Consider the following 115,343-nt stretch of genomic DNA (forward strand, 5'->3'; position numbering starts at 1 on the left):
GGGGCGGGGGCGGGGGTGGGGGCGGGGGCAGGTGGAGGAGGCTCGGCCGGAGAGGCAGGCACGCCAGCGGAAAGAACAGGCGACGCCTCGGGCTGGTTCGGCGCGGCAGCAGCAGGGTCGTCAGGCGCACCTCGGTGGAGGTCGACGATGACGAGCGCGGTGAGCGCCGTGGTCGCGAAGAGCACTCCGCCGACGGCGCCGACGAGCACGCTGCGCTTGCCCTTGGAGGCGCGCACGATGGGGTTCGCCGCGCCGGTGATGGCGGCCCATGCCTCGGAGGTAGGGTTGGCGCTGGCCTTCAGCGCGACGGCGAAGGCGTCGGCCAGGTCGGCGGCGGACCCGAAGCGAGCCTCGCGGTTCTTGGCGACGGCGCGGGCGAACCAGGCGTCGAACGTCGGCGACACGCCGGCCACGCGGGACGGCTGCGGCGCGTCTCCGCCGCAGACCTGCATGAACAGGTCGCCGAGGGTGTTGCCGTGGAAGGGGAGCGAACCGGTGAGGCACTCGAACCCGAGCACCCCGAGCTGCCAGAGATCGGAGCGGTGATCGACCGGGCGGCCGAGGACCTGCTCCGGGCTCATGTACGCCGGGGTTCCCAGCACCAGCCCCGCCTGGGTCTGGACGAAGGCGTCGCTCGGGGCGCCGACGATCTTGGCGATGCCGAAGTCGAGGAGCTTGGCGATCTCCTGCTCGCGGGTGCGCGCGAAGAAGATGTTGGCGGGCTTGATGTCGCGGTGGACGGTGCCGCTCTGGTGGGCCTCACCGAGGCCGTGGGCCAGGTCGCGGAGGAGCGCGGCGATCTCGGCGGGTGGCAGGCGGCGGCAGCGCGCGAGCCGGTGGGCCAGGTTCTCGCCGTCGAGCAGCTCCATGGCGAGGTAGGCGACCTGGCCTTCGACGCCCTGGTCGAGGATGCGCACCACGTGAGGGCTCTGCAGGCGGGCAGCGGCCTGGGCCTCCTGGAGGAAGCGGCTCTGAGCTTCCTCGCGGTTGGCCTGGGCGGCGAGGTCGACGAGCTTGACGGCGACGGGGGTGGCCAGGGTGAGGTGCTGCGCGCGCCACACCTCGCCCATCGCGCCGGCGCCGAGGGGCGAGAGGAGCCGGAAGCGGCCGCCCACCACGGAGCCCGTGCCCCAGAGGTGCATCCGCTCGCGGCGGGTGATCTGGTGATCGTCGTTCACCGGGAAGCCATTAGACCATGGCCTGGCGCGGGCGGGCTACGCTTCCGCTGGTTCGTGCGCAGGCTCGACCAGCTCGACCAGCACACCACCGGTCGCCTTGGGGTGCACGAAGGCGACCTTGTGACCCCTGGCACCCACGCGCGGCGTCTCGTCGATGAGCGGCAGGCCCAGCGCTTTGAGCGTGAGGAGGGCTTGCTCGATGCCCTCGACCTCGACCGCGATGTGGTGGAGACCCGGCCCCCGTTTCTCCAGGAACTTCTGGAGGCCCTCGTTGCCGCGCGGGGAGATGAGTTCGATGCTCGTCTCGCCGATGGGGAGCAGCGCGGCCTCCGTGCGCTGGGAAGCGACGACCTCGCGATCGGTGACCTCGACGCCGAGGAGCTTCCGGTAGCGCGCGAGCGCTTCGTCGACGTCCGTCACGGCCACGGCCACATGGTCGATCTTCTTGATCTTCAGCATCGCTCGGCCCTCACGGGGTGGATGTGGCGGGCACGCGGCGGCGTACCAGCAGCGTTCGCGAGATCTCTACCACCTTCTCCTTGACCTTGCCCTCCGTCTTCCCGAGCTCGGGCGTGAACAGATCGGCTCCCTGCTCGATCAGCGCGCGCGGGTGGGTGTTCTTCACGCCGACCACGCGCAACGTCACGCTCCCGAGGAGAGGCCCCACCTCCTCGCGGGCGAGGACCTTGGTGGCCGCGAACAAGGTGTCGCCGGCGAGCACGCCGCTCGAATGGACGCCGTCATCGAGGCCGAGGTCCCACACGCCGTTGCCCGCGGTGTCGCGGCTGGAGAGGGCCAGCACCCAGGAGAGCACGAGCCCTCCGTGCACGACGCGGGTGCGCGCGAAGGAGCTCTGCTGGCAGTAGCGCTCGTCGAAGTGCAAGGGGTGCGAGTTGCGGGTCAGGGTGGAGAGCGTCATGTGCTCGGCTTCGCTGACGGTGCGCCCCGTATCGTGGGCGTAGACGTCGTCCACCGCGAGGTCTTCCCAGAAGGTGGCGAAGCCGCCTCGCCGCGTGGGAGGCCGCGTGGGAGAGGGAGCCGCGAGCGCGATCTCCGGAGGTCTCCGGCCGGGGTCGTCGTCGCGCTGGGTGACGTCGTGCGGGGGATCCGGGGGGCGCTCTTCGACGCGGCCGGTGCGCACCAGCGCCTTGCGCTCGAAGGAGCACACCAGCACGTCGTCCTGGTTGACCACGTGGGTGCGGACGTGGACCACGCCCTTGTCGCCCTGGGACACCGGCTTCTTGCCGATGACCCGCGAGCTGGCGCGCAGGGTGTCGCCCGGATAGCAGGCGTTGGGGAAGCGGACGTCGATGTACGCGAGGTGGGCGATGGCTTGCTCGCTGACGTCGTGCACGCTGAAGGAGAGGCCGAGGTTGAGGAGCAAGAGGGGGTGGACGGGGCGATCCCGGAGACCGACGGCCCGGGCCGCCTCGCGGCTGGCGTACACGGGGAGCGCGTCCTGGAACGAGGCGGAGAAGAGGGCGAGGGTCCCCTCGTCGACGGTGACGTCCCAGGGGTGCGCGTAGATGGCGTCGACGTCGAAGTCGTCGAGCCGGCGGCCGTAGCGGTAGGAGCGGAGCATCGTCGGGCCCGGATGGTAGCGCAGCGACTCGGGCGAGAGCGACTTACCCGAGGTGGAGGGCTGTGCTAGGTGCGGGGACATCGATGGGGGCGCGCGCGCGACAGGCGGAGCAGGAGGAGCGCGAGGAATCAGCGCGGCAAGAGCGCCTGCGCGAGGCGCTCGACGCGGTGCGGGCGCGCTGCGCCGTGGAGGAGCGGCGGGCCTCGGATCCCGTGGAGTTCGTCCACCGCGTCGAGGACCCCGAAGACCGCGAGCTGGTGGCGCTGATCGCCTCGTCGATGGCGTTCGGGAACGTGAAGGCGCTGCGGGCGAAGATCGCCGACGCGCTGGAGCGGCTCGGCCCGGATCTCTCCCGCGTGGCGGACGATCCGGAGGCAGTCCGCGCGCGGCTGGAGGGGTGGAAGCACCGGGTCTACACGGCGGGGGACCTGGCCTGCCTGCTCGTCGGGGCGCGCCGCGTGCAGCGCGAGGCGGGCTCCCTGGGGGCGGCGCTCGCGGCGGAGATGCAGCGGACCGGCACCCTGCGCGAGGCGCTCACCGCGTGGACCCACGCCATCCGCAACGCAGGGGGGCTCGACCAGCGCCTCACCCGCGGCGCGGCGCACATCCTCGCGGATCCCGGCAAGGGCAGCGCCGCCAAGCGGCTGCTCCTCATGCTGCGCTGGATGGTGCGACCCGCGGACGGGGTGGACCTGGGCCTGTGGCCGATCCCGCCCCGAGCGCTGGTCATCCCGGTGGACGTCCACATCCAGAAGCTCGGCTACAACATCGGGCTCACCGATCGGCAGACCACGAGCTGGAAGACCGCCGAGGAGATCACCGCCGCGCTGCGCCGCTTCGATCCCGAGGACCCGGTGAAGTACGACTTCGCGCTCTGCCACCTGGGCATGCTCCAGCGCTGTCCCTCGCGCCGCGATCCAGTGCGCTGCGAGGGGTGCGGGGTCATGCCAGTGTGTCGGCACTGGGATCGACGCGCCCCTCGGGGGGATCGCTCGGCACGCGGCGGCGGCTGAGGGGGCCGTCGGCCGGCGGGAACGACGGAGACGGCGGGTACGTCGGGGATGCCGGGGATGCCGAGGATGCCGAGGATGCCGGGGATGCCGAGGATGCCGGGGATGCCGGGGATGCCGGGGATGCCGGGGATGCCGGGGACGCCGGGGACGCCGGGGACGCCGGAGGCGGCGAAGGCGGCGGGGTCGTCAGCGGCGGCGGGGGAGGTGCCGGACGCTTCTTGGGGAGGCGCAGGCACAGTTCGGTGAACTCTCCCTCCTGGCTGTCCACGGTCATCGTCCCGCCGTGCCCCTGCACCACGATGTCGTAGCTGATGGAGAGGCCGAGCCCCGTGCCGATCCCGGTGGGCTTGGTGGTGAAGAAGGGGTTGAACACCTTGTCACGGATGGCAGGGGGGATGCCGGAGCCGTTGTCGCGGACCCGGATCTCCACCTGGTCCCCGCGATCGCGCGTCGTCACCTGGAGCGAGGGGACGTAGTCGGCGCCCGAGGCGCGCCGCTTCGCCTCCATGGCGTAGATGGCGTTGCTGACCAGGTTGAGCACCACCCGCCCCACCTCCTCGGGCACGAGGCGCACCGCGCGGAGGCTCCCGTCCAGATCCCAGCGCACCGGGATGGGCGGGGATGAAGGATGCGCTTGCAGCGCGGAGGCGGCGTACTCACGCACGAGCTTGCCGAGGTCCACCTCGCGCACCTCCCCGACGCGCGCGCGCGAGTGCTCCAGCATGGCGCGCACGATGCGGTCCGCGCGGCGCCCGTGCTCGTGGATCTTGGCGACGTTCTGCTGCAGGTCGCTCGCGATCTCGGACAGCCCCGCGGCGTCCTCGCGGGAGAGGCGGCAACCGAGCGTCGCCACCTGATCGGACAGCTCGGAGGTGAGCTCGACGGACAGCTCGGCGAAGTTCACCACGAAGTTGAGGGGGTTCTTGATCTCGTGGGCGATGCCCGAGGTCAGCATGCCGAGGGAGGCGAGCTTCTCCTGCAGGACGAGCTGCCGCTGGGCCTCGCGCAGCTCCACCACGGCCTCGCTCAGCGCCCGGGTGCGCTCCTTGACGCGGTTGTCGAGCGTCTCGTAAAGGCGCGCGTTCTCCAGGGAGATGGCCGCCTGCGCCGAGAGCATCTCCAGGACCTTGCAGCGCGCCGGCGTGAACGCGGAGGGGGTGAGATCGTTCTCCAGGTAGAGGAGCGCCACCCGCCGCTGCTGGCGCAGGATGGGCATGCACAGCACGGAGCGCAGCCGGCGCGCCGCGACCGCGGGATCTGCCTGGAAGGGCCCGGAGGCCGAGGCGTCGGCGAGGACCACCGTCTCCGAGGTCCGGTCCACGTAGCGGACGATGCCGAGGGCCACACCCTCGCGCGCGTCGAGCGTCCCCCCGTGCACCACCTGCGCCCCCTCGGAGGTGGTGTCGGCCTCGACGACCACCGCGCTGTCGCCGTCGACCTGGAGGATGCCCCGCCGGGCCCCGGCCGCCTCGACGAGGGTCCGCATCAGGCGCCGGAGCAGGTCGTCGAGCACGATCTCCCCGGAGATGGCCTGCGAGGCCTTGAGCAGGCTCATGAAGTCGAGCGCCTCCTCGCGCGTGCTCCCGGTGGTGGTGGAGATGGAGATGCTGCTGCTCACCGCGAACGCGGTGTCGCCGGCCGGGGCGTGGCGCTCGACGAGGCGGGGGTAGCGCGCCTCCAGGTCGCGGACCTTCGCCTCGGCGCCCCAGCGCTGGTAGGCGTGGTGCGCGCGGCGGGCAACCACCTCGGCGAGCTGCGGGTTGTCGGCGTTCGCGTAGAAGCGGGCGGCGAGCTCACCGGCGAGCCCCTCGATCTGCGGGGCGAGGTGCTCCCGGGCGAGGTCGAGGGCGCGATCGTAGTGCTCCCTGGCAGCGCCTGCGTCGCCCGTCACCCGCGCAAGCTCCGCCTCGATCAGCGCCACCGGGGCCGCGTAGTTCGCGGGCGCATGGCGGGCCCAGCCGCGCAGCCGCCGAAGCGACGCGGTGACCCGCAAGAGGGCGCCGGGTGTCCCGCGGGCCGCGAGGTGCCTCACGCGGGTCATGCGGGTCACGCGCGTCACGCGCGTCATGGGGGACAGGCGCTCCCCGCTCGCCTCGCCGAGGGCGCCCAGCTCGGCGAGCGCCCGGTAGACGTGGAGGAGCGCCACGTTGGCGGTGGCCAGCATGTGCGCCTCCCCCTCGATCGCCAGCGCCGCGTGCTCGAGCGCCCTGCCATGGTCGCCGAAGAAGGTGCACAGCATGAGCTTCACGACGTGGAAGCTCGCCACGCTGTAGTGGTCTCCCCGCGCGCGCGCAGCGACGAGGAGCGCCTCCTCGCCCTCGGTGGAGAGGCTGCCCCGGCCGGCGCGGGGGGCCTCCACCTTGCCGAGCAGGACCTGGATGGGGTGATGCACCGCCTGGAGGCGCCTCATCGCGTGCGGATCGCCGACCCGGCGCATGGGCCCCGAGAAGGCGGTCACCAGCCTGTCCAGCTCCGCGAGCGGGACCCCGGCGTGGAGGCCGTGGCTCACGTGCAGCACGGCGCAGTAGTGCGCGTACTCGAGATCTCCGGAGGCGAGCCCGCCCCGGTACCCCTCCAGCACCGGCTCCAGGGTCGCGCGCATCGGGCGACACCAGGGGCTGACGAAGCAGTGGCTCATGAACATGCTCCGGGCGCGCAGGAAACGGAGCTCCGGCTTCTGGGTCAGGGACAGCGCGAGATCGGAGAAGCGGACCGCCGTGGCGACGTCTCCGAGCAGCCCGCTGCAGATCACCGCCACCGCGAGGTACACTGTCACCGACTCGGGCGCGGCGCCGTGCGCGAGCGTGAGCCGTAGCTGTTCGAGGGCGAGCGATGGCGCCAGCATCACCGCGGTGTTGTAGAGGGGCCCCGAGATCAGCGAGAGGAGGCGCATCGCGGCCCTCCGCTCGGGATCGCGCATGCGGGGCAGCTCGGCGAACGCCTCCACGCTCCGACCCGCGAGGAGCACCTTGAGCTGCAGGAGCGCTGCCCCGGCCGTGAGCTTGTTCCCGTGCGGCGGGAGGCGCACCCCGAGGTCGGCGAGCGCCGCCATGCCCACCCGCAGGCTGTCCCGATCGCGACCCTGGTGCACGTAGGCCTGGATCCGCACCTCGTCGGCGCGGATGCGATCGAGCAGCGCCTCTCCCCGCATCCGCACCTCGGCGGCGAGGCGCTCCATGCCGTCGGGGTCACCGGTGAGGTACGCGGCGGATGCCGCCGCGAGGGTCAGCTCGAGCCAGAGGGCGTAGCGGCGCGCCCAGGGAGCGGGGCCGAGCAGATCGAGGCCCATGTCGAGGAAGCGCCGCGCCGGCTCGTGGGCGCCCGCAGCCGTGGCCCGGAGGGCTGCCTCCAGGTCGAGCACGGCCAGCGCGTCCCGCTCCTCCTGGGTGTGAACCTGCGCCGTGATCAGCGCGCGGCCGAGATCCAGGTGGCTCACCACCTCGAACAGGCGCTCGCCGCGCTCCTCGCGCCCCGCACCGTCCAGCGCCTCGCGGAGCAGGAGGCCGATGCGGAGGTGCGCCTCGGCCCGCGCTCCCGGCGCGGTGAGGGAATGCGCGGCCTGCTGCACCCTGTCGTGGGCGAAGCGGTAGCGGACCTCGCAGTCGTCGGCGTCGATCACGCAGGCGTAGTCCGCGTCGAGCGGGACGACGATCCCCGCTTCGAGCGCTGGCCAGAGGTCACGGGACACCTCGGTGCGGGTGCGCCTGGAGACGACGCTCAGCGTGGAGAGCGCGAAGGTCCCCCCCACGCAGGCGGCGAGGCGGAGCACCTCCTGGCACGCTTCGGGCAGCTTGCCGATCTGTGCGGCCATCAGCGTGACCACGTTGTCGGTGATGCTGACGCGGCGGATCTCGTCGAGGTCATAGCGCCACCCAGCGCCTTCCCGGTCGAACCGCAGTAACCCGTCGGCGTGCAAGGCTTCCAGGAAGCGGCCCAGGAAGAAGGGGTTGCCCGCCGTCTTCTCGGCGCACAGGCGCGCGAGAGGCGCGGAGACGGAGGGAGGGCAGCGCAGGGCCTCGGCGACGAACGCCTCCACGTGCTCTGGCGCGAGCGGACCGACCGCCAGGGTGGACACCGGGGCCCCGGACTCGGCGAGGGAGCGCGCCAGGGACACGAGCGGGTGCGCGTCATCGACCTCGCCATCGCGGTAAGCGCCCAGGATCAGGGTGTGGTGAAGCTCGCTGCAGGTGACGAGGTGCTCGAGCAGCTTCAGCGAGGCGCTGTCGGCCCACTGCAGGTCGTCGAGGACGAGCACCAGGGGGTGGCGCTCCGAGGCCAGCGCGCCGAGGAACGCCCCGAGGGCTTGGTGGAACCGGCGCTGGGCATCGCGGGGGGAAAGCTCCGGGATCTCGACCGGATCGCCGAGCAGCGCCCTCGCCTCGGGCAGCACCTCCAGGACGATCGACGCGGCATCGCCGACGGCTGCGCGGACGGCCTCGCGGCGCGCGGCGAGGTCCGCGTCGCCCTCGCTGAGGACCTGACGCAGGAGCTGCTTCAGCGCCTGGGTCAGGGCCACGTGGGGCGTGTCGCGCCGGAGCTGGTCGAACTTCCCGACCGCGTGGAAGCCGCGCCGCGCCGCCACCGGGCGCAGCAGCTCGCTGGCCAGCGCCGTCTTCCCTGCCCCGGCTGGCCCGGGCATGAGCCAAAGCTCCACCGCGCCCCCTCCCGCAGTGCGCTCCAGCGCGCCGAGCAGCGTGTCGAGCTCCTGCGCGCGGCCGTGGAGCCGCTCGGGGATCAGCAGGTGGTCCGCGACGTCACCACGGCCCAGCTCGAAGGGCCAGGAGCCGCCGCCTTCCACGAGTTCCAGGCAGCGGAGCAGGTCGACCCGCACGCCCGCCGCGCTCTGGTAGCGCTCCTCGACCGCCTTCGCGAGGAGCTTGCGCAGCACCCCCGACAGCGGCGCGGGGACCGTGGGGTTCACGGCCTCGGGCGCCTCGGGGACGCGGGCGATGTGGCAGTGAACGAGCTCCAGCGCGTCGTCCACCACGAACGGGGGACGCCCGACCGCGAGGTGGTACAGCGTCGCGCCGAGCGCATAGAGATCGGCGCGGCAGTCGATGCCGCGGTTCATGCGCCCGGTCTGCTCCGGCGCGATGTAGGCGAGGGTCCCTTCCAGCACCTGCGACAGCGCCGCCTCGGGCTCCTCGCGGCGGAGCGAGGTGGCGATGCCGAAGTCGATGAGCTTCACGGCGCCCGTCGCGGCGTTGTAGACGACGTTCCCTGGGCTGATGTCCTTGTGGATGATGCGGCGCGCGTGGACGCGCTCTAGGACCTCGGCGATCCGGGCCCCCACCCGGCACACCTCGGCGGGAGACATCGCGCGCCCCTGGAGGATCCGACCGAGCGACTCCCCGCCGAAGTCCTCGAACACGATCAGCGCCGTGCTGCGGTAGCGCTCGAGCGAGAAGGCCTCCACGACACCATCGCCCGCGAGCGCGCGGACCAGCTCGAACTCGCGGGTGAACCGGGCGAGGCGGGCAGGGCTCGGGTACTCCTCGTTGAGGATCTTGACCACGAGCCTCCGGCCATCGACGCCGCGCCTGGCGCGGAAAACCACAGACTGGCTGCTCTCGTGCAGCTTTTCGACGGCCGTGTACCCGGGGAGCGCAAGCATGATGGATGCGCATCAGCACGAGTCGCGCCCAGTGCATCTCCGCACCCGTCTGGCCTCTTCTCGCGGTTCCTGCTGCCCGCCCGTGAGCCTCCCTCACCGGCGCCGAGAAGCCGTGAAAGCGCCGCCTTACCGCGGAGAAACGCACCCGAGGGCCACCGTGCCCCTCGGCACAGCGCGGCACAACCCTCTGCGCGCTGGCCGGCCACTGGCCGGCCACAGGCCGGCCGCGGCCTACGACTTCCGCAGCTTCCCGCGGTCGATCTTCCCGAGGTGGGTCCGCGGCATGTCGTCCACGAAGATCACCTCGCGGGGTGCCTTGAAGGGCTCCAGCCGGTCTCTCACGAGCTGCTTCAGCGCCTCGTCGAGCCCCTCCCGCGGCCCCGAAGCCAGCACGTAAGCGTGCGGCTTGGTCAGGCCCCGCGCGTCGGGCACGCCGACCACCGCGCACTCCTTCACGGCAGGGTGCTGGAGCAGGCAGTTCTCCACCTCGGCGGGCGCCAGCCACTTGCCGGCCACCTTGAGCATGTCGTCGCCGCGGCCGCAGTACGTGAAGTAGCCCTCCGCGTCGCGGCTCAGCATGTCGCCCGACACGTACCACTCCCCCCGGAAGGCCCGCCCGGTCTTCTCCAGGTCCTGCCAGTACCCGAACGCCCGCGAGGCGCCCTTCACCCACAGCCACCCCACCTCGCCCGGAGGCAGCTCCCGCCCCCCGTCGTCGCACACCTTCACCTCGAACCCGGCGACGGCGCGCCCCAGCGTCCCCGGCTTCACGTCGCCGGGGCGGTTCGTCAGGAAGATGTGCCACATCTCCGCCGTGCCCAGCCCGTCGCACAGCTCCACGCCGAAGGCGCGCTTCCAGCGCTCGTAGAGCTCCACGGGCAGCGCCTCGCCGGCGGAGGTCGAGACCCTGAGGCTCGACAGGTCCTGCTGCGCCGCGCTCTCGTGCGAGACCATGGTGTTCACCATGGTCGGCACGTTGACCAGCACCGTGGGGCGGAAGCGGCGGATCTGGGCGAACAGCGCGTCCGCGGTGCACCGCTCCGGGAACAGGACGGAGGTGCCTCCCACCGAGAACGGGAAGAGCAGGTTGGCGCCCGTCGCGTAGCCGAAATAGAGCTTGGGGACCGAGAGGGTGATGTCGCTCGCCGTGTACCCCATCACCCCCTTGGCATAGAGCTCGGTGGTGTTCACGAACGCCCCGTGCGACTGCGCCACGGCCTTGGGCCGCCCCGTGGTCCCGCCGGAGAAGAGCCAGATCGCCGCGTCGTCACGGTGGCTGGGGAACACCCGCAGCTCCTCCGGTGCCCCCTCGGCGAGCGCCTCGAAGGATGCCTCGGACGATGGCTCGAACGATGGCTCGCGAGCCGCCTTGCCGCCCACCACCAGGATCCTCCGCAGGTGTTGTGCGCCCCGCGCCGCCTCGGCAAACGCCTCCAGGTGGTCGGCATGCACCACCGCGACCTTGGCCCGGGTGTACTCGTAGAAGTACGCGATCTCCTCCGGCTTGAGCTGGGAGTTCACCATCACCACCGCCGCCCCCGAGGCGAGGGTGCCGAACAGCGCCCCCACGAACTCGGGGATGTCCGGCAGGGCCACCATCACCCGCTGCTCCGGCTCCACCCCCAGCGCGCCCAGCGCGTGCGCGAAGCGCGCGGCGAGGCGGGCCACGTCGGCATACGTGAGGCGCTGATCGCCGCACAGGATGGCCGTCTTGTCGCCCAGCCCTTCCCGCAACCGGGCGAGGAGGAACCAGTCGGCCATGTTCACCTTTTCGGGGATGACGAACGACACGGCAGTCCTCCTGGCAGCATGCGGGGGGAGAGACCTAGGCTCCCTCCCGGCTCCCCTCTACCACGGCCGCCTTCTCCCCGACCAGCGGCGCCAGCGCGGCCAGCGCCGCCTGCCGCCTGGCCATGGCCAGGTTCAGCGCGAGCCACGCCGCGCACAGGGGCAGCATGCCGAGAGACAGCATCGTCGCGCCGATGATCGGGGCCAGCGCGTCACTCGCCCACACGCTCGCAGCGTCCCCGCCGCGGTACACCACCGTGTCGATGAAGCTCTTCGAGGTGTACTTCTCCTCGCGCGGCACCACCGTGAACAGCACCTCGCGCGCGGGTCGCTCGAACCCGTAGTGGACCGCGCGGCGGGCCACCTGGAACGCGACGAACACCGGGATCACCGGCGCCACCGCGAGCCCCAGGAACCCGACCGCGCTCACCACCGGCACCGCCGCGAGCGCCCATGCCAGCCCCGCGCGGCGCATGACGTGTCCGGTCACGAACCCCTGCACCACGAGCGAGAGCAGGTTCGTGTAGAGGTCCATGCTCGCGAACAGCGCCGTGCGCTCGGCACGATCGGCGATCTGCGCGCTGATCACGTGCATCTGCTGCCAGTACAGGACCGTGGCGGTCAGGGTGGTGAGCAGGGTCAACGCCGAGATCCCGAGCAGGTACGGCGAGCGGAACACCGGCCGGAGCCCGCTGAGGAACCCGCGACCGACCCGCTCATCGCCCTCCCGCGCCGGCGCGCCCCTCCCCTCCGCCGTACGCGCTCCCCTCTCTTCCTGCGCTCCCCTCTCTTCCTGCGCTCCTCTCTCCTTCTGCGCTCCCCTCTCCTTCTGCGCTCCCCTCTCCTTCTGCGCTCCCTTCTCCTCTCCTGGCCTCTCCGCAGCGGGCGCCGAGCGCGCCAGCCATCCCGCGCACTGCGAGGCCACCTCCAGCACCGCGGCCGCGAGGAGCAGCAGGTTCAGCACCCCGATCTTGCCCACGAGCAGCGACGCGAGGAGCGGCCCCACCAGGGCCCCCGCGCTGCCTCCCGCGGCGACGAACCCGAACAGGCGCTTGCCCTGCTCGCTCCGCCAGAGATCGGCCATGAAGCCCCAGAACACCGAGACCACGAACAGGTTGAAAACGCTCGTCCACACGTAGAACGCCTGCGCCGTCCCCGCGTGGGCCGGATCGCGGCGGAACAGCGCGAAGAACACGAGCACGTTCAGTGTGAAGAAGCGGTAGACGATGGGGATGAACCGGCGCCGCGGGAAGCGCGCCACCACCGCCGCATAGAGCGGCGCCGCCGCGAGCATCGCCACGAAGGTGGCGCTGAACAGCCACGGCAGGTTCTTCACCCCGCCCGTGATGCCCATCTCCTCGCGCACCGGCCGCAGCAGGTAGTAGCTGCAGAGCAGGCAGAAGAAATAGGCGAAGCTGCCGAGGAGGGCCCTCGTCTCCCCCGGCCGCACGTCGACGAGTCGCCGGAGCATCGCGCTCACCATGGCGAAGGCGAACCGGATCGATCGACCCGTGTCAACCCGGCGCTGCACGTGCGACCCTGGAACCGCTGAAAGGCGCCACGCTCCGCGGGTGCCGCGGGTGCTGGCGCATGAATCCGACGTCCGATGCTTGCGGCGCAGGAGGCGGAATGGATGCACGGTGCCGATCGCGGATGACGACGACCATGACCCCCCACCTCCCGGGCTCCACGGACACCGCGCCCGGACCCAGGCCCCCGCGCCGCACCAGGGGCACCCTCGCGCTGGGCCTCGGGTGCGTGCTCGCAGCGTCGCTCGGCCTCACCACGGGCGCCTGCGGCAGCGCCGCGGGGCGGGGGACGCCTGGAGCAAGCGCCGCTCCCCCCACCACGGCAGCGCCTCGCGCGCCCCTCGTGAACGCCGCGGCCACGCCTCCCTCCTTCGGCCCGAGCACCATCGACGCAGCGCTCCGTGCGGCGTGGCAGCAGCGCGGCATCACCCCTTCCGCGCGCGTCGACGACGCTGGCTTCCTCCGGCGCGTGTGGCTGGACCTCGCCGGCACCCTCCCGCCTCCCGACAAGGTCACCGCGTTCCTCGCCGACGCTTCCCCCGACAAGCGCGCCCGCGAGGTCGACGCGCTCCTCGCCGCGCCCACCTACGTGGAGCACCAGACCGACACCTGGGACGAGATCCTGATGGGTGGCGCCATGGTCTCCAACGTCATCGACCGCGGCGCGTTCCGGCGGTGGCTCAGGGCCCAGTTCGAGGAGAACGCGCCGTGGGACAGCCTCGTCCACGACATCCTCACCGCCTCCGGGCGCAGCAGCGTGGGAGGCCCGCGCAAGGGCCTGAGCGGCCCCGCCGCGGACCCCGAGCGCGAGAAGGCCGAGGGCGTCAACGGCGCCGTCAACTGGGTCCTCAAGTACGACAAGGTCCCGCTCGACCTGCCCGCCTCGGCGTCGCGCACCTTCCTCGGCGTGCAGATCCAGTGCGCCCAGTGCCACGACCACAAGACGGAGGCGTGGACCCAGACCGACTTCCGCAGCTTCGCCGCCTGCTTCAGCCAGGTCACCGCCCGCCCCCTGGCCTTGCCCGAGAAAGGCGAGATCCGCCCCATGGAGGTGGTCGACGTCGACCGCCCCCGCCGGGCCGGCAAGAACAACCCCGATCGCGAAGAGCTGCGCGCGGTGGCCACCGCGACGCCGAAGACCCTCGACGGCGCCGAGCTCGATGGCGGCGACAACCGGCGGCAGGCGCTCGCCAACTGGCTCGTGGCCCCCACCAATCCCTGGTTCGCGCGGGCCACCGTCAACCGGGTGTGGGCCTCGCTCATGGGCCACGGCTTCGTCGAGCCTATCGACGACCTCCGGCCCGGCAACACCGGCGTGCTGCCCGACCTCCACCGGCAGCTCGCCGACGACTTCGTGGCCCACGGCCACGACCTCAAGCACCTCGTCCGGACCATCGTCACCACCGAGGCGTACCAGCGCTCCTCGACGCCAGCCGCGACGGGAGCCCTCCGCGGCGGCAAGCCTCCCGAGCCCCCTCGCCCCACCGACGACGCGCTCTGGCCCCGCTACCGCATCCGGCCCCTCGCCCCGCCCGTGCTCCTCGGCGCGCTCACCGCCGCCACCGGCCTCGACGCCGTGCTCGACATGGCCGGAGGCGAGCGCCGCGAGCAGCTCGAAACCCAGATCCGGGCGGGCATCGGCTTCCTGTTCGACGTCGACGAGGAGGCCCCCTCGGACGGCAAGTACGAGGGCACCATCCCCCAGGCCTTGTTCCTCCTCAACGGCGCGCTGGGCGCCGCAGGCTCCTCCGCGGCCCTCCCCGAGACCGCGCTCGCGCAGATCCTCGCCCTGCCCGACGGCGCTGACGGCGGCGGCGACGCTGGCGCGGATGGCGCGGATGGCGCTGATGGCGCTGATGGCGCCGATGCCAGGAAGATCGAGGCCCTCTACCTGCGCATCCTCACCCGACGCCCCACCCCCGTGGAGCGCGACAGGTGGGTGCAGTTCGTGAACGCGCCCCGCGAGCCCACCCGCACCAGTCCGTCTCCAGGCGCAGGCGGCGCTGCCGGTGGCAAGGGCGGTGGCAAGGTCCCGGGCCGCGTCGACCTCCCCCCGAGGCTCACCCGGCGCCTCTACGCCAGGCCCGGCACCGCCAAGGCGCAGGCCTACGAGGACCTCGCCTGGGCCCTCCTCAACTCGAGCGAGTTCTTCTTCAACCACTGAGCTGCTCACGGTGCCGGCGCGGCAGGACCACCGCGCGAAGAGCCTCGCGACACACGGAGATGGCCATGAGTGACACGGAGCGACGGATGGGACGGCGGACGCTGCTCGGGCTCGGCGCCGGATGCGCAGTGAGCCTGCTCGGCGCGCGCCTCCAGGGCATCGGCGAGGCCCACGCGCAGAGCGCGCAAGGGCCCGGACGCGCTGCCGGCACCCCGGGCCGCGCGACCCCCACCTCCCCGCCCAGGGCCTGCATCGTGCTCTGGCTCAACGGCGGCCCGAGCCACGTCGACACCTTCGACCCCAAGCCTGGCGCCCCCGGCGGCGGCCCCTTCAAGGCCATCAAGACCAGCGCCCGTGGCGTGCGCATCTCCGAGCACCTCCCCCAGCTCGCCGCCCAGGCCCACCGGATGGCCATCGTCCGCGGCATGATCAGCAAGGAGGGCAGCCACCAGCGCGCCCAGTACCTGATGCACACCGGCTACGCCCCGAACCCCACCGTCGACCACCCCTGCCTGGGCGGCTACGTCAGCCACGCCGCGGGCCTCGCCGCTGGCGAGTTGCCGAGCTTCGTCAGCCTCGGCGGCCCCAGCGAGGGCGGCGGCTTCCTCGGCGTGCAGCACGGCCCCCTCCTCGTCCCCGAGCCCGGCGCCATGCCCCGCCACGTCAGCTTCCCGCCCAATGTCGACGACACCCGCTTCGACCGCCGCAAGGCAGCCCTCGCCGCCCTCGAGCTCGACTTCGTGGCCCGCACCGGCGACCCCAAGATCCACGACCGCGGCGCCGTGCACGAGCGCGCCGTCGCCATGCTCCGCTCCCCGCGCCTGCGCGCCTTCGACGCCAGCGAGGAGCCCGAGGCCGTGCGCAAGGCCTACGGCGACACCCCCTTCGGCCGCGGCTGCCTCACCGCGCGCCGCCTCCTCGAAGCCGGCGTCCGCTACGTCGAGGTGGTCCTCGACGGCTGGGACACCCACGACGACAACTTCGGGCGCGTGAAGAAGCTCATGGGCACCCTCGACCCTGCCATGGCCACCCTCCTCCGCGAGCTCGACGCCCGCCGCCTCCTCGACACCACCCTCGTGGTCTGCATGGGCGAGTTCGGCCGCACCCCCCGCGTCAGCGCGCGCGACGGGCGCGACCACCACCCGCAAGCCTGGTCCGCCGTGCTGGCAGGCGCCGGCATCCGCGGTGGCATCGCCCACGGCGAGACCGACGCCGACGGCGCGCGCGTGACGAAGGACCCCACCTCCGTCCCCGACCTCTTCGCCACCATCGCCACCCAGATCGGCCTCGACCCGGAGCGCACCTTCGGGACGCCCATCGGCCGCCCCATCTCCATCACCGACAGCGGCAAGCCTGTCGCCGCTCTCCTCCGCGCCTGACCGCCTTCCGCGCCTGACCGCCCTCCGCGCCTGACCGCCCTCCGCGCCTGACCGCCTTCCGCGCCTGACCGCCCTCCGCGCCTGACCGCCCTCCGCGCCTGACCGCCCTCCGCGCCTGACCGCCCTCCGCGCCCTCCGCGCCCTCCGCGCCCGCCGCGCCACGCCCTCCACGCCCCCTCAGCCCGTCGCGCCCGCCGCCTGCGCCGCCAGCTTCGCGCGCGCCTCCCGCACCCGCCCCACCACCGCCACCCGCACCTCGTCCGCCGAGGTGATCGCCGCCGGGAACGCGATCCGTGCCGTGCGCGGCCCCTCGGGCGTCGCGGCCCGCAGCTCGAACCCGTAGCGGTCGACGCCGATCATCGTCGCCGACGTCGCCTCTGGCAGCCCCCCGAGCGCCTGCGCGCAGATCAGCACCGCGTCCGCGTGATCCACGTTCATGTGCTCCAGGATCCCCGGCGCCGAGCCCACCAGCAGATCGATCTCCGCCCGCAGGTACTCCCCCGCATCCACCCACGACATCCGCCCGAACCCGCCCACGTAGCGGATGGACACCGGCTCCAGCCGGTACACCGTGAAGTCCGCGAACCCCGCGTACAGCGACGCCTCCGGGTGCACGTCGAGGAAGCGCGTGCGCGCCGCCTCGGCCTCGCCTGCGTCCTCGATGGGCCGGCACGTCCCGATCAACGTCATCCTCCCGGCCGCCAGCGGGTCCACCGCCGGAGCCCCCGCGTTCCCGTCGCCCGTGGGCTCGCCCAACAGCACCGAAGCCTCGGGCCGCGCCGCCAGGTTGATGGTGTGCTCCGCCAGGGTCGAGAGCAGCAGCAGCGGCCGCCCCGTATCGTCGAACGCCACGGCGACCAGCGAGGTGTACGGGTAACCTCCCGGGTCCTGCGCCAGCGTCCCCAGCGCCGCCACCCGCGCCCGCGCGGCGAGTGTCCGGCATAGCTCCGCGTGGCTCGGCGAGGCCGCCGCGCCCTCTGCTCTGTCGAGGCTCCGTCGTTCCTGGCTCATCCGGAAGGGCTAGCATGGGACAGCACGCCCGGCGCCTCCAACCCGACGATTTCAGACCGGGATTTGCGCTCTCCCACCCTCCCTCTGGCCTACCCTGGGACGGCACGGCTCGCCCGGCATGAGCCCCTGCGCAGCCGGTCCGCTACCCCGCGACGCGCAGGCAGGTTAGTACTGCGTACCCTGGACCGGGGGCGGGAAGCTCCCGTGCTCTCGATGGTTGCTCCCCCCATGACTTCGCAGAACGACGAGCCAGCGACGCGGGACGAGATGGGGAGCCACGCGCCTGTCCCTGCGCTCCCGGAACCAGGACCCGTGCAGCACTCAGCTCGGAGGAAGCCGTGACCACCTCATCCTATGCAGGCCACACCGCGTTCGGCGCCACCCTCGACGCACCGACCCTGAACGACGCGCAGAGCGGCGCGCTCGACACGGCGCCCACCCTGCTCGGCCACGGCAGACCCACCGGCGCTCCCCTGGAGACCCTCGCCTCCCCTGCCCACTCCCGCTCCAGCGCCCCTCCTCCGTCGAGCGCCTCCCGCGCCACCACCCTCCCCCGGGTCGAGGGCCAGGGCAGCGCCATGCGCCTCATCCCCGAGGTCCGCGCCCGCTACCAGACCTTGAAGGTGCTCGGCGCTGGCGGCATGGGCGAGGTCTTCCTGGTCCACGACAACGACATCGTCCGCAAGGTGGCCGTGAAGCGGCTCCTCTCGGACGACACCTCCCCCGCCACCCTCGCCCGCTTCGTCGACGAGATCCGCACCGTCGGCCGCCTTGAGCACCCCAGCATCGTCCCCATCCACGACGTCGGCATCGACGAGGAGGGCCGCTACTACTTCGTCATGAAGTACGTCGAGGGCGAGACGCTCGAATCCATCATCGAGCGCCTCGTGGCCCGCGACCCCGCGTACCACCGCAAGTACACCATCGAGCGCCGCTGCGAGATCTTCGTCGCCCTTCTCCACGCCCTCGCCTACGCCCACGCCCACGGCATCGTCCACCGCGACATCAAGCCCGCCAACATCATGGTGGGCCGCTTCGGCGAGGTGATGCTCATGGACTGGGGCATCGCCAAGCCCATCACCGCCGAGAACGACCACGCGGCCAGCGCGCAGGGCACCCTCGCCACCCTCGGCGACGCTGGCAAGGACGAGCGCGCGCGCCTCTACGCCACGCGCATCGGGACTCTCGTCGGCACCCCCGCGTACATGAGCCCCGAGCAGGCCCGCGGTGACAACGACCAGATCGACTCCCGCAGCGATCTGTACAGCGCCGCCGTGGTCTTCCACGAGCTGCTCACCCTGCACCACTACCTCAGCGACCGGAGGACCATCGACCAGATGCTCACCGGCGTCATGTCCGAGGAGTTCAGCAACGCCCGGCTCTACGGGAGCCCCGCCGCCGTCCAGGCGAGGATCCCCGGAGAGCTGATGTACTTCGTCGCCCGCGGCATCGAGAAGGCTCCCGCCGACCGCTTCCAGTCTGCGGACGAGATGATCGAGTCCCTCCAGATGTTCCTCTCCGGCCAGATGGAGGTGACCTGCCACGTCACGTTGCAGAAGCGCATCCTCAGCGACATGGGCCGCTTCATCGACAAGCACAGCCGCGCCGGCATGTTCATCCTCCTGTTCCTCACCGCCACCGTGCTCTTCTCCGCCATCCAGATCGTACGGATGATCGTGGCGTAGCCTCCACGTGCTCTCCTGACGGCCGGTGACCGTGACCCCTCCTGCCGACCCCTCGCCTCCCACCCCTCCCGCCGCGACGCCTCCGGATGCACGTCCGGAAGACGCGCGCGGCGCGCGTGACGCACATGACGCGCGTGACGCGCGTGACGCACATGGCGCACGTAACGCCCGTGGACGAAGCGTCTCCCGCGTCGATCGCGCGGCCCGCATCGGCAGCTTCCTCCTCCTCACCGGCGTCGCCGCCGTCGCCGTCCTCGCCTTCTCCTGGCGCTTCACCGAGGCGCCGCCCGTCGCCCGCCACGCCACCACCTCGTCCCTCGCCCGGATCGTCGGCGACCTCGCCGCCAGGGCCAGGCCTGCCCCGTCCGCCGCGCCCGCAGCCTCCGCAGAGCCTGCGCCCGCCGTCACGCCTGCCGACGCCACGCTCCGCCGCGAGGGCCACGTCTACGTCAGCGGCGGCGTCCTCCACGCCCCCCGCTCGTTCCACTCCGACGACGGCACCTTCGACCTGGTGCTCCACTTCCACGGCAACACCCAGCTCGTCGAGGAGAGCTACGGCGCCGCCGAGGTCAACGCCCTGGTCTACGTCGTCAACCTGGGCATCGGCTCCGGCGCTTACGAGAGCCGCTACGCGCGCCAGGGCATCCTCGACGAGACCCTCGCCCGCGTGCGCGACGCCGCCGAGAAGCGCGGCCTCAAGGACGCGAAGCTCCGCCGCGTCGCCCTCTCCTCGTGGAGCGCGGGCTACGGCGCCATCGCCAAGCTCCTCGACTCCGCCAAGAACCGCGAGCGCATCGACGCCCTCCTCATGCTCGACGGCCTCCACGTCTCCTACGCCAAGGCCCCCGGCCCCGACGGCCACCCCGGGCCCGATCCCCTCCGCCTCGACCCCTTCCTCCGCTTCGCCGAGGAGGCCGCCCTCGGCCACAAGCTCTTCACCATCACCCACTCCTTCGTCGAGCCCCGCGCCTACGCCAGCGTCGAGGAGACCGCCAACGCCCTGCTCGCCGCCGTCGGCGCGCACCGGCTCGGGCGTTACGGCGAGCCGCCGCACGTCGCCCTCCCCTCCCTGGCCAACGTCTGGGCCAAGGACGCCGAGCGCTGGCTGGAGCAGACCAACGAAGCTCACCGAGGCGGCTTCCACGTGCGCGGCTACATGGGCAACAGCCCCGAGCACCACATGGCGCACCTCATCCAGATGTCCGTCATCGCCCTGCCGGACCTCGTCGCGCACTGGAAGACCTGAACCTCCGCTGGACCGTGGCCGCCGGGATCCCATAGACCTCCCCTGCAGTGGCCGCTCTCCGCACTGGGTGAGCGGAGCTGGCGTTCTGAAGGGGCAAGGTCACGCTGGTGGCAAAGTTCTGACCCGCAACACCCTGCACACCGAAGGAGGCTGAATCATGGGCGTACTCGTGGATGGAGTCTGGAAGGACCAGTGGTACGACACGGAGAAGACGGGCGGCGCCTTCGTGCGCACCGAGAGCAAGTTCCGGAACTGGGTCACCGCCGACGGCGCGCCTGGCCCCACCGGTGAGGGCGGCTTCCGCGCCGAGCCGGGGCGCTACCACCTCTACATCGCCCGCGCCTGCCCCTGGGCGCACCGCACCGCCATCATGCGCGCGCTCAAGGGCCTCGACGAGAAGATCTCCCTCTCCGTCACCCACTGGCTGATGGGCTCCGAGGGCTGGACCTTCGAGCCTGCCGAGGGCGTCATCCCCGACGAGGTGAACGGCGCCAAGCGCCTCCACGAGGTCTACACCAGGGCCGAGCCCCGCGTCTCCGGCCGGGTCACCGTCCCCGTCCTCTGGGACAAGCAGCGCGGCACCATCGTCTCCAACGAGTCGGCGGACATCCTCCGCATGCTCAACAGCGCCTTCGACGGCTGCGGCGCCCGCCCCGGCGACTACTACCCGCCCGAGCACCGCGCGGAGATCGACGCCCTCAACACCCGCATCTACGACACCGTGAACAACGGCGTCTACAAGGCAGGCTTCGCCACCAAGCAGGAGGCCTACGAGGCCGCCGTGGGCCCGCTCTTCGAGACCCTCGACATGCTCGAAGCGCGCCTCCAGACCCGCCGCTTCCTCTGCGGCGACGCGCTCACCGAGGCCGACATCCGCCTCTTCACCACCCTGCTGCGCTTCGACGTCGTCTACCACGGCCACTTCAAGTGCAACGTCCGCCGCATCGCCGACTACCCGGCCCTCTGGGCCTTCACGCGCGACCTGTATCAATGGCCAGGGGTGAAGCCGACCGTGAACTTCACCCACATCAAGCGCCACTACTACATGAGCCACACCACGGTGAACCCCACCCAGATCGTCCCCGTCGGCCCCCACCTCGACTTCGACGCCCCTCCCGGCCGCGAGCACCTCCGCGCCGCGTCCACCTGATCGCAACGCCTGCTCAGGGCGCCGTCGAGTCGCCTGCGCTCTCCTCGTTGTCCCAGAGATCAGCCGTCCCGAAGATCGTCTTCGCGAGCCCCTGCGACCCCCCGAAGGAGATCGGCGACAGCGACCGCGTGCACGACGCATCCACGGGCGCCGTCGGGTCCTTCAGGAACCCCAGCCACATCGACATCGCGCACGCCTGCGCCTCCCCCCGCGCCGCCTGCGCGCCGCCCGTCCCGAACCCGAGCCCGCGTACGGCCGGGTCGAGCGTCACCAGCGTCTGGTGCGCGCCCTGGTAACGGCCCGCGATCGCCTGACCCACCTCCAGGGGCACCTGCGGGTCCAGCCCCCCTTGCAGCATCAGCATGGGCACCGCCGTCGTCGCCCCTCGCGTCAGCGCTGCCGGCGCCGACGCCCCCTCGTAGCGCGGCCACGCATCGTAGAGCGCCCGGTACAGGCTCCCCCGGTCTGGCGACACGTGCGCCTCGTCCTGGATCGCCTCCAGCGCCTCGGGCTCGGGCGGCGTGTCCAGGGCCAGCTCCGACAGCATCACGTGCATCCCCAGCGCCGCCGACACCGTACGCCGCTCCGGCCCCTCCGCCGTCATCAGCGCCACCTGATCCACCGCGTGGAAGATCGCCCGCACGTCCCCCGGCTCGCAGCGCACCCCCCGGTACGCGACCGCCGGGATCGCCGCCCGCAGCGCCTCGTCCTGCAGCATCGTCGCGAACACCTGCCGCATCCGTGCCCGGTTCACCCGTCCATCGTCGAGCGGGGCGCAGAGCGACTCGTCCAGCATCGCCAGGAACGTCTCCACCGTCTCCCGCGGATCGTCCCCCATCCGCGCCGCGCACGCCGCATCGTCCGCGCACCGCGAGAGCAGCGCGTTCCCTGCCGCGTCGTGCCAGGCGTCCACCCGGAAAGGCAGCCCTCCCCGCGCGTCGAGCATCCCGTCGAGCGTCACCCCGTCCACCTGATCGGGGAACAGCTCCAGGTAACGCTGCGCCCACACCGTCCCGTACGAGGACGCATAGACGTGCACGCTGCGCCCGGCCTCCTCCGTCGCCCCGAGGAGCGCGCCCAGATCGTGCGCCGCGGCCGTCGTGGTGAAGTGCTGCAGCCTCTCCCCCCACGTCTCCTCCAGCGCCACCACGCACGCCTGCCACGCCCCCATCGCCGCCCCCGTCTCGAACGGCTCCCCCGGACAGCCGATCGGCGTGGAATGACCCGTCCCCCGGTGGTCGACCAGGAAGATCTCCAGCTCCGGATCCAGCGCGAGCAGCTCGGGCACCACCGCCTCGAACGCGGCGCCTGACGACCCCGGCTCTCCCCCCAGCATCCACAGCGACCGGCGCGTCGCCTCGGCCCCCCGCACCCGCTTCACGAACACTGTGAGCGCCTCGCCGTCCGCCGCCTCCCAGTCGAGCGGCAGCGCCACGAGCGCGCACGAGGTCTCGGGCCCGCCGCCCCCCTGCGTCGCCGAGCAGGGCTCCCAGCGCACGTCGATCCCCGCCGCTGCGTCGCGATCTCCGCCCTGCGTCCCCTCGGCGCCACACCCCGCGATCAGGGCAGCGCCCAGCGTGATCGCCGCCGTTCTTCCGATGGCCCTGTGCATCTCCATCACACGCCTTCCTCGCGCCACGAGCGCAGGAGGACGCAATGCAAGCGGCTGGCCGCGCTGCGATCGTCTGGGTGCCGACGTCGCAGCGGCACGGACGGTGTCGGCCCGGGAGCCTGCGGAGATGTTCGGAGCAGGCGCGCCCCGACGCTTCCGGAGCAGGCGCGCCCCGACGACCGTTCAGGCCACGCGAGAAGGCGCGGGAGAGGGCGCGGGAGAGGGCGCGTCCAGGATCTCGACGTAGCCCCCGTCGCCATGCACCCGGATCTGCTGGCCGGTACGGATCTGCCGCGTCGCGCCGGGCACGCACACCACCGCGGGGATCCCGTACTCGCGCGCCACCACCGAGCCGTGCGTCATCATCCCGCCCACCTCCATCACCAGCCCCGCGGCGTTGACGAACAGCGGCGTCCAGCCCGGGTCGGTGAACGGTGCCACCAGGATCTCCCCGCGTTCGAGCACCTCCACCGCCGGGTCGAGCACCACCCGCGCGCGCCCTTCCACGACCCCTGCCGAGGCCGCCGTTCCGACGAGCGCGCCTGCCGGTGCCCCGTCGCTCGCGTGCGTCGCCGTCAGGATCTCCCCGTCTCCGGTCATCACCCGCGGCGGCGCCATCTCCTGGAACCGCGCGAGATCCTCCCGCCGCCCTGCCACCCGCGCGCGCAGCGCCTCCCGCGCGCCCAGCGCCTCCCGCGCGCCCAGCGCCTGCCCGCCACCTGCCTCAACCTCCCGCGCCCCACGCACCTCCACGAGCGCCGCCTCCACGAGCGCCGCCTCCAGCTCGTGCAGGTCGAGGAAGAACACGTCCTCCGCCCGCTCCAGCATGCCCGCCCCGGTCAGCACAGCCCCTGCCTCCAGGGCCAGCCCGCGCAGCGCGTCGAGGATCCAGATCAACAGCAGCTTCGGGTGCTCCCGCATCCCCACCAGATCGCGGTGCACCCCGATCAGCCGCCGCACCAGCGGCACGCGCACGCTCCCGAGCGGACCGCGCCCTGCCGCCTCCAGCAACCTCGCCGCGGCAGCCTCTCCCTCGCGGGCGAGCCGCGCGTGGTGCGCCCGGTGCGCCCCCGGAGCCCCGTAGGGCCCGTGCTCCCCGTCCACCTGCCCACCCGCGCGCAGGTTGCCGGCCACCACCGCCAGGATCGCCCCCGGCGCGTCCCGGTAGCGCGGACGGCTCACGTCGATCTCCGACGGCGCCCGCGCCCCGTAGCGCGCCAGGAACCCGTCCAGCGCCTCCTTGAACGCCCCGCCTCCGGGGAGCGCCGCCAGCGTCGCCAGCCCCTCCACCGTCGCGCCTTCGGAGACGTGCTGCACGAGCCGCGCCGCCACCTCCGGGTACGCGCGCGCGCAGTCCGCCAGATCCCCCACCGCCAGATCCATCTCCACCGTCACGTTGCCCGAGAGCCCGCGCCCGAGCGCCACGAAGTCCTCCTCCGGCGCGTCCACCAGCTTCCGCAGCACCGCCCCCGAGGACACCCCCGCGAGCACCTGCGTCGCGATGGCGTCGATGAGCGAGGGCACCCGCATCGCCAGAAGCTTCCGCATCCCCCCCACCCGCTCCGCGAGCGGCGCCCCCGACGACGCCGTCGCCCGCGCCACCTCCGCCTCCGCCTCGATGAACCCGTACATCCGTGCCGTCGCCCCCGCCGTCGGCCGGAAGAACTCCCACGCCATCACCTCGCGCGTGATCGGCAGCAGCGTCGCCAGCGTCTTCGCCCCGGAGACCCGCTCCCCCTCGCCCACCAGCAGCTCCGGCCTCCCCACCGCCTCCGCCAGCGCCCGCTGCGTCAGCCGGTCCGCGTTCCCCAGCGCCCCCAGCAGGAACTTCCTCCCGAGCGGCGACCGCAGCACCGGCATCACGTCGAGGTAGAGCCGCCCCCCCGCGCGGTACATCCACGGGCACTCCACCGCCTCGCCGGACGCCTTGCCGAGCGGCACCAGAAGCTCCCACACGTGCTGCGCCATGGGCGGCATCGCGTCGGTCATCACCTGGAAGTGGTTGAAGGACACGAAGATCCCCGCGCGCTTCTCCCCCGCGCCTCCTGCGCGCTTCTCCCCCGCTTCTCCCCCGCGCACCTCCGACGCCTTCTCGGGCAGCGGAAACAGCGAGGTGATCGGCCGCGCCTGCAGCAGGAACAGCGTCTTCCCTGCGATGGCCCACTCGATGTCCTGCGGCCCCCCGCGCAGCGCCTCCACCTTGCCCCCGAGCGCCACGAGCGCCGCGATCTCCTCCGCGTCGAGCACGTCTCCATGACGCGCCCCCTCCCCGAGCTGCTCGGTCACCGTCCCCCCGTCCGCCGCCGCCCGGATGGCCACCGCCTTGTCCCCGCGCGTCACCGACAGCGCCCGCCCACTCCGCCTGTCGATCGCATAGCGGTCCGGCGACACGATCCCCGACACCAGCGCCTCCCCGAGCCCCCACCCCGCCTCGATCGCCGCCACGCTCCGGCTCCCCGAGATGGGGTGCGCCGTGAACAGGATCCCCGCCTTCTCCGCGTTCACGAGCTGCTGCACGATCACGCAGAGCAGCACCTCCCGGTGCGGGATCCCCTGCTCGACCCGGTAGAGGATGGCCCGGTCCGTGTAGAGCGACGCCCAGCAGTCGCGCACCCGCGCGAGCAGCGCCTCCTCCCCCTTCACGTTCAGGTACGTGTCCTGCTGCCCCGCGAACGAAGCGTGCGGCAGATCCTCCGCCGTCGCGCTGGAGCGCACCGCCACCTCCACCCCCCCCGTACCCGCCGCCCTCGTCCCCGCTGCGCCTCCGCGCTCCCTGCCGAGCGCCGCGTACGCCTCCACGATCTCCGCGCGCATCTCCTCCGGCAGCGCCCGGCTCGCCACGTGCGCCCGCAGCGCCGCCCCCACCGTGCGCGCCGCTTCCACGTCACCGGCCTGCACCTGCTCCAGCCTGTCGAGCAGCGCGGCGAGCCCCGCGTCCCCGACGAGCGCCTCCCGGAACGCCTCGGTGGTCACGCAGAACCCATCCGGCACGGGCAGCCCGGCACGCCGCAGCGCGCCCAGGCTCGCCGCCTTCCCCCCCACGAGCGGCGTCTCCTCCATCCCGATGGACGTGAACGGAAGCACCCACGGCGTATCCATGTTCGTTCTCACGACTTCCTCCTTCTGAAACCGGCCTTCGCCGCCTGCCCACGAAGACCGGGGCCGGCCTTCACCGCCTGCCCACGAAGACCGGGGCCGGCCTTCACCGCCTGCCCATGAAGAAACGTCCCCACCAGGAGCCGCGCCGAAGCCTCGACGTCGGCCACACCCACACCCGGCACCCCGAGCCCGAGCGCCATCCCCAGGAGCATCTGCACGAGCTGCCCTGGATCCCCCTCGCGCAGCCGACCGCGCCGCATCTGCGTCGCCAGGTAGCCCGCGAGCACGTCGCGCGTCCGCGTCGTCCCCTCCTGCATCGACTGGATCAGCGCCGCCTCCTCGCTGTCGGGCGTGAACAGCATCCGCACCATGTGCGGATAGCGGTGCACGAAGGTCAGGAACGCCTGCGCGAACTGCACGAGCACGGCCTCCAGATCATCGTCCTCCCCCACCCGCCCCAGCAGCGCCCGGACCCCTCCGCGCGGCGAGCGCTCCTCCAGGAACGCGCGGCACAGCCCGTGGCGATCCCCGAAGTGCCGGTAGAGCGTCATCACCGACAGCCCCGCCGTCGTCGCCACCTCCTCCACCGTGATGTGCCCGAGCGTCTTCATCTTCAGCCGCTCCTCCAGCGCATCCAGGATGCGCCCCCTGGCCCCCGCGCGCGCCGCGTCGGCCTCCCCCACCTGCCCCGCCTTCTGCAGCGCCTCGAGCAGCGCCTCCCGCCCCCCCACCAGCCGGTACACCGCCGCGCGCGACAACCCCACCCGCGCTGCCACCTCCGCCACCGACAGCCCCCTGCCCTCCCGCAGCAGCGCCGCCGCCGCCGCGAGCACCCGGTCACGATCCTCGGGCTCGGAAGGTGAAGAAACCATGGTCCCTGCCGCTCCTGGACATGTTGTTACATACAACTAACATATTGTCCAGAGACACCCGCGACGCCGGCGCGATCTCCACCTTGCCGGCTTGCATCCTCCGGGAGAGGCCCTCAGGCTCGCGGCGTGATCTCGTACACGGCACAGGTGCTCGCTGCGCGGCGGGCGCTGGCGACGCAGCAAGGCTCGCCGCTCGTCGCGGACCCTCTCGCGCACCTCTTCACCACCGAGAAGCTCCTCCGGTTCGCGGAAGAGACGGACGCGCCGGTGCACGTGGTGCTGCTCCGGGCCAGGCTCCTCGAAGACCTCCTGCTGCGCCCCCCGTACCCCGTGGAGCAGATCGTGCTGCTCGGCGCGGGCTTCGACACCAAGCGCCAGCGGCTCACCTTCCTCCCCGAGACCCGCTACCTCGAAGTCGACGACCCGGACATGGTCGCCCGCAAGCAGCAGATCCTGACCGAGCAGCGCCTGCCCTTGCCGGAGGCGCTCCCGCTCCGCCTCACCTCGATCAAGGACGTGGAGACCGTCCTCCGCCAGACCTCGCCGGAGCTACCCACGCTGCTCCTCGCCGAGGGCTTCTTCATGTACCAGTCCGAGTCCTTCCTGCGCGACGCCCTGGCCGCGATGGTCGGCTACTACCGGAAGAAGCCGGTGCTCGGCTTCGACGTGCTGGCCCCCGACCAGAGCCCCGCGGAGATCACCGCGATGGGCGCGCGCATCCACAGCGCTGGCGAAGGCGCCTGGTCCTACGTCGCGCCCGCGCACCTGGAGGCCACCTTGCGCAGCCTCGGCATGCGCGCCGACCTCTGGTCCCCCGACCGGCTGGCCACCACCTACCTGGGGCGCGACTACCCGGGCACCACCCCCCTCTACGTCTGCTGCGCCTTCGCCAGAGGCCTCACCTGGGCGCCCTGATCCCCCGAGCGCCCTTCAGCGCGCCTTGTCGTTCTTCGGGCCCTCGTCGTCGTCCCCCGGGAACTCCGCGTCGTCCCCCTCGTCGTCTCCCTCGTCGTCGTCTCCCTCGTCGTCCGCGGCGGCCCCCTGCTCGCGCGCGAACTGCTCGAACTGCGCGCGCATCTTCGCCTGCATCGCGGTGAGCGCCTGCTGCGGATCCTCCGCGGCCATCAGCGCGCTGAAGTCGAGCCCCGAGAGGAGCTTCTGGGCCATCTCGGCGACATCCTTGAGATCCATGTCCGCCATGTTCCTCTGCATCCCCTGAGGGAACGCCGCCCCTGCCGCCCCGAAGACGCCCCCCGCCCCCTGGGCGAGCGCGTCGTCATCCTCGTCTTCGTACTCCTCGTCGTCCTCGTCCTCGCCCCGCGCCTCGTCCTCGCCGGCGAGCTCCGGCACCTGCACCCACGCCCCGTCGCCGATCACCTCCGCGACCACCGCGTCGTAGGTCTGCCCCTCAGGCTCGATCGAGTCCGGGAAGAACACCACCCCCCGCGGATCGTCGTGCACGTCGAGCAGGTCGTCCCCGAACTGCGCCATCCACTCCCGCCCCGCCTCCGGATCGTCCGCGAAGAGCGCGAACTCCTGGAAGGTGTGCACCAGCATGGTCCCGTCCGGGAGCGCCTCGGCGTAGAGCCCCTCGCTCTCCTCGCTCTCCTCGTCGAGGTCGAGGTACTGGCGCAGCACGTCGGGGTTCCTGGGATGCAGGACGGCGATGGCATCGGAGCTCATGCCCCCCGTGGTACCACGCGCGCCCGCGCGCCCGCACGCCCGTACCCAAGGCGGGCACATTCACGGGCTCCCTGGCTCAGGATGCGGGCGACGCAGGCGGTGCAGGCGGGAGCCGCCGGAGGATATCCGTGGTCTCCGCGCTCTTCTTGAGCCCCGCGAGCCGCTGCTCCATGTCCCGCCTCATCACCCACCGCGTCACCGGATCGAGGAGCGGCGCGAGGAACCCGGGCCTGACCGTGAAGTTGTACCGGAACGTGACCCGCGTCCTCTCCGGCGTGATCGCCTTGAGCCCCCACGCCCCCGAGAACTGCTTGAAGATCGCCGGTCCCTTGGTCATGCGCATCGCCACCTGCTCCGGCCGCTTCAGGGTGATGTACTCGACCTCCATGGTGAGCCCGTTGTGCGCGCGTACCCAGACCTGCACCCCCACCGCCGCCTCCGTCGCGCCATCCTGAAAGCGCATCTCACGCAGAAACGGATCCCAGTCGAGCCGCAGGCCGTAGTCCTGCATCAGCTCGAACAGCGGCGCGATGGGCGCATCGATCTCGGCCGACGTCTGGATGGTGCTCATCGCGTCCACTCCATGATGATGTCCATCCCCGGGAGACCGAGCGCGATGGCGATCTTGTAGAGCGTCGCGCGCCGCGGGATGGGCGAGATGGAAGGAGAGTTCAGCATCCGGCTGAGGGACGGCTGCGGGATGCCGCTCTTTGCGGCGACCGCCGACACGCCGCCGTGGCGATCGATGAGCCGGCGGAGCTTCGCCTTCTCGGCCATGACGCGCTGGGCGACGTCCTCCAGCTTGTCATACGGGAGGTACAGTTTCTGGAGCGGCACCTGCGGGGCATCGGCGTCATCGTCGATCGCGTCCTGAATGTCGTCGGTTCCCGCCTTCTTCATGTCGACCATGAGGGTGGCGAGGTGCAGGACCTGCTCGGGCGTGGTCTTGAAGACGTTCATCGCCTGCCCCGGGAAGCGTAGCGCCTCTGCACGAGAACGAGGCTGCCCTGCTTCGCCGGTCCCAGAAGGATGGCTTCGAGAACTTCGGCTCGGGTGAGCCAGCCTTCAAGGCCGGAGGGCTGGGTTCTGCCGTCGGGGAGAAATTTTGCCGCCGGGAATGGATGGGAGGCACCGGGACCTGACCGATCAGCACCGGGAGTTGCCTTGGAGGCGCCGGGACCTGACCGATCAGCGCCGGGACCTGAGTTTTGCCGCCGGGGAGAAACTTTGCCGCCGGGGATAGAACGAGGGCACCGGGAGTTGCCTTGGAGGCGCCGGGACCTGACCGATCAGCACCGGGACCGGTGGTGGCCTACTTCGGCCACCCTCTCATCTTGGCCGGTTTTGGTCGGGCCCCTCGGGGAAGAGGGAGAGCTGGACGGGACGGCCGGTCTTGAGGGTCACGGGCTTGGCCGGGGGTGGCGTCGTGACCGCGGGCGCGGGGGTCTGGGCGACGACGGGCGGAGCGGCTGGCGAGGCTGCGGGCGCGGGCATGGGCACGGGTGCAGGAGCAGGAGCCGGAGGCGGGTCATGACGAGGCGGGTTCTTCTCGACGGGTGCGGTGCCGCCGACGAGGCGCAGGAAGCCACGGCCACCGGGCAGGGCGCGCGCGGGTGCCTCGGGGGCACGGTGGGCAAGCGGCTTGGCCGTGGGCGCCTCCGCGGCAGGCTCGGCGAGGAGCGCGGCCAGCAGCTCCTCCACAGTCCACACATGGTCCGTGATGCCCGCTTGCATCGCGGGGGTGACCCGAAGCGTCTTCACCACGCGCGTCAGGTTGTACGCGACGTAGTTCAAGGCGACTGCGGCGCGGTGGTGGTTCGCCTTCTTCGAGAAGGCGAGGCACAGGCGCCGCAGTCTGCCGTTGGTGTGCCGCGTCGAGCAGTTCTGCCGCTCGATGTACGCGGTCGATGCGCGGGCCATGTCGGGCGCGCCGAACACGCTCCGCTTCGTGATGAACGGGTCGCGCGGCGGCTCGTAGCGGTGATCAGGGCCGCGGTAGCTCCCGACCCGGTAGTTCTTCACGGTCTGCGCGTAGTCGACGCTCGGGCCGAAGCTCGCGCCCACCGCAGTAATGTACGGCGCGTAGCCGTCGCTCGTGATCTGCGGCATCACCACCAGGCGCGCGCGGACGTCGCTCATGAAGGCGTCCGTGGTCTCTTGCGACCGCGTGCCGACGCGCCACGCGATGACGAGCCGCGAGAGCGTGTCCATCGCGACGAAGGTGTAGCTCTCGCCGATGCCCGCCTCGTCGGCCTCGGTCACGCGCGCCGCCTTCTTGCCGACGTAGCTCCAGATCTCGTCCATCTGGATGAGCGGCGTCGCAAGGTCGCGCACCATGCGATCATGGAGGCGCACCGCGCCTTCCCCGAGCGTCATCACGAGGCGCCCCACGGTGCCCCGGTTGACCTCCGTCATGCGTTCCACGGCCCTCTCGCTGTTGCCGTCCAGCAACGCAGCGAGGACGCGGACGCGCTGCTCCCACGGGAGAACGTTCGCCACAAGCCCCTGGCCTCTCTCGCCGGGAAGTGGCACGATCCGGTCTGCCAGGACCTCGGGCGGGCCACCGCTCGGCGTCTGCCGCCCCGCCCGTAGTTACCAGCTACAGGCGGGGCGCTTTGCTTTGTGGCTCAACCATAGCGCGAGCGCGCGAAAACTGCTTCGGCAGAGACGGGGCGGGTAGGACGTTGATTGACCGTAGTCCAGTGTAAGTTGGTCTTTGCGGGGTGTAGGATCCTCTCCCTATGGAAAAGGCTACTCCTCCCCTCATAACTCCAGGCGATCTTGTTCAGTACCCCAAGCGGAGACCACGCAAACGTCAGGTCCACCTAGTGTTTGCAGTCACCAACGGCTGGTACTGGCTTCTGGCGCCAAACAAGCGGCTGAGAAAGGTGAAACGCGAGCACTTGCGGCCGTATGTGATCGGATGTCAGTGCGCTTTGCGTCTGACGTCGTAACCGATTCGGCGTCTAACCACATCCGACGCCCGGCCGCGCCCGCCATGGAGGCCGACATCACCCGCTACGTGGAGCATTCAGGAGTCGGTCCAGGCGGCCCTCAGCGAGCCCGCAGCGCCGCCCCCTGACCCGAGGCCGCTCAAGCTGCCGGAGCCCCTGGAAGGGGCACAGGCGCCCGCGGCGAGGGCTCTGCCGAACGGTTGTGGTTGGCTGCGGGTAGTGGCGGAGGAGAAGGCGCCCGCGGCGCCCCAGGAGGCGGCCCCGCAGCCGCCGAGGGGGGAGGCGCGCAAGCCGGAACAGCTACGGCTGTTCGATGCAGATTGAGGCGGTTGGAGGGTCGCCAGCCTTGCTCGGGACAGACCGTCTGCACCATGCACCGATGAGGCTCAAAGCTCTATTTATTAGCTGGTACCGCTCGCGCGCGCGACGTACAACGCGTAGTGCAGTCGGGCACTACATCATGCCCGCAGCAAGGAGAAGTCGCGCCATGAGTAATGTGGACGATGACGCCGCCTGCGACGTCGAGATCTTCGATGCCGGGGGTTCGACGGAGGACAAGCGTGCAGCGCAAGCCTTCGAGAGAACCGTCAACAGAGCAATCCGAGCCTCACGCGCGCTTGATGAGCGCGGGCATCTCGTCGACCAGCGCGTCCTCCATCATCGAGAAGATGCTTAGCATCTCGGTCTCGCTCTCGACGAGAGTCCCCACCGTTCGGTTCGCCATCTCGACCTCTATCGACTCCACGGTTTTCGCTCTCAGCAAGATGTCGATGTGCAACGTGGTGCCGTCCACGTCAAGAGCGAGCACGACGCCCATCTCGTTGCGACGCCCATAGAAATACTTGAACCCAGCACGGGGCGTTTCAACGACGCTCCACCGATCGCGGGGCCATTCCACAAAACGCATGAAGCCAAACGCCAACGACAGCAACGTTCGCGCATAGGTATGGTCGGTCCTGTTCGCGGCGTTGAGGATTCGTTCAGAGCGCACAGCATCTTCAACACGATGGAACCTGAATGAGTGGGACATAGACTCTCCGCCCGCGAGGGGCCGTGCGGAAGCCGTCCCCTTGACGGAGTGCGAGCCGATGCACACGATGGTGGCGTGCGGAAGCACCCGTTGGTCGAGGGGCCAGCGGTAGCGAGGCCGGGGTCAGATCCCGGCCTTTCGCGTTCTTGGTGCAACGTCCGGACCCAGCCGGCGACGTTGTCGCCACACTGTAAATCCGTGATTGACCCCTGCAAGAGGTCGTTGTCGATTTCGTGGCGAGGCGATTCAGAGGCCAAAGATGGCCGCTTCAGCCAAGATTGACCAGTTCAGGCGCTAAGCATCTTCTTGCCAAGCTCCGCGACAAGGTCAGCGTCGGCCCCCGTGAGGATCTCCTTCAGCCCGGCTAGGAGCGACTTGAGAACAGCCTTCGCAGGTGCGGGCTTCGTGGCTTCATGTGCCAACGCGGCCGTGAGATGTTGCGCATCTTCGCGCTGCTCCGGCGGAAGATCATCAACCTGTTCTTGGAGTTGCTGAAGTAGCACCTGCACGTCGTCCGAGCCGGTTTGCTTGACCTTCGCCGCTCTCTTCAAACGTCGGTTCTGCTTCCACCGTTCAGCAAAATCGTCGACGCGTTTTTTGACAGCCGCTTCCGCGTGCTGGGCGGCTTTCATCAGCGTGTCCCGCAAGACCCCGTCGAGCCCGCGGACAAGGTCCTCAACAGCCATTCGATCCGCGCCGTTTGCACGCGCATCTTGGATCAATGTGCTGGCTTCCTCGACAGAGTTCAAAATTTCTGCGGCATCGCCATCGGGACCAAGAGAGGCGGCATCCATGAGTCGGTTTTTTGCGTCTTGAAGTTCGATCATCATCGTGTCGTGCGTCTCACGGCGCGAACGACGTAACAATCTGAACGGGGGTGTAGGTTCTGCGAGAATCTGAGGAGGTCCGACGTGGACGAAGCGCTCCAAGTCACGTCCGCCATGGGGGACCTGCTGTTCAGTTTCAGTGTTGGATCTCCGCCAGCGCTGCACGGCGGTGGTGAGGCGACGCAGCGCGTAGCGGATGCGGGCGCTGACGGTGCTGAACGGTGTCTACGACCTGACGCGCTGCCAGGTCTCGGCCGCCGCGAGGAAGCGCAGCCTGGCGGCGCGGAGGCGGGCGCGTGCGGTCTCGTACTTCACGTCGAGAGCCTCGGCGATCTCGGCGACGTCGAGGCCCTCGCCGTAGCGCATGAGCAGGATCTCGGCCTGAGCCTCGGTGATGCGCTCCAGCGCCCGCAGGATGTCCCGGGCCTCGACCACGCCAACGGTGGCTGGGAGGTGCGGGAGCCAGTCATCCGCGCCTGGCACGGTCCACGGCGCCTCGTCGGGGATCTCGCGTCGACGGTACGCCTTCTCGCGGAAGTGCGACGTCTGCCTCCACGTGATGCCCGTCAGCCAGAGCTTGAGGGCGTCGCCAAGCGGCTGCCTGGGCAAGGGCCGGAAGCGGCCCTCCATCATCGCAACCCACGCCGCAGCCGTGATCTCTTGGACGAGATCTTCCCAGTCCTGCGGAGGCACCTTCATGGCGCGCAGAAGCGCACGCACGTAGGGCGCCATCCGGACGATGGGCATCTCGTCGATGAAGACGCTGGCTGGAGCGTGGGCGGCACCATCGTGGCGCCGCCCGCGGGTCACGCTTTCGCCTCCGGCGGCGCGTCAGGCGCGGACGGGAGCGGGTCAGACTGCGGGCGCTTGCAGTGGACGCAGCGCCCGTTGCGGTTGCCGATCAGCACGTCATCGACGGTGTAGTTGGTGCGCTTCGAGATGCGGTAGGCGATCTCCGCGGTCGCATCGTAGGTGCCGTTCCAGATCTTCTCGGCGTCGCCCTTGCCGAGCACGAGGAGCGTGTCCACGGCAGCCCAGGAGCCGGTGAGTTGCCTCATGGTGTAGAGGCACTCGCGCAGGCTGGCGCTCTCCTTCTCGTTGAGCGACAACTCCATGGAGGACTCTAGGAGGGGACCGCGGGTGATCATGACCGCACCTCCCACGCCGTGCCGCAGTGGGGGCAGGAGGCAGCGACCTTCAGGTCTCCGAGGAGCGCCTCCACAGTGGTGCCAGCGGCCCGCGCTGCGCGCACGGCCATCCCCGGCGACGTTGGCTTGCCGCTGACGATGGTCGTGAGGCTCCTCGGGTTGACGCCCATGACCTCGGCGAGGCAGTTCCACGACCCGTACAGGGCGCGCAGGTTCCGCAGAGCGGCGCGGAGCCGCATCTGCTCGACATCGGTCAGGGTGACGGTGGCTCGCGGGCGAGGTTTGGGCGGATCTGTCCCTTGGCCCCGACGGGGGCGTAGCGGTATGACGGACATGTCGGACTCCGGGGATACGGGGTTCGGCCACGCACCCCGGACGCTGGCAGGCGTCGCGGGGTGCACTGTTTCGGAGCCTCGAACCTACCGCACCGTCACGCCCTCAGACCCAAACTAGGCCAGTCTCAGGCAAAACCGGCCACTACCCCGGGACCTGACCGAACAGCGCCGGGACCTCGCCGAACAGCGCCGGGACCTGACCGATCAGCGCCGGGACCTCGCCGAACAGCGCCGGGACCTGACCGATCAGCACCGGGACCTCGCCGAACAGCGCCGGGACCTCGCCGAACAGCGCCGGGACCTGACCGATCAGCGCCGGGACCTCGCCGAACAGCACCGGGACCTCGCCGAACAGCACCGGGACCTGACCGATCAGCGCCGGGAGTTGCGCTGGCAGCGCCGGGACCTGACGGTTCAGCACCGGGACCTCGCCGAACAGCGCCGGGAGTTGCGTTGGAGACGCCGGGAGCCGCGCGGTCACCCCCGAGAGGATGGCGCGCGGCGGCGGGGGGACCACCGGATGCGACGGTGTGGGATAACCTCCTCTGGCGGTGGGCGCTAACCTGCTGACCCTGCAGCTATTTGCTGTCCGCTTCACACTTTACTTCACAGGTCACTCGTTGAACCCTTCCTGTACCCACATGAGCGCCACCGCAGACCCGCTCATAGCTCCGCTTCCCGCGGAGGTACCCCTCAAGGACGCGCCTCTCGTCCGGGTCATCGCCCAGCTCCGCTTTCCGGAGGTTCTGTCCGTCGAGCAGCGGGACTTTGTCGCGCCGTTCCAGGAGGCGATTCGCTCCACGTACTCCGTGCTCAGGCAGGAGCAGACTCAGGGGCTTCTGCTTGGTCCCGGCGGCGCCTCGCCCGCGAAGCCGCACATCGCGTGGCGCTTCAGCGACGCGGCGGGGCACTGGCGTGTCTCGCTCACGCCCGAGTTCTTGGCGCTCGAAACCACGAAATATGTGAGTCGTGGTGACTTCTTCGGCCGGCTCAAGGTGCTCGCAGAGGCCCTGGATGAGCACATCGAACCGGGCCAGCTCGATCGCCTCGGAGTCCGCTACATCGACCGCATCACCGGCGAGGCGGTCGACGATATCGCCAGGCTGGTTCGACCTGAGGTCCGCGGCATCACTGGAACGATCGCCGCGAAGCACGCCATTCACGCCCTCTCGGAGTCGATGTTCGAGCTGCCGGATGCGCGGGTGCTTGCGCGCTGGGGTTTCCTTCCTCCGGGCGCGACCGTCGATCCCGCCGCGATCGAGCCCGCAGAAGAGAAGAGCTGGATCCTCGACCTCGACATGTTCAGCGCAGCTCCGGTGCCATTCGTCGTCGACCGGGTGGTCGCGGAGGCGCAGCGCTATGCCGAGCGCGTCTATACGATCTTCCGCTGGGCGGTGACCGACGAGTTCCTTCTACGCTACGGAGGCAAGCCATGAGCGGTCCTCAGGTGCGCCCGACCTTCGCTGCGACCTCGGCCGCAGGCGCGATGCTGATGCAGCAGGTTCGCGAGCCAGTTCTCGTCGGCTTCATGCTCGCGGGACTCGGGACCTCGACCGCGTACGCGCTCCCGCTCGAGGTGGTGCTGCGCGCGCATCGCACCGCAGAGCAAACGACGTCCGGGGCCTTGGTTCATGTGGCTGCGCCGGCTGGAGCCGCGATCGGCGAGCTGCGACGGCGCAGCGGTCTGACCTGGGATCAGCTAGCGCGCTTGTTCAATGTAAGCCGCCGATCAATGCACTTCTGGGCCAGTGGCAAGCCGATGGCGTCGAGCAACGAAGAGCACCTCCAGCGGCTCCTCGCTGTGGTGCGGAAGGTGGACCGCGGCTCTGCGAGTGCCAACCGGGCGGTGCTGCTCGGGGTGCGCGAGGACGGAAGCCTGCCGTTCGACTTGCTGGCAGCAGGGGACTACGACCGCGTGCTCGCGCTGCTCGGCCCCGGCGAGTCACCTCGGGTTTCGCCGCCGAAGATCTCGGCAGAGGCGCGCGTGGCCCGGGCTCCGCGGCCGCCGGAAGAACTCGTCGACGCGCTTCACGACCGCATTCATCGCGAGGGCGGGACGGCCCGCGCGGCGAAGAGTGTGAGGGTCCGGAGTGGCCGCTGAGGATCAGCCGGATCCGCGGATTGCGTTCATCGACAATGCTCTCGCAGCGTGGCGACAGGGGGACTGCGCCCTCGGCCAGCACTGGTTCGTGCACCGCCTCGACCCGGCCTTCGCTCTGACCGATGCTGGCCGCGTTGGAGATCTCCTCAAGGAGTGGCTCAAGCTCGTGCCAACCATGGGCCGGTTCGAGTCCGTCGAAGGCCAGGTCGTCACGCTGCAAGACATGAACGCCGGAGAGTACGTCGACAGCGACCCGCTCGATCTCGACCATCTCTCGGCGGGATCTGGTGGGTGAATTCACCGACCTTGAAGCTCGTGAGCGAGACGCGGGCCCGAGGGTGAAGGGCGGGCGGTGGCGAGAGGCGCGCGCTCGGCGGGCCAGGGTGTAGGGGCAGAATGGGACAGGTCGATACCCCGGGGCGAATGGGCTCAGCCGTGAGAGCGCGCGGCATGCTTTGACCCCCAGGAGGTTTCGCGCGCGGATCGGTGTGCGTAGCGAGGTTCCGTCTAGCGAGGCCGAGCCGCTGCCTCTATGAACCGTAGACGTGCAGTTCCCATCACGCGACAGGCGCTCGCTGGGAGCGGCCCTCGCCGTCCTCGCGGCGCTCGCAGCGACCCTCCCAGGCACGGCGGCGGCCGTCCCTCCCCAGGTTCCCGCCCCGGGAGCCTCCGTCGGCGCTCCCCCAGGCGACACGCCAGGATCGTCCGCAGAACCGTCATCCCCTGACGTCGCCGGGCCCGTACCACCTGCGCGCACGCCGCCCCTCGTGGTGGGCGCCCCCATGGCTCCGCCGCATCCCTCGCACCTCTCGGACACGCGCCGGGGGCTCGCGATCGGGACGTCGTTCGTGCCGGGGCTGCTGGTGCACGGGTCGGGGCACTTCGTGGCGGGGCACAGCGCGACGGGGTGGAAGCTCCTGGCGATGGAAGGGGTGGGCGCGACCGGGGTGGTCGGGGGGTTCGCGCTGCTCGCGGCGACAGGGGCGTCGCGGAGGCTCGTCGCGCCGATCACCTCGGTGATCGTGGCGGGGGCGGGGCTGTTCCTCGTCTCGGGGCTCGCCGACATCTACGGGGTGGTGGCGCCGGAGGGCGGCTGGGGGAGCGCGCCGACGACGGTGCCGTGGGTCGAGACGCAGCTCGGGCTCCGGTACGTGTACGACCCGGTGTTCTCGTACCGGGTGTTCACGACGGTGGGCGCGGACCTGAGGCTGGGGGGGTTCCGGCTCAATCCCTCGGGGTGGTTCGCGCTCGACGACGCGAACCGGCGGCTGCGGCTCGTGGGGGGCTACCGGTTCTTCGGGCCGCGCACGCGCGGGAACAAGGTGCGGATGATGAACGGGAAGCCCGACGGGTCGTTCGTGGAGGCCGAGGCGGCGCTCACGCACACCCGCTACGGGACGGAGCGGTTCGAGGTGCTGACCGGAGAGCTGACCGTGAACGGGCGGCTCGACCTGGGGCACGTGGCGCCGACGCTGCAAGGGTCGTTCGCGGAGCTGGGTGGGGGGCTGGCCGTGGAGAGCTACGCCTACGAGCGGAGCACGGAGGGGACCGATCTGCTGCTGATGCGCACCGGGTTCGGGGTGTACCTGGGGCACGAGGGCTACCCGCGCGGAGAGGCGCAGGTCTACTACGACCACCGGCACGATGGGTACGCGGGTGGGCTGAAGATGGTGGGGCTCGGGAGCGGCGTGCCCGGGCACTTCGGGGCAGAGGGGCGGATGTACCTGTCGCCTCAGTGGGGGCTGCTCTTCGACGCGCAGGTGGGGTCGGCGTTCCTTGGCGGGGTGTCGGTGCTGTTCCGGCACGGAGGCAATCCATGAAGAGCTTGCGGGTCGCGCGGATGGTGCCGGTTGTGGCAGCGCTCGTGGCAGGGGCATGCCTGCACGTGGCCGAGGAGCGGGCGGAGATCGATGCCGCGGTGGGGAGCGCGTCGTCCGGAGACGTGTCGGTGGCCGTGGCCGATGGGCAGGCGGCAGTGCGAGGGCTGTCGTCCGGATCGCTGTGGCTGTGGGCCAGCGCGCCCGAGCTGTCGGTGCGGCTGTCGACGGGAGCCGAAGGGGGGCGGCGGTGGTCGATCCGCATGGAGAACCAGCTCCCGGATGCGGTGCTGACCGCCGAGGTGGCCGGGGGTGAGGCGCCGGTGGCGACGGTGGTGACGGAGCCGGCGCCGACGGAGCGGGTGTGGGAGGTGGAGCTGCCCGCGAACGCGGAGGTGACGCTGCGGCTCCTCGCGGCAGACGCGCACTCGACAGAGCCGTGGCGGTTCGCGGCGCTCGCGGACGTGCAGGAAGCGATCGACGAGGTGCAGGACATCTACGCGAAGATGAACACGCGCGACGACGTGCGGTTCCTGGTGTTCAGCGGGGACCTGACGCGGCAAGGGACGGCAGCGCAGCTCGAGGAGTTCCAGCGGGAGCTGAAGTCGCTGAAGATCCCCTGCTACTCGACACTCGGGAACCACGAGCTGGGGACGTCCGACGGGATGTACCACCAGTACTTCGGGCGCGGGAACCGGAGCTTCGTGTTCCGGGGGGTGCAGTTCACGATGATCGACTCGGCGAGCGCGACGGTCGATCCGAGGGTGTACGGGTGGCTGGAAGGGTGGCTCGATCAGGGCCGCGATCGGCTGCACCTGGTGATGATGCACGTGCCGCCGTTCGATCCGGTGGGGACGCGGAACGGGGCGTTCGCGAACCGGGGTGAGGCAGGCAAGCTGGTGAACCTGCTGTCGTCGGGGAACGTGGACATGACGATCTACGGGCACCTGCACTCGTTCTACGCCTACGAGAATGCGGGGATCCCGGCCTACATCACGGGCGGGGGCGGGGCGATCGAGGAGCGGATGGACGGGGTGTCGCGGCACTTCCTGGTGGTGGACGCGAGGCCAGGGGAGGCGCTGGGTCCGGTGGAGCTCGTGCGGGTGGAGTGATGAAGATCGTCCACGCCGCCGACCTGCACCTCGACAGCCCGCTGCGGGGGCTGGAGCGCTACGAGGGGGCGCCCATCGGGCAGATCCGGGGGGCGACGCGGCGGGCGTTCGAGAACCTGATCGATCTGTGCCTGGCCGAGGAAGCCGACCTCCTGCTGCTGGCCGGGGACATCTACGACGGGGACTGGCGGGACTACAGCACGGGGCTGTTCTTCGCGGCGCAGCTCTCGCGGCTGCGCGCGGCGGGGGTGCAGGTGGTGATGGTGCGGGGGAACCACGACGCGCAGAGCCAGATCACGCGGCACCTGTCCCTGCCAGGGCACGTGACGGTGCTGGATCACCGGGCGCCGCAGCAGGTGATCGACGAGCGGCGGGGGTTCGCGGTGACGGGGCAGAGCTTCCCGACGCGGGCGGTGACGGACGATCTGGCGGCGGGATATCCGGACGCGGTGCCGGGGCTGTTCAACGTCGGGCTCTTGCACACGGCGCTCGGGGGGCGGGAGGGGCACGAGAACTACGCGCCGAGCAGCCTGACGACGCTCCTGAGCAAGGGCTACCAGTACTGGGCGCTGGGGCACGTGCACGCGCGGGAGGTGGTGCACGCCGATCCGCCGGTGGTGTTCCCGGGGAACCTGCAAGGGCGGCACGCGCGGGAGGCAGGGGCGAAGGGGGCGACGCTGGTGACGGTGGACGGGGGGCGGGTGGTGTCGCTCGTGCACAAGGCGCTCGACGTGGTGCGGTGGCACGTGTGCGAGGTCGACGTGAGCGAGGCGCAGAGCGGGCTCGACGCGGTGGACCTGGCGCGGGTGCGGCTGGAGGAGGCGCTGGCCGAGGCCGGGGGGCGCACGGTGGCGGCGCGGGTGGTGCTGCGGGGGATGACGCGGGCCCACGGGGCGCTGCACGGGGGGCTGGAGCAGTGGACGCAGCAGATCCGGGCCGCGGCGAACGATGTGGGCGGGGAAGGGCTGTGGGTGGAGCAGGTGCGGCTGCGGACGGGGGCGGCGGTGGACGCGGTGGCACTCGGGGAGCGGGAGGATGCGATCGGGCAGCTCGCGCGGGCGCTGCGGGCGCTGCGGGACGACGATCAGGAGATGGGGCGGCTGCTCGGGGAGTTCGCGGGGCTGCGGGGGAAGCTGCCGGCGGAGGCGCGGGAGCTGGATGAGGGGCTGCGGCTGGAAGATGCGGAGGTGCTGAAGGGGGCGCTGGAGGATGTGGAGCAGCTCTTGCTGTCGCGGTTGCTGAGCAAGTCGGGCGAGGGGTGAGAGCTGGCTCGAAGAGGGGGGCGACGACGGTCCGTGGCGCCATTCCTGGTGTCCTCAGCGCATTCCCGAAGGCGCCGCGATTTTCTTTCAGGTAGCGTGGCAATCGAGGCTCGCGCGAAGCAATCACGCGGGTACTGGCGGTACGCCAGCAGGTCCCCATGGGTGAACCGGCAGAAAAACGACCGACACCAGCCACCTACGCCGACCTTGAGGCTGTACCTGAGCACCTGGTCGCGGAGATCATCGCGGGCACCCTCTACATGTCGCCGCGACCTGCGATGAAGCATGCGCTCGCATCCTCGATGCTGGGGATGATCCTCGGGCCGCCGTTCCAGCTCGGGCTGGGAGGTCCGGGGGGCTGGTGGATCATCGACGAGCCCGAGCTGCACCTGGAGAGCGATGTGCTGGTACCGGACGTCGCGGGATGGCGCGTGGAGCGGATGCCCGAGTATCCCGAGACGGCGGCGACGTCGCTCCCGCCGGACTGGGTGTGCGAGGTGCTCTCTCCCTCGACGGCGACCGACGATCGCTTCGACAAGCTCCCGGTCTATGCGCGGGAGGGCGTGAGCTGGGTCTGGCTCATCGATCCCCTCAAGCGCGCGCTGGAGGTCCACCACCTCGGGCCGCGGAAGCGGTGGGAGACGGAGCTGCTCGTGAAAGGCGACGACGCCGTGCGTGCCGCGCCGTTCGAGGCGATCGAGCTGCCGCTCTCGAAGCTGTGGCAGCGCACGGCAGCGTCGACCAGCAAGGGCTGAAGAGCGGCGCCGTCGCGTTGGGTGGCGCGGGTCAGGGCTTTTTGATGTCCACGAGGAGGGTCACGCCGGTCGCGTCGCGCTCGATGTGGAGGGTGGTGGGCTCGATGGCGGCGCGCTTGCAGAGGTCGAGGAGGGAGGCTTCCGATCGGAGGATCAGGTTCCAGCGCGCGAGGTGCTTGATCATGCCGAGGTGCGGGTTGCCTGCGGCGATGTTGGTGAAGAACAGGCGGCCGCCGGGCTTCAGCAGTGCATGGGCGTGGGTGAGGAAGAAGTCGACGGCATCGTCCTTGAAGTAGTCGAACAGGCCGCCGGCGTAGATCAGGTCGAAGGTGTCGCCTTTGCGGGCGGCGCGCTTGAGGTGACGGAGGGCGTTGGCCTGGATGAAGTCGCACGAGTCTGCGAGCGCTCCGAGCTGGCTGCGAGAAAATGCGAGCGCGTCTGCGTCGCTGTCCACGAGGACAAACCTGCCGGGGAAGGTGCGTAGCGTGGGGAGGATCATCCGCAGGTCGGGGCAACCGCCACAGCCGGCCGAGAGGATGCGGGTGTCGGATGTCGCTCCAGCGGCGACTTCCAGGATGGTGAGCGCTTGCCTCACGATCTTGTTGCGGTGCTGCTGGACGCTGGCGTGGCCGAGCGTGAACTCCTGCATCCGGTCCGCCCAGGTGTGCTTCGGCGTGGCGAACTTCTGCGGGTAGCAGAGCATCTCGACGGTCTCGAAGTCTCCTGGGTAACCCCGCGGCCAGGTATGCGTCCTCCGGTAGAATTCGCATCCTCGGAGCGCCTCGTGCAGCGGGGTCAACGCCTCGTCGAGGGTCGGCGCTGGGACACCGGCGGCTTCGGCGGCGGCGAGAGAGGCGACCAGCTTGGCAGAGGCGGCGGCGATGCGGTTCGTCGATTCCTCTGCGCTTGCGGATGCGGGCAGGTCGAGCTGGAGGAGAGCGACCATGTCGCTCAGGACTTCATGCAACGCACTGGCTGTCGAAGAAGATGCGGTCGGCATGGAGTCTCCTGCGTCGTGAAGCGGCACGAGGATGGGAATGGCAGGGGAGCCGGCGTCAGGTGGGGCGGCGGCTGACGGCGAAGGGGCCGAAGGCCTGCATGGTGGGCATGACTTCGATGCGGTTGATGTTCACGTGGGCGGGACGGGTCACGGCCCAGTGGATGGCGTCGGCGACGTCGTCGGGGCTGAGGGCCTGGAGGCCGGTGTAGACGGCGCGGGCGCGGTCGCAGTCGCCTTCGAAGCGGACCTCGGAGAACTCGGTCTCGGCCATGCCGGGCTCGATGCTGGTGACGCGGATGTTCTTGCCGACGAGATCGGCGCGGAGGTTGAGGGAGAGCTGGTGGACGAAGGCCTTGGTGGCGCCGTAGACGTTGCCGCCCGGGTAAGGGTAGGTGCCGGCGACGGAGCCGAGCTGGACGATGTGGCCGCGGTCGCGGGCGGCCATGCCAGGAAGGACGGCGCGCATGACGTACATGAGGCCCTTGATGTTGGTGTCGACCATGGTCTCCCAGGCGTCGAGGGAGACGCGATCGGCAGGTTCGAGGCCGAGGGCGAGGCCGGCGTTGTTGACGAGGACGTCGATGGCGTCGAAGGGCGGGGGGAGCGTGGTGAGGGCGCGGGCGACGGCGTCGCGGTCGCGGACGTCGAGGGGGAGGAGGTGGACGGGGGTGGAGAGGTCGCGCTGGAGGGCCTGGAGGCGGTCTTCGCGGCGGCCGGCGAGGACGAGGGCGATGCCGTCGGCGGCGAAGCGGCGGGCGCAGGCGGCGCCGAAGCCCGAGGTGGCGCCGGTGATGAGGGCGACGGCGGGGCGGGTGAGATCCATGAGGGGCTGATAGCACGGCGGGTGCACGCACTGGACGATGCGCCGCGGCTCCCTGGCGCGGCCTCTCCGCAGGCAACGGGGGTAGCGACCATCGGGAGCGTAGGGACCGCAGGTCCCTGATCCAGGGTACGCAGTACTACTGGGTGGCGGAGAGGACGGCGCAGGCGATGACGGTGCGGACGCGGGGGTCGGGGTCGGCGAGGAGGGGGGCGGCGTGGGGCCAGTCGCCGAGGGTGACGAGGGCGAGGCCGGCGCGCTCGCGGAGGAGGGCGTCGCGGGAAGGGACGTCGCGGGTGAGGAGGGGGGTGATGGCGCGGACCTTGGCGCGGGCGAGGCCGGCGCGGGCCTGGGTGGCGAGGGGAGTGGAGGTGGCGGCGACCTTGGTGAGCTGGGCGAGGACCTGAGCGCGGGAGGCGTCGGGGGGCTGGAGGTCGAGGCTGCGGATCTGGGCGGCGACGGCGATGACCTCGTCCTTGTCGGTGCGGGCGCGGGCGAGGGCGGCGCGCACGTCGGAGGAGGCGAGGGGGGCGAGGCGCATCGCGTGGATGCGTTCGCTGGGGAGGCCGGCGCCGATGGCGCGGACGAGGTGCGCGAGGGCGGCGGCGGCGTCCTTGTCGTTGCGCGCTGTGGGGTCGGCGAGGGCGGCGGCGGCTTCGAGGGCAGGGGTGCCCGGCTGGGTGGACATGGCCCAGAGGAGGCGGTCGCGGCCACCGGCGCGGAACATCACGGGAGAGGCCCAGGCGGAGGCGATGGCTTCGCGGGTGGAGGCGTCGGCGCGCTCCCAGAGGTCACGGAGGGCGCGCACGGCGGGCTCCTTGCCGGTGCGGGAGACGGCGCGGATGGCGAGGACGCGCGCGGCGGGGTTGGGGTCGAGGCGGGCGACGTCCAGGAGGGGGAGGTTGTCGCGGGGGTCGGCGGTGAGGATGGCGGCACGCACGGCGGCGATGCGGACCTGCTCATCGCCGTCGAGGAAGAAGGCACGGCGCTGGGCGCCGTCGCCCTCGTGCATCAAGGTGCGGGCGTGCACGGCGCGGAAGGCGTCGGCGACCTCGGGGGGGCGGCGGGCGTCCTTGCGGGTGGCGTGCTCGCGCAGGTCGTCGAGGGAGGCGAGGTCGTTGTCGATGAGGATCATCGCCGCGTGCGGGGCGAGGAGGTCGTCGCGCTCGGCGCGGTCGAGGAGGGCGTCGCGCAGGCTGCGCGCGCAGGGGCGGACCTGACGGATGAGGTCCACGCCGGCAGGAGGCGTGGCGCGGGCGAGCGCGCCTTCGAGGAGGGCCTCGGCGACGTCGCGGGCATCGCCCTCGTCGAAGTCGCCCCGGCGGACGTCGTCGGCGAGGTGCTTCTGGAGCTGCGCGAGCTGGTTGTCTCTGGCGGCGTGGACCGAGGCGGAGGCAGCGCACCCTGCACCCGAAGCGAGGAGCAGGGAACCTACCAGACAGAGACGGGCGAAGATGCGCGGCACGTGTCTCTCATAACGCAGTGCCGTGCTTGCGCGAAGCAGGCTGGCTGCGAGGTCGAGCGGGGCCGAGCACGGAAGGGGCGGCGGGCTCTGGTGGGGGGGCAGGTTAGGATGAGTCCATGCGGCTCGTGGGCTCACGCTCGATCCTGCTGTTCGGTGCGCTGCTGGGGATGTCGACCCTGGGGGGCCTCTGCGGGCCCGTGCCAGACCCGCCGGATCCGGTGGTCTCCTGCGGGGACGAGGCGCCGCCCGAGGACGGGATGCCGGTGGTCACGTTCATCAACCCGGACACGGGGGAGGCGCTGCGGGAAGACACGCAGCTCGGCATCGACAGCGGGCCCCAGGGGGGGTCGCACATCTTCGTGACGCTCCGGCACTACGCGACGCAGGCCGGGACCTACACTTACAACCTGAGGGCGGTGCAGGATCCGTCGGCGGGGGACGCCCTGGTGGCGGAGAACGCGGTGGCCGTGAAGGCGTGCGCGCCGGGATGGACCGAGACGACGGCGCCGGTGTTCATCAACCTGTACCAGTCAACGCCAGCAATCCTGCAGGTACGGGTGGTCGGGGGCGGGGCGGAGATCACGGACGAGGTGAAGGTGTACGTGCGGTACCAGTGAGCGCGGTGGGGAGGGGCGGCGCCGGGGAGCAGCGGAGGAGGTGGCGCGTGGGGCATGAAGGTGCGGCTGGGGCATCGAGGGGGTGGGGGTCGCGGTGGCAGGCGTGGGGCGCGGCGCTGCTGGCGGTGGGGATGGCTGGATGCGGGTCGGGATCGACGTCGCCAGCGCCGACGCGCTCAGGGGCGGCCCCAGAGACAGCGGCAGGGTCCGCGACGGCTGCGGGGCGGGGTGGGGATCCGGACGATGCGGGGGACGTGATCGGCAAGCCGGCGCCCGGGTGGAGCGTCGACAGGTGGTTCAACACGGCGCCGATCACCCTGGAGTCCCTGCGGGGCAAGGTGGTGCTGGTGCGGTGGTTCATGTCGCCGGAGTGCCCCTACTGCAGCACGACGGCGCCGAGCCTGAACCTGCTGCACGAGACGTACGCGGCGCGGGGGCTGACGGTGGTGGGGATGTACCACCACAAGCGCGATGAGCCGCTCGATCCGGAGGACGTGAAGGGGTGGGTCGCGCAGTACGGGTTCCGCTTCCCGGTGGCGATCGACGAGGACTGGCGGACGCTGAAGCGGTGGTGGCTCGATGGGCACGAGCGCACGTGGACGAGCGTGAGCTTCCTGATCGATCGGCAAGGGGTGGTCCGCGCCATGCACAAGGGCGGGAAGTACGCGCCAGGGGATGCGGACTACCGGAAGCTCACGGCGGAGATCGAGGCCCTGCTCACCGGGCCGGGGTGAAGGCCACGGTCCGGGAGCGCCGACGCCAGGCGTCAACGCGTGCGCCCACGCGGAGCGCTTGAGCGAGGCGCGTCATGGTGCGATGGTGCGCGGAGGAGGCACAGATGCATTCCCGGCTCGTGAGGGATGGGGTGGAGCTGTCGTACCGGAGCCTTGGCGACGGGCCCGAGGCGGTGGTCCTGGTGCACGGCTGGATGGTGTCCGGTGCGGTGTACGACGATCTGGTGGAGGCCTTCGCCGAGGTGCCATCAGGTCGGTACAAGCTGGTGATCCCGGACCTGCGGGGTACGGGTCGATCCAGCAAGCCGGAGGGCGGGTACACGCTGGCAGCGTTCGTGGACGACGTGCTGGCGGTGGCGGACGCGGCAGGAGTGCACTCGTTCGCGGTGGTGGGGCACAGCATGGGTGGGCAGATCGCGCTGGGGCTCGCGGCGAAGGCGCCGGAGCGGGTGCGGGGGGCGCTGCTCCTCTGCCCGGTGCCGCCGTCGGGCATGGGGCTCCCGGACCAGGCGCGGGCGCTGTTCCGGGGGTCGGGGCAGAACCAGCACGCCCAGGGGACCATCCTGGACATGGCGTGCAAGGAGCTGTCGGAGCCGGCGCGGGCGCGGCTCCTGGAGGACGCGGGGACCATCCCGGCGTCCTGCATCGCAGAGGTGTTCGACGCCTGGACGGCGGGGGACTTCGTGGACCAGCTCGGGGGCATCCGGGCGCCGACGCTGGTCGTGGGGACCGAGGATCCATTCCTGCCTCCGGAGCTGCTGCGGCGGGAGATCGTGGCGCGCGTACCGAAGGCGGACCTGGCGTACCTGGAGGGAGCGGGGCACTACGTGCAGGTGGAGCGGCCGCGGGAGACGGCGGCGGTGCTGCGGGCGTTCCTCGCAGGGCTCGGCGGGTGAGCGGCTTCCGCGGGCTCTCGTGGCGCACGGGCGATCCATGACGCCGGAGGGCCGCGACCTGCTCGTCAGGCTCCTCGCGCGGCGAGGCGAGGAGATCGTCGAGGGGGCGACGGACTGGGTGATCGGGGAGGCCATCGACCTGCGCGGTCAGCGGCCGCGGGAAGAGACGCGGGAGCTCGTCGCGCGCGTGATCGAGGGGAACGAGGCGGCGCTGCTTCAGGAGGATGGGCAGCCGCTGGCGGCGTTCGTCGAGCACGTGGTGTCGCTGCGGGCGGCGCGCGAGTTCCACCCGTCGACGGTGCTGCGCGGGCTCCTGTCGTTCCGGCAGGTGCTGGAGGGGATGCTGCGCGCGGAGGGGGGCGACGGGTGGGCGGCGCTCGACGTGCTCGCAGCAGTGGACGCGGTGTACCACGGGGCCGCGCTGCAGGTGGCCGACCTGTACGCGGTGAAGCTGACGGAGGCGGTGCAGCGGCGGCGGCGGGAGCTGGAGGTGGAACTCGGGCGGGTGGCGGAGGAGGGGCAGCGGGCGCTCGCGGAGAAGCTCGCGACCATCGAGGCGCAGCGGCAGGAGCTGGCGACGCTGTCGTCACCGGTGCTGCGGGTGTGGTCAGGGGTCCTGGTGGCACCACTCGTGGGGGAGGTGGGCGCTGCGCGCGCGGAGCTGATCCGGGAGCGGGTGCTCGAGGCGATCGTGGAGGACGGGGCGCACACAGTGCTGCTCGACATCACGGGGCTCGTGCGGGTGGATGCGCAGGTGGCGCTGGACCTCTTGCGGCTCACGCAGGCGGCGCGGCTGCTCGGGGCGCGGGGGATGCTGGTGGGGGTGTCGGGGGCAGTGGCGCGCACGCTGGTGGCGCTCGACGTGGACCTCGGGGAGGTGCCGGCCTTCGCGTCGCTGGAGGACGGCCTGCGCGAGGCGCTGCAGCCCGCGAGCGGGAGGCGCTCCACCGGGCCGCGGGTAGGGTCCGCGGCGGGGTGAGCGCAGGGAGAGGCGCGGGGCGGGGACGCGGCAGCGGGGGCCGGCGGGCTACTTGATGATCGCGAAGGTCTGCTGGTTCAGCGCGAGGAGGTGGCCGTCCTCGCTCCAGAGCTCGCGCTGCTCGACGAACCAGCCTTCGCTCTGGACCCAGACGCGGGCGCGGTAGGCGAAGGGGGCGTCAGGGTCGAGCGGCTCGGCGGCGCCGACGATCTGCAGGGTGTAGGCGACGGTGCCGACGAGGAAGGGGGCGGAGGCGCGGGAGTAGGTCGCCGGCCACCAGGCGTCGGCGACGGCGGCGAGGTGGGCGCCGCAGCTCAAGGAGCCCACGTGGCGAGGTTTGATCCAGCCCTCGATGCGCGCCTCCTTGCCGGCGGTGAAGGGGAAGGGGCCGTCGGTGCGGTACTCGAAGTGCTGCGCGAACACGGGGAAGAACGGGCCGCCCGGGAGCGCGGGGATGTCGCGGTAGGGGCGCAGCACCGGGGGTTCGAGCTCGCAGAAGGTGGCGGCGGCAGGGGCGCGCGGCCTGGCGAGGACGGCGACGGCGAAGGCGCGGGTCTCGCCTCCCTGGACGAGCCGCGCCGAGAGGGTGGACTGGCCGGAGCCGGCGCGGATGGTCTCGACGCGGACCTCGGCGGGGCCGACGAGGGTGGGGCCAGGCAGCTCGGCGGAGAAGGAGCGGAGGGTGCGATCGGGGGTGTCGGAGAACTGCTCGATGGCGCGAACGAGGGAGGCGATGGGGAGGCCGCCGTAAGCGCCCCGGCCTTGCTGCCAGCCGTCGGGGATGTCGAGGTCGAAGGTGTCCGTGCCTCGGCGCTGCGGCCGGGTGGCCAGCTCCAGGTCGTGCATGCTCATGGCGGCGAGGGTAGTCGCGGTGCAGAGAGGGGGTGAAAATTCAGGGGGCTGCTGGAACGCGTAGGGGGGAGCGCGGGGGCCGCAAGGAAGCGGCGCCGAGACGAGGGCGGAGCGAGACGGGGGTCGAAGAGGAGGTTGCGCACGCCGGGCACGCCGGTCCCCTTTGACAGAGCGGCGCAGATGCCGGTAGGACGCGGCTCCTTCGAGGGAGGCCACCAGCACCATGCACGCCGCCATGACCAAGAAAGCGATCATCCTTCGTTCGAGCGCCGCTGTCCTCGTCGCCACGGGCCTCGGGCTCGGGTGCGCCGCCGCCGCCGGAGGCGGCGCCACGAGCGAGCAGCAGCGCATCGCGGCGCTGAGCGCCTCCGACGTAGGGCTGTGTTTCCCGTCGTCGATCACGCCGCCCAGCGCGGTGAACACCGAGGTCCTGACCGGGCTGCTGGTCGCGGTGCGGCCGGCAGTGATGGAGTGCCTCGTCAGTCCCCAGAGCCGCGGCGCGGCGCAGGAGACGACCGTCAACCTCAAGACCACCGCCGGGGGGGGCAAGCTCCAGCACAACATCAGCGGACCGAACCTGACCCCCGAGGGGGCGGTGTGCGTCAAGGAGGCGCTCGACCGTCACTTCGCGGCGGTGCAGGGGTTCGCTGCGCTGGCCGCAGCGGCGAATCCGCCGGTGAGCGGCGAGGCGCAGGTGACCCACAAGGCAGGGGTGTCGCCGACGGTGCGCCTCGGCGAGAACGAGTCGTCGGACGTCGCGGGGGCGGTGCGGCTCGCCCAGACGACGTGGTGCGAGTGCTACGAGCCGTGGAAGGCGGCGGCGCCGCACCCGCTGAACGCGACGCTCTCGTCGCAGGGGGGGATGGCGCTGACGGCGAAGTTCGAGCCGGCGGCAGATCCGGCGTCGCAGAAGGTGGCCGAGTGCCTCTCGGGCAAGATCTCGGACGTGAAGTTCACGGCGCGCTCCAGCCAGATCAACGTGCCGTACACGTTCATGTTCGTGCACTCGGGCAACGCGGCGCCCTTGACCGACGTGCCGCCAGAGGTGCAGATCCGTCAGCTCGACGGGGTCCGCACGCAGCGCGCGGCGCGGGCGGTCATCGCGCTCGGGGGGCGCATGGCGGCGGCGCAGGCCTACGATGCGCTGGGGAAGAAGTACAACGCCGCGCCGGACTCGGTGCCGGTGGAGGACCTGACCAAGGGGTGCGCGGCCCTGCTCGCGACGGACGATGCGTGGCTGGAGACCCTGAACCAGCAGCTCGAGATCGACGAGCAGACCCTGGCCCTGGTGCAGCAGCTCAAGGCAAAGGACGCCGAGTGGGGCCGGGCCGAGGAGGCGTCGAAGAACGCGGTGGACGTGACGAAGCAGGACATCGAGACCGCGAAGCAGATGAAGACGGGCGACGCTGGAGCGTGCCCGCGCGACGCCAAGTGAGGTGACGCGGGAGGGGGGGCGCGACGCTGGGGGGGGCGCGACGCTGGGGGGGGCGCGACGCTGGGGGGCGCCGCACGGGTGAGGGTCAGCGCAGAAGGCCTTTGACCCGATCCCCACCGCGGGGCGTGTCGACCTCTTCCACCACCACCTCGTCAGGATTCACGTCGATCACCTGACCGCGGGGGCCGCGGCCGCCATGACCACCACGTCCCATCGACGGATCTGACCAGAAGGCGCCCGGCATGGCGCTGCCGAACTGGATGACGCGCATGTGCACGCCGCCAGGGCTGGCTGCGACGCCGGCGAAGGGGTGGCCCTGGGAGGCGCGGCGTTCGAGCCAGGCACGCACGGCGGAGGCGATGCGGCGGCGGGTCGGGGGGATGAGCAGCAGGAGGCCCACGACGTCGGTGAGGACGCCGGGGATGAGGAGCAGCACGGCGCCGAGGAGCACCAGGAAACCGCTGGTGATGCCCTCGTCCGGGACCTGACCGGTGGCCAGAGCCGACTGCCAGGAGCCGAGCACGCGCCGGCCTTCGTGCTTGGCGAGCGCGGTGCCGAGCAGGGCCATGCCGACGACGAGGCCGAGGGTGGACCAGAAGCCGATGGCGCCGCCGATCACGAACAGCAACCACAGCTCGATGAGAGGGACTGCGAGGAGGAGCAGCACGAGCTTGGTCATGGATCTCGGTGTAGCGCTGGATCGTCGCGCCTGCACCTGTTGACGGAGCCGGCTGTCGTGGATACCCGCCGCGGTGGAGGGGCGCGGGAAACGGAGAAGAGGCGGGGAAGTGGCAGGGAAGCCGCGGGGAAGCCGCGGGAAAGCGGTGGCGCAACGGTGGGGCAGCGGTGACGAGGCGGCAGGTGACGGGACGGGTTGGTTGACACCCCTGCCTGCCTGTCTCACACCGGCAAGATGGACGCGCGCACGGAAGACCTGAAGGAGCACATCCGGAGCCTGGAAGAGGTGCTGGAGGGCGGGCAGAACGCCGAAGAGCTGCTCGGTCGCGCGCTCGCTGCCGATCTCACCCTGGAGATGCGGGGCACCGACGCGATGGTGGGGCTCGCGCCCGTGGACGCCGGGTTGATGGAGCACGCGGAGGCGCTGGTGGAGCGCGCGTTCCGGGTGGCCGCCGGCGCAGGGCTGATGGAGGCGGAGGCGCGGCTCGGGGCGCGCCTGCTCGAAGAGGGAGACCTGGACCAGGCGCTGGCGTACCTGGCGGCGGCGGCGGCGAAGGGGGACGTGGCGTCGGGTCGGCTCGCGGCGGCGACCATCTGGGAGGGGCGGCTCGCGGAGCGGGCGGCGCAGGGGGCGCAGCTCGCACAGGCCGCAGAGACCGCGGACGAGAGCGGGGCGTGCGCGTACCTGCTGGGGCTCTTCGCGTTCCACGGGTTCGGCGTGGCGCAGAGCTACCCGGAGAGCCTGGCGCACCACGAGGTGGCCGCGCGGAAGGGGCACGACGGGGCGATGTTCGAGCTGTTCGCGATGCACGCCCAGGGGCTCGGCTGCGCGGCGGACGAGGCGGTGGCGATGCGCTGGTGCGAGCGCGCCGCGGAGGCGGGGAGCGCGCGGGCGATGTACAACCTCGGGACGTTCCACGCGACCGGCAGGGGCATGCCGCGGGATGCAGTGCGCGCGGTCGGGTGGTACGAGCGCGCGGCACAGGCTGGCCACGGGCGCGCGGCGGCGACGCTGGGGGTGATGTACGCGCTCGGCGAAGGGGTGGAAGCGCGCGCGGACAAGGCGCTCGCGTGCTTCGCGATGGCGGAGGCAGCGGGGTTCGTGTGGCAGGACCTGGCCGGCGCCACGGGGGTGGAGGTGGAGAAGTACGAGGCGGCGCTGGAGCGCGCCGCGCGCGAGGGAGAGGGCGACGCGGGAAGGTGACGGCTCAGGCGGCGGCGGGGACGTCCGTGGTCGAGGCAGGGGGCGCGATGACGGTCAGCGCGCCGGGCATGGCCTCGAAGGAGATGGGCTCGTTGCCGATCAGCTCCCCGTCGATGTTGAACCACATGCCGGGCTCGGAGGTGATCCGCACCTTGCGCACGCGGCGGAGCGAGACGTCGTCGCTGCCGAGGTAGTCACCCGCGAGGAGGCGCGTGGCGACGCCGGCGAGGTCGAGGAGCGAGCCGTAGCGCACCACCACCACGTCGAGGAGGCCGTCGGCGGGATCAGCCTCCGGCGCGACCCGGACACCGCCAGCGCAGGTGCGGCCGTTCGCGACCACCACGTTCAGCGCGTCGATCTGCTCGAACTCGCCGTCGTCCCAGGCGAGGGAGGTGCGGTAGGCGGTGAGATCGGGGAGCACGGTCATGGCGCCGCGCACGTACGCGAGGGGCCCCCAGGTGGACTTCATGTCGCCGGTGAGCACCTCGTTGACCTGCCCGCTGAAGCCCCCGGCCGACACGTTGACGCCGTAGTAGGTCTTGCCGCCCATCTCGACCTTCATGAGGTCCAGCGGGCGCGGCACGCCATGGTCCAGAACGGCGAGGGCCTCCGCAGGGTCGGCGGAGATGCCGAGCGTGCGCGCGAGGTCGTTGCCCGTGCCGAGGGGCAAGATGCCGAGCATGGGCCGGTCCTGCACGACGGCGAGCCCCTGGACGACCTCATGGATCGTGCCGTCACCGCCTGCCGCCACGACGCGGTCGACGCCCTGCGCCGCAGCCTCCATCGCGAGGGCGCGGGCATGGCCAGGCTCGGTGGTGACCTTGACCTCGATGTCGGGACGGTTGGCCGTGAGTTCACGCACGCGATCGAGCTTGGCGGCGGCGGTGCCGGAGGAGGGATTGGCGATGATCCAGGTCTTCACACTCGCGCCCCCATGCCAGCGCCGTGCCGACGGCAGGGTGCGCACGCCCGACACAGCCATGCACCGTCGCTTGACGATCCAGGGTGTCGGACCCATCCCTCCATGTGATGGAACTCCAGCCTGGCGCGGTACTCGCCGGCAAGTACCAGGTCGAGCGTACGATCGGGTCTGGCGGCATGGGTGTGGTGGTCGCGGCGCGGCACATGGGCCTCGGGGCCCGGGTGGCGTTGAAACTGCTTCTGCCCGAGGTGGCGCGGCGCCCCACGTCGGTCGCGCGGTTCCTGCGGGAGGCGCGAAGCGCGGCGCAGCTCCAGAGCGAGCACGTGGTGCGGGTGCTGGATGTCGACGTGCTGCCGTCGGGCGCTCCCTTCATGGTCATGGAGTACCTGGAGGGGCAGGATCTCGGCCAGGCGCTGCTCGAACGAGGCGCGTTCCCGGTCGGCGAGGCGGCGCGGCTGATCCGCGATACCTGCGAGGCCATCGAGGAAGCGCACAGCCTGGGGATCGTGCACCGTGACCTGAAGCCGGCGAACCTGTTCCTCACGCTCCGGCCAGACGGCACGGAGCAGGTCAAGGTGCTGGACTTCGGGATCTCGAAGCTGATCGGAGGGAAGCTCTCGGAGCGGGAAGCGATCGCCCCGGCGAGCCTGACCCAGGCGCAGACGCTGCTGGGCTCACCGATGTACATGTCGCCGGAGCAGATCCGGTCGTCGCGCGACGTGGACGAGCGCACGGACCTCTGGTCACTCGGCGTGATCCTCTACGAGATGCTGGCAGGGGTGCCTCCCTTCCAGGGCGACACGTTGCAGGAGTCGTGCACCGCGACGCTCTTCGGAGAGCCGCGCGGGCTCACGGCATTCCGGCACGAGGTGCCGCCAGCGCTGGAGGCGGTGGTGTGGCGCTGCCTGGAAAAGGATCCCGCGGCGCGGTTCAGGACGGCGCAGGAGCTGGCGCAGGCGCTCTCGCCTTTCGCGACGCCGGCCGTGCCGCGGCCGGGGAAGCGCCTCTCCCGGGTGCGGCCGATGGCCGTCGCGGTGCCGGACAGGGCGGCAGCGATGCCGCAGCAGGAGGTCTTCGCAGCGGCGCCGATGGTCGCGACCGTGCCAGCGTCGCCGCTCGGGGCGAGGACGGCACCAGCGTCGCCGCTCGGGGCGAGGACGGCGCCAGCATCGCCGCTCGGGGCGAGGACGGCACCAGCATCGCCGCTCGGGGCGAGGACGGCACCAGCATCGCCGCTCGGGGCGAGGACGGCGGCTGGTCCCAGCGAGCCGCCACCCATGTCCGCCACCGTGCCCCTGCCCCTGCCAGAGGAGGTACGGCGCGGGACGCCGGGGGCCTCCGCTGGGCGCGCGAAAGGACGGCGCCGGTCTGCTGTGGGGCTCAGCCTCGCACTGCTCACGCTCACGGGGATCGGAGCAGCGGCGTTCCTGGTGAAGACCCGGTACATGGGCGTCGATCACCCCGAGGTGGCCAGCGGGCTCTCGGAGCCCCCCATGACGACGCTGCCCCCGGACGCGGTGCAGGGGACGATGCCGCCTCCAGCCCTGACGACGCCGGCCCCTGCGCTGTCCACGCCGGCGACACCGGCCGCGCCAGAACCGCCTCAGGCCACGAAGCCCGCGCCCGCGCCGCGACCCACGCAAGCGCCGCCGCCCACGCCGGCCCCTCCGGCTCCCACGGTGCCTGCCACCTCGGCCCCGACCCTCCCGACGACGCCGCCGGTGCTCACGCCGATCCCCGTGCCCACGACGCCCACGGGCCCCGCCGTGCCGCCCGCGACGCCAGCGCCCACCACACCCACGGTGCCGGCGACGCCAGCGCCCACGAGCACGCCAGCGCCCACCACGCCCACCACGCCCACCACGCCCACCACGCCCACCGCGCCGCCGCCCGTGGTGCGCGACACGGTGCCCCCGGTGCTGACATTGCCCTCACAGCCGGTGCGCGTCGCAGCCAGGCCAGGAGGAGGCGCGGTGGTGAGTTACAGCGCGCGTGCGCGCGACGCGGTGGACGGGGTGGTGCCGGTGCAGTGCTCGCCGGCCCCCGGATCGACCTTCCCGACGGGCACGACGCGCGTGGTGTGCCTGGCCCGTGACGCTGCAGGAAACGTGGCGCGGGGCGAGCTTCAGGTGGTGGTGACGAACTTCCGTGGGGGTGGCCTGAAGATTCCCTCGCCCGACCAGCCCACGCGCCCCACCCGGCCTCCTCAGGAGCAACCGCCGCCCAGCGGCGAACAGACGCCTTCTCCCCGCAAGCGCATCATCCTGCGCCCGCACTGAACGGCGCGCTCCCGGCGGCGCATCGTCAGCCCCCGAAGACGCGCGCGGCGACGGTGTCCACGGACAGCTCACACCGGAGCGAGGGGAGATGCACCTGTGTTCCCGCGCGATGCTCGCGGAAGGACCAGCGACCATCTTCCTCGCGCGTGTACTGCTCCACGAGGACCTGGTCTTGAGAGACGAGCAGGTACTCCCGCAGCGAAGGTAGCTTCCGGTACTGCTCGAACTTCTTCCCTCGGTCGTGGCGCTCCGTGGACTCCGAGAGCACCTCGATGATGAGCGCAGGGTTGAGCAGCGTGTCGCGCCGGTCGTCTTCGAGCTCCGGGGGACCACAGACGACCGTCAGGTCAGGGTAGGTTAGGTGTAGAGGCTCGTGGCCGGGACCTTCAGGCGCATGTCCGAGGGGAGCCCCCGACATGAGCCCTCACCGAGAGCGACCCAGAGCGCTCCCACCAGGTTCACGACCAGGAGGTTGTGTTCCAGGTGGCCCCCCGCCATCGCGAAGATGTCGCCCTGGTAGTACTCGTGCTTCTCCGACGAGCTGCGCTCCAGGGTGAGGTACTCCTCCGGAGTCCACGCCTTCTTGACCGCCCCCTGAGCGCTCATCGCCGCATCACGTCGCGGGCACGTGCCCAGGGACGCCCACCCTTCTCCGTGCTCAGCGCCGCTCTCCCGCACCCTCGTCGGTGGATGCCGCGGGCATCTCTGGCGTGAGCGTGCTGGGTGGCGCGCCCTGGGCTCCCAGGAGGTGCGCCCGGGCCTCGTCGCCGAGCTTCGTCAGCCGCACCGCGAACACGGCAGCGCCGACGAGACAGCAGCTCCCGCCGAGGGTCACGGTAGGCGCCGGGCCGATGCGGTCGGCGAGCCACCCGGCGAGGAGCGCGCCCATGGGCGACAGGCCCATGAACATCATCGAGTAGACCGCCATCACCCGGCCGCGCAGCGCGTCGGGCACGATGGACTGCACCAGCGTGTTGGTGCCGGCCATGTACACCATCATCCCGAAGCCGGCCGGCAGGAGCAGGAGCCAGGACAGCCAGAAGATCCGCGACAGGGAGAACAGCACGAGCGAGACGCCGAGGCACGCGCACGCGCACACCACCCAGCGCCCCAGCCCCTCCAGCTTCTGGCGCGCCGCGAGGGTGAGCGCCGCCGTCACGGCGCCGAGGCCCGCCGCGACCATCAGCAGGCCATACGCGCGCGGGCCCCCCTGGAGGACGCGGGCGGCGAAGGCGGGCAAGAGGACCAGGTAGGGCGCCGCGGTCAGGCTCACCAGGCCGAGCAGGAGCAAGAGCGCACGCACGGCCTGGGTCCGCGCCACGAAGCGGAACCCTTCGAGGGCCGCGGCGAAGGCGCTCGCGTGCTTCGGGGGCGCCGGGCGCGGGGGCAGCCGGAGCGCGAGGAGGCCCGTGATCACCGCGACGAAGCTCAGACCGTTGGCGAGGAAGCAGTAGCCCTCGCCGATGGCGTCCACGAGCACCGCGGCCACCGCGGGGCCCACGATGCGCGCGCCGTTGAACACCGACGAGTTCAGCGCGATGGCGTTCGGGAGATCGTCCCGGCCCACCATCTCCACCACGAAGGACTGGCGGGTGGGGATGTCGAAGGCGTTCACCACGCCGAGCAGCGACGCCATCACGAACACGTGCTCGATCCGGATCAGGTGGCTCAGCGTCAGCCCCGCGAGCACCAGCGCGAGCGACATCGAGGCCGCCTGCGTCACCACCAGCACCGCGCGCCGGCTCCAGCGGTCGGCCACGGCGCCGCCCACGGTGGCCAGCAGGAACACCGGGAACTGCCCCGCGAACCCGATGGCACCGAGGAGCAGCGCTGAGCCCGTGAGGCGGTAGACCAGCCAGGCCTGCGCCACCGACTGCATCCAGGTGCCGATCAGCGAGATGAGCTGCCCCGTGAAGAAGACCCGGTAGTTCCGGTGCCGGAACGCGCGCACCATGGTCGGAACCCTCCGTCCGCCCTTCGTGCTGCCTGTGCCGGCGCGCTCCACCGCGGCGAGTATGGAACCTCCGGCAGGCACCTCGCCACCTCCCGCGCGGCCTCTCACGCGCGCCGGTCGCTTGCCTGAACACCTCCGCGCCCGGGCATCGACGCCGGGGTCCATCTGTGGAACACCGGGCCGCGACACCGCGTCACCCTACGCCGCCCGTGCGGATCCTCGAGCTTCACCTCCTGGCCTTCGGGCCCTTCAGCGATCTCCGGCTGGATTTCTCTGCGCCGGCGCCGGCGCTGCACGTCATCTACGGGCCGAACGAGGCCGGCAAGAGCACGGCGCTGCGGGCCATCAGCGGGTTCCTCTACGGGATCCCGCACATCACCCCCGACGATCACCGGCACCGGGCGCCCGATCTGCGCGTCGGGGGAAGGCTCGAAAATGCCGCGGGCCAATCGCTCGCGGTGGTGCGCCGCAAGGGGCGCGTGAAGACCCTGTTCGACGAGAACGAGCAGGCATCGGACGACAGCCTCCTCCGGCCCTTCCTGGGCGGCGTGAGCGAGGACCTGTTCCGGACCATGTTCGGTCTCAACCACGAGACGTTGCGGCAAGGCGCCGAGGCGCTGCTCGCCGGGGGTGGCGACGTGGGCGAGAGCCTGTTCGGCGCGGGTCTCGGCGGCGCGGGGCTGCACCAGGTGCTCACGGAGCTGCGGGCGGAGGCCGAGAAGCTGTTCACCCCGCAGGCGCGCATCAAGCCCGTGAACGAGGCCATCCGTGCGGTGCTCGATGCCCAGAAGCGGGCGCGGGACGCGGCCATCCTGCCCACCACCTGGGAGGCACACGAGCGCGATCTCGCCGAGGTGGAGGCCGAGCGCGGGCAGGTGGACGCCGAGGCCCGCGAGGTGCGCGCCCGGGAGAAGAAGCTGCGGCGGGCCCAGCGGGTGCTGCCGCTGCTCGAAGCGCGGCGCACGCTGACGGCGGCGCGCGAGGCGCTCGGAGACGTCACGCTCCTGCCCGAGCAGGCGACGCGGGAGCGGGAGGAGGCCACCACGCGCGCGGCGGACGCCGAGGCCACAGCGGCGCGGCTCCGGCGCGAGATGGCGGCGCTCCACGCGCGGCGCGAGGCGCTCTCGGTTCCCCTGTCGCTGGTGGAGCTGTCGGGCGAAGCGGTGGACGACCTGCAGAACCGGCTGGGGAGCCACCGCAAGGCGACCGTGGATCTGCCGCGGGTGCGCGGGGAGCTGCGCGCGCTGGAGGACGAGGTGCGCGCCGCGCTCCGGCGGCTGGGGCGCGAGCCCTCGCTGGAGCAGGTGGACGCACCCCGGCTGGACGTGGCGACGGAGGCGCGCATCAAGAAGCTCGCGCGCCTGCAGGGCGAGGTGGAGACGGCGCCACGGGCCGCCGCGCGCCTGCTCGCCGACCGGCAGGAGCGGCGTGAGGCCCACCTGCACCGCCTGGGGGAGCTGCCGGAAGCCGTGGACGTGGCGCCACTCCGGCGCGTGCTCGGCAAGGTGCAGCGGCAAGGAGACCTGGAGCACCGCCTGCGCGAGGCCGAGGAGAGCGCGCGGCAGCTCGGGAGCCAGGCGGCGGCGCTGCGAAACCGCCTCGGGATTCTGCCAGCGCATGACGGTGTCGCGGGAACGCCGCACACGCCGCACGCGCCAGCGACGATCGCGGCGCTGCCTGTGCCCACACCGGAAGCGGTGGCCAGGTTCGAGGCCGAGCGCGCGGGGCTCGCCCAGAAGAGGGATCTGCTGGCGAAGCGCGCGGAGGAGCAACGCACGCGCATCGGGGAGATCGCGCGGGAGATCGAGGCGCTTCAGCGCGCGGGCGAGGTGCCGACCGAGGGGTACCTCGTGGAGATCAGGGGGCGCCGGGATCTCGCGTTCCAGGGGCTGATGCGGGCGCTCGGCACGCCTCGCAAGGCAGGGCGCGGGAACGCCGCGTCGTCGTCGGCCGCGCTGTTCGACGCGGCGGTGCGCTCTCCGACGGGGCGCGTGAAGGACCCCGCGGGTGCCAGCGTGGGCGCAGCCGCCGGCTCGGGGACCGGCGCGACCGGCGCGGCGCTCGCCACGGGCAGCGCAGCCACCGAGCGCGGGTTCAGCCTCTCGCCGACGGAGGAGGTGTCGCGGGCACAGCCCGAGGCCTACGCCGAGCTGGTGAAGCAAGCCGACACCGTGGCCGACCGGCTGCGCCGCGAGGCCGACCGGGTGGCGTGCCTGGCGAGGCTCCTCGCGGACCGCAAGGCCGCGGAGGGCGCTCAGGAGCAGCTCGACGCGGAGCAGAAAGCGCTCGCCGCCCGGGAGCAGGAGCTGGAGGCCGCCTGGGACGCGCTGTGGGCGCCCTCGGGCATCGCGCCACGCTCGCCGGCCGAGATGCGCGGGTGGCTGTCGCGGCACGCGGCGCTGTGCACCGGCGTGGACAGGCTGCGCGAGGCCGAGGACCGGGTGGACGCGATGACGCAGCAGCTCGCGGCCCTCGGCGAGGAGCTGCGGACCGCGCTCGAAGCCGCCCATGCCAGAGAGACGCGGGCGACGTCGCGCGGAGCAAGGGCGGCGAGCAGCGCGAGCACCCCCGGCGTCACGAACACCACGCCTCCGGCAGACCCGGGCGCCGCGGACGTCGCGGGCCTGCTGGAGGCGGCGACGCGTCGGCTCCGGGCGTGCGACGACGCCGACCGGGAGCGGCAGGACATCGCGCGCCAGCTCACGGCGCTCGACCGGGAGATCGCCTCGCTCGACAAGGAGCGCGCGGAGCACGAGGCAGCGCTCACGGACTTCCGCGCCACCTGGGCGGCGTCGGTGGCCCGGCTCGGGCTCGGCCCCCACGCCTCGCCCGAGGAGGCGATCGCCATCCTCGACGAACTCGCCGAGCTGCACCGCAAGATGGACGAAGCCGCGCACGCGCGACGCCGCGTCATCGGCATGGAGCGCGACGCCCAGCAGCTCGCGGGCGTCGTGACCGATCTCGTCGCAGCCCACGCGCCCGACCTCGCCGACCTCGCGGTGGACGTGGCTGCCGACACCCTCCTCAAGCGCTACCACAAGGGCCGCGCCGATCAGCGGGAGGGCGCCGAGCTCGGGCGGCAAATCGACGACAGGCAGCGCGCGCTCGCCGAGGAGGAGACGCGGCGCGCGGCTGCCGAGGCGCGGCTCGCCAGGCTCCGCGCAGCGGCCCACGCGGCAGACCTCGACGCCCTCGTGGAGGCCGAGGCGCGCGCCAGAGAGGCGCGGGACCTCGACCGCCGCATCCGCGACACCGAGGAGAAGCTGCTCGACGCGGGCGAAGGCAGCAGCACGGCGGCGCTCACCGAGGAGACCGCGGGCCTCGAACGCGACACGCTGGCCGTGGAGCTGGAGCGCGCCGAGGAGCGGGTGCGCGCGCTGGAGGAGCGGCGGCAGAAGCTCGACCGCCAGCTCGGCACCCTGGAAGCGAAGCGCGAGCAGCTCAGGAACCCCGTGGAGGACGCCGCCGAGGCCGCAGCCGAATCGTCGGCCTGCGTCGCCCGGCTCCGCACCCAGGTGGACCGCTACGTGCGCGCCCGGCTCGCGGCGCTGATCCTGGAGCGCGAGATCGAGCGTTACCGCGAGCAGAACCAGGGCCCCATCCTGGGTCGCGCGAGCGCGCTGTTCCGCAAGCTCACCCGCGAGGCCTACACGGGCCTCAAGGTCAGCTTCGACGATCAGGACAAGGCCGTGCTGCGCTGCGTGCGCACCACACTCCCCCGGAGCGAGGGCCCCTTGCCTGCGCCGGGCACTTCCCCCGCGGCGGCAGCGCAGATGGGACTGCCAGGGGAGACGGGCGTCACCGCGCTCGCGAAGGAGATCCCCGTCGAAGGGTTGAGCGACGGCACGCGCGACCAGCTCTACCTGGCCCTGCGCCTCGCGAGCCTGGAGCACCATGCGAGGCGGGCCGAGCCGATGCCCCTCGTGCTGGACGACATCCTCATCCACTTCGACGACGACCGCGCACGCGCCGCCCTGGAGGCCCTCGCGGAGATGGCGGCCTCGTCGCAGATCCTGTTCTTCACCCACCACGCGCGCCTCCTGGAGCTTTCGCGCGAGGCCGTACCCGCCGGCGTGCTGCACGAGCACCGCCTCCGCTGAGGTCCTGTCCCGGGAGGCTCTCGTATTGCCAGACACGCGCGCATTGCCAGATACGCGCGCATCGCCAGACGCGCGCATCGCCAGACGCGCGCATCGCCCTCGCGACGGCGTGCGCGCGAGCCCGGTGGAGGGGACCGAGGTTGTTGGCCGCCCTCGGCGTCCCGTAGCATGGCGGCGATGATCGGCGCGCGCGTGAGGTGGGTCCCGGCAGTGCTCTCTGCCGCAACGGTCGCGGCCGCGGTGGCGCCCGCCACGGCGCAGAAGGCGACCACCCTCGATCTCGGCGGGGTCCCCCTGGAGATGCGCCGGGTCTCCAAGGGCTCCTTCGCGCAGGGATCGCCGGAGCGCGAACCTGGCCGAGAGAGCGACGAGGCACCGCGGCAGGTCACCCTGAGCCTCGACCTCGACGTGGGCATCTACCCCGTCACCCGCGGGCAGTTCACGCGCTTCGTGCAGGACACCGCCTACCGCACCGAGGCCGAGCTGGGCACGAGCGGTGGCTTCGGATGGAACGGCTCGGCCCTCGTGCAGCGCACCGACTTCACCTGGAAGAACCCCGGCTTCCCCCAGACGGACCAGCACCCGGTCACCCTGGTGACGTTCAAGGACGCCCAGGCGTTCATCACCTGGGCAGCCCAGAAGACGGGCCGACGGCTCCGCCTGCCCACCGAGGCCGAGTTCGAGTACGCCGCGCGCGCCGGCACCACCACCCCCTGGTACGGCGCGAGCACCGCCGCCGCAGCCCAGGACCTCGGCTGGTTCAAACCCAACGCTCCGGGCGGCGGCACCCGCCCCGTCGGCCAGAAGAAGCCGAACGCCTTCGGCCTCTTCGACATGTCCGGCAACGTCTACCAGTGGTGCAGCGACTTCTACGCCCCCTATGCCCCTGGCCCCGCCACCGATCCCGCCGCCACGACGCCCCCCGGCGGCAGCGAGCCAGCGCGCCGCGTGCTGCGCGGCGGCTCCTGGCTGAAAGATCCCGCGCGCGGTCGGTCCGCAGCGCGCTACCGGAACACCCCCGGCAGCCGCAACGCAGACAACGGCTTCCGGGTGGTGGCCGACCTGGGCCTGCCGCTCCTCGAACAGCCTCGCGGCGCCAGGTCCACGTCGGACATCTCGACCCAGGGGCGCGGAGTTCAGGGGCGCGGAGGAGAGAGCAACGGCGATGTGCTCCACAAGCCCAAGACCGACACCGGGAGCAAGGTCCTGATCGGGATCTCGATCGCGCTGCTGGTCGGGGTACCGCTCTTCCTGGTGACCATCGTCCTGATCGGCATCAACCGGCGGAAGAAGTTCGCCGCGCAGCTCCCGGGCAACCTCCAGGTCACTGCCACGCCTGCTGCTGACGGCTTCTGGCTTCGCGCCAGCGGCCCCTCGGAAGGCGCCCGTGTCCACTACCAGTGCCGGGTGGGCAACAACCCGATCGCGAACGTGGTGACCCTCTCGGGCTCCCTGGACACCTTCGTGTACACCGGCGGCTTCCCCAGCCAGATCGTCATCCGCCAGGTGGTCCCTGCGGCGCGCCCCGCCTCCTCGTGGAGCGGTGGCGGAGGCTCGCCGGGAGGCAGCGGTTATCGCGGCTCCGGTCACGCCTCGTCGGGGAACGCCGATGCCTACGCCACGTCCGCGGCCTGGGGAGCGACGCAGCAGGACGCCTGGAACAGCTCCAGCAACACCTCCAGCTCCAGCAGCGAACCCTTCGCCGGTTACCCGAGCGCCTATTGAGCCGGTCCAGCGCACCGCGGGCCTTCATCCTCGCCGACGGAGCGCCCCTGCACCTCGCGCGCCCCTTGCGCACCCTGCGCGCGCTCGCGCAGCTCGGCGTGCACGCCGAGCCCTGCGCGGACCTCCCTTCCCTCGCGGACGCGCTCCGCACCTCTCCCGGCCCTGCCTGGATCCTGCGCGCTGGTGCCTGGCCCATCGCCTTCGTCCCTCCGCCCGCGAGCGCCACGGGCAAGCCCCTCCTCGGCCTCGGCGCGCTCTGGCGGCCCGACACCGACCTCCTCGCGGGTGGCTGGGACGCGCTCCTCGCCAGCACCGGAGGCGACCTCGCCCGCCGCCCCGAGCACCTCGCCCGCCTCGACGCCGCCCTCGACAGCGTGTGGACCGAGGCTCCCGCCGCCCTCGGCGCGCTCCTCGACGCGCTCCCCGGCGCGGACAAGCCGCCCCTCGGTGCGCCCCCGGGCACCGGAAACCCGCTCCTCGACGCCGTGCGCGCGCTCGCCAGATCCGGACACCGCGCCGTGCGCATCCCGGCCCTCGACGTGCGCAACGACCCGCGCCTGCGGGTGGTGCAAGCGATCACCGCGCTGCACCGCGGCGGCGCCGAGCAGATCGCGGTGGACCTCACCCTCGGCCTCACCGCCGCCGACGACGCCGTGCGCCTCCTCGTCATGGACCGCCCCGCCCGCGCCGCGCTCTCCCCTCCCCCGGGCACCCTTCTCCTCGGCGCTCACGCCCCCCAGCGCACCGCGCGCGCGTCCGCCCTCGCCCAGCTCGCCCTGCACCTCGGGGCCGACGTGGTGCACGCCCACCTCTTCGACGGCAGCACCCTCCAGCCGCTCCTCGCCACCAGCCTCCCCCTCGTGGTGACCCTCCACAACGAGCAGCCCGGGTGGCCCGCGGGTCTCACCGACCTCCCCGCAGATGCGCCCGTGACCTGGGCCGCATGCTCGCTCACCGTGCGCGACGATGCCGCCCGGGCGCGCCTCCCCGGATCTCTGCGCACCGTGTGGAACGGCATCACCGTCGCCTCGCCCGCATCGCCCGCATCGCCCGGCGACACCAGCGCTCCCCGCACCTCGGCGCACAGGCTCGCCACCCGCCAGGCACTCGGCATCTCTCCCTGCGCGCAGGTGCTGCTCTCCATCGCCAACTACCGCCCCCAGAAGCGTCTCCCCGAACTCCCCGCGGTCATCGCCGCCCTCGTCGCCCGCGGCATGGATGCCCACCTCCTCCTCGTGGGCGAGCACGAACGGGGCCCCGCCGCGGCCACCGCCCATGCCCTGCGCAGCGCAGCCGCAGCGCACGGCGTGGAAGCCCGCCTCCACGAGGTCGGCCCCCGGGACGACGTCACCCCCTACCGCGCCGCCGCCGACCTGCTGATCACCGCCAGCGCCCACGAGGGCCTCAGCCTTGCTCAGCTCGAAGCACTCGCCGCCGGCCTCCCCGTGCTCACCACCGCAGTCGGCGGCGCCCGCGAGATCGCGCACAAGCATCCCGCCATGCGCGTGCTCCCCCGCGGCGCCGACGCGAACGCGCTCGCCGAGGCAGCCCACGCTCTCCTCACCACGGGCGCCGCGCTCCCCGCGCCCTCCGCGTCCTCCGCGCCCTCCGCCTCCCCACCCCTCGCCGACGACTTCACGACCCGGCGCATGGTCGACCGCTACCGCGACCTCTACCGCCGCGCCCTCGCTCCGGCCGCGCACCCCGAAGGCAGCCTGGTGCTCGTCACCAACAACTTCTCGACCGGCGGCGCCCAGTCCAGCGCGCGGCGCCTCCTCCTCGGCCTCGCGGCGGCCGGCGTGCGCGTGCGCCCCGTGGTCATCGAGGAGCAGGCCGCCTACCCCACCCCGGGCCGCGCCGCCCTCGAACAGGCGGGCATCTCCGTGCTGGTCGCCCCCCGGGCCGGCGCCCACGACCCGCTGCACACCGCCCGCGCCGTCGCCGCCCACGTCGACGCCGAGCCCACCGCGGCGGTCGTCTTCTGGAACGTCATCCCCGAGCACAAGATCCTCATCGCCGACCTCCTCCACCGCACCCCCGTCTTCGACGTCAGCCCGGGCGAGATGTACTTCGCCTCCCTGGAGCGCTACTTCCGGCGCCCTCGCCCGGCCCTCCCCTACCTCGACGCCCGCGACTACGGCGCGCTGCTCGCGGGCGTGGTGGTGAAGTACGCCGGCGAGTCCCGGCGCGCCGAAGACGCCCTCGGCGCCCCCGTGCACGTCATCCCCAACGGCATCCCCGTCCCCCCGGCCCCACCCTCAAGAACCGCGCGCCCCGCGCCCCGCGACAGGCTCATCGTCGGCACGCTCGCGCGCATCGGCCCCGACAAGAAGCTCGAACAGCTCCTCGCCGCCGCCGCTCACGCCGCGCCCCGCATGCCCCCCTGGGAGCTGTGGATCGCTGGCGAGCCGGAGCGGGGCGCCGACGCCTGCGCGGCAGACCTCCGCGCCAGGTCGGAAGGCCTGCCGGTCCGCTGGCTGGGCGAGAAGCCCTCGGCCGCGTTCCTCGCCGACCTCGACCTGTTCGCCCTCGTGGCCGAGCCCGCGGGTTGCCCCAACGCCTCCCTCGAAGCCATGGCGAGCGGCCTCGCGGTGATCGCCACCGACGTGGGCGGTGTCTCCGAGCAGATCGTCCACGGAGAGACCGGCCTCCTCGTGCCGCGCGGCGATGCCCTCGCCCTCGGCGACGCGCTCGTCATGCTGGCGCGCGACGACACCACGCGAGCGCGCATGGGCGCCGCCGGGCACCAGCGCGCCGCGACGCAGTTCGACGTGAGCACCATGGTCGAGCGCTACGCGAGGCTCTGCCTCGGCCGCCCTCCCCAGACGCGATGATGTGCCCTCAAACCAGCTCGCCCCGCCGGCCGGTCAGCTCGATGGCCACCGCGTCGACGGAGGCCGACGTGGGCGGCCCGAACTTCTTCACCTGCACCGTCACCGCCACCGCGGGCGTGTCCTGGAGGATGCGCGCGATGATGCGCTCCCCGAGCGTCTCCAGGAGCTTGTACGAGGCGGTCGTCCCCGACTCGACCACCATGGTGGCGAGCTGGTCGTAGTCGAAGACCCTGGCGCGGCTGTCGGTCCGCGGGAGCGAGGTGACGGGTAGCTCGACCCGGAGGTGGACCACGAAGTCCTGGGGGAGGTCACGCTCCGCGCGCGAGACACCGTGCCGCGCACGGAAGCGGATGCCGTCGAGGAGGATGCGGTAAGTCTCGATGGACGTCACGGGCCGCGCGTACCACCAGAAGGCGCCGGGCGGCAAGCCACAGCGCTCTTCACCACGTTCTTCGCCGCGCTCTTCACCACGTTCTTCGCCGCGCTCGCCACCGCGCTCGCCACCGCGCTCGCCGCCGCGCTCGCCGCCGCGCTCATTGCCGCTGCGCGAGCGCCGCCCGGTCGCAGAGGATCAAGCGGCGGCCCGCCACGTCGAGGATGCCCTCGCGCCGCAGCGCGCCGAGGGTCAGCGTCACGGTCTCGCGCGTGGAGCCGATGACCTGTGCGATCTCGAAGTGGGTGAGCGGCGCCGAGATCAGCACCCCCCGCGGCGTGGGCACGCCCCACCGATCGGCGGCAGCGATCAGGAACTCTGCCAGGCGCCCCTCGACGTTGCGGAACAGCATGGACTCGATACGGTCCTCCACCTCGCGCTGGCGCGCCAGCAGGACGTTCACCACGGCGTGGCGGAGCCCCGGATCCGTGTCCAGCAGCTCCCGGGCGAGCGCGAGCGGCACCCGGACCACCTCGACCTCTTCCATGGCCACTGCCCGCTCGGTGCGGACCTGGTGCCCACCGAGGCACGACTCCCCGAGCAGATCGCCGGTCCCCCGGTATCCCAGCGGGATGACCCCACCCGCCATCACGCGCTCGAGACGCGCCCTCCCCCGGCTGCCGAGGGACACCAGCGCGTCCACGGGCACGTCTTGCTCGAAGATCGCCGTGCCTCCGGGCACGACCTCGCTCGTTGCTGCCGCCGCCACCGCCTCGCGGGTGGCCACGGCAGCCTGATCGAAGAAGGAGGACAGACGCACACCGCCGCGAGCCCCGACCGGGGCCGGTGCTTCGGACGGAGAGCGTCGCATGTCGATGTCGGCTGTGATGTTGGAGTCCATCTCGGTCACTGCAAAGACGGGACGGTAGCTCACTCCCGCGCCTCGGGCTCCAAAAAACCTCGCTTTGAAGGCCTGAAAACGCGTGCTCTCTCCCGACATTCCGCGCGCGGACGGAGCCCCGAGCAACGCGGACGGCGGCACCTGCTGCACACGTCCCGCGGCACCTGCCGAGCGCCCGCGCACCCGCGCACCCGCGCACCCGCGCACCCGCGCACGCACCGCCCTGCCCTACGCGCGCACGCGCGCACGCACCGCCTTGCCCTGCGCACGCACCGCCCTGCCCTACGCGCGCACCTCCAGGCCCGCCTTGCGCAAGAGCGCGACCGCTGGCCGCAGCGCGTGTCCGGGTCCCTTGCCCAGCCTGAGGCGCGCGCCGTCGCGCAGGTGAAGCTCCAGCCACCGCGACTCCATCCCGGGCTCGGCCTGGTCCGCGTCCGGCCCGGTCACGATGGGCAGCGTCGCGACCTCGATCGCCGAGGTGGGCCAGCGCCGCGCGAACCCGCGGCCCTCCTGGGTGATCTCGCCGCGCTCGAAGTCGACGCGGAACTTCCCGTGCAAGAACCGCCTCCTGCGCAGGAGCCACCGCGCCACCAGGGCCACCACCACCCACGTCGCGGGGATGAACCCCATCGGCCACGGCACGGCGCGCACGGCCACGAGGCCGGCCACGATGGTCGCGATCACCAGCACGAACGTGGTGACCGCGCGGACCCCGAGGTCCAGCGCCGCCCCCTGGCACTCGCAGCACAGCACGAGGGGCCCTTGCGCCTCGATGGTGCAGTCGTTGTTCGCGAGCAGCGTCTCTCCGGCGGTCACGGTGGCCCACGCTCTGCTTGGAAGATCCACGGCCCGCGCGCAAGCGGGTGCTCGCCCCCTGGGCACGGCCGCGCTAAGCACCGCCGCGATGCGCGCCCGCAACGCCCTCGCCCGCCGCGCCCGCCGCCTGGTCGCCGCCGTCACCCTCGCCCTCGCCGCGACGTCCTGCGGGAGCGCCGCGCCCGCCCCGAAGGATCCGCTCACGGCGCTGCGCGACGCGGGCGCGCGCTCGCGGGATGGCGAGGTCGTGGGGCGCTGGCTCCTCGTCGAGCTGCTCGCCCCAGGCGGCACCGCCGACGGCGCCCGCGACGCGCGCGCACGCCTCGACACCCTCGACGGCAAGTCCCTCCACGCGGCGCTCGGCCGCGCCATCGACGACGAGCTGCACGGCCACCTGGAGCGCGCCGCCCTGGCCAGCCTCGACGCCATCGCCGCAGCCCGCGTCAGCGACCACCCCGACGCGCCCCTCGTCGCCTGGTACGCCGCCCACCGCCTCCTCATCCTGCGCACCAGCGTCGCCGGGCTCTGGCAGCGCGGACGCGACGTGGTGCTGCGCGCCATCGAGGAGCCCCAGCGGCTCGGCTGGCGCGCGCGCAGCGAGCTGGTCGAATGGTGGAGCCTCGACGGCCTCTCGACCGAGCCCGCCGCCCCCAGCGCCCCCAGCGCCACCAGCGCCCCCAGCGCCACCAGCGCCACCAGCGCCACCAGCGCCACCAGCACCCCCTCCCGCGTCGACCTCACCGCGCGCGCGCTGGGTTGCGCCACCCGCGCGCGCATGGCGGGTCCCTTCGGCCACCTCGCGCGCAGCGATCACCGCGTGCACTTCCCGGCCGAGCGCCCCGGCCCCTGGCCCCCCACCTTCCCCGCCGACCCCCTCCGCAACACGCCACCACGCGTCCACGCGACCGAGCAGCATGGGTGCCTGATCATGCCCTCCGAGGGGACCGAGAGCGGCATCTTCTACGTCGAGACCTTCGTCGACCTCCCCGCCGAGCGCGAGGTGCTCATCGCCGTGCAGGGCGCCTTCGCGCTCTTCGTCGACGACGTGGAGGTGCTCGATCGCGACGCGCGGCAGTGGGGCGTGTGGCCGCGCTTCGGCGCCCACGTCCGCCTGCGCGAGGGGCGGCACCGCATCCTCGCCCGCGTCGGCGGCCGCGAGACCGCGATCCGCCTCATGGCTCCCGACGGCACCCCGCTCGGCCTCCCCACCTCCGACGATCCGACGCCGCCCTACGCCATCACCCCGCCGGTACAGCTCGCCGACCCGAACCCCCTCGATCCTTTCCTCGTCGCGGTCGGTGTCGCGCCCCAGCGCGGCACTCCCCGAAACCGCACCGCCCGTGACCTCGCCGATCCCACTTCCCGCTGGCTCGCCGCGCATGCCGCGCACATCGAGGGCCAGGACGACGTGAGTTCGGTCCTCCTCGAACCCCTCGTCGCGGACCTGTCGCGCGCCACCGGCGCCGCCCTCGCCTCGCAGGCCAGCTTCGTCGCGCGGGATCCCATCTTCCAGGAAGCCGACGCCGGAGACCTCGCCCGCGATCTGCGCACGCGCGCCCTCGAAAAAGACGAGGCCCTCTGGAGCCCGCGCCTCCTGCTCCTCCTCGAAGGCGCCGAGAAGCAGGCCCTCCCCGAGGTGCTGCGCAAGGTGGAGGCGCTCGCCGCGCGCTTCCCCGAGGTCCCCGATCTCGCCAAGGCGCGCATCGCCCTCTACACCAAGCTCGACATGGACGCGGAGCGGAAGCGCGCCATCCGCGAAGCCTCGCAGCGCTTCCCCGACGACCTCGACCTCCTCCGGCTGCGCCTCGATCTCCACGAAGCGGCCTCCGAGCGCGAGGAAGCGGCGGCCGCGCTCGCCGACATCCGCAAGCGCGATCCCGACGCGGAGGTCACCATCACCCAGGCCCTGGATCAGAAGGACTGGGACACCGCCATCACCGCGCTCGAACGGCTCGGCGTCCAGCGCAAGGACCGGAGAGACATCCCCCACCGCCTCGCCGAGCTGTACCTGCGCTCCGGGAGGAGCCCCGGCGACCTGGAGCCGCTCGAACGCGCCCTGAAGCTGAACCCCAGAGACGACGACGCGCGCCTGGTCCTCGCCGACGCGCGCGTCGCCCGCGGGGACAAGAACGCCCTCCACGAAGCGCTCATCGACGCCATCCTCACCGGCTCCGACACCGAGCAGCTCCGCGACGCCATCGCCTTCACCGAAGGCAAGAGCGAGCTCGGTCCTTACCGGCAAGACGGCAAAGCGATCCTCACCGCCTTCGACGCTGCCGGCGGCGCGCTCAAGCAGGACGAGCTGGGCCGCGTCCTCGGGGAGGTGCTCGGCCCGAACGGCAACGATGCGCCTCCCGGCAAAGGCGCGGAGGAGGGTGGCATGACGCGCGTGCTCGACTACGCCGCCGTCTGGGTGCACTCCGACGGCTCTGCGCGGATGCTGGAGCACCAGATCCTCCGCATCCAGTCGCGCGAGGCCGCCCAGCAGCTCACCGAGCAGCCCCTCCCGCAGGGCAAGCTCCTCACCCTGCGCGTCGTGAAGAAGGACGGCACCACCCTCGACGCCGAGGTCTCCGAGGACAGGCCCACGGTGACCCTGCCTCCGCTCGACGTGGGCGACAGCATCGAGACCGAGCGCATCTTCCCCGTGCGCGGCGATACCCGCGGCGGCCGGGTGTTCCAAGGCATCCACTGGTTCTTCCGCAAGGAGAAGGAGCGCTCGTGGCGCAGCGAGCTTGTGGTCATCTCTCCGAAGGACCGACCCCTCGACGTGGAGATCACCGGCGACGTCCCCTCCCCCAGCGTCACCGAGAATGGCGCCCTCGTGACGCGGCGCTGGCGCGTCGACGACAGCACCCCCGAGATCGGCGAGCCGGGCGGCCCACCCGCCGCCGAGCGCCTCCCCAGCGTGCGCTTCGGCTGGGGCATGAGCCTCGCCGACACCCTGGCCCGCATGGTCGACGCCGCCGCCGACGAGACCCCGCGCGACCCGCGGCTCGTGCGCGTCGCCGAGGCGATCGCCCGTGGCCCCGAGACCTCCGCAAGAGATGGCGCGAGAGACGGCGCGGGAGACGGCGCGGGAGACGGCGCGGGAGACGGCAAGAAGAGCGGCAAGAGCGACGGCAAGAACGACGGCAAGCAAAGCCCGACGCCAGGCCTTCCCAGCCGTGAGGAGCAGGCACGCCGCCTGTATCACTGGGTCCTCGCCAACGTGGAGAGCGGCCGCGAGTCCGACGGCCGCCGCGTCCTCACCGGCAAGAGCGGCAACCGCTCCGAGGCCTTCATCTACCTGTGCAGGCTGCTCGGGATCGACGCCGCCTACGGCCTCGTCCACGACCGCCTCACCCCTCCGGCGCGCGGCGCGATGAGCGAGGCCGAGGCCTTCAACACCCTCGCGGTGCGCCTCGACCTCCGCGCCCCCGGCAGCGCGGCGCCCCCGTCTCCCCACTGGATGGTGGTCCGCGACAAGAACGCGCCCTACGGCTACCTGCCAAGCTCGCTGCGGGGGCAGCCCGCGGTCCTCCTCCGCCCTGGCGCGCCCCGGGAGACCACGAACGCCGCGGCCGCCGCCGACGGCCTCACCAGCGAGGGCAAGGCCGTCCTCGCCGCCGACGGTTCGGCCGAGATCGAGCTGCGCCAAGCCTTCGGGGGCAGCCTGGGGATGGCGCTGCGCACCGCGCTGGAGACCATGCCCGACGTGCAGTTCCAGCGCATCGTCGAGGCCAAGCTCCTCCAGCAAGCGTTGCCCGGCGCGCGGCTCCTCAAGGTGGAGGTCCAGAACCAGGGGAACCTCGACGCGCCGCTCACCCTGGTGATGTCGATCCGCATGCGCAACTTCGCCCGCCAGCAGGGCAACGAGCTGCACATCGCGCCCCCCTGCCTCCTCCACCTCTCGCGCCTCGTGGTCATGAAGGAGCGCAAGTCACCGCTCTACATCTCGGACGAGGTGGCGACGCACGCCGAGGTCAGGTTCCAGGTGCACCTCCCCGCCGGCGCCTCCCTCGCGACGGAGCTACCGCCCTCCACCCTCGCCGCGGGGCGCCGCACCGTCGTGATGCGCGACCGCATGGAGGAGGGCACCTTCTGGTTCGACCGCCTCGTCGATCTCCCGGCAGGTCGCGTGGAGCCCGCGGACTACAACGCCTTCCAGAGGTTCGCCCGCCGCGCCGACACCATGCTCATCGACGACGTGGTGGTGCGCCTCCCCGACGCGCGGTGACCACCCGCTCCGCTCAGGCAGAGCCCCGCTCAGGCAGAGTCCCGCTCAGGGCGCGGCGCTGGCCACCTGGTGCAGCAGCACCGACTGCTCGATCACCGCCGGAGGAACCTCACCCACCGCGAAGGGAGCGGTCGTCGGAAGGGCCTCCGCCGACACCCGCGCCGCCCGGCGCAGCCCGTCGACCTCCGCCTGCGACGCGATCAGCGCCTGCTCCAGCGCCTCGTGGACGCCCTCGGGCCTCGCGGCATCGTCCCGCACGTCGTCGAGCTGACGCTCGAGCTGCGCGATCCGCCACTGCGACGCCTGCAGGTCGGCCTCGCAGCGCGCCGCGCCCTGCGCCAGCGTCGCGAGCTGCTGCTGGAGCGCCTGCACTTCGGGAACACCGCCCGCGTTGCTGACCGTCGCGCCCGTCGCGCCCGTCGCGCCCGTCGTCCCTGCGCCGCCCGTCGTCCCTGCGCCGCTCGTGGGCGCGCTGCCGTTCCCCTCGCTGCTCCCGCGGCTCGCACCGAGCTCCAAGGCGTTCCCCAGCTCGTCGAGAAGCTCGCGCCCCACCCGCTCGCTCTCGCGCAGCTCGGCCTGGAGCTGGGCGACCACCCGACCGCGCTCCTGCAGCGCCGCTTCCAGCGCCGCGATCTCTCCGCCCACGCCTTCGCTGGCCTTCGCCTCGCTGCTCGCCAGCGCATCGCGCTGCTCGACCAGGGTGTCGATCTGCTGCATCAGCTCCGACACGTGGGCCGCCAGCGCCTCTTCGCGCGCGCTCCCTTGCTGCTCGCGCGACGCCTGCTCTCGCTCGGCGCGCGCCAGCCGCTCTTCCATGTCCTTCATGTCCTTGCGGGCGCGCCCCAGCTCCGCGCGCTGCGCCTCGGCCGCGGCGAGCTGCTCGGCCGCCGTCCGCCGCCCGCGCCGCTCCTCGTCGAGCCCGCGCGTGATCTCCTCGACCTGCGTCCGCGCCGCGTCCCGCTCCGCGTTCACCCGCGAAAGCTCCCGCTTCGCCACGCCCACGGCCGACTCCAGCTCCTCCACCCGCAGCATCAGCCGCGGATCCGCCTTCGTCGACGCCGCGAGCTGGGCCGACAGGTCGCCGATCCGCGCCCGCGCCGCCGCCAGCTCCCCGGACACCCCTTCCTGCGACGCGAGCTTCGCCCTGGCCGCCGAGAGCTCCTTGTCCGTGCCCTCCAGCGCCGCGAGCCGCGCCCGCGCCGCCGCCAGATCCTTCTCGGCGCCCTCCAGCCTCGCGACCCGCGCCCGCGCCACGGTCAGCTCCTCGGCGGCCCCTTCCAGCGAGGCCAGCCGCGACTGCGCCGCCGCCAGATCCCCGGCCACCCCTTCGAGCTTCGCGAGCCGCGCCTGCGCCCTCGCCAGGTCCTCCGCCGCGCCCTCCAGCGTCGCGAGCCGCGAGCGCGCCTCTTCCAGCTCCGCGCTCAGCGCGTCGATGCGGTCCTTCCCGCCCGCGATCTCCGGCTTGTTGCGCACCATCCCCAGCTCCAGCTCGACCCGGGTGCGCGCCTTCTTCTCGTCGTCGAGCTGCTTCGACAGCCGCACGCCCCGGTCACGCTGGTTGCGCAGCTCCTCTTCCAGGTCGCGGATCTTGTGCGCGTTGCGCTCCGCCCGCACGTGCTCGTCGCCCGCGCGCGCCTCCACGTCCTTCAGCCGCGCCGTGCGCTCCGAAAGCTCCGCCGTCAGCTCCGCAATCCGCGCCGTCGCCGTGGACGCCGCCTCGGCCCGCGCCGCGGCCCGCACCTCTTCCGAGTCCCGCTCCCGCTCCAGCCGGCCGCGCAGCTCCGCGACCTCCACCTCGAGCTGCTCCGCGCGCGCCTCGGCCTTCGCCAGCTCCTCGGGCGCGATCCCGCCCGCAGCCGCACCTCCGCCCGCGGTTGCGCCTGCCGACGCCAGCCCACCCGGGATCTCCGCGAGCGGCAGCTCCACCACCGCATACGGATCGAGCCGGACCGGGCGCTCGCTCCCGATCGCGATGAACCACTCCGGCTCCTCCGATCCCGAGAGCAGCGACATGTCCACGCTGACCTCGGGGTCGCCCTCCTGCGCGAACGCCGCCACCGTGTACCCCACGAACGGCGCCTGCCCGACCATCTTGACCGTGCGGAACTGCAGCGAGACCAGGTCGTAGAGCGTGTAGTAGTCCGGCGCTGACCCCCGCTTCGCGCCCTGCGCCTGCGCCCCCGCTGCCCCTTGCACGGGCAGGAGCGCGCGCGGCGCCTCCGCGTTCGGTGTCACCACGATCGCCGCCCCGCCCTCCGAGACCAGCCGCCGCGCGCGCCGCAGCACCTCGGCCGCGTCCCCGAACAGGCTCAGATCCGGGATCACCACCGCATCGAAGGCCCCGTCGCGTACCCCGAGATCTCCCTCCAGCACCGCGAAGGTGGGGTGCGGCTGCTTTCCCGCGCTCCGCGCCAGCGCCTCGGCCACCCGGCCCGCGTCCGGATCGTACGCATGCACGAGCCGCGCGCCGCGCTCGACCAGCCTGTCAGCGAGCCCGATGGAAGCATCCCCCAGCACCGCCACCCGGCGGCCGCGCACCAGCGGCTCCAGGTACGCGCTCAGGATGATGGAAGGATGAAGGCCGAGGGGTTCGGCGGAGGCCCGCGAGGTGGTGGCCAAGGACATCCCGCCCCTCTTACGGCGCGCCCGGCCGGGTGTCCACCGGGGAGGGGCGAGGCCCTTCCGCCCCGGGCCCCCTTTGACGGTGGCGCCGCACCTTCGTAGGGTAGCCGCATGCTCGCCTGCCGCCCCGCCCTGCTCGCCGCGCTCCTCGCCGGAGCGCTGGCATCCGGCCCGGCAGCCCTCTTCGCCCAGCAGCCCCCCGCCGCAGCGCCCACCGAGCAGCCTCCCTCCGGCGCTGCACCGCCCGCCCAGCAGCCTCCTCCCGCCACCACGCCTGGCGCCCAGCAGCCTCCTCCTGCCACCGCGCCTGGCGCCCAGCAGCCTCCCTCCAGCGCTGCGCCCGCATCGCCTGCCCCGCCTGCACCCTCCTCGACCTCGGCGACCGCGCCAGCGTCAGCGCCGAGGCCCGCGCCTGCCCCGGCGGGTGGCGCTGCCTCGGCCTCGAAGCCGGCCACGTCGTCCGGACGCGGTGCCGTGGTGGTCGCCGTGGACGACGCGGCAGCTCGGGCAGCGCGCGCCCTCGCACGCGTCGTCTACGCGGACCCGGCGCTCCGCCCTGCCATCGACGAGCCCACGGCCAAGGCCCTCACCGAAGAAGCAGCCCACGTCGATCCCGGACCAGGCAGCGCGGGCAGCGCGGGCAGCACAGGCAGCGCGGGCAGCGCGGGCAGCACAGATCGCGCTACCGAGATCGCCCAGGTCCGCAAGGCTGCCGCGGAGGCGACCACGGAGTCTGCCGCGCGGCGCCTGCTCGCCTCGCTGGGCGCCGACACGGGCGCCGCCCTGGTGGTCGTGGTGCGCCTGGAAGGAAGCCGCCCCTCGGCCCGGATCATCCATGTCGCCACCGCGAGCTACGCCCCCGTGGAGCTGGGCGCCACGCTCAACCAGGCCGAGCCGAGCGCGAAACAGATCTCCTGGCCAGGCGCCACCGAGACGCTGCGCTCTCTCCTGCCTCCTCCGCCAAAGACACCCGTCAGGGGCGTGAGCCTCGTCGTCTCCAGGCCTGCCAGCGCCCCTCCACCCCAGCCTGACAAGGGCGGAGGCACCACCTTCTGGCGCTCCCCCTGGTTCTGGGGTGCCCTCGGTGCTGCAGCCGCCATCGGGGGTGCGGCGTTCGCGATCAGCAGGGCGACCGAGGACAGCGGCTCCACGCTGCACGTGGTCGGACGGGTCGCCCCGTGAGCACGAGACCGATGGACGGCGGCGCCCTGACGCTCCATCCTGATCCTGCCCTCCCCGGCACACCGCCTCACCGCATGGCGCACCCGTCGCTCCGCACGCCCCGCACTCCCCGGACTCCCCGGACTCCCCGGACTCCCCGGACTCCCCGGACTCCCCGGCTCTCTCGCCCTCCGGTCCTCGCCGCTGCCATCGCCTCGGCTGCCGTGTTCGCGATCCTGCTCGCCGCGCCGCGGGCGAGGGCCACTGCAGCACCGCGCGTGTACGACGCTCCCGGCGGCCTGTTCACGGGTCCCGAGGGCAAGCCGCCGTCCGTGAAGAGCGCGCCAGACGTCTACGCGCACGCGGAGCGCGACTGGATCACGCTCACCTACCAGCCCACCACGCGCGATCGCGTCCTGCCCCTCATCAACCGGGTCGACGCCATCCGCGAGGACATCCGGGCGCTGCTCGGACCGCACGCGCTCACCTTCCCCGGAGACACCCACGTCGACGTCCGCATCGCGCCTCCCGCGGAGCTCGATCAGGCCGCCCAGGGCTTCGATCCAGGCGGCAGCGCGGTCAGCACCCTCGGGGAGCTCAACGTCATCATCCTCAGCGCTGCCCCGCGTGGCAGCCTCGATCCCGACGACCTCGAAGGCATGCTCCGCCACGCCCTCGCCCACCTCGCCCTCGACCAGGCCACCGGTGGCGCCTCGCTCCCGCGCTGGTTCCACGAGGGCTTCGCCGCCCACGCCGCAGGCGATCACCGCGGCCTCCGCGCCCAGACCCTCTCGCTCGCGGCGCTCCGCAGCCAGCTCGTCCCCCTGTCACGCCTCGAGGATCTCCTCCCCGCCGAGGCGCCAGCGCCTTCGCTCGCCTACGCCGAGGCCGCCGATTTCGCGCGCTTCCTGCTCGAACCTCCGCGACGCGAGCGCTTCACCGCGCTCGTCGCGCGGGCGCGCGAAAAGCAGGACGTGAAGGCGCTGAAGGACCTGTCCGATGCCGTGGCGCACGCCTACGAAGGAGGCCTGCCCGACCTGGAGATCGCCTGGAGGGAGGACGTCGCCCGCCGCTACGGCTTCTTGCCGATGCTCCTCGGCGCCCTCGTGCTGCTCGTCGCGCTCTGCGCCGGCGCCCTCGTCCTCCGCCGCATGCGCGAGCGCGCCGCGGCCCGCGTCCCCCCTCCGCGCCGCCGCTTCCGCTCCGATCCCGAGGCGCCCGTGTCCCGCCCCTCCCGCACCCCGCTCCCCTCGGTGACGCCTGCCCTCGCCAGCAGCGCCCGCCGCCGCGCCGAGATCGATCCCGACGAGGGCGTGCCCAAGGTGGAGCACGGCGGCCGCTGGCACACCCTTCACTGACGCGGCCTCTCCCTGGTGAAGGCCGAGGTGCGCCTCCTCCCCACCCCGCCGCCAGCCTGCACGGGTCGCCAAGCTGGCGTGATTGCCGAGCAATCCTGAGCCTTTGGCGACTTTCCTTGAAGCGACCCGAGAGGAGAGCTTCACGTCGCCGCCACGGACCTGCGCCTTTTTGCGACGGATCCGCGCCACCGATCGGGCGACCTGGCGACCACGATCGGGTGACCTGGCGGCAGCCCAGGGCCCACCCGGCGACAGCCCAAAGCCGGCCTGATGACGCCCCGAAGCTGGCCTTGCGGCGCCCCGAAGTCGGCCTGGTGACACCCCACTGCGGACGTCTGAGCTAGGGTAGGCAGCGCTTGGAACGCTCATCCGTCCTCGAAGTCGCCCGTGGGGCTGCCTGGTTCGTCGCGCTCAATGCGGTGGTGCACTTCGTGTCCGCTGCGCTCGCGGAGAGTCCCCTGGCCACGGCGCTCGCAGGGGCGGTGATCGCGGACCTCGGCGGGAGTCATCTCGGGGTGAGGTGGCAGGAGTCAGCGGAGGTGGGGAAACCAGGGGCGCTCGGGCGGGCGGCGCGACGGGTGGGGTACGGGCTGGCGGTCGCGGCGATCGCGGTGACGATCACGCTGGCGGTGGCGCTCGCGCTGGGGTGGGCGTCGGTGGGGCTCGGGCGACCGTCGTGGACCCTGGGCCTCGTGGTGCTGCGCACCACGGCAGCGGCGGTGAGGGACGAGATCCTGCTCACGGGGATTCCGTTCGTGGTCGCGACGCGGGCGCGGGTGCCTGCGCCGTTCGCGCTCGCGTTCGCCGTGGTGGCGCACGGGGCCGGCTTCGCGCTGTTCCCGGGGGTGAGCGTGACGGCGGTGGCGCTCGCGGTGGCGCTCGGCGGGCTCGCAGCAACGCTGTGGTGGCGTCACGGGGGGCTCGCGACGGCGGTGGGCGCTGTCGCGGGCTTCGGCGTGCTCACGGGCGCTCTGCTGCGCGGCGCTGGGCTCTACGTCACCTGGCCAGGATCGGTGGTGCACCCTGGGCTCGGCGCTTCGGGGCGCGCGGCGTGGCTCGCGGCGGCTGTCCTGGCTGCTGTGACCGCCGTGGTGGTGACGCGGGAGAGCACGGGTGCCGCGGGCGCGTCGGGCGCGAGCAGGTGGTCCTCGCGGCGCATCTCGGGTTAAGCTCCGCCTTTGGGCGTGGGTTTTCCTGCTCATCGTGCCGGCAGCAGGGCCGGACGTGCAGGGGAGGTTCCGATGACATCCGTGGTCCGGTACAGCTTGGTCTTTGCGCTCGTTGCCTTCGGGGCTGCCTGCGGTGATGACAAACCCTTGTTCCCGATCAACGAGGGGGGCGGAGGCGCCGGCGGCGCGGGAGGCGCGGGAGGCGACGGCGGGAGCGGCGGCGAGGGAGGCAGCGGCGGCGAGGGAGGCAGCGGCGGCTGTGCCGTGGGCTTCGCGGACTGCGACGGCATGCCCGACAACGGGTGCGAGGTCGACATCTCGTCCGACGTGACGAACTGCGGGGGGTGCCTCGCGGTGTGCCTCGGAGACGACGTCACCTGCACGCAGGGGGAGTGCTCGGGGGTCACCGAGCTGGCCGGGATGGTGGGCGAGGCGAACCACATCATCGTCGACGATGAGAACCTCTACTGGACCACGATCACCCAGACGCCCCTCGGTGAGGTGCACCAGATCCCGAAGCACGGCGGGGCGGTGATCGTCCTCGGCGCGGAGCAGCCGCTGCCCGGCGCGATCGCCGTGAACGACACCACCGTGTTCTGGGCCAACCTGAACAGCCCGGTGATCAACCAGGCGACGATCGGGATGCCGCCGGCATCGCTCTTCGTGGAAGACAGCGGCGCGCTCTGGGGCGTCGCGGCCGACGCGCAGGCCGTCTACTGGACGCGCGACGACGGCGACCCGGCGATGAGCGGCATCGTGCGCGCGCCGCTCGACGGCAGCAACCCGACGCTCATCGCCATGGGCGGGCAGCAGCCGTACGCGATCACCATCGACGCCGAGTCCGTCTTCTGGACAGACCGCGACACAGGCGACGTGCTGACGGTGCCGCTCCAGGGCGGTACGCCGGTGGTGCTCGCCGACCTGCAAGCAGAGCCCTACCGGATCGCGCAGCACGGCGACTACGTCTACTGGACCAACAATAGCTGCAACCAGGGCACCGACTGCATCATGAGGGCCCGCAAGGACGGGACCGAGGCGCCCATGGCCGTGGCAGGAGGGCAGTCCGCGCCCTACGCGATCGCGGTGGACGCGGAGAACGTCTACTGGACCGACGAGGGCTACCAGCGGGTCATGCGGGCGCCGATCGGCGGGGGAACGCCGGAGATCCTGGCAGCAACCCAGCCTGGGCTGGTCCACATGACCATGGACGACCTGTACGTCTACTGGGCGAACGAGAGTGACGGCGGCAGTATTCGCAAGCTGCGGAAATGACGCCGGCCTTCGCGCCTCAATGAATTCGCGCAGTTGACGCATTCGCTACGCGCGGCTCCCCTCGATATTCCCGGATCCAGCCATGATACCGCCTCTCTGGTGGTAGGACATTGTTGCACGCAGCGCGTCACATAATCGTTGACGCGCGGCTGGGTGTGCGGCATCGATTGTATGATGCACCGCGCCACCTTTACCGGGACCACGCTCCTCGTGGCCTGCCTCGCCGCTCTGCCCGGCTGCGGGATGGCGACCATGATCGAGACGAACACCAGCACCATCAAGGGCACCACGGCCGCGATGCGTGAGACCGCAGCCACGCTCGACGCGTCGAACGCGATGCTCGCGCAGATGCAGGACGATCTCGCGCGCGTCGCGGCGCTCGGCGAGCCCATGGAGAAGGTCGCCGCCCTCGAAGCGCCGATGAAGCGCCTCGCGGAGCTGGAGAAGACCATGGAGTCGATGCGGCGCAGCATGGACCAGATGCAGCACAGCATGGACAGGGTCGCCGCGCTCGACGCGCCGATGGCCGAAGTCGCGGCGCTCGAAGGCTCGATGCAGCGCCTCTCCCGGCTGGAAGACGCGATGGCGGAGATGCGCCACAGCATGCAGTCCATGCAGGGCAGCATGAGCACCATCGCGGGCCTGGACAGGCCCATGGAGAAGGTCGCTGCGCTCGACACGCCGATGGGCGAAGTCGCCGCGCTGCGCGCGCCGATGTACGAGGTCGCGCAGCTCCGTCAGCCCATGGAGGACATCGGCAAGCTCGCGAAGCCCATGACGCAGCTCACCGAGATGGGTCCTGCTGCGAAGGCGGGCCTCGTCGCAGGCGGCGTGCTCGGCTGGGGCGTGGTGACGTTCCTCGGCGTGTACTTCGGCGTGCAGCTCGGGAGCCGGCGTCGCACCGCAGCGGCGCGTCGGCGCTTCGCCGAGCGCGACGACGTGGGTGCGCCCGCGCTGGAGCCGCGTCGCACGCCGCGGCGCGCGCTGGCAGCAGCCGCAGCGGCAGCCGGGCGCGTGAGCAGCCCTGGCCTGCGCCGCGCACAGACCTGAACGATCGGGCGCGTGAGCAGCCCTGGCCCGCGCCGCGCACAGACCTGCTCTGAACGATCTCCTCCCCACAGCACACACCACGAGCACCGGGCGGCTTGACGCTCGGGTGAGGCTCTCGTCTCCTTGAGGACGTGAGCTCCGCCGCCCCCGCACAGGTGACCGCGCCCAGGGCGCCGCGACCTGCAGCGTCGGCGGCGTCGTCGGCGGCGTCTTCCGCAGCGTCCGCGGCGCTGGAGGCACCGTTCGAGGTGCTGCTCGCTCCCGCCGATGCGCTGCGCCGTCGGATGTTCCTGCTGCTCGGCCCGTGGGCTGCGTCGTGGGCGCGTCGGCGCGAGGTGCGCGTCGCGGTGTTCGGGTCCATGGCCGTGATCACGAGCTTCCTCGGCGCCGCGCTCCTGCCGCTGTGGATGCTGGCCCTCGGGCCGATCGTGCTCGGTGTGCCGCACCTGCTCGGGGACGTGCGCTACCTGTGGGTGCGCCCGGGGCTGCACCGGCGCGCGCTGTGCTGGGCTGCGCTGGGCGTGCCGCTGCTCCTCGGGATGCTGACCACGCGGGTGTCGTGGGGGCTGCTCGGCGCAGCAGGTGCGCTCCTCGTGGCGCGGACGACGTGGCGGCGGCGGCTGCTGGGGCTCGCGGTGGTGGCGCCGCTCGGGATCCTCGCGGTGATGTACAAGGGCTGGGCGGAGATCCTGTTCGCGCACCTGCACAACGTGATCGGCGTCTCGCTCTGGTGGGCGTGGCGGCCGCGCGAGGGACGGGCGCACTGGCTGCCGGTGGCGCTGTTCGCAGGAGCCTCCGTGGCGCTGCTGCTCGGGGCCGCGTCACCGCTCCTCGCCTGGGGCGGCGGGCTCCACAGCCGCGGGACCGGTTCGTCGATGGCCTACCACCTGGGATCGCTGGCGCCGCACGTGCCGCGCGAGCTGGGGCTGCGGCTGGTGCTGCTGTTCGCGTTCGCGCAGTCGGTCCACTACGCGGTGTGGCTGCGCCTCATCCCCGAGGAAGACCGGCCGCGCCCCGCGCCACGCACCTTCCTCGGGACGTTCCGCGCGCTGCGCGACGACTTCGGGGTGGTGCCGCTCTACGTGGTGGCCGCGCTGGCGCTGGGCCTCGCGGTGTGGGCATGCATGGACCTGGCAGCGGCGCGGTACGGTTACCTGCGCTTCGCGGGGTTCCACGGTCAGCTCGAGCTGGCCGCCGGGGCGCTCCTCTGGGCCGAGGGGTATTTCAGCGCGGCGCGCGCGCGCGCGACACGCGGGGCGTGACGCGAACGGGGCCCACCGGGCGGCGAGCGAGGCCCAGCGGGCACGACGCTGGGCCGTTCCGGAGGGGTGAGCGCTCCATCCTGGAGCGGACGATCCAGAACGGAGCGCCCGCCACCGCCTACCTGCAGGGCGGAGCCGCAATGCTGCGGTGATCGCAGGAGAACGAGCGGTGGCCCTCCACGTGCAATGCGTTCCCCGCGGAGGTCAGGGCCATGCAGAGGATTCCGAACTGGGGGCGCGTCACGGCGCAGCCGAATGAATTCCTGATTCAGATCCGCGACGGGAAGGTGCGTCGCAGCGGGCAAGGCGTGAGCTGCTTCAAGCTGTCGGGCGATAGCGTGACGCTGATCCCGACCTCGATCAACAAGCTCTCGTTCAGGGCCGACCAGGTGACGCTGGAGAAGACGGGCGTGGAGGTGACCGGGCTCGCGGTGTACCGGATCGTGGAGCCGCTGCTCGCGTTCCGGATGATCGACGAGGACCGGGGCTCGCTCACCAGCATCCTGCAGGAGATGTTCGTGGGCGCGACGCGGCGGATCGTGGCCGGGTTGACGCTGGAGGAGTGCCTGACCCACCGCAAGGAGCGCGTGGCCGCGGCGCTGCTCGCGGAGATCGCGCCGGTGCTCGCGGGCGAAGGATCGCTGAGCGACACCTCGGCGACGGGCTGGGGGGTGGTGATCGACACCATCGAGATCCAGGACGTGCGGGTGCTCTCGCAGGAGGTGTTCTCGCGCCTGCAGGCGCCCTTCCGGGAGAAGCTGTCGCTGGAGGCCATGGAAGCGCACGCCACGGTGGCGCAGCGGGAAGCGGCGCTGGAGGCGGAGAAGCGGCGCGCGGCGGAGCTGGCGCGCAGGGAGCTGATGCAAGAGGAGGAGGCGCGGCTCCTCGCCGAGCGGCAGCGGGAGCTGGAGGCGCTGGAGCACAAGCAGGCGCTGGAGCGGCGGACGCTGGAGGCGCGCGCGAAGCTCGGGCAGCGGGAGGCAGAGCTGAACGTGGCGCGGCAGCGCAACGCGGAGCTGGCGCGCAGGGAGCTGATGCAAGAGGAAGAGCTGCGGCTCGCGGCGGAGCGGCAGCGGGAAGCGGCAGCGCTGGAGCACAAGCAGGCGCTGGAGCAGCGGGCGCTCGACGCGGCGCTGGCCCGGGTCCGGCAGCAAGCGGAGGCAGACCGGGAGCGGGCGCTGGCAGACATGGAGACGCGGCGGGCGCAGGGGGAGATCGAGGCGGCGCTCCTCAGGCTGCAGCGCGAGAGCGCCGGGGATCTGAGCGCGGCGCGGCTGGAGGAGGTGATGCTGACCGAGACGCTGCCGAAGGTGGCAGAGGCGTTCCGGGGATCGTTCGACAAGGTGAACGTGTCGTCCACCGACGGGGATCTGTTCGGGTTCCTGTCCGCAGGGCTGGAGCAGGTGATGCGCGTGGCCCAGTCGCGCGGGCGGCTGCCCCGCGAGGGCGCGGGCGGGCGATCATGAGGCGGGGAGTGGATGTCGGGGGAGGCCGATCGACGACGCGGGGCGCGCAGCAGCTTTGCCGGTCCGCTCTTCAGCGGAGCCAGGTCATGCTGAGCACGACGAGCACGCTCAGGCCGACGCCGAGGCCGATGCCGGCAGCGATGAGGATGAGCGCGGTCCGGGTGCGGCGGCGCTGACGGGAGGCGGAGCGCGCGGCGCGGGCCTCGCCCGGGGGAGCGATGGAGGTGGAGGCGCTGCGGTCGGAGGAGCGACGGCCTCCCTCGGCGCGGTAGCGCGCGTTGCGCAGCTCGCGCAGCACGGATTCGAGCTGGTTGGCGAGGACGCCTGCCGAGGCGATGCGGGCCTCGCGGTCGCGCTTCAGGCAGCCGTCGACGACGGCGCAGAGGTTCGGGGGGAGGTCGGGCTTGCGGGTCATCACCGGGTCGCAGTCCTGGGTGAGGATGCGGACCATCAGCGCGTTGTAGTTCGGCGCCTGGTGCGGGAGCGTGCCGGTGAGGGCTTCGTACATGACCACGCCGATCGACCAGATGTCGGCGCGGCCGTCGAGGTCTTCGCGCCCCGAGGCCTGCTCGGGCGACATGTACGCCGGCGAGCCGACGACGCAGCCCGTGCGGGTGAGCGTGAAGTTCTGGGAGGTGTCGAAGATCTTGCTGATGCCGAAGTCGAGGATCTTGCCGACCAGCTCCCCGTGGGCGGTGCGGTGGACGTAGAGGTTCGCCGGCTTGAGGTCGCGGTGGACGATGTTCTGCTGGTGGGCGAGGTCGAGGGCCCGGGTGATGCCGATGAAGATCTCGAGGAGGGTCTCGGGCGAGAGGATGCCCTCCTGCAGGAGCTTCTGGTCGAGGCCCTGGCCGCTGAGCAGCTCGAAGACGAGGAAGGGCGAGCCGTTCTCGGCCTGGCCGAGGTCGAGGATCTCGACGATGCTCGGGCTGCGCACCCTGCCGCTCGCCCTCGCCTCGTTGAAGAAGCGCTGGAGGGCGACGGCGTCCTCGGCCACCTCGGGTGACATCACCTTGAGGGCCACGTCGCGGTCGATGAGCTCGTTCTTTGCGGCCCACACCGAGCCGCTGGCCCCCGCGCCGAGGAGCCGGCCGAGCCGGTAACGAGACTGGATCAGATCGCCGGGGTTCAACAGACCGCGAGCATACCCCGACCCGCCGGAGAGCGGAATCGTTGCCCGTTTCGGGGTGGGCCGATCGCCCCCGCTGCCGTGCCCGCCAGCGTGGCGCTGGCAGGCTTCGGCGCGGCTTCGGCGCGGTGTCAGCGCGGCATCAGCGCGGCGTCAGCGGGGCAGACAGGGAAAACCGGGGTAGCAGGGTGGATGCGAGGGTGCGCACGGTCACTCAAACGTCGTAGTACAGGAAGAACTCGTGCGGCACGGGCCGGATGCGGACCGCGTCAACCTCGCGCTCGCGCTTGTACTCGACCCAGGTCTGGATGATGTCGCGCGTGAAGACGTCGCCGCGGAGCAGGAAGTCGTGGTCACGCTCCAGGGCGTCGAGCGCCTCGCTCAGCGAGCCGGGGACGTGCGGCACGCCCTTCAGCTCCTCGGGAGAGAGCGCGTAGATGTCCTTGTCGAGCGGGTCCCCGGGGTCGATGCGGTTCATGATGCCGTCGAGGCCCGCGAGCATCATCGCCGAGAAGGCGAGGTAGGGGTTGCAGGTCGCGTCGGGGAAGCGGACCTCGATGCGGCGGCCCTTGGGGCTGGAGCCGGGGGGCAGCGGGATGCGGATGGATGCCGAGCGGTTCCTGCTGGAGTAGGCGAGGTTGACGGGCGCCTCGTAGCCGGGGACGAGCCGGCGGTAGCTGTTCGTGGAGGGGTTGGTGATCGCGGCGAGCGCGCTCGCGTGCTTGAGGATGCCGCCGATGTACCAGAGGCCGATGTCGGAGAGGCCGGCGTAGCCGTCACCCGCGAAGAGGGGCTTGCCCTCCTTCCACAGCGACTGGTGACAGTGCATGCCGCTGCCGTTGTCGCCGAAGACAGGCTTCGGCATGAAGGTCGCCGTCTTGCCGTTCTTCCGGGCGACGTTCTTGACCACGTACTTGTACCAGAGGAGGTTGTCCGCGACCTTGGTGAGCGTCGAGAAGCGGATGCCGATCTCGCACTGCCCCGCGGAGGCCACCTCGTGGTGGCCGACCTCGACGTCGATGCCGCTCTCGATGAGCTGGGTCATCATCTCCTCGCGGAGGTCGTAGAGGGTGTCGGTCGGCGGGACCGGGAAGTACCCCTCCTTCTGGCGCGTCTTGTGGCCGAGGTTCTGGCCGGCCTTGCCGGTGTTCCACACGGCCTCGTCGCTGTCGATCTCGTAGAAGGAGCCCCGGGGGGAGACGTCGTAGCGGACCGAGTCGAAGACGAAGAACTCGGCCTCGGGTCCGAAGAACGCCGTGTCGGCGACGCCGCTCGCCTTGAGGTAGTTCTCCGCCTTCTGCGCGATGTAGCGAGGGTCGCGGCCGTAGGGCTGCCCGGTGACCGGATCGCTGATCTTGCAGATCATGCTGAGGGTCTTCTGGGCGTGGAAGGGGTCGAGCTTCGCCGTCGCCGGGTCGGGCGTCATCAGCATGTCGCTCGCGTTGATGGGCTGCCATCCGCGCACCGAGGAGCCGTCGAAGCCGATGCCCTCCTCGAAGATGTCCTCGTCGAGGCGGCTGACGGGGATGGTGGTGTGCTGCCAGATCCCGGGCAGGTCGATGAACTTGAAGTCCACGAACTTGCAGTCGTTCTCCCTGGCAAACGCGATGACATCTTTCGGCTTCATCTCTTCTTACCTCTCTCGGTCGTTACAAAAGCTGGCTTCCGGGTGAGGCTCCCGCTCCCCACCCTCGAAATCGGGTCAGATCGCGTCCTCGCCGCGCTCCCCGGTGCGGATCCGGACGGCTTCCTCCACCGGCATCACGAAGATCTTTCCATCGCCGATCCGGCTGGTCTTCGCGCTCTTCTCGATGGCGTCGATGACGTCGTTGACCATGCCGTCGGGGACGACGATCTCGATCTTCACCTTGGGGACGAAGTCGACGACGTAGGCAGAGCCCCGGTAGACCTCTTTTTTCCCGCCGGTGCGGCCGAAGCCCTTCACCTCGGTGACGGTCATGCCCTGGATGCCCACCTCGGCGAGGGCGTCCTTCACCTCGTCGAGCTTGAACGGCTTGATGATGGCCTCGACCTTCTTCATGTGCTCTCGCCAGGGCCTCGGGTACAGGTCGTCGCGGCAGGCTCCCCCCCGCCGACCCCCGTGGAGGGAGGGGAGGTGTCCCCGCCCGCGTGGCCCTCGGGGGCAGGGGGGCCGTTCCCACAGCGTCCGGGATTTACCCGGAACATCCGGGCAGATCCGGGCCCCGGACGCCAGCGTGGCGGCCAGGGCCAGGCGTGGTGTAGCCGGGGGCAGGTTTCCGGAGTGTTTCGGGCGTGGGTCGGAGCGAGTAAATGGATGCTGGGCCCTGAGTGTTGCCAGGAAGGTAGGGCGCTCCTTGTTCTCCTCGTGCGCCTCGCATAGGCTCGCCGACCAAACCCGCGGGACACCGCTGCCCTGATGGCTTTGCCGAACAAAGCGAAGATCCCGGTAGGTACGCTCCTCGCCGGAAAGCACCGCATCACACGCGAGATCGGCCGGGGCGGGATGGCCGCGGTCTACGAGGCCGAGAACGTCGACATCGGCAAGCGCGTGGCGATCAAGGTGCTCGCCCAGGAGCTGACCACGTCGGCCGTGGTGGTGGAGCGGTTTCTCCGGGAGGCACGGGCGGCGGCGGCCATCCGGAGCCCCTACATCTGTGACGTGTACGACTCGGGGCGCCTGGAGGACGGGCGTCCGTTCCTGGTGCTGGAGCTGCTGGAGGGCGAGTCCCTCTACGAGCGGATGACGGTGGTCAGGAACCTGGACCTGGAGACCACGGTCGCCGTGGTGATGCAGGTCTGCCGGGGCCTCTCCAAGGCGCACGCGGCGTCCATCGTCCACCGCGATCTGAAGCCGGAGAACATCTTCCTCACGCACGACGAGGAGAACCGGCTCCTCGCGAAGATCCTCGATTTCGGGCTGGCGAAGTTCTACGCGCCCATGGACGGGGGAGGCGACAACAAGCAGGCGAGGCTGACCCGCGAGGGCGCGGTCTTCGGAACGCCGGCGTACATGAGCCCCGAGCAGGTGCGGGGTCAGGGGGCGGTCGATCACCGCGCGGATCTCTGGGCGCTCGGGTGCATCACCTACGAGTGCCTGACCGGGCGCACGGTGTGGCAGACCGATCAGGGCGTGGCGATGACGTTCGCGCAGATCGCGAACGCGCCGCTGCCGAGGCCCGCAGAGTTCCGGCCCGATCTGCCGCAGTCGTTCACCCTCTGGTTCGACAGGGCGCTGAACCGCTCCATCGAGAAGCGCTACCAGACGGCGAAGGAGTTCGCCGACGAGCTCGCCATCGCGCTCGGGGTGAGCCCCTCGGGGCGAGGCGCAGAGGCCGCGGTGGGGACGCCCTCCCTCGACGACATCCCGGTCGAGCTGCATGCCCGGGAGGAGTCGCAGGACTCGGTGGTGACCATCTCGGCGCCGCTCTCGGCGCTCATCCAGCAGTCGCAAGCGTCGATGCCAGCGCTGGAGCGGCGGGTCCCTCCGGATGGCCCTTCATCGCCCGGCGCGCTCCCCTCGGGCAACCCGGGGCTCGCGTTCGTCGGTCCCCCGGCCGGCGCGGCGCCAGGTCAGCCCGGTGGTGCGATGCCGCTGCCGCGCTCCGAGATCGAGACCACGCTGTCACCGCGGCGGCGCGGCAGCAGCGTGGGGCGCGTCGTTCTCGCGCTCTTCGTGCTCGGCCTCCTCGGCGGCGCGGCGTACCTGGGCTACCAGGAGTTCGCACAGCCGCAGGCAGCCCTGCCTCCCTCGGCCTCCTCGAAGCCCAGCGCCGCGTCGATGGCGTCTGCGACGCCGACGGCAGAGCCGAGCGTCGTCCGCGACACGCCCTCCGCGCCGATGGGGGACGCGCCGTGGATCCCCCTGCTCTCCAGCGCCCAGGAGGAGATCGCGAAGGGGAACGTCAAGGAGGCGTTCCCCATGATGAAGGAGGCGTTCGACAAGGGCGCGCACGGGGTGCCGCGGACCATGCTGGAGCACCTCCAGGTGGCGATGCGGGACGCGGGCGGCAAGGCGCCTTGCGGGCTGACGGGGCTCGGTCGACCGCGCACGTACGATCTGGTGTCGCGCGGCGTGCGTGCGGTGCCGGGGAGCCGCCCGTCGATCGCGGTGGGTCCGCGCGGGGCGGTGATGGCGTGGACCGACGCGCACGAGGGGAGCGAGCACGCCTACGCGGTGTCGCTCGACAGCGCGCTGCGCCCGACGAGCGCCGCGGTGGACGTCACGCCGGAGGGCTACGCGGTGGGGCGCCCGGACCTGAAGCGCGTGGGCGACAGGTTCGTGCTGACCTACTGGGACGCGAAGGGGCCGGAGGCCGGCGTGCACGTGCGCTGGCTCGACGCCAACGGCCGGATCGCCGGGCCCGCCGTGGCGGCGGCGAGCATCCCGCGCGGGGGGAACTTCTGGCCGTCGCTCGCGGCGTCTCCGGAGGGGTTCTTCGTGGTGTGGTCCGACGAGGGGGACGCCAACTCGGACTCGGAAGATCTGTTCCTGCGCCGGCTGTCGCCCGCGCTGGAGCCCGTGGGCCAGCCGGTGCGGCTCACCGACGTCGCGCCCGCGGGACCTGTGAAGCCCCGCGCGCGGTTCCCCTCCATCGCAGTGCACGGCGACGCGATCCACATCGTCTTCAGGCTGGAGCGGGAGCCGCTGCACACGATCCATCACATGCGGCTGCCCATCGCCGACGCGGGGAAGTCGGTGGAGCCGGCGGCGCGCGGCGAGCGGGTGGACAGGATGGCGGGCGAGGTGGCCCTCGCGAACACCGAGAAGTCGCGGAGCGATGGGCCGGGGATCTCGTGCAGCGCGGACGCGTGCTACCTGGTGTGGCACGGCGATCCGCCCATCGGCGGCGCCTCCGCGGCGTACGTGGATCCGGCGGCCGCGCAGCCGCTCTGGCGGAAGAAGTTCGTGAAGGTGGGGATGCACCCGGCGGTCTCCGTCGACGCGGAGGGGCGCGCGCAGATCGTGTGGTTCGAGGGGAGCCGGGTGGCCACCGCGGCGCTGACCCGGGACGGGGTGGGGCCAGCGACACGCTTCGCGCGGGTGAGCGGGGACCAGCCGATGCCCTCCATCGCGCCAGGCACGAAGCCAGGCGAGTGGTACATCGCGTGGCTGGACTACGAGGCGGGGCACCTGGAGCCCTACGCCGCGCGGGTGCAGTGCCGGTAGTCCCGATGCTGATCTTGCCGTCCCGTCAGACGATGCGCGCACGGCCGATCGAGACGGAGCGCCTCCTTCTTCTGCCCATCGACGCGTCCGACGGTCCGGAGATCTGGAACGCGGTCAGCGGCTCACGGGTGACGCTCCAGCGCTGGCTCCCCTGGGTGCAGTTCCACACCGATCCCGCCGCGAGCACGCGCTTCGCCGAGGCGTGCGCGGCGGACTGGGACCAGGGGCGGGCGCTCCGGTTCGTGATCCGCGAGCGGAGCCACCGGGCCTTCGCGGGGGTCGTGGGGCTGGAGTCGTGCGTGCACATGCACCGCTCCTGCGAACTCGGCTACTGGCTGCGCAAGGAGGCGACGGGCCGCGGTCTCATGACGGAGGCGTCACGCGCGGTGCTGGATTTCGCCTTCCAGCAGATGGGCGCTCACCGGGTGCGCGTCGCCGCCGCGACGGACAACCCGGCCTCGCTGGCGGTGATCGGCAGGCTCGGCTTCCGCTTCGAGGGGATCGCGCGGCAGGCGGAGTGGTGCGACGGGCGCTGGCTCGACCACGGCGTCTTCGCGCTGATCGGCACTGACCCGAGGTAGAGTGGGTCGTGGCTTCTTTTCCGGGCCGCTGGCCTCGCGGTTCCCTGCCGCTCGTCTCGCTCGCGCCGGCGATCGTGCTGGTGGTGGGGATCGCCACGGCGGTGGTCATCGCGCTGCTCGGGAGCGGGCAGCTCAAGAAGACGAGTGACCAGGCCTCGGGGCTGAGGGCCGAGGTGCTCGCGGCGACGCTCGCGGCACGGCTGCGGTCGACGCCCATCGAGGAGCAGGCCGAGCTGCTCGGGAGGGCGGCGCGGCGCTCCGCGTCGGAGGTCATGGTCACGGACCAGAGCGGCGCCGTGTTGATCAACGAGACGTTCGGCTCCCCGCACCGCGAGGAGATCGTGCGGATGCTCGCGGCAGGGAAGGGCGAGACGACGACGGCGCTCGGTCGGGTGCGGTACGCGGCGCGGGCGCTCTCCCCGCCGATGGCGCACCTCTACGTGGTGGCGTTCGTCGCCGCGCCGAGCCCGCCGCAAGGCACCATCGTGCTGTGGAACGCGGTGGCAGCATTGACGGTGCTGCTCCTCGGCGCCGCGGTGGCGGTGGCGCTGGCGATCACCAGGTCGGCGCGGCAGGACGTCGACTACGTGCGCCAGCGGATCACGGAGATGGCGCGCGGCCAGGGGGTCTCGGGGTCGGGCACGGATGGCATGCCCATGGGTCCGGTGCCCATCCGTTCGTTCGACCAGGTCGGCGTGCTGACGTCGGCGTTCAACCTGCTCGTGTCGCGCTTCGCCGCCGCGGAGCGGAGCTACCGTGCAGACCTCGCGCAGGCCGCGGAGATGGACAAGGAGCGGTCGGAGTTCCTCGCGGGGCTCAGCCACGAGCTGCGCACGCCGCTCAACGCCATCCTGGGGTTCGCCCACGTGCTGGAGAGCGAGGTCGACGGACCCCTGAACCCCGAGGCGCGGGAGGCGCTGTCGGTGATCCGGCAGAGCGGCGAGCACCTGCGCACGCTGATCGACGACATCCTCGACCTGTCGGCGCTGGAGAGCGGCAAGCTGCACCTCTCGCGGCGCGCGGTGGATCTGCTCCAGGTCGCCGAGCAGGTGGTGCGCGAGGCCTCGCCAGCGGCGCGCGACAAGCCGGTCCGCCTCGAGGTGGTGGGCGCGGAGGGCGTCCTCGCCAACGCCGACCCGAGGCGGGTGCGCCAGATCGTGACCAACCTGGTCTCCAACGCGGTCAAGTTCACCATGCGCGGCTCGATCACGGTGAGCATCGAGGCGCGCGGGCGGAACGCAGCGGTCATCGTGCGCGATACCGGCCCCGGGATCCCGCCGGAGGAGACCTCGTCCATCTTCGAGGAGTACCGCCAGATCGGTGATCTGCGCGCGCGACGCGCGGGGACGGGCCTCGGGCTGTCCATCGCGCGGCGGCTCGTCAAGATGCACGGGGGGACGATCCAGCTCCAGACCGAGATCGGGCGCGGGTCGACCTTCACCTTCACCCTGCCCCTGTGGGTGGAGCCTCAGGCGGGTCTCCCCGGTGCCCTCACGCCGACACCCTCGCCGACGCGCGACTCGTTGCACGACGCATCGCGCGACTCATCACCAGACGAGAGGATCGCGTGATCCGGGATCACAAGCAGTACGGGCAACGGGTCCTCGTCCAGCAGCTCCTCGTGGGCCTCGGGGCGTTCGGCGCGCTCGCGGTCCTCGCGCCCCAGCTCCTCCTGCTCGAGCACGAACTCGCCGAGGGTGTCCTCTCGGCGTGGGCGCGGATCGCGCTCGTCGCGCTGATGGTGATCGCGGCGATCACCATCTCCCGGCTGCGCGCCGAGGCCCCCCAGGTGCAGGCCCTGGCGCAGGGCGTGAAGCTCAGAGACCCCGACCAGATCGAGCGGGTGGCCGACCTGCCGACGGTGCTCACCATGCGCTTCTTCGCGGTGAGCTCGGTGATCTCGAGCGCGCTCTTCATTCCCGGGATCCGCCCCGACAAGCTCGATGACGAGCGGGTGATCAGCCTGCTGGTGCTGGCGATCACCATCCACGGGGCGGCCGCGATCCCTCACTACGTGCTCACGCGCGCCGCCACCGTGGGGCTGCTCGAACGCAGCCCGGTCGATCCCATCAGCGCGCTGCTGGAGAAGGCGGAGCTCTACCAGACGCCGCGCCGACGGGTGACCCAGAAGCTGCTCCTGGCCGTGGCTGCGCCGGTGCTGCTCGTCGGCGTGGGCGCGGTGCTGACCGTGCACGCGCACCTCCGGACGTTCCTGGAGCAGAGCCGGGAGACCACCGCCGTGCTCATCGCCAGGGCGGCGCTGGAGCCGTCACGCACGGGCCGGGGCGAGGCAGGCCGCGCGGACGCGATCGCCGCCGCCGCCGAGCTGGGGTTCATCGCCACCCGCCGGCCAGAGCGCATGCGGGAGGCCGAGCCCTCGTTCGAGCGCGAGGACGACGGTCAGATCGCGGTCACCACGCCGCTCGATGACGGGCGCGCCGTGGTCCGCTTCTCCGCGAACCTCGATCCTGCCGTCGGGACGTGGGGCGCGCTCACCGCGATCCTGGCCGTGCTCGTCGCCGGGACGCTCGGCCTCCTGTTCGGGCGGGTGCTGGCCGCAGACCTCGTGCACGCGACGCGGCGGGTGCGGCTGCTCGGCACCGACAGCGTGCTCCGCGGCGCCACCCAGATCGCCCGCCCCGCGCGCTTCGAGGTGGTGGCGCGCCTCGGGCTCGCCATCGAGGACCTGACCGCGCGCTTCCGGGTGTTCGCCGCCGCCCAGGAGCGCGCCCTGGAGGCCCGCGAGGCGGCGCAGCGCATGCGCGGCCTGCTCTTCGCGAGCGTCAGCCACGACCTCAAGAGCCCGCTCAACTCCATCCTCGGCTTCGCGGAGCTGGTGGCGCAGGAGCCCTTGACCTCCGCCCAGCAGGAGAGCCTCGGCCTCATCGCCACCCGCGGCAGGGAGCTGCTCGGGCTCATCGAGACCATCCTCGACGCGGCGCGCGTGGAGGCAGGACAGCTCACGCTGGAGTCCCAGCCCACGGACGTCACCAAGCTGATCGAGGGCGCGACCCGCAAGGCGCAGGAGCTGGCCAGCGACGTCCAGGCCGAGGTCGTGGTCGACATCGCCCCCGGGCTGCCCTGGTTCCCCGTGGACCGCGCCTACGCCACGCGCGCCCTCGCGGTGATCCTCGCGCATGCCCTGCGGGTCGGCGCGGCAGATCCCACCGCGAGCCTCGTGCGGCTGACGGTGATGATGGGGGACCGGCACGGTGAGCTGCTGCGCATCGAGATCGACTACGGGAGCCGCGACGTCCCTCCCGCCGAGCTCGAAGCCCTGTTCAGCCGGCAGACCACGGCCCGCGGACGAGGGCTGACGCTGGGGCTGAGCCACGCCCGTTCCGTCGTCGAGCTGCACGGAGGCTCCCTGGAGGTGATGGGCACTCCCGACGGGAGACCGATCTGCATCACCTTCTTTCCCCGGACAGCTCCCCACGTTCGGCCGCGCCTCTCTTCGTTCCCGACCCTGGGCTGACGCCCTTCCCTCCCGCGGCTGCCCACGCTACTCCCTGGGGATGGCTGAACGGGTGATCTCCCCTGCCGAGACGGGTGACGACGATCGGTTCGACCGGCTCTTCCGCCCGGGATCGCTCGACGAGTACGTGGGCCAGGAGAAGCACACGGAGAACCTGAAGGTCTTCGTGCAGGCCGCGCGGCGGCGGCGGGAGCCCCTCGACCACATCCTGTTCTGCGGCCCCCCCGGCCTGGGCAAGACCACGCTGGCGCACATCCTCGCCCGCGAGATGGGCGTCACGCTCCACGCCACCAGCGGGCCCGCGGTGGAGCACAAGGGCGCCCTCGCCGGGTTGCTCACCAAGCTCGAACCGAACGACGTGCTCTTCATCGACGAGATCCACCGGCTCACGCCCGCCGTCGAGGAGAGCCTCTACCCCGCGATCGAGTCCTTCAAGATCGACATCATGACCGGCGACGGCCCCTATGCGACGACCATCCAGCTCGCCCTGAAGCCGTTCACGCTGGTGGGCGCGACGACGCGCACCGGCCTCCTCACCGCGCCGCTGCTCTCCCGCTTCGGCTACGTGATGCGCCTCGACTTCTACCCCGTCGAGGAGCTCGAACGCATCGTGCTGCGCAGCTCGCGCCTCCTGGAGATCCCCATCGAGCCCGCGGGTGCCCGGGAGATCGCGGCGCGCTCGCGAGGGACACCGCGCGTGGCGAACCGCCTCCTCCGCCGGGTGCGCGACTTCGCGGAGGTGCTCGGAGACGGGCGCATCACCGCGAGCATCGCGCGCAAGACGGCGGAGCGGCTCGAGATCGATGCCGGCGGGCTCGACGAGATGGACCGGCGGCTGCTGCGGGTGATCATCGAGCACTACGACGGCGGCCCCGTGGGCATCGACACCCTGGCCGCCGCGTTGAGCGAGCCTCGCGACACGGTCGAGGATGTGTACGAGCCCTTCCTGCTTCAGCAGGGTTTCCTGGGCCGCACCCCGCGCGGTCGCATCGCCACACGCCGCGCATACGAGCATCTGGGGATGACCAAGCCCACGCCGGATCAGGGCGATCTGTTCCCCTGAGCGTCGCGACGCGTCGCATCGCGCATCGCATCGCGCGTCGCGTTGCCTCAAAGTCCCTTCGTCGCCAGGGCGCGTTGCCGATAAGCTCGGCGCGTGGCGCAGGGCGATACGGTGCTGGTGGTCGACGACGATGCGATCAGCCGCAGTGTCTTGACCAGGGCGCTCCAGAGCGGCGGCTTCGAGACGGAGGTGCTCAGCTCGGGCGCGGCCGCGCTGTCATGGCTCGCCGAGAACACCCCCGCGGTCATCCTGCTCGACCTGGTGATGCCGCCCCCGGATGGCTACGTGATCCTCCGCGCCATCCGCCGGGACCGCCGCACCGCCGAGGTGCCCGTGGTGGTGCTGACCGCGCTCGACAGGGACGAGGAGGTCGCGCGCGCCTTCGAGCTGGGCGCCGACGACTTCATCCGCAAGCCCTTCCGCCCCGTGGAGCTGATCGCGCGCGTCCGCAGCCAGATCCGCATGCGCGAGTACGTCGTCGCCCTCGCCCGCAAGGAGCACGACGCGAAGGTCGTCCTGGAGCTGACCCAGGCCCTCTCCTCGGCGCTCGACATCCGCAACATCCTCTTCACGGTCGTGCGGCGCATCGCCGAGGTCGCGCGGGTCGACCGCTGCAGCATCATCCTCGTCCACGACAAGGGTGACGTCGGCTACGTGGTCGCCTCCAGCGACGACAAGGATCTGCGCGACCTCCCCCTCGATCTCTCCCGCTACCCCGAGATCCAGAACGTCCTCGCCACCGGACAGGTGCTGGTGATCGAGGACGCCAGGTCGAGCCCCGTCTTCGACCTGATCCGCGCCTCCCTGCCGCCCGACGCCTTCCGCTCGGTGGCGATCCTCCCCATCCTCTTCGAGGACAAGCCCATGGGCGTGCTCTTCCTCCGGGGGCGCCGCCCGGTCGCCTTGCGCGAGCACGAGCTCTCCCTGGCGCGCACGGTCGCCAGCGCCACGGCCATCGCCCTGCGCAACGCGCGCATCCTCCAGTCGCTCCGCGACCAGACGCAGCAGATCAACGTCGCCCGGTTCGAGGCCGAACGAAGGCTGGCGGCGCTGCAACCCTACGCGGACTTCTTCCACTCTGCCGCCGACGGGATCGTGGTCATCGACCCCGATGGGCGCATCCTCTTCTCCAACTCGCGCGCCCAGGCCATCACCAACCGCAGCGACGCCGAGCTCGCCTCCATGACGCTCGCGAGCCTCATCGATCCCCGCGACTACGACCGCGTGGAGGAGCTCAGGGCCTGCTTCGGCCGCGGCGATTTCCCGCACATGGTGGACCTCACCATCCAGCGCACCCACGAGGCGTACTGCGAGCGGCGCGTCCTGAGCTGCAGCTTCAGCAGCGTCCTGCGCGAGGACGGCGGCGCCATCCTGGTCAGCTTCCACGACGTCACCAGCGAGCGCGCCACGGAGGCCGAGCTGACCAAGACCAAGGAGTTCCTGGAGCGCGTCATCGAGAGCTCCGTCGACGCCATCGTCTCCGCGGACATGAACGGCCTCCTCCTCCTCTTCAACCGCGCCGCAGAGCGCATCTTCGGCTACGAGGCCCGGGAGGTCGTGGGGACGAAGACCATCCGCGACCTGTACCCCGAGGGCAACGGCAGCCACATCATGGACCTCATCCGGTCCGAGGAGCACGGCGGCCCCGGGAGGCTCGAAGGGTACCGGACCGAGGTCCTCGCCAAGGACGGCACGCGCATCCCCATGATGCTCTCGGCGGCGCTGATCCTGGAGGGCGGCGCGCCCACCGGCTCGGTCGGGATCTTCACGGACCTCCGCGACCTCGTGCACATGGAGACCCAGCTCACCGCCGCCCAGGAGGAGCTGCGGCACCGCGAGAAGCAGGCGCTCATCGCGGAGCTCGCGGGCGCCGCGGCCCACGAGCTGAACCAGCCCCTCACCTCCGTCCTCGGCTACGCCGAGATGATCCTCCGCCGCGTCGACGCCTCCTCGCCTGCGTGCGCCGCGGCCCAGACCATCCGCGGCGAGGCCGAGCGCATGGCCGAGATCGTGCGGAAGATCGGCAAGATCACCCGCTACGAAACGAAGAGCTACGTGGGCAGCGCGAGAATCATCGATCTGGATCGCTCCAGTGACGGCAGCGACGGCTCGGGCCGTTCCTCGGGGTGAACATCATGACCGTCGACATCGTCAGCAGACTGCACCACACCTCGGACGCGCCCCACACCGTGCCACGGCCGCTCCTGCAGAGCGTCCCCGCCGAGTGGCTCGACACCGTGCTGCTCGCGACGAGCGAGATCCCGCCAGACGCCACCATGGAGGAGCGGGCCGCCGCCATCCTCGACGCCGCAGCCCAGGTGCTCCCCGGATGCGGCGTCGGCGCCGTGATCGACGTGGGCGGCGACCTCTCCACGGTGATCCCCCGCGCCTCGCACCCTCCAGGCGCCGACCCGCGCCATGGTCGCCTGTTCCTCGACCTCCCGCACGAGCGCGTCATCCCCCTCGGCCTCGACGACCGCTCGGCCCTGCACCTCGCGACGCAAGAGCCGCACGTCCTGCACGAGCCAGCCATCCACGGCTTCGCCGACCGACTCGCCATCGCGCTCCGCGGCGCGCTCCGCCAGGGCCGGTCGCGGCAGATCTTCCGCGACCAGATCATCCAGTCCGACAAGCTCGCCAGCCTCGGCCAGATCGCGGCCGGCGTGATCCACGAGCTGAACAACCCGCTCACGTCCATCCTCGCCTACGCCGACTACCTGCACCGCAAGGGCGAGCGCACCGGCGTCGAGCCCGCCGACCTCGAACGCCTCGCGCGCATCCACGAGGCAGCCACCCGCATCCTCCACCTCTCCCAGGATCTCCGGGCCTACTCGCGCCCCTCCACCGATCGACCAGGGCCTGTCTCCATCCACGACGTCATCGACCGCGCCCTCCACTTCTGCGAGCACGTCCTCGAACAGGCCAGCGTGGTGGTGACCAGGCGCTTCGGAGAGGTCCCCCCGGTGATTGGCGTCCCCGAGCAGCTCACGCAGGTGTTCGTCAACCTCTTCACCAACGCCGCTCAGGCGCTGCAGACGCAGGGGAGCATGCTGGAGATCACCACCACGGTGACCGCTGGTGGTGAGGTCGTCTCCATCGAGGTCACCGACGACGGCCCCGGCGTGGAGCGCGAACTCCTGGCCAGGATCTTCGACCCCTTCTTCACCACCAGGACCGACGGCTCGGGCACTGGCCTCGGCCTGAACATCGTGCGCAGCATCGTGAGGACGCACGGGGGACAGGTGCGCGCCGAGATCCGCAAGCCCCGCGGGATGCTGTTCTCCGTCGACCTTCCCGCGGCCCACCCCCAAGACGGATTCAGGGCGCGACCTTGAAGCCGATCACGAGGATGCCGCCCTTGTGCTTCTGCCCCGCGACGAAGAAGTTCTCGCCGGCCTTCGCGTTCACCTCGAGCAGCGGCAGGAAGCTGTCCCCACCGGGCTGCTGGATGCTCGCGCTGATCACGTAGCGCTGCGGCTCGTCCTTCTTCTTCGGCGCGAGCACCTCCTTCAGCGAGACCTGCAGCACGCTCTGGTTGGGGAGCGTCAGCTTGGTCGGCTTGCTCTTCGAGAGGCTGAGGCTCGTGCGGTCCAGCAGCTTGTAGCTGTTGTAGGCAGAGAACGGAGGCTTCGCGAGCTCCGGCATCTGCCCGATCTTCGCATCGATGCCCGTGCCGTCGTTGGTCGCGTGCAGGATGACCACGTCCGCGGAGACGGCAGCCTGGGCCGCCTGCGCAGGCGGCGCGGGCTTCTCGTCGGCCACCGCGAGGGGTGCCCCGGAGAGGAGCGCGAGCCCGAATGCCGCCACGGTGAGTGCACTCGCCTTAAGTTTCATTTCGCTCCTCCACCAAGGTCATCGGAAAGCCATACCACTGCGGTCGTCGGGCTCATGTCAGAAGCCCCGGTCGGTACGTAAAAGATGGTGCCCATCCGGGCACCGAAGTCGACGGCCGCCACCTCGACCCCCGGATTGTCGCCGTCGTCGACGGCTGCCACACCCTGCGGCAACACCGGCGACAACGTCGCGGAGTCCACGGTCATCGCCGACGGCGTGGAGGTGGCGAGCTGAGGCACCTCGCTCTGGACGCGCCCCCAGATCATGAAGCCTGCTGCGACCGCCACCGCGGCGGCTGCGAGCCCGAAGATGGTCCGCGCGTTGTCGTTCGCCGGCCGCCGCTCGAGCCCCGATTTCCCGCTCTCCTTCGCCTTGCCGATCGCCGCGCCCACCGCGATCGGCCGCACCACGGCGCCCGGAGCGTCCACGACCTTCGCCTGAGGCGCCGCCTCTGACAACGCCTGAGGCGCCGCCTCGGGAGCGACCTCGCGCTGCACGCGCGCCATGATCGCGTCGACCAGATCCTCCGACGCGGGCACGCTCGGACGTGCACGGAGGGCCATGCCCACCAGGCCCATCGTCGCGCTCTTCGCCCTCCCGCGCGCATCGTCGCGCACGTAAGACGCCACCTCGCTCGCGCGCGGCTCATCGAGCTCGCCGTCGGCGAACATCATCAGCTCCAGGTCCGTCGGAGACACCCCGGGCTGCATCTTCACTGGCTTGCTGCCGTTACTGGTCGTCACGAGCCTTCCTCCCTGCCATCGACCCGCTCGGCGCCACTCTCCTCGGCATAGCAATCAGCGAGGGCTCGCTGAAGCTTCTGCCGCGCGTGAAACAGCCGGCTCATGATCGTTCCCTTGGACACACCCATCGCCTGCGCGATCTCCTCGTAGGACATCCCCTCCACTTCGCGCATCAGGATCACCCCACGGTGATAGTCGGGCAGCGTGTCCAGCGCGGCCTGGATGCGCGCCGCGATCTCGTATCGGCGCAGCACGTCCATCGGATCGGAGCCGTCGATCTTCGACACGAACGGGAGGACCGCGTCCTCGTCGATGGCCTTGTCGTCCTGCAGCTCCTGATCGCGGCGCCCGGGCTTGCGCAGAAGGTCGATCGAGAGGTTCATGACGATCCTGTAGAGCCAGGTGAAGAACGACGAGCCGCCCTGGAACGTTGCAAGACCCCGGTAAACGCGGAGGAAGGCCTCCTGAACGAGCTCCCGGGCGTCGTTCTCGTCACGGACCAGCCCCAGGGCAATGCTGAAAGCATTGCGTTGATGCCGCTCGACCAGCATCCGGAATGCTGCCTGGTCTCCTGCTTGCGCCCGGCTGATGAGCTCACGGTCCTCTTCCGCCTCCCGACGTCGGTCTTGTCGGTTAGACGCCCGCAGCCGCACCGAATTCACGGCCTCCCCACCCTGAACATCCGGCAGGTCACCGTCGGGCTCCTCGCCCCGGCGCGCATCGATCTCGGCCCCTCCGCTGTCAGGGGGCTTGCGATCTCGGTCCAGTTCGTCCAGCGGGATCGCGCTCGGCGGCACGCCCACAGCCTAGCCCACGTGAACGTGCCCCGGGGGCTGGATTACGGCTCTTCCGGCTCCTCGGTGAACTCCTGCTGCTCTCCGAGCGTCACCCGGACCTCGAAGGTCCGTTCGAGCCTCGCGAGCTGGAGCGTCACCGTCTTGTTCACCCCCGCGATGCTCACCAGCCAGCGCAGCTCGTTGGGATTCGACACCGGCTTGCGCTCGAAGCCGACGATCACGTCATCCGGCGACACCCCCGCCTTGTCGGCCGGACCACCAGGGCTCACGGATTTCACCCACGCGCCCTTGCGATCGGGCCGCTTCAGTCGAGCCGCCTCGATCGCATTGAGCGAATCCACGACCACCCCGATCGCGCTCCGCCGGATCCGCCCCTCTTGAAGCAGCATCGGCATGAGCTGCTTGACCATGTTGATGGGGATCGCGAACCCGATGTTGTTGGCGTTGGCGCGAACGGCGGCATTGATACCGACCACCTCGCCCTTGAGATTCAGCAGCGGTCCCCCGGAGTTGCCCGGGTTGATGCTCGCGTCGGTCTGCAGAAAGCTGAAGTACCCGCTCGGATCCAGCCCCTTCACGTCGTCGCGCGTCCGTCCCTTGGCCGACAGGATGCCCGCCGAGACCGTGTGGGACAGCCCGAAGGGATTGCCGATGGCGACCACCCAGTCGCCCACCTGAATGGCGTCCGAGTCTCCGAGGGGCAGCGCCGGCAGGCCCTTCTGCTCCACCTTGAGCACCGCGACGTCCGTGCGCTTGTCCCGCCCGACCACGGTGGCCTGCAGCTCGCGCTCGTCGACGAAGCTCACCATGATGTCGGTGGCGTCCTCGATGACGTGGTTGTTGGTCAGCAGATACCCCGCAGGGTCGTACACGAAGGCGGTCCCGAGCCCCTCGGCGACGGTGCGCCGCCTGCCGAGGCGCCCCTGGCGCTCCACTCGGGCCTTCACCGTCGCCACCGCGGGATCGGCCTGGTGCGCGAGCGGCGCGAACGAGCTTGGCATCCCCTCGCTGTTCACCACCGCCGGCGGAGGCGGTGGCGTCATCGGCGAGGTGGAGGGGACCATCACTGCGGACGGCGAGGACGAGGCTCCTGACGGTAGCTCCCCCGCACCTGAGCCTGTCGTCGAGCCCCCCGGGCCCCGCCCGCAGGCCTGCGTGATCAGGCACGTCAGCGCGAGGAGCAGCCTCCGTCCCGCTACCGTCACGATCCTTTTGCGACCTCTACGTAGCGCTGGCGCAGATCGTAGAGGGCCTGGCTGAGCAGCCGCTCCTCGTCACCCGTGAGGTTGCCGTGGGTCTTCTCCTCCAGGAGGCCGAGAAGATCGATGTCCTGCCGTGCGAGCGCCAGATCCCGGCCCTCGTCGGGGCTCGGCGCGTCCCCGAGGTGCACGTAGGCCGAGCCGATGATCGACAGGACGAACGTCGAGAAATCCAGCTTGGGAAGGCCCCCGCCGTCCGCGCCCTCACCCGCACCGGGCTTCTTCGCGTCGCTCATTCGAGCCCGTCGTCCGTCGAGGTGAGAGTCTCGCCGCGCGTGACGCCCCCTCCCGCGGACAGCGCCGGCTGCTCGAAGGGAAGCGACTCTAGCTGCCCCTCCAGGTCCGGGAGCCCTGCGGTGTGAGCGTCGATGTCCTCGGCCGCGATCGTCCCGGCCGCCAGGAGACGCTCCCGCACTCGCACATCCAGCTCAAGGTCGGTCAGCTTGCGTCCCGAAGTAGTCATTCCCGGTGATCTCCTTGCACAACTGCACCCCTGAGGTCAGCGGGACCCTGGTGCAACCCATTCCGCGGGCTCAGCACGTCACAGCGCCTGCCCTGCGGCTCCCACTCCCTACGACGAGTCGCCACGGAATGCCACCGGGGACGCGCGAAACGGGCGGCCCCCCCGATCCAGGCTTCCTCAGTGCTCGTGGCCGCAGCCGCACGCCTCGTCGCCGTGATGCTCGTGGTGCTCCAGCCGGTCCTGGGCCTCGGAGATCTCCTCCTCGCTCGCCGCACGCACCGACTGCACCTCGACCTGGAACCGCACGGTCTGCCCGGCGAGCGGGTGGTTCGTATCCATCCGGAAACCCTCGGGGAGGATCTCCACCACCCGCATCGCAACCTCGTCCCCATCGGGGCTCTGGGCGATGAACTCGTCCCCGACCTGCACCTTCTCGGGGTCGGGGAAGTCGGTGCGACCCACGTCGAACACGCCCTCTTCATCGTGGGGCCCGAAGGCCTCCTCGGGGCCGACCGAGATCTCGCGCTTGTCACCCGCGACCATCCCGACGAGCGCCTTCTCCAGCCCCGGCACGATCTCCTCGTAGCCGTGAACGTAGACCAGCGGCTCCGCCACGGTGGCCTGCTCCACAGTGTCACCACGTTCGTCGAGAAGCAGGTAAGCCAGAGTGACAACCGTATCTTGGCCAATGGCGAGGGTACTCATGACGCCCGACCCTCTGCCACGACCGCACCACGGGTTCAAGCAGAGCGCAGCCGCGGGTCCGTCATGGTATGAGCGCCGCAGCATGGCGGATGCGTCTGCTCGGGCCTCGGGGAAGCAAGAGCTGGAACGGGAACTCAGCAAAGCCGGCAAGACGCGCTGGTGGCGCCGGCTTGTCATCCTCGGCGTCCTCGGCGCCCTGATCGCCGCCGGCGTCGTTTGGCGCGAGCGGACGAAGCCCCCGCCTCCTCCGCGCTACCTCACGGCCGAGCCCACCAACGGAGACGTGCTGGAGACGGTCCAGTCCACCGGCCAGATCAAGCCCGTCACCGAGGTGCAGGTGGGCGCCCAGGTCTCCGGCCGCATCACCAAGGTCTTCGTCGACTTCAACAGCGTGGTGAAGGCCGGCGACGTGCTCGCCGAGATCGACCCCACCCTCTTCGGCGCGCAGATCGACTCCAACCGCGCCCAGCTCGGCGTCGCCAAGGCCAGCGTGGTCCGCTCCGAGGCCTCCCTCACCACCGCCAGGCAGCGCCTCGACCGCGCCAAGAGGCTCGTCGCCGAAGGCGTCGGGACCCAGGCCGACCTCGACGGCGCGCAGGGCGCCTACGACGTCGCCATGGCCGACCTCGCGGCCTCGAAGGCGCAGGTCTCCCAGATCGACGCCGTGCTCCGCTCCTCGCGCACGAACCTCGACTTCACCCGGATCTACTCGCCCATCCAGGGCATCGTCATCGATCGCGCCATCGATCCCGGGCAGACCGTCGCCGCCAGCTTCCAGGCCCCCGTCCTCTTCGTGATCGCCCAGGACCTGCGCAAGATGCGGGTCTTCGCCGACATCGACGAGGCCGACGTGGGCCGCGTCTCCGAGGGGATGAGCGCCGACGTCAGCGTGGACGCCTTCCCCGGCGAGACCTTCAAGGGCACCGTGAGCCAGGTCCGGTTCAGCCCCCTCACCCAGGCCGGCGTCGTCACCTACGCAGCCATCATCGAGGTCGACAACCCCGACGTGAAGCTGCGCCCCGGCATGACGGCCACCGTCTCCGTGCGCTCGGCAGAGGTGAAGGGCGCGAGGCGCCTCCCGAACGCCGCGCTCCGCTTCAAGCCATCCCCGGAGAAGGACAGCGCCGGCAAGGAGATCAAGGCGCCGCCCCTCGAACCCCTGCCCCCGCGCAAGGGGCGGATCTGGGTGATCACGGACGCCACCGCCGGAGCCGAGAAGATCGAGCCGCGCGTCGTGGACACCGGCATCACGGACGGCGTGAACACGGTCGTCCTCACCGACCTGGGCGACGCCAAGGTGGTGGTCGACGAGACCGACGACCCGAACGCCGGCGCACGGCGTGGGCCCCGCATCTTCTGAGGCAGCCCATGACGCCGGAACGCGACGAGCCCCTCATCGAGCTCGAACACATCGGCAAGGACTACGTCACGGAGGACGTCACCGTCCGCGCGCTGCGGAGCGTGGACATCACCATCGCCCACGGAGAGTTCGTCGCCATCGTCGGGCAGAGCGGCTCGGGCAAGAGCACCATGATGAACATCATCGGCTGCCTCGACCGCCCCACGCGCGGCACCTACCGGCTCGACGGCATCGACGTCACCCACCGCCCCAACGACGCCCGCGCCATCGTGCGCAACCGCCTCATCGGCTTCGTCTTCCAGGGCTTCAACCTCCTCCCCCGCACCACCGCCCTCGAAAACGTCGAGCTCCCGCTCGTCTACCGCGGCATCTCCGCGGCAGAGCGTCGCCAGCGCGCCCTCGCCTCCCTCGAAGCCGTGGGCCTCGGCCAGCGGCTCCACCACACCCCCAACCAGCTCTCGGGCGGCCAGCAGCAGCGCGTCGCCATCGCCCGCGCCCTCGTCACCTCCCCTCCCCTCCTCCTCGCCGACGAGCCCACCGGCAACCTCGACACCCGTACCAGCCTCGAAGTCCTCGGCCTGCTCCAGCACCTCAACCGGCAAAACGGGATCACCATCGTCCTCGTCACCCACGAGCCCGACATCGCCGCCTGCGCCCGGCGGGTGATCACCATGCGCGACGGCGCCGTCCGCAGGGACGCCCGCAACGAGCAGCCCCTCGACGCCGCCTCCGCGCTCGCCGAGCTGCCGCCCCCCGACGAGGGCGACACCGCGTGAGGGCACTCCTCGCCGCCTTCCGCATCGCGCTCCGCGCCATCGTCCGCGCGAAGCTGCGCGCCTCCCTGACCATCCTCGGCATCCTCATCGGCGTCGCCGCAGTGGTCGTGGTGGTCGCGCTCGGCCTCGGCGTCCGGCAGCGCGTGCTCGGCGAGGTCTCCGCGATGGGCACCAACATCATCTACATCTGGCCCCAGTCGTCGCAGGCCTCCGGCGCCCGCAAGAGCGAGGAGGCCGCGATGACCGAGGACGACGGGCGCGCCATCCTCGAGGAAGCCCTCAGCGTCAGCGACGTCACCCCCTTCAGCTCGGTGTCCATGCAGGTGGTCGCCAGCGAGCGCAACGTCGCCACCAGCGTGATGGGCACCACCCGCTCCTACTGGAAGGTGCGCTCCTTCTCCTTCGCCCGGGGCGAGAGCTGGTCCGAGTCCGACGAGCAGCTCAAGGCCAAGGTCTGCGTCATCGGCGAGACCGTGCGCGAGGCCCTCTTCGGCTCCAACGACGCCCTCGGTCAGTACATCCGCATCGGCAAGCACCCCTTCCGGGTCGTCGGCGTCCTCGTGCGCAAGGGCCAGTCCTCCTTCGGCGAAGACCAGGACGATCGCCTCCTCATGCCCATCGGCAGCTTCCGCGCCCGGGTGATGCCCACCACCCCCGGCCGCGTGGACCAGCTCATGGCCTCCGCCACCTCCGAGCGCACCGTCGACCGCGCGGTGCGGCAAATCGAGGAGATCATGCGGCAGCGCCACCACATCGAGGAAGGCGGCGAGGACGACTTCCGGATCGGCACCCAGGCCGAGATCCGCAAATCCCAGGAGCAGATCTTCGACACGCTCACCGTCCTCCTCTCGTCCATCGCCGGCGTGTCGCTGCTCGTCGGAGGAATCGGGGTGATGAACGTGATGCTCGTCAGCGTCACCGAGCGCACCCGCGAGATCGGGATCCGCATGGCCATCGGCGCCGAGGAGCTCGACATCCTCGTGCAGTTCCTCGTGGAAGCCGTGACCCTGTCCCTCATCGGCGGCCTCATCGGCCTCGGCGTCGGCACCGGCGTCGTCGCCGTCCTCGCCAGCGCGCTGGGCTGGTCGATGTCCCTCCCCATGAGCGCCATCGCCGCGGCCCTGGGCACGAGCACCGCCATCGGCGTGGTGTTCGGCTTCCTCCCCGCCCGCCGCGCCGCCCGGCTCGATCCAATCACGGCCCTGAGGCGCGAGTGATCACCCTCCTCCGCGCCTTCCTCTCGGCCCTGCCCATGGCCGTGCGCGCGATCCGCCGGAACAAGCTGCGCGCCTCGCTCACCATCGTGGGCATCACCATCGGGATCGCCGCCGTGGTGACCGTGACCTCCCTGGCAACCGGCGCCCGCGAGCGCGTGCAGGGCCAGATCTCCGGCCTCGGTTCGAACGCACTCATCGTCTTCTCCCGCTCGACCCGCGCCTCCGGGGTCCGCAACGCCGCCGAGCGCTCCCGCCTCTCCGAACTCGACGTGCAGGCAATCACCCGCGAGGCCAACAGCGTTCGCTGGGCCGCCCCCTTCCTGCGCTCCAGCGCACAGGTGCTGTTCGAGAACAACAACACCAGCACCTCGCTCATCGGGACACGCACCGACTACTTCTCCATCCGCAACTGGGGCGTCAGCGAGGGCGCGCTGTGGAGCCCGACCTCCGAGACCATCTCCGAACGCGTGGTGGTGATCGGCAAGCTCACCGCCTCCACCCTGTTCGGCCCCCTCGATCCAGTGGGCCGCACCATCCGCATCGGTCGGCACACGTTCCGCGTGCTCGGCGTCCTCCAGGAGAAGGGCCCCTCCCCCTTCGGTCAGAGCCAGGACGAGATCGTGGCGATGCCCGCCAGCACGATGCGCTCGTTCATCCTGGCGACGCGCCCCTCCGAGGTGCACGGGATCATGCTGAGCGCGACCTCGGAAGGCACCACCGACCGCGCCAAGAAGCAGGTCGAGTCCATCCTGCGCCACCGTCACCGCATCCGCGACGGCGAGGAAGACGATTTCCGGGTCCGCAGCCAGGACGAGTTCCGGGCCATGCAGGAGACCATCTACGGGGCCCTGTCGGCACTGCTCATCAGCATCGCCGCCGTGTCCCTGGTCGTCGGGGGGATCGGGGTGATGAACATCATGCTGGTCTCGGTGACGGAGCGGACCCGCGAGATCGGGATCCGCATGGCCATCGGCGCCCGCGAAGCCGACATCCTGCTGCAATTCCTGCTGGAGTCCCTCTTCCTCGCCACCCTCGGCGGGATCACCGGAACCCTGGTGGGCTACGGCGCCATCTTCGCCTTCGCCACCGCACTCGACTGGCCCATGGAGCTGCAGCCCGCGTCACTCGCGATGGCCCTCGGCGTGAGCACCGCCATCGGCCTGATCTTCGGCTTCTTCCCCGCCCGCAGCGCCGCCCAGATGGACCCCGTCCAGGCCCTCGGCCGCGAATGAAGAGCTGACCGGCGACGCTTCGCCGATCAGCTCTTGAACTGCCTCTAGCTGTTCTTCTGCTTCATCAGGTCGGCGAAGGTGCCGAACTTCGCTTCGCGGGCCACGCCAGCGCGGTACTGCTGGTAAGCCTGACGCTCCGTGTCCTCCTTGAGGGCCCGGATCGACAGCTTCGCCTCGCCACGGCGCGGATCGACCTCGATCACCTTGGCGTCGAACTGCATGTCGACAGGGAACTCCTTGCGCAGATCGGTGCCGCGCTGGGTCCCCGTGTGCCCCGCCGGGATGAAGCCACGCGCCGCGCGGCCCGTGACGCCGAGCACCCGCACGATCAGACCCGCCTCGGTCGCCTGCATGACCGCCACCTTGACGGAGCGGCCCTGCTGAACGCGCTGGCGCGGCTCACTGGCATCCCCCTCCGCAAGCGCCGGGTGGAGGCCAATACGACGACCCGCCGGATCGCAGTTGGAGACCGTCACCTCGATCTCGTCGCCGACCTTCACCACCTCACCAGGGTGCTGAATCGGCTTCATCGACAGGTCGGCCGTGTGAATCAGGCCGTCGATGCCCGACTCCAGCTCGATGAAGGCCCCGAACGGCTGCAGCCGCGCGACGCGACCCTTGTGGCGCGAGCCGACCGCGTACTTCTCCTTCGCCGCCTCCCAGGGATCCACCGTGGTCGCCTTGCGGCTCAGCCACAGCTTCCCCTTCTCGTCGATGCGGAGGATCTTGACCTCGATCTCACTGCCCGGCCTGAAGATCTCGGTGAGCTTCGCCCCGCGATCGTGGCTGGCCTCGGTGAGGTGCACCAGGCCCTCGACGTTGCCCGCATCAGGCAAGGCGACGAAGACGCCCCAGGCGACCACCTTGCGGACGATGCCCTTGTGCACCGAGCCAGGCTCGATGCTGCTGAGCGCCGCGACCCGCGCCTTGCGGTTCTCCTCTTCCAGCACGTGCCGGCGCGACACCACGATGTCGCGGCCCTTCTTCGCGTACTGGGTGACCGTGAAATCCAGCCGCTGCCCCACCAGGTAGTTGAGGTCCGCCCCGTGATGGAGATCGACGTGCGACGCAGGCGCGAACGCCCGCAGCCCACCCAGGTCGACCTCGAGACCGCCCTTGACCACCCCGGTCACGAAGCCGGAGACCAGATCCCCGCTCGACGACGCCGCCTCGATGCGGGTGCGGGTCTCGTCCAGGCTCGCCGTGGAACGCGAGAGCACCAACATGCCCCCGCGCATCCCCGTGCTCGCCACCGTGGCGATGAACTGATCGCCTTCCGCCGGCGGCTCGTCGTCCATCAACTCGCGGCGGTCGAAGAGCCCCGTCGCCTTGCCAGCGATGTCGATCCAGACGGCGTGCTCCGTCACCCGGCTGACCCGGCCGAAGACCTCTTCGCCAATGCTGAACGCCGGGCGCTCCCGGAGCTGAGGCGGCTGCCCCTTGCCGGGACGCCGCTTCTGCTTCTCACCACCACCCTGCGCTTCACTGCCCTCGCCGCCGTCACCGCCGTCGCCGTCACCGCCGTCGCCGCTCTCCTGCGACGACTCGCCGTCTTCGGCGTCACCCGCCTGCTGCGCCTCGCCCCCACCGGCCTGCGCTCCTTCACCCGGGCCCTTGCGCCGACGACGCCGCTTCTTCTTGCCAGCAGCATCGGCCTCGCCCGCAGCAGCAGGAGCGCGCTCCCCCGGGCGGCGGTTGCCGATGTCGTCGGGCACCGACGAGCCGCGCACCCGGTTGCCGATGTCGTCTCCCGGCTGGTCGTCAGCCCATTGTTCGGAGTCCCTCGCGCCACCCGCCGCACCCGCCGCACCCGTCGCTTTGGGGGCGTCGGTCGCGGCCTCGGCAGGAGCGGCGCCTTCAGCAGCCTGCGGAGGCGCTGAAGCTTCGACGGATCCGCTGTTCGAGGGAGATGCAGGAGGGCTCTGGTCGACCTGCTCCTGGGATGTCTGAGCCGGCGTGGTGTTGTTCTCGTCGCTGTTCATTCGCGCCTCATGCGACGGGCCCATTCACAAGGCGAACACAGCCGCGCTTGCATCCGTCGCCCCTTCCTTACGGGTGAAAGGGGGCCGAACCATATCCTACCCGACGCGCTAGCGCGAGCCCTTGCTAACGCATGATCGGCAGGCGACGGTTGACCCCGCCACTTCGGTCGATACGCAGGCCACCCGCGCTCGAGAGCCCCAGAGCGCTCACCTGGGACGCGAGCCGCTCAGCCACCTGGTTGAATGCTTTCGCCACGTCGCTCTCGGGCGCCGCCTGGACGATGGGCGTCCCCGCGTCACCCCACTCGCGCACCGCCGGGACGATGGGGATCTGGCCGAGCAGCGGCGCCTCGGCGAACTCCGCGATGCGCTGCCCGCCCCCCGAGCCGAAGATCTCGTGCCGCTTGCTGCAGCCATCGCACACGAAATAGCTCTCGTTCTCCACCACCCCGAGCAGCGGAATGCCCACCTTCTGGGCCATGGAGACCGATTTGTAGACGTCCTGGAGCGCGACCTCCTGGGGCGTGGTCACGATCACCGCGCCCGTGGTGCGCAGCTTCTGCGAGATGGTGAGGGCGATGTCGCCAGTGCCCGGCGGGAGATCGAGGATGAGGTAGTCGAGGTCTCCCCAGTCCACGTCGCGCATGAACTGCATCAGCGCATTCTGCAGCATGGGCCCCCGCCACACGACCGCGGAGCGCGCGTCCTCGATCAGGAACCCGATCGACATGAGCTTCACCCCGAAGCGCTCGAGAGGAAGGAACCTCTGCCCGTCCGCCGAGGTGGGCCGACCCATGACCCCGAACATGGTGGGGACACTGGGGCCGTACATGTCCGCGTCGAGGATGCCGACCTTGGCCCCCGCGCGGCTGAGCGCGAGGGTGAGATTGGACGCCACCGTGCTCTTTCCCACGCCCCCCTTGCCGCTCATTACGAGGACGATGTTCTTCACCCGCGGGCTCGGATCGTCCTCCTGAATGACCCGGGGCGGGACCTGGAGATCCCAGGTGATCTTGATCTCCTTCGCTCCCGCGGCCTCCAGGGCGGCGCGCACGTTCGACGCGAGGGGCTCGCGGAACGGGCTGGTGATCTCGATTTGAATGGAGACCACGTCCTCATTGACCTCCAGCTTTCGGATGCGGTCGGTCTCGGTGAGCGGCCGATCCAGGTCTGGCGCGATTACCTTGTCGAGGGCCGTGACGGCTGCATCTACGGTGATGGCCATGGGGCCATGGCTGTTAGGACCGGGCCCAGACTCAGTCAACCGAGAAACGGACGACCGAGACACGGAGCGCGCCGCCCGGAGGTCACCGCGGCGCACAAAAAGGCAACGCCCGCCCGGATCGAGATCCGGACGGGCGCGCCGTGACCCGAGTGGGTGCTGAGGGGACTACATCCCCACGGCGCCCTGGATCTCCACGACGGCGCTGACGCTCTCCTGGAGGCCGCCAGCCGCGCCGTTGATCGCCGTCGCCACGTTGGGCAGCTCGGCGAGGGCGCAGCCAGCACCGATGCTGGCCTTGAGGTCGGCAGAGGCGGAGAGGTTGTCCACGACACCCTTCACGGCGCCATCGGCGGCCCCGATCAGGTTCGCGCCGGTGTCGACGAGAATCTCGGCCTTGGCGAAGGCCGCGAGCAGGGCGGAGAACTGGCCCTTGAAGTTGCCGACCCAGGCCCGGAAGTCAGCCTGAGCGTCGGCGTTCACGCCAGCCGCGAACTGCCAGCTCACCTCGAGCGAGGGGGGCTTGCACTCGACGCTCGCCTCGGCCTTCGCCTCGACAGACGCCTTGCACTCGGCGGAGACCGAGGGCGGGGTCACCTTGCCGTCGCAGCCGCCCTTGCACTGGACGTTCGCCTGGGCGCTCGCCTCGCAGCGGACCTCCGCGTTGGCCGAGCAGCTCCCGCTCGGGGGCGTGTACTCGCACGAGCCCTCGCACTTGCCCGTGCAGCTCCCGCCAGCAGTGAGCTCGCAGGTGCCCTCACACGTGCCGGAGCAGGTGCCCTTGCAGTTGCCCGCCGAGTCCCGGACGGAGCACTCGCCGTTGCAGGTACCGCGGCAGGTGCCCTCGCACTGCGCCGCGACCTCGAGGTCGCAGTCACCCGTGCACTTGCCCTCGCACTCCAGGTTCGGCGCCTGGCCCTTGCAGGTCAGGGTGCCGTTCGCGGAGCAGTCGGCCTGCGCCGACGCGTCGATGGTGCACGAGCCCTCGCACCTCACCTCGACGCTGCCCGGGTCCACGTTGACGTCACAGGACGCCGCCGCGCTCGCCGTCACCTCGACGGAAGCCTCGCACCGGGGCGGCTCCGCCTTGACGGTCAGGCCACCCGACACGTTGGCGCTGATCTTGGCTTCGAGCGCCGCGCGGATGTCCGCAGCCGGCGCGCCCGCCTCGAGCCCGAGGCTCGCTGCCATCGCGTCGAGCTGGGTCCGGACATTGGCCGTGACGCCGTTCGCCGCGCCGGTGAAATCGACGACCGCGCCGAAGAACGCGTCGATGCTCGCCGTGCCGGAGATGTTCGCCCTGCCTTCCAGGACACCACCGCCGGAGCAGGTCAGGCCGCACTGCTCGGCAATGTTGCCGAGCGGGTTCTCACCATCGCAGCCCGAGAGCATCGCGGGCGCGGTGAGGGCGCCGAACATGAGCGGCAGGGCAGCAAGGCGAAGGGAAGGCATGGTGCCCTTGGGCATCCTGGTCTTTTTACTCATCGTCGAAGCACTCCTTATTGAGGCGAGCGGCTAAGATGCCACTGGTGGTTGGGGCGTTCTCGCCAGTGACGCACTCTGTGAGATCCCGCGGGAAAGACGACGATCAGGTCGAGGGTCGCTGACCTGATCGCTAGCAGCCACTAGCCGGCCGACGTTAGCCCGCCCCAGTTTGGCAGTCCAGACCCGTGCAGCGCTCCGGCACAATTTCAACGTGCGATCGGAGGTGCTCCAAGGTGTCGATGGCGTCGTGAGGACGACTCGGACACACCTGCCCGGGAGCCGGGGATCGGCCGCGGCGTGCGTCGCATCATTCGCAGAAGCCCTCGCGGCACATGGTCCCCGCGGGGCACTCGACCAGCGGATCCGGGACGATGTTGTCGGGGAACGGGATACCCACGTCGCACTCGTACCAGCAGCCGTACTTCTGCACGGTGGAGTCGAACGGGAAGTAGCAACGCCCGTAGCCGCTGTCGGCCGGCGCGTAGCCGTCGTCCTCGTTCAGACACTCGCCGTGCATGAAGCCCCCCGGCGTGAGCGGGCAGTCTGCGTCCGTGGTGCAGGGCAGCGCCGGAATGATGCCGGGCGCGTTCGGATCCGGGCGCTCCCAGGGCAAGCAGGCCTTCTGCTTGTCGAGGCCCGGCACGGGGGTGCACAGGGCACCGGGGCCGCAATCGAGGTCGTCCTGGCAGGGCTGGCAGAAGCTCCCGTCACCCTCGCAGCTCCCGAACCGAGGCTTGCAGGCGCCCGCGTCGCAGGCATAGTCGATCTCGCAGTCCGAGTCGGTATTGCAGGTCTGCGCGCAGCGGTTCGAGCCGCCGATGGAGGTGCAGACCATCCCCGCCGCGGTGGAGCAGTCGAGATCGTTCTCGCACGGATCGCAGGGAGCTCGCTTGAGGCAGGTCTTGCGCAGCGCGCACATCGACCCCTCCACGTAGGTCTCTCCGGCCGTCGCCAGGTCGATGCACGGCTCGTCGGACTCGCCGCAGGCGTTGCTGTTGCCCTTGTCGGTGCCGCAGATCTCCCGGGCGTCGCGGGTCACGCCGCAGGTGAAGCCCCCGGCGCAATCGCCGTCATTGCGGCAGCCGACCATGGTGCAGTAGGCCTCCGCGTCTCCCTCGCCCGCCGAGCGGCAGGAGAGCGGCATGCATTGATCCTCCGCGCAGCAGGGGGTGCCGTCGGGGCACGCGGAGCTGCCGTCGGCGCGCGGCGCACACTGATCGGGGCGACCCCCGCACGCTTCGGGGCCGCACGCCGAGCCATCGGGGCAGACGAAGAGCGACTCACATTGCGACTGCCCGAAGGGGCAGCTCGCGCCGAGGCCGACGCCCTTCGTCTTCGACTGGCACACCAGGATCTCCGCGCTGGTGTCGTCCTCGACCGCCGCCATGCACTCCTGGCTGGCGAGATTGCACTCTCTATGGCCGCTGCAGAGCAGCTTGCACTGATTGGCCACGCACGTGTTCTGGTCCTTGCAGAGGTCAGGCTCGCATTTCCCCTGACAGATCCCGTCGACCAGCACCCCGCCCACGCACTCCTCGGAGGAGCAGGCGGCGAATCCACCGAGGCTCGCGCCGACGAGCGCTGCGAGCGCCGCGACAGCCCGGACGGCGTGAAGTGCGCCACGCACGCCACGCACGCCACGCACGCCACGCGCGCCACGCGCGCCACGCGCACCACGCGCACCACGCCAGCGAGAGTCAGGGGGAGGAGCGGCAGAAATGGGCGGGGACTGCTGCATGCGCGACCTCAGTGCGGCTGCTCGGCCCGCCGCAACGGTAAGAACGATGGGCTTCTCCAGCGCGGACCGCCGCGGAGTGGAGCCCTGATTACAGGCGCTGCTGCTGGCCTGCCTCTTGACTCGCACCAATACGCCCGGAAGAATGAGTCTTCTACACCAAACTGCAGTCGGGAGCCTCATGCGAGAACACAACCTCGTGCTTCGTGCTGGTCCGGTCCTCGTAGGGCTCGCGCTTCTCAGCGGGTGCGGCGGCGAGGAGCTCGCGCCTCCTTTTCCCGAGGGGAGCGGCCAGGATGCGGTGGACGTGTCCTCCTACCCGGAGGGGCCTTACGGCATCAACATCGGCTCCAAGATCGCGAACTACAAGTTCGTCGGCTACTCCAACGCGGCGGTGGTGAACGACGCGCTGCAGGAGATCCATCTCTCTGACTTCTACAACCCCGACGGGAACGCGGTGTACGCGGAGGAGGGGCGGGAAGCGCAGTACGGCGCGGGCGTGGCGAAGCCGAAGGCGCTGCTGATCGTGGTGTCGTCGGTGTGGTGCGGCCCCTGCAATTACGAGGCGGACGAGGTGCTCCCCGTGAAGTACGAGAAGCACAAGCCCGTGGGCGGCGAGTACCTGCTGCAGCTCGCTGACGGGCCCACCCCGGGCGCTCCCGCCGGCCAGGAGGAGCTGTACCGGTGGACGCGCAAGTACGACGTGAACTACCCGTCGGCGATCGATCCTTCCTACAAGCTGGGGGCGCTGTTCAGCGCCGACGCCTTCCCGGCCAACATGATCATCGACACGCGGGACATGTCGATCGTCGAGGTGGTCGCGGGCTCTCCGAACGCAAGCTTCTGGAAGAAGTTCGAAAAGGTCATCGACGGGACGCTATGACGCGCGACGCTCGCCTCGGGGCCTCCACCCGCCGCGCGCTCACCGCGGCCGTCGCAGTCCTCTGCCTCTCCGCCGCATCCTGCGGGGGCGCGGGAGGGAGCGGCGCCGGGCCCGCTGCAGCCAGCTCCGGGGAAGGCGAGGCCC

General features: G+C 71.5%; 93 protein-coding genes (1 of these 93 running past the window's edge). 45 read left to right on the forward strand and 48 right to left on the reverse strand.

All coding sequences use genetic code 11. The annotated features are described in order from the left end of the window. The 3 genes from CAP_RS14565 to CAP_RS14575 all read right to left on the reverse strand — a co-directional run. Nucleotides 1–1,178, reverse strand: a 1,178-nt coding sequence (locus CAP_RS14565) for a serine/threonine-protein kinase (protein ID WP_052375216.1), incomplete at its 3' end; no start/stop codon positions are given. Nucleotides 1,179–1,214: 36 nt separating this feature from the next. Next, on the reverse strand, nucleotides 1,215–1,637 hold the full coding sequence (gene mce / locus CAP_RS14570) for a methylmalonyl-CoA epimerase (protein ID WP_044241059.1): 423 nt from the start codon (nucleotides 1,635–1,637) through the stop codon (nucleotides 1,215–1,217). 10 nt (nucleotides 1,638–1,647) lie between these two features. Beyond that, nucleotides 1,648–2,760 carry a MaoC family dehydratase gene (locus CAP_RS14575; RefSeq protein ID WP_044241060.1) on the reverse strand — a complete coding sequence of 371 codons (1,113 nt, stop codon included), beginning with the start codon at nucleotides 2,758–2,760 and terminating at the stop codon, nucleotides 1,648–1,650. 83 nt (nucleotides 2,761–2,843) lie between these two features. On the opposite strand from CAP_RS14575, the gene CAP_RS14580 reads away from it, so the two are divergent. Continuing rightward, nucleotides 2,844–3,773 carry a TIGR02757 family protein gene (locus CAP_RS14580; RefSeq protein ID WP_231511468.1) on the forward strand — a complete coding sequence of 310 codons (930 nt, stop codon included), beginning with the start codon at nucleotides 2,844–2,846 and terminating at the stop codon, nucleotides 3,771–3,773. Here CAP_RS14580 and CAP_RS14585 read toward each other — a convergent pair. From CAP_RS14585 to CAP_RS14595, 3 genes are all read right to left on the reverse strand, one after another. Next, entirely contained in the window at nucleotides 3,703–9,387 is a 5,685-nt protein-coding gene (locus CAP_RS14585; RefSeq protein WP_044241062.1) for a trifunctional serine/threonine-protein kinase/ATP-binding protein/sensor histidine kinase, read from the reverse strand. The two genes, CAP_RS14580 and CAP_RS14585, sit on opposite strands and share 71 nt — an antisense overlap. Before the next feature lie 231 nt (nucleotides 9,388–9,618). Then, complete coding sequence (locus tag CAP_RS14590) at nucleotides 9,619–11,178, reverse strand: benzoate-CoA ligase family protein (protein WP_231511469.1); 1,560 nt, start codon at nucleotides 11,176–11,178, stop codon at nucleotides 9,619–9,621. Between the two features lie 34 nt (nucleotides 11,179–11,212). Next, the gene (locus tag CAP_RS14595) at nucleotides 11,213–12,646 is read right to left on the reverse strand and encodes an NTP/NDP exchange transporter (protein ID WP_044241186.1); all 1,434 of its coding nucleotides are present in this window, start codon (nucleotides 12,644–12,646) and stop codon (nucleotides 11,213–11,215) included. A 194-nt stretch (nucleotides 12,647–12,840) separates the two neighbouring features. On the opposite strand from CAP_RS14595, the gene CAP_RS14600 reads away from it, so the two are divergent. Continuing rightward, on the forward strand, nucleotides 12,841–14,868 hold the full coding sequence (locus CAP_RS14600) for a DUF1549 domain-containing protein (RefSeq protein WP_156040802.1): 2,028 nt from the start codon (nucleotides 12,841–12,843) through the stop codon (nucleotides 14,866–14,868). 65 nt (nucleotides 14,869–14,933) lie between these two features. After that, the gene (locus CAP_RS14605; RefSeq protein ID WP_044241187.1) at nucleotides 14,934–16,247 is read left to right on the forward strand and encodes a DUF1501 domain-containing protein; all 1,314 of its coding nucleotides are present in this window, start codon (nucleotides 14,934–14,936) and stop codon (nucleotides 16,245–16,247) included. A gap of 177 nt (nucleotides 16,248–16,424) precedes the next feature. On the opposite strand, the gene CAP_RS14610 is transcribed toward CAP_RS14605, so the two are convergent. Next, on the reverse strand, nucleotides 16,425–17,258 hold the full coding sequence (locus tag CAP_RS14610; RefSeq protein ID WP_044241066.1) for a HugZ family pyridoxamine 5'-phosphate oxidase: 834 nt from the start codon (nucleotides 17,256–17,258) through the stop codon (nucleotides 16,425–16,427). A 338-nt stretch (nucleotides 17,259–17,596) separates the two neighbouring features. Between CAP_RS14610 and CAP_RS14615 the strand changes: the two genes are divergently transcribed. From CAP_RS14615 to CAP_RS14625, 3 genes are all read left to right on the forward strand, one after another. Next, nucleotides 17,597–18,943 carry a serine/threonine-protein kinase gene (locus tag CAP_RS14615; protein ID WP_052375224.1) on the forward strand — a complete coding sequence of 449 codons (1,347 nt, stop codon included), beginning with the start codon at nucleotides 17,597–17,599 and terminating at the stop codon, nucleotides 18,941–18,943. A gap of 31 nt (nucleotides 18,944–18,974) precedes the next feature. Further along, nucleotides 18,975–20,189 carry a hypothetical protein gene (locus CAP_RS14620; protein WP_156040803.1) on the forward strand — a complete coding sequence of 405 codons (1,215 nt, stop codon included), beginning with the start codon at nucleotides 18,975–18,977 and terminating at the stop codon, nucleotides 20,187–20,189. Nucleotides 20,190–20,346: 157 nt separating this feature from the next. Beyond that, nucleotides 20,347–21,339, forward strand: a complete 993-nt coding sequence (locus tag CAP_RS14625) for a glutathione S-transferase family protein (protein ID WP_044241067.1) — start codon at nucleotides 20,347–20,349, stop codon at nucleotides 21,337–21,339. Nucleotides 21,340–21,352: 13 nt separating this feature from the next. Here the strand turns inward: CAP_RS14625 and CAP_RS14630 are convergent, their stop codons facing one another. From CAP_RS14630 to CAP_RS54960, 3 genes are all read right to left on the reverse strand, one after another. Beyond that, a complete protein-coding gene (locus CAP_RS14630; protein WP_044241069.1) occupies nucleotides 21,353–22,957 on the reverse strand; it encodes an alpha/beta fold hydrolase in 1,605 nt (534 codons plus the stop codon). A 177-nt stretch (nucleotides 22,958–23,134) separates the two neighbouring features. Further along, nucleotides 23,135–26,062, reverse strand: a complete 2,928-nt coding sequence (locus CAP_RS54955) for a phosphoenolpyruvate synthase (protein ID WP_156040804.1) — start codon at nucleotides 26,060–26,062, stop codon at nucleotides 23,135–23,137. Next, entirely contained in the window at nucleotides 26,059–26,922 is an 864-nt protein-coding gene (locus CAP_RS54960; protein ID WP_156040805.1) for a TetR/AcrR family transcriptional regulator, read from the reverse strand. Before CAP_RS54960 ends, CAP_RS54955 begins: the two co-directional genes overlap by 4 nt. Before the next feature lie 126 nt (nucleotides 26,923–27,048). Here CAP_RS54960 and CAP_RS14645 point away from each other — a divergent pair, with 126 nt between their 5' ends. Beyond that, entirely contained in the window at nucleotides 27,049–27,837 is a 789-nt protein-coding gene (locus CAP_RS14645; protein ID WP_044241072.1) for a class I SAM-dependent methyltransferase, read from the forward strand. Between the two features lie 15 nt (nucleotides 27,838–27,852). Here the strand turns inward: CAP_RS14645 and CAP_RS14650 are convergent, their stop codons facing one another. The 10 genes from CAP_RS14650 to CAP_RS44615 all read right to left on the reverse strand — a co-directional run bounded on the left by CAP_RS14650 (nucleotide 27,853) and on the right by CAP_RS44615 (nucleotide 35,416). Then, complete coding sequence (locus tag CAP_RS14650) at nucleotides 27,853–28,605, reverse strand: hypothetical protein (RefSeq protein ID WP_044241074.1); 753 nt, start codon at nucleotides 28,603–28,605, stop codon at nucleotides 27,853–27,855. 76 nt (nucleotides 28,606–28,681) lie between these two features. Further along, nucleotides 28,682–29,176 (reverse strand): type II toxin-antitoxin system RatA family toxin, encoded by a 495-nt coding sequence (locus CAP_RS14655; RefSeq protein ID WP_052375231.1) that lies wholly within the window; start codon nucleotides 29,174–29,176, stop codon nucleotides 28,682–28,684. Next, the gene (locus CAP_RS14660; RefSeq protein WP_044241076.1) at nucleotides 29,173–29,565 is read right to left on the reverse strand and encodes a helix-turn-helix domain-containing protein; all 393 of its coding nucleotides are present in this window, start codon (nucleotides 29,563–29,565) and stop codon (nucleotides 29,173–29,175) included. The genes CAP_RS14655 and CAP_RS14660 overlap by 4 nt, the downstream gene beginning before the upstream one ends. Nucleotides 29,566–29,934: 369 nt before the next feature. After that, nucleotides 29,935–31,104 carry a transposase gene (locus CAP_RS14665; RefSeq protein ID WP_044241078.1) on the reverse strand — a complete coding sequence of 390 codons (1,170 nt, stop codon included), beginning with the start codon at nucleotides 31,102–31,104 and terminating at the stop codon, nucleotides 29,935–29,937. A 1,062-nt stretch (nucleotides 31,105–32,166) separates the two neighbouring features. Then, complete coding sequence (locus tag CAP_RS14670) at nucleotides 32,167–32,490, reverse strand: hypothetical protein (protein WP_044241080.1); 324 nt, start codon at nucleotides 32,488–32,490, stop codon at nucleotides 32,167–32,169. Nucleotides 32,491–32,876: 386 nt separating this feature from the next. Next, complete coding sequence (locus CAP_RS14675) at nucleotides 32,877–33,419, reverse strand: hypothetical protein (protein ID WP_156040807.1); 543 nt, start codon at nucleotides 33,417–33,419, stop codon at nucleotides 32,877–32,879. A 222-nt stretch (nucleotides 33,420–33,641) separates the two neighbouring features. After that, nucleotides 33,642–34,226, reverse strand: a complete 585-nt coding sequence (locus tag CAP_RS14680) for an RNA polymerase sigma factor (RefSeq protein ID WP_052375234.1) — start codon at nucleotides 34,224–34,226, stop codon at nucleotides 33,642–33,644. Beyond that, nucleotides 34,223–34,564: a hypothetical protein gene (locus CAP_RS14685; RefSeq protein WP_044241083.1), complete on the reverse strand. Its 342-nt coding sequence runs from the start codon at nucleotides 34,562–34,564 to the stop codon at nucleotides 34,223–34,225. The genes CAP_RS14680 and CAP_RS14685 overlap by 4 nt, the downstream gene beginning before the upstream one ends. Continuing rightward, the gene (locus tag CAP_RS14690) at nucleotides 34,561–34,803 is read right to left on the reverse strand and encodes a transcriptional regulator (RefSeq protein WP_231511471.1); all 243 of its coding nucleotides are present in this window, start codon (nucleotides 34,801–34,803) and stop codon (nucleotides 34,561–34,563) included. The genes CAP_RS14685 and CAP_RS14690 overlap by 4 nt, the downstream gene beginning before the upstream one ends. A gap of 238 nt (nucleotides 34,804–35,041) precedes the next feature. Next, on the reverse strand, nucleotides 35,042–35,416 hold the full coding sequence (locus tag CAP_RS44615; RefSeq protein ID WP_052375237.1) for a hypothetical protein: 375 nt from the start codon (nucleotides 35,414–35,416) through the stop codon (nucleotides 35,042–35,044). Nucleotides 35,417–35,450: 34 nt separating this feature from the next. Here CAP_RS44615 and CAP_RS14700 point away from each other — a divergent pair, with 34 nt between their 5' ends. The 7 genes from CAP_RS14700 to CAP_RS14730 all read left to right on the forward strand — a co-directional run bounded on the left by CAP_RS14700 (nucleotide 35,451) and on the right by CAP_RS14730 (nucleotide 41,946). Next, nucleotides 35,451–36,335, forward strand: a complete 885-nt coding sequence (locus CAP_RS14700; RefSeq protein ID WP_197041185.1) for a TIGR04255 family protein — start codon at nucleotides 35,451–35,453, stop codon at nucleotides 36,333–36,335. 11 nt (nucleotides 36,336–36,346) lie between these two features. Continuing rightward, nucleotides 36,347–37,000 carry an XRE family transcriptional regulator gene (locus tag CAP_RS14705; protein WP_156040808.1) on the forward strand — a complete coding sequence of 218 codons (654 nt, stop codon included), beginning with the start codon at nucleotides 36,347–36,349 and terminating at the stop codon, nucleotides 36,998–37,000. Then, nucleotides 36,990–37,295, forward strand: coding sequence for a hypothetical protein (locus CAP_RS14710; RefSeq protein ID WP_044241089.1), 306 nt, complete (start codon nucleotides 36,990–36,992; stop codon nucleotides 37,293–37,295). The genes CAP_RS14705 and CAP_RS14710 overlap by 11 nt, the downstream gene beginning before the upstream one ends. Nucleotides 37,296–37,782: 487 nt before the next feature. Continuing rightward, a complete protein-coding gene (locus CAP_RS14715; protein ID WP_156040809.1) occupies nucleotides 37,783–38,820 on the forward strand; it encodes a hypothetical protein in 1,038 nt (345 codons plus the stop codon). Then, on the forward strand, nucleotides 38,817–39,929 hold the full coding sequence (locus CAP_RS14720; RefSeq protein ID WP_197041186.1) for a metallophosphoesterase family protein: 1,113 nt from the start codon (nucleotides 38,817–38,819) through the stop codon (nucleotides 39,927–39,929). The genes CAP_RS14715 and CAP_RS14720 overlap by 4 nt, the downstream gene beginning before the upstream one ends. Further along, nucleotides 39,929–41,191, forward strand: coding sequence for a metallophosphoesterase family protein (locus CAP_RS14725; protein ID WP_052375241.1), 1,263 nt, complete (start codon nucleotides 39,929–39,931; stop codon nucleotides 41,189–41,191). The genes CAP_RS14720 and CAP_RS14725 overlap by 1 nt, the downstream gene beginning before the upstream one ends. A gap of 158 nt (nucleotides 41,192–41,349) precedes the next feature. After that, a complete protein-coding gene (locus CAP_RS14730) occupies nucleotides 41,350–41,946 on the forward strand; it encodes a Uma2 family endonuclease (protein ID WP_044241092.1) in 597 nt (198 codons plus the stop codon). A 31-nt stretch (nucleotides 41,947–41,977) separates the two neighbouring features. On the opposite strand, the gene CAP_RS14735 is transcribed toward CAP_RS14730, so the two are convergent. The 3 genes from CAP_RS14735 to CAP_RS14745 form a co-directional block, all read right to left on the reverse strand. Next, nucleotides 41,978–42,892, reverse strand: coding sequence for a class I SAM-dependent methyltransferase (locus tag CAP_RS14735; protein WP_044241094.1), 915 nt, complete (start codon nucleotides 42,890–42,892; stop codon nucleotides 41,978–41,980). A 109-nt stretch (nucleotides 42,893–43,001) separates the two neighbouring features. After that, nucleotides 43,002–43,769, reverse strand: a complete 768-nt coding sequence (locus CAP_RS14740; RefSeq protein ID WP_044241096.1) for an SDR family oxidoreductase — start codon at nucleotides 43,767–43,769, stop codon at nucleotides 43,002–43,004. Nucleotides 43,770–43,905: 136 nt separating this feature from the next. Further along, nucleotides 43,906–45,231 (reverse strand): hypothetical protein, encoded by a 1,326-nt coding sequence (locus CAP_RS14745; protein ID WP_044241099.1) that lies wholly within the window; start codon nucleotides 45,229–45,231, stop codon nucleotides 43,906–43,908. A gap of 116 nt (nucleotides 45,232–45,347) precedes the next feature. Here CAP_RS14745 and CAP_RS14750 point away from each other — a divergent pair, with 116 nt between their 5' ends. The 4 genes from CAP_RS14750 (at nucleotide 45,348) to CAP_RS44620 (ending at nucleotide 48,457) form a co-directional block, all read left to right on the forward strand. Then, a complete protein-coding gene (locus CAP_RS14750; RefSeq protein WP_044241102.1) occupies nucleotides 45,348–45,848 on the forward strand; it encodes a hypothetical protein in 501 nt (166 codons plus the stop codon). A 254-nt stretch (nucleotides 45,849–46,102) separates the two neighbouring features. Further along, entirely contained in the window at nucleotides 46,103–46,582 is a 480-nt protein-coding gene (locus CAP_RS14755; RefSeq protein ID WP_052375243.1) for a TlpA family protein disulfide reductase, read from the forward strand. Nucleotides 46,583–46,686: 104 nt separating this feature from the next. Continuing rightward, a complete protein-coding gene (locus CAP_RS14760) occupies nucleotides 46,687–47,478 on the forward strand; it encodes an alpha/beta fold hydrolase (protein WP_044241104.1) in 792 nt (263 codons plus the stop codon). 37 nt (nucleotides 47,479–47,515) lie between these two features. Beyond that, nucleotides 47,516–48,457: an STAS domain-containing protein gene (locus CAP_RS44620; protein ID WP_052375246.1), complete on the forward strand. Its 942-nt coding sequence runs from the start codon at nucleotides 47,516–47,518 to the stop codon at nucleotides 48,455–48,457. Nucleotides 48,458–48,505: 48 nt separating this feature from the next. On the opposite strand, the gene CAP_RS52305 is transcribed toward CAP_RS44620, so the two are convergent. Further along, on the reverse strand, nucleotides 48,506–49,309 hold the full coding sequence (locus CAP_RS52305) for a thioesterase family protein (protein ID WP_044241106.1): 804 nt from the start codon (nucleotides 49,307–49,309) through the stop codon (nucleotides 48,506–48,508). A gap of 235 nt (nucleotides 49,310–49,544) precedes the next feature. Here CAP_RS52305 and CAP_RS14775 point away from each other — a divergent pair, with 235 nt between their 5' ends. After that, a complete protein-coding gene (locus tag CAP_RS14775) occupies nucleotides 49,545–50,744 on the forward strand; it encodes a hypothetical protein (RefSeq protein ID WP_197041187.1) in 1,200 nt (399 codons plus the stop codon). Nucleotides 50,745–50,829: 85 nt separating this feature from the next. Here the strand turns inward: CAP_RS14775 and CAP_RS14780 are convergent, their stop codons facing one another. Further along, nucleotides 50,830–51,423, reverse strand: coding sequence for an FxsA family protein (locus CAP_RS14780; protein ID WP_044241110.1), 594 nt, complete (start codon nucleotides 51,421–51,423; stop codon nucleotides 50,830–50,832). 234 nt (nucleotides 51,424–51,657) lie between these two features. Here CAP_RS14780 and CAP_RS54965 point away from each other — a divergent pair, with 234 nt between their 5' ends. Further along, nucleotides 51,658–52,626 (forward strand): tetratricopeptide repeat protein, encoded by a 969-nt coding sequence (locus tag CAP_RS54965; RefSeq protein WP_269324301.1) that lies wholly within the window; start codon nucleotides 51,658–51,660, stop codon nucleotides 52,624–52,626. Between the two features lie 4 nt (nucleotides 52,627–52,630). Here the strand turns inward: CAP_RS54965 and CAP_RS14790 are convergent, their stop codons facing one another. After that, nucleotides 52,631–53,608, reverse strand: a complete 978-nt coding sequence (locus CAP_RS14790) for a diacylglycerol/lipid kinase family protein (RefSeq protein ID WP_052375252.1) — start codon at nucleotides 53,606–53,608, stop codon at nucleotides 52,631–52,633. A gap of 47 nt (nucleotides 53,609–53,655) precedes the next feature. On the opposite strand from CAP_RS14790, the gene CAP_RS14795 reads away from it, so the two are divergent. Beyond that, nucleotides 53,656–55,827: a protein kinase domain-containing protein gene (locus CAP_RS14795; protein ID WP_052375254.1), complete on the forward strand. Its 2,172-nt coding sequence runs from the start codon at nucleotides 53,656–53,658 to the stop codon at nucleotides 55,825–55,827. Nucleotides 55,828–55,852: 25 nt separating this feature from the next. On the opposite strand, the gene CAP_RS14800 is transcribed toward CAP_RS14795, so the two are convergent. The 3 genes from CAP_RS14800 to CAP_RS14805 are packed head-to-tail and all read right to left on the reverse strand — an operon-like array spanning nucleotide 55,853 to nucleotide 57,781. After that, nucleotides 55,853–56,245 carry a Uma2 family endonuclease gene (locus CAP_RS14800; RefSeq protein WP_156040811.1) on the reverse strand — a complete coding sequence of 131 codons (393 nt, stop codon included), beginning with the start codon at nucleotides 56,243–56,245 and terminating at the stop codon, nucleotides 55,853–55,855. Further along, nucleotides 56,185–56,433 (reverse strand): Uma2 family endonuclease, encoded by a 249-nt coding sequence (locus CAP_RS50390; RefSeq protein WP_156040812.1) that lies wholly within the window; start codon nucleotides 56,431–56,433, stop codon nucleotides 56,185–56,187. Before CAP_RS50390 ends, CAP_RS14800 begins: the two co-directional genes overlap by 61 nt. 52 nt (nucleotides 56,434–56,485) lie before the next feature. Further along, nucleotides 56,486–57,781, reverse strand: a complete 1,296-nt coding sequence (locus CAP_RS14805; protein WP_063748692.1) for an MFS transporter — start codon at nucleotides 57,779–57,781, stop codon at nucleotides 56,486–56,488. A gap of 209 nt (nucleotides 57,782–57,990) precedes the next feature. Here CAP_RS14805 and CAP_RS14810 point away from each other — a divergent pair, with 209 nt between their 5' ends. The 3 genes from CAP_RS14810 to CAP_RS14820 all read left to right on the forward strand — a co-directional run bounded on the left by CAP_RS14810 (nucleotide 57,991) and on the right by CAP_RS14820 (nucleotide 66,440). Continuing rightward, entirely contained in the window at nucleotides 57,991–61,881 is a 3,891-nt protein-coding gene (locus CAP_RS14810) for an ATP-binding protein (RefSeq protein WP_044241111.1), read from the forward strand. Between the two features lie 177 nt (nucleotides 61,882–62,058). Further along, nucleotides 62,059–63,606 carry a formylglycine-generating enzyme family protein gene (locus CAP_RS14815; RefSeq protein ID WP_044241227.1) on the forward strand — a complete coding sequence of 516 codons (1,548 nt, stop codon included), beginning with the start codon at nucleotides 62,059–62,061 and terminating at the stop codon, nucleotides 63,604–63,606. Beyond that, a complete protein-coding gene (locus tag CAP_RS14820) occupies nucleotides 63,603–66,440 on the forward strand; it encodes a glycosyltransferase (protein ID WP_044241113.1) in 2,838 nt (945 codons plus the stop codon). Before CAP_RS14815 ends, CAP_RS14820 begins: the two co-directional genes overlap by 4 nt. Before the next feature lie 7 nt (nucleotides 66,441–66,447). Here CAP_RS14820 and CAP_RS14825 read toward each other — a convergent pair whose 3' ends face one another. From CAP_RS14825 to CAP_RS14835, 4 genes are all read right to left on the reverse strand, one after another. Continuing rightward, on the reverse strand, nucleotides 66,448–66,831 hold the full coding sequence (locus tag CAP_RS14825) for a dihydroneopterin aldolase (protein ID WP_044241116.1): 384 nt from the start codon (nucleotides 66,829–66,831) through the stop codon (nucleotides 66,448–66,450). Then, entirely contained in the window at nucleotides 66,828–66,977 is a 150-nt protein-coding gene (locus CAP_RS50395) for a hypothetical protein (protein WP_156040813.1), read from the reverse strand. Before CAP_RS50395 ends, CAP_RS14825 begins: the two co-directional genes overlap by 4 nt. Further along, nucleotides 66,974–67,633: a Crp/Fnr family transcriptional regulator gene (locus CAP_RS14830; protein WP_231511472.1), complete on the reverse strand. Its 660-nt coding sequence runs from the start codon at nucleotides 67,631–67,633 to the stop codon at nucleotides 66,974–66,976. Before CAP_RS14830 ends, CAP_RS50395 begins: the two co-directional genes overlap by 4 nt. A 363-nt stretch (nucleotides 67,634–67,996) precedes the next feature. After that, on the reverse strand, nucleotides 67,997–68,530 hold the full coding sequence (locus CAP_RS14835) for a hypothetical protein (protein ID WP_044241118.1): 534 nt from the start codon (nucleotides 68,528–68,530) through the stop codon (nucleotides 67,997–67,999). Between the two features lie 88 nt (nucleotides 68,531–68,618). Between CAP_RS14835 and CAP_RS14840 the strand changes: the two genes are divergently transcribed. Continuing rightward, nucleotides 68,619–72,749 carry a transglutaminase-like domain-containing protein gene (locus CAP_RS14840; protein WP_044241119.1) on the forward strand — a complete coding sequence of 1,377 codons (4,131 nt, stop codon included), beginning with the start codon at nucleotides 68,619–68,621 and terminating at the stop codon, nucleotides 72,747–72,749. Between the two features lie 45 nt (nucleotides 72,750–72,794). Here the strand turns inward: CAP_RS14840 and CAP_RS14845 are convergent, their stop codons facing one another. Next, nucleotides 72,795–75,374 (reverse strand): hypothetical protein, encoded by a 2,580-nt coding sequence (locus tag CAP_RS14845; RefSeq protein WP_044241120.1) that lies wholly within the window; start codon nucleotides 75,372–75,374, stop codon nucleotides 72,795–72,797. A 108-nt stretch (nucleotides 75,375–75,482) separates the two neighbouring features. Between CAP_RS14845 and CAP_RS14855 the strand changes: the two genes are divergently transcribed. From CAP_RS14855 to CAP_RS14885, 7 genes are all read left to right on the forward strand, one after another. Further along, a complete protein-coding gene (locus CAP_RS14855; protein WP_052375258.1) occupies nucleotides 75,483–76,553 on the forward strand; it encodes a hypothetical protein in 1,071 nt (356 codons plus the stop codon). Between the two features lie 203 nt (nucleotides 76,554–76,756). After that, nucleotides 76,757–77,890 carry a gluzincin family metallopeptidase gene (locus CAP_RS14860; RefSeq protein WP_231511473.1) on the forward strand — a complete coding sequence of 378 codons (1,134 nt, stop codon included), beginning with the start codon at nucleotides 76,757–76,759 and terminating at the stop codon, nucleotides 77,888–77,890. Nucleotides 77,891–78,246: 356 nt separating this feature from the next. Beyond that, entirely contained in the window at nucleotides 78,247–79,059 is an 813-nt protein-coding gene (locus tag CAP_RS14865; RefSeq protein WP_052375261.1) for a hypothetical protein, read from the forward strand. A gap of 72 nt (nucleotides 79,060–79,131) precedes the next feature. After that, nucleotides 79,132–80,331, forward strand: a complete 1,200-nt coding sequence (locus tag CAP_RS52310) for a DUF5050 domain-containing protein (protein ID WP_044241121.1) — start codon at nucleotides 79,132–79,134, stop codon at nucleotides 80,329–80,331. A gap of 252 nt (nucleotides 80,332–80,583) precedes the next feature. Further along, nucleotides 80,584–81,381, forward strand: coding sequence for a hypothetical protein (locus CAP_RS14875; RefSeq protein ID WP_197041189.1), 798 nt, complete (start codon nucleotides 80,584–80,586; stop codon nucleotides 81,379–81,381). A 131-nt stretch (nucleotides 81,382–81,512) separates the two neighbouring features. Next, nucleotides 81,513–82,643, forward strand: a complete 1,131-nt coding sequence (locus tag CAP_RS14880) for a hypothetical protein (protein ID WP_156040817.1) — start codon at nucleotides 81,513–81,515, stop codon at nucleotides 82,641–82,643. A gap of 212 nt (nucleotides 82,644–82,855) precedes the next feature. Then, nucleotides 82,856–84,109 (forward strand): SPFH domain-containing protein, encoded by a 1,254-nt coding sequence (locus tag CAP_RS14885; protein WP_052375267.1) that lies wholly within the window; start codon nucleotides 82,856–82,858, stop codon nucleotides 84,107–84,109. Between the two features lie 70 nt (nucleotides 84,110–84,179). On the opposite strand, the gene CAP_RS44630 is transcribed toward CAP_RS14885, so the two are convergent. From CAP_RS44630 to CAP_RS14900, 3 genes are all read right to left on the reverse strand, one after another. Next, on the reverse strand, nucleotides 84,180–85,241 hold the full coding sequence (locus CAP_RS44630; protein ID WP_052375269.1) for a serine/threonine-protein kinase: 1,062 nt from the start codon (nucleotides 85,239–85,241) through the stop codon (nucleotides 84,180–84,182). 211 nt (nucleotides 85,242–85,452) lie between these two features. Further along, entirely contained in the window at nucleotides 85,453–86,865 is a 1,413-nt protein-coding gene (gene glnA, locus CAP_RS14895) for a type I glutamate--ammonia ligase (RefSeq protein ID WP_044241123.1), read from the reverse strand. 75 nt (nucleotides 86,866–86,940) lie between these two features. Further along, the gene (locus CAP_RS14900) at nucleotides 86,941–87,279 is read right to left on the reverse strand and encodes a P-II family nitrogen regulator (protein ID WP_044241124.1); all 339 of its coding nucleotides are present in this window, start codon (nucleotides 87,277–87,279) and stop codon (nucleotides 86,941–86,943) included. Between the two features lie 363 nt (nucleotides 87,280–87,642). Between CAP_RS14900 and CAP_RS44635 the strand changes: the two genes are divergently transcribed. The 7 genes from CAP_RS44635 to CAP_RS14935 all read left to right on the forward strand — a co-directional run bounded on the left by CAP_RS44635 (nucleotide 87,643) and on the right by CAP_RS14935 (nucleotide 98,841). Then, nucleotides 87,643–90,387 (forward strand): serine/threonine-protein kinase, encoded by a 2,745-nt coding sequence (locus tag CAP_RS44635; RefSeq protein ID WP_052375271.1) that lies wholly within the window; start codon nucleotides 87,643–87,645, stop codon nucleotides 90,385–90,387. A gap of 5 nt (nucleotides 90,388–90,392) precedes the next feature. After that, on the forward strand, nucleotides 90,393–90,968 hold the full coding sequence (locus CAP_RS14910; protein WP_044241125.1) for a GNAT family N-acetyltransferase: 576 nt from the start codon (nucleotides 90,393–90,395) through the stop codon (nucleotides 90,966–90,968). A gap of 8 nt (nucleotides 90,969–90,976) precedes the next feature. Then, nucleotides 90,977–92,539: a sensor histidine kinase gene (locus CAP_RS14915; protein ID WP_231511474.1), complete on the forward strand. Its 1,563-nt coding sequence runs from the start codon at nucleotides 90,977–90,979 to the stop codon at nucleotides 92,537–92,539. Next, nucleotides 92,536–94,443 (forward strand): sensor histidine kinase, encoded by a 1,908-nt coding sequence (locus tag CAP_RS14920; RefSeq protein WP_044241126.1) that lies wholly within the window; start codon nucleotides 92,536–92,538, stop codon nucleotides 94,441–94,443. Before CAP_RS14915 ends, CAP_RS14920 begins: the two co-directional genes overlap by 4 nt. A gap of 40 nt (nucleotides 94,444–94,483) precedes the next feature. After that, nucleotides 94,484–95,506: a Holliday junction branch migration DNA helicase RuvB gene (gene ruvB, locus CAP_RS14925; RefSeq protein ID WP_044241127.1), complete on the forward strand. Its 1,023-nt coding sequence runs from the start codon at nucleotides 94,484–94,486 to the stop codon at nucleotides 95,504–95,506. Between the two features lie 93 nt (nucleotides 95,507–95,599). Beyond that, entirely contained in the window at nucleotides 95,600–97,636 is a 2,037-nt protein-coding gene (locus CAP_RS14930) for a PAS domain S-box protein (protein ID WP_231511475.1), read from the forward strand. Between the two features lie 5 nt (nucleotides 97,637–97,641). Further along, the gene (locus CAP_RS14935; RefSeq protein WP_044241257.1) at nucleotides 97,642–98,841 is read left to right on the forward strand and encodes a sensor histidine kinase; all 1,200 of its coding nucleotides are present in this window, start codon (nucleotides 97,642–97,644) and stop codon (nucleotides 98,839–98,841) included. Here CAP_RS14935 and CAP_RS14940 read toward each other — a convergent pair. From CAP_RS14940 to CAP_RS14970, 7 genes are all read right to left on the reverse strand, one after another. Further along, entirely contained in the window at nucleotides 98,825–99,340 is a 516-nt protein-coding gene (locus CAP_RS14940; protein WP_044241128.1) for a hypothetical protein, read from the reverse strand. The genes CAP_RS14935 and CAP_RS14940 overlap by 17 nt on opposite strands. After that, nucleotides 99,337–100,083, reverse strand: a complete 747-nt coding sequence (locus CAP_RS14945; RefSeq protein ID WP_044241129.1) for a hypothetical protein — start codon at nucleotides 100,081–100,083, stop codon at nucleotides 99,337–99,339. The genes CAP_RS14940 and CAP_RS14945 overlap by 4 nt, the downstream gene beginning before the upstream one ends. Beyond that, nucleotides 100,080–100,880 (reverse strand): sigma-70 family RNA polymerase sigma factor, encoded by an 801-nt coding sequence (locus CAP_RS14950; RefSeq protein ID WP_231511476.1) that lies wholly within the window; start codon nucleotides 100,878–100,880, stop codon nucleotides 100,080–100,082. Before CAP_RS14950 ends, CAP_RS14945 begins: the two co-directional genes overlap by 4 nt. A 41-nt stretch (nucleotides 100,881–100,921) precedes the next feature. Next, on the reverse strand, nucleotides 100,922–101,944 hold the full coding sequence (locus CAP_RS14955) for a S1C family serine protease (protein ID WP_231511477.1): 1,023 nt from the start codon (nucleotides 101,942–101,944) through the stop codon (nucleotides 100,922–100,924). 137 nt (nucleotides 101,945–102,081) lie between these two features. Continuing rightward, nucleotides 102,082–102,375, reverse strand: coding sequence for a DUF1844 domain-containing protein (locus CAP_RS14960; RefSeq protein WP_044241130.1), 294 nt, complete (start codon nucleotides 102,373–102,375; stop codon nucleotides 102,082–102,084). Continuing rightward, nucleotides 102,372–102,602 carry a hypothetical protein gene (locus CAP_RS14965; protein ID WP_044241131.1) on the reverse strand — a complete coding sequence of 77 codons (231 nt, stop codon included), beginning with the start codon at nucleotides 102,600–102,602 and terminating at the stop codon, nucleotides 102,372–102,374. Before CAP_RS14965 ends, CAP_RS14960 begins: the two co-directional genes overlap by 4 nt. 177 nt (nucleotides 102,603–102,779) lie before the next feature. Next, on the reverse strand, nucleotides 102,780–103,307 hold the full coding sequence (locus CAP_RS14970) for an FKBP-type peptidyl-prolyl cis-trans isomerase (protein ID WP_044241133.1): 528 nt from the start codon (nucleotides 103,305–103,307) through the stop codon (nucleotides 102,780–102,782). 82 nt (nucleotides 103,308–103,389) lie between these two features. Between CAP_RS14970 and CAP_RS14975 the strand changes: the two genes are divergently transcribed. The 4 genes from CAP_RS14975 to CAP_RS14990 are packed head-to-tail and all read left to right on the forward strand — an operon-like array spanning nucleotide 103,390 to nucleotide 107,892. Next, nucleotides 103,390–104,667 carry an efflux RND transporter periplasmic adaptor subunit gene (locus CAP_RS14975; RefSeq protein WP_081864903.1) on the forward strand — a complete coding sequence of 426 codons (1,278 nt, stop codon included), beginning with the start codon at nucleotides 103,390–103,392 and terminating at the stop codon, nucleotides 104,665–104,667. An 8-nt stretch (nucleotides 104,668–104,675) separates the two neighbouring features. Then, nucleotides 104,676–105,443, forward strand: a complete 768-nt coding sequence (locus CAP_RS14980; protein ID WP_044241134.1) for an ABC transporter ATP-binding protein — start codon at nucleotides 104,676–104,678, stop codon at nucleotides 105,441–105,443. Then, nucleotides 105,440–106,660: an ABC transporter permease gene (locus CAP_RS14985; RefSeq protein WP_044241135.1), complete on the forward strand. Its 1,221-nt coding sequence runs from the start codon at nucleotides 105,440–105,442 to the stop codon at nucleotides 106,658–106,660. The genes CAP_RS14980 and CAP_RS14985 overlap by 4 nt, the downstream gene beginning before the upstream one ends. Next, entirely contained in the window at nucleotides 106,657–107,892 is a 1,236-nt protein-coding gene (locus tag CAP_RS14990; RefSeq protein ID WP_231511478.1) for an ABC transporter permease, read from the forward strand. Before CAP_RS14985 ends, CAP_RS14990 begins: the two co-directional genes overlap by 4 nt. A 44-nt stretch (nucleotides 107,893–107,936) precedes the next feature. Here CAP_RS14990 and CAP_RS14995 read toward each other — a convergent pair whose 3' ends face one another. The 4 genes from CAP_RS14995 to CAP_RS44640 form a co-directional block, all read right to left on the reverse strand. Then, the gene (locus CAP_RS14995; protein WP_044241137.1) at nucleotides 107,937–109,874 is read right to left on the reverse strand and encodes a S1 RNA-binding domain-containing protein; all 1,938 of its coding nucleotides are present in this window, start codon (nucleotides 109,872–109,874) and stop codon (nucleotides 107,937–107,939) included. Between the two features lie 124 nt (nucleotides 109,875–109,998). Next, a complete protein-coding gene (locus tag CAP_RS15000; RefSeq protein ID WP_044241138.1) occupies nucleotides 109,999–111,099 on the reverse strand; it encodes an Mrp/NBP35 family ATP-binding protein in 1,101 nt (366 codons plus the stop codon). Between the two features lie 165 nt (nucleotides 111,100–111,264). After that, a complete protein-coding gene (locus tag CAP_RS15005; protein ID WP_156040818.1) occupies nucleotides 111,265–112,581 on the reverse strand; it encodes a hypothetical protein in 1,317 nt (438 codons plus the stop codon). A 307-nt stretch (nucleotides 112,582–112,888) separates the two neighbouring features. Next, the gene (locus tag CAP_RS44640; RefSeq protein WP_156040819.1) at nucleotides 112,889–114,208 is read right to left on the reverse strand and encodes a hypothetical protein; all 1,320 of its coding nucleotides are present in this window, start codon (nucleotides 114,206–114,208) and stop codon (nucleotides 112,889–112,891) included. 289 nt (nucleotides 114,209–114,497) lie between these two features. Here CAP_RS44640 and CAP_RS15015 point away from each other — a divergent pair, with 289 nt between their 5' ends. Then, a complete protein-coding gene (locus tag CAP_RS15015; RefSeq protein WP_231511479.1) occupies nucleotides 114,498–115,199 on the forward strand; it encodes a TlpA family protein disulfide reductase in 702 nt (233 codons plus the stop codon). Next, nucleotides 115,196–115,343, forward strand: the start of a protein-coding gene (locus CAP_RS15020; RefSeq protein ID WP_044241140.1) for a peroxiredoxin family protein. Its footprint extends 422 nt past the window's final position; only the first 148 of its 570 coding nucleotides appear in the window; the start codon lies at nucleotides 115,196–115,198; its stop codon lies off the right edge, out of view. Before CAP_RS15015 ends, CAP_RS15020 begins: the two co-directional genes overlap by 4 nt.

This window comes from Chondromyces apiculatus DSM 436 (assembly GCF_000601485.1).
In the GTDB taxonomy this organism is placed as follows: domain Bacteria; phylum Myxococcota_A; class Polyangia; order Polyangiales; family Polyangiaceae; genus Chondromyces; species Chondromyces apiculatus.

Bases quoted from the DNA above. Each gene is read 5' to 3' on its own strand.
- mce (WP_044241059.1), bottom strand. From the start codon at position 1,637: ATGCTGAAGATCAAGAAGATCGACCATGTGGCCGTGGCCGTGACGGAC.
- CAP_RS14575 (WP_044241060.1), bottom strand. From the start codon at position 2,760: ATGCTCCGCTCCTACCGCTACGGCCGCCGGCTCGACGACTTCGACGTC.
- CAP_RS14580 (WP_231511468.1), top strand. From the start codon at position 2,844: ATGGGGGCGCGCGCGCGACAGGCGGAGCAGGAGGAGCGCGAGGAATCA.
- CAP_RS14585 (WP_044241062.1), bottom strand. From the start codon at position 9,387: ATGCTTGCGCTCCCCGGGTACACGGCCGTCGAAAAGCTGCACGAGAGC.
- CAP_RS14595 (WP_044241186.1), bottom strand. From the start codon at position 12,646: ATGCTCCGGCGACTCGTCGACGTGCGGCCGGGGGAGACGAGGGCCCTC.
- CAP_RS14600 (WP_156040802.1), top strand. From the start codon at position 12,841: ATGACCCCCCACCTCCCGGGCTCCACGGACACCGCGCCCGGACCCAGG.
- CAP_RS14605 (WP_044241187.1), top strand. From the start codon at position 14,934: ATGAGTGACACGGAGCGACGGATGGGACGGCGGACGCTGCTCGGGCTC.
- CAP_RS14610 (WP_044241066.1), bottom strand. From the start codon at position 17,258: ATGAGCCAGGAACGACGGAGCCTCGACAGAGCAGAGGGCGCGGCGGCC.
- CAP_RS14625 (WP_044241067.1), top strand. From the start codon at position 20,347: ATGGGCGTACTCGTGGATGGAGTCTGGAAGGACCAGTGGTACGACACG.
- CAP_RS14630 (WP_044241069.1), bottom strand. From the start codon at position 22,957: ATGGAGATGCACAGGGCCATCGGAAGAACGGCGGCGATCACGCTGGGC.
- CAP_RS54960 (WP_156040805.1), bottom strand. From the start codon at position 26,922: ATGGTTTCTTCACCTTCCGAGCCCGAGGATCGTGACCGGGTGCTCGCG.
- CAP_RS14650 (WP_044241074.1), bottom strand. From the start codon at position 28,605: ATGAGCTCCGATGCCATCGCCGTCCTGCATCCCAGGAACCCCGACGTG.
- CAP_RS14655 (WP_052375231.1), bottom strand. From the start codon at position 29,176: ATGAGCACCATCCAGACGTCGGCCGAGATCGATGCGCCCATCGCGCCG.
- CAP_RS14660 (WP_044241076.1), bottom strand. From the start codon at position 29,565: ATGAACGTCTTCAAGACCACGCCCGAGCAGGTCCTGCACCTCGCCACC.
- CAP_RS14675 (WP_156040807.1), bottom strand. From the start codon at position 33,419: ATGATGATCGAACTTCAAGACGCAAAAAACCGACTCATGGATGCCGCC.
- CAP_RS14685 (WP_044241083.1), bottom strand. From the start codon at position 34,564: ATGATCACCCGCGGTCCCCTCCTAGAGTCCTCCATGGAGTTGTCGCTC.
- CAP_RS14690 (WP_231511471.1), bottom strand. From the start codon at position 34,803: ATGCGGCTCCGCGCCGCTCTGCGGAACCTGCGCGCCCTGTACGGGTCG.
- CAP_RS14715 (WP_156040809.1), top strand. From the start codon at position 37,783: ATGGCTCCGCCGCATCCCTCGCACCTCTCGGACACGCGCCGGGGGCTC.
- CAP_RS14720 (WP_197041186.1), top strand. From the start codon at position 38,817: ATGAAGAGCTTGCGGGTCGCGCGGATGGTGCCGGTTGTGGCAGCGCTC.
- CAP_RS14725 (WP_052375241.1), top strand. From the start codon at position 39,929: ATGAAGATCGTCCACGCCGCCGACCTGCACCTCGACAGCCCGCTGCGG.
- CAP_RS14730 (WP_044241092.1), top strand. From the start codon at position 41,350: ATGGGTGAACCGGCAGAAAAACGACCGACACCAGCCACCTACGCCGAC.
- CAP_RS14735 (WP_044241094.1), bottom strand. From the start codon at position 42,892: ATGGTCGCTCTCCTCCAGCTCGACCTGCCCGCATCCGCAAGCGCAGAG.
- CAP_RS14740 (WP_044241096.1), bottom strand. From the start codon at position 43,769: ATGGATCTCACCCGCCCCGCCGTCGCCCTCATCACCGGCGCCACCTCG.
- CAP_RS14750 (WP_044241102.1), top strand. From the start codon at position 45,348: ATGCGGCTCGTGGGCTCACGCTCGATCCTGCTGTTCGGTGCGCTGCTG.
- CAP_RS14760 (WP_044241104.1), top strand. From the start codon at position 46,687: ATGCATTCCCGGCTCGTGAGGGATGGGGTGGAGCTGTCGTACCGGAGC.
- CAP_RS44620 (WP_052375246.1), top strand. From the start codon at position 47,516: ATGACGCCGGAGGGCCGCGACCTGCTCGTCAGGCTCCTCGCGCGGCGA.
- CAP_RS52305 (WP_044241106.1), bottom strand. From the start codon at position 49,309: ATGAGCATGCACGACCTGGAGCTGGCCACCCGGCCGCAGCGCCGAGGC.
- CAP_RS14775 (WP_197041187.1), top strand. From the start codon at position 49,545: ATGACCAAGAAAGCGATCATCCTTCGTTCGAGCGCCGCTGTCCTCGTC.
- CAP_RS14780 (WP_044241110.1), bottom strand. From the start codon at position 51,423: ATGACCAAGCTCGTGCTGCTCCTCCTCGCAGTCCCTCTCATCGAGCTG.
- CAP_RS54965 (WP_269324301.1), top strand. From the start codon at position 51,658: ATGGACGCGCGCACGGAAGACCTGAAGGAGCACATCCGGAGCCTGGAA.
- CAP_RS14790 (WP_052375252.1), bottom strand. From the start codon at position 53,608: ATGGCTGTGTCGGGCGTGCGCACCCTGCCGTCGGCACGGCGCTGGCAT.
- CAP_RS14795 (WP_052375254.1), top strand. From the start codon at position 53,656: ATGGAACTCCAGCCTGGCGCGGTACTCGCCGGCAAGTACCAGGTCGAG.
- CAP_RS14800 (WP_156040811.1), bottom strand. From the start codon at position 56,245: ATGTCGGGGGCTCCCCTCGGACATGCGCCTGAAGGTCCCGGCCACGAG.
- CAP_RS50390 (WP_156040812.1), bottom strand. From the start codon at position 56,433: ATGAGCGCTCAGGGGGCGGTCAAGAAGGCGTGGACTCCGGAGGAGTAC.
- CAP_RS14805 (WP_063748692.1), bottom strand. From the start codon at position 57,781: ATGGTGCGCGCGTTCCGGCACCGGAACTACCGGGTCTTCTTCACGGGG.
- CAP_RS14815 (WP_044241227.1), top strand. From the start codon at position 62,059: ATGATCGGCGCGCGCGTGAGGTGGGTCCCGGCAGTGCTCTCTGCCGCA.
- CAP_RS50395 (WP_156040813.1), bottom strand. From the start codon at position 66,977: ATGAGCGCGGCGGCGAGCGCGGCGGCGAGCGCGGTGGCGAGCGCGGTG.
- CAP_RS14840 (WP_044241119.1), top strand. From the start codon at position 68,619: ATGCGCGCCCGCAACGCCCTCGCCCGCCGCGCCCGCCGCCTGGTCGCC.
- CAP_RS14845 (WP_044241120.1), bottom strand. From the start codon at position 75,374: ATGTCCTTGGCCACCACCTCGCGGGCCTCCGCCGAACCCCTCGGCCTT.
- CAP_RS14855 (WP_052375258.1), top strand. From the start codon at position 75,483: ATGCTCGCCTGCCGCCCCGCCCTGCTCGCCGCGCTCCTCGCCGGAGCG.
- CAP_RS52310 (WP_044241121.1), top strand. From the start codon at position 79,132: ATGACATCCGTGGTCCGGTACAGCTTGGTCTTTGCGCTCGTTGCCTTC.
- CAP_RS14875 (WP_197041189.1), top strand. From the start codon at position 80,584: ATGATCGAGACGAACACCAGCACCATCAAGGGCACCACGGCCGCGATG.
- CAP_RS14885 (WP_052375267.1), top strand. From the start codon at position 82,856: ATGCAGAGGATTCCGAACTGGGGGCGCGTCACGGCGCAGCCGAATGAA.
- glnA (WP_044241123.1), bottom strand. From the start codon at position 86,865: ATGAAGCCGAAAGATGTCATCGCGTTTGCCAGGGAGAACGACTGCAAG.
- CAP_RS14900 (WP_044241124.1), bottom strand. From the start codon at position 87,279: ATGAAGAAGGTCGAGGCCATCATCAAGCCGTTCAAGCTCGACGAGGTG.
- CAP_RS14910 (WP_044241125.1), top strand. From the start codon at position 90,393: ATGCTGATCTTGCCGTCCCGTCAGACGATGCGCGCACGGCCGATCGAG.
- ruvB (WP_044241127.1), top strand. From the start codon at position 94,484: ATGGCTGAACGGGTGATCTCCCCTGCCGAGACGGGTGACGACGATCGG.
- CAP_RS14935 (WP_044241257.1), top strand. From the start codon at position 97,642: ATGACCGTCGACATCGTCAGCAGACTGCACCACACCTCGGACGCGCCC.
- CAP_RS14940 (WP_044241128.1), bottom strand. From the start codon at position 99,340: ATGAAACTTAAGGCGAGTGCACTCACCGTGGCGGCATTCGGGCTCGCG.
- CAP_RS14955 (WP_231511477.1), bottom strand. From the start codon at position 101,944: ATGGTCCCCTCCACCTCGCCGATGACGCCACCGCCTCCGCCGGCGGTG.
- CAP_RS14960 (WP_044241130.1), bottom strand. From the start codon at position 102,375: ATGAGCGACGCGAAGAAGCCCGGTGCGGGTGAGGGCGCGGACGGCGGG.
- CAP_RS14965 (WP_044241131.1), bottom strand. From the start codon at position 102,602: ATGACTACTTCGGGACGCAAGCTGACCGACCTTGAGCTGGATGTGCGA.
- CAP_RS14970 (WP_044241133.1), bottom strand. From the start codon at position 103,307: ATGAGTACCCTCGCCATTGGCCAAGATACGGTTGTCACTCTGGCTTAC.
- CAP_RS14975 (WP_081864903.1), top strand. From the start codon at position 103,390: ATGGCGGATGCGTCTGCTCGGGCCTCGGGGAAGCAAGAGCTGGAACGG.
- CAP_RS14980 (WP_044241134.1), top strand. From the start codon at position 104,676: ATGACGCCGGAACGCGACGAGCCCCTCATCGAGCTCGAACACATCGGC.
- CAP_RS14995 (WP_044241137.1), bottom strand. From the start codon at position 109,874: ATGAACAGCGACGAGAACAACACCACGCCGGCTCAGACATCCCAGGAG.
- CAP_RS15000 (WP_044241138.1), bottom strand. From the start codon at position 111,099: ATGGCCATCACCGTAGATGCAGCCGTCACGGCCCTCGACAAGGTAATC.
- CAP_RS15005 (WP_156040818.1), bottom strand. From the start codon at position 112,581: ATGAGTAAAAAGACCAGGATGCCCAAGGGCACCATGCCTTCCCTTCGC.
- CAP_RS15015 (WP_231511479.1), top strand. From the start codon at position 114,498: ATGCGAGAACACAACCTCGTGCTTCGTGCTGGTCCGGTCCTCGTAGGG.